The sequence below is a fragment of the Paenibacillus plantarum genome, from assembly GCF_013141695.1.
In the GTDB taxonomy this organism is placed as follows: Bacteria; Bacillota; Bacilli; order Paenibacillales; family NBRC-103111; genus Paenibacillus_E; species Paenibacillus_E plantarum.
In genome coordinates, this window is sequence record NZ_WHNY01000067.1 from 346,030 (window position 1) to 461,372 (window position 115,343).

The 115,343-nt window shown below is 44.9% G+C and carries 114 protein-coding genes, 1 tRNA gene, 2 pseudogenes and 2 riboswitches; of the genes and pseudogenes, 61 read left to right on the forward strand and 56 right to left on the reverse strand.

All coding sequences use genetic code 11. From position 1 onward, the window contains the following. Window positions 1-74 precede the first annotated feature (74 nt). From GC096_RS24505 to GC096_RS24535, 7 genes are all read left to right on the forward strand, one after another. A complete protein-coding gene (locus GC096_RS24505; protein ID WP_171633919.1) occupies window positions 75-1,451 on the forward strand; it encodes an ABC transporter substrate-binding protein in 1,377 nt (458 codons plus the stop codon). Window positions 1,452-1,519: 68 nt separating this feature from the next. Next, a complete protein-coding gene (locus GC096_RS24510) occupies window positions 1,520-2,404 on the forward strand; it encodes a carbohydrate ABC transporter permease (protein WP_171633920.1) in 885 nt (294 codons plus the stop codon). Beyond that, entirely contained in the window at window positions 2,389-3,213 is an 825-nt protein-coding gene (locus GC096_RS24515) for a carbohydrate ABC transporter permease (protein ID WP_171633921.1), read from the forward strand. The genes GC096_RS24510 and GC096_RS24515 overlap by 16 nt, the downstream gene beginning before the upstream one ends. 5 nt (window positions 3,214-3,218) lie before the next feature. After that, window positions 3,219-5,447, forward strand: a complete 2,229-nt coding sequence (locus tag GC096_RS24520; protein WP_171633922.1) for a glycosyl hydrolase family 95 catalytic domain-containing protein — start codon at window positions 3,219-3,221, stop codon at window positions 5,445-5,447. 53 nt (window positions 5,448-5,500) lie between these two features. Continuing rightward, complete coding sequence (locus tag GC096_RS24525) at window positions 5,501-6,508, forward strand: SGNH/GDSL hydrolase family protein (RefSeq protein WP_171633923.1); 1,008 nt, start codon at window positions 5,501-5,503, stop codon at window positions 6,506-6,508. 123 nt (window positions 6,509-6,631) lie between these two features. Continuing rightward, window positions 6,632-8,713 carry a 3-keto-alpha-glucoside-1,2-lyase-like domain-containing protein gene (locus GC096_RS24530; protein WP_171633924.1) on the forward strand — a complete coding sequence of 694 codons (2,082 nt, stop codon included), beginning with the start codon at window positions 6,632-6,634 and terminating at the stop codon, window positions 8,711-8,713. 104 nt (window positions 8,714-8,817) lie between these two features. Beyond that, on the forward strand, window positions 8,818-9,315 hold the full coding sequence (locus GC096_RS24535; RefSeq protein WP_171633925.1) for a metallophosphoesterase family protein: 498 nt from the start codon (window positions 8,818-8,820) through the stop codon (window positions 9,313-9,315). A 391-nt stretch (window positions 9,316-9,706) separates the two neighbouring features. On the opposite strand, the gene GC096_RS24540 is transcribed toward GC096_RS24535, so the two are convergent. Next, the gene (locus GC096_RS24540; RefSeq protein WP_246302928.1) at window positions 9,707-10,579 is read right to left on the reverse strand and encodes an aldo/keto reductase; all 873 of its coding nucleotides are present in this window, start codon (window positions 10,577-10,579) and stop codon (window positions 9,707-9,709) included. Window positions 10,580-10,922: 343 nt separating this feature from the next. On the opposite strand from GC096_RS24540, the gene motA reads away from it, so the two are divergent. After that, entirely contained in the window at window positions 10,923-11,720 is a 798-nt protein-coding gene (gene motA / locus GC096_RS24545; RefSeq protein ID WP_171633927.1) for a flagellar motor stator protein MotA, read from the forward strand. Then, on the forward strand, window positions 11,717-12,523 hold the full coding sequence (gene motB, locus GC096_RS24550; RefSeq protein WP_171633928.1) for a flagellar motor protein MotB: 807 nt from the start codon (window positions 11,717-11,719) through the stop codon (window positions 12,521-12,523). The genes motA and motB overlap by 4 nt, the downstream gene beginning before the upstream one ends. Window positions 12,524-12,590: 67 nt before the next feature. On the opposite strand, the gene GC096_RS24555 is transcribed toward motB, so the two are convergent. After that, window positions 12,591-14,513 carry a methyl-accepting chemotaxis protein gene (locus GC096_RS24555; protein WP_171633929.1) on the reverse strand — a complete coding sequence of 641 codons (1,923 nt, stop codon included), beginning with the start codon at window positions 14,511-14,513 and terminating at the stop codon, window positions 12,591-12,593. Window positions 14,514-14,773: 260 nt separating this feature from the next. On the opposite strand from GC096_RS24555, the gene GC096_RS24560 reads away from it, so the two are divergent. The 5 genes from GC096_RS24560 to phoU all read left to right on the forward strand — a co-directional run bounded on the left by GC096_RS24560 (window position 14,774) and on the right by phoU (window position 19,108). Further along, the gene (locus tag GC096_RS24560; protein ID WP_171633930.1) at window positions 14,774-15,691 is read left to right on the forward strand and encodes a phosphate ABC transporter substrate-binding protein; all 918 of its coding nucleotides are present in this window, start codon (window positions 14,774-14,776) and stop codon (window positions 15,689-15,691) included. A gap of 169 nt (window positions 15,692-15,860) precedes the next feature. Further along, complete coding sequence (gene pstC / locus GC096_RS24565) at window positions 15,861-16,799, forward strand: phosphate ABC transporter permease subunit PstC (protein WP_171633931.1); 939 nt, start codon at window positions 15,861-15,863, stop codon at window positions 16,797-16,799. Then, entirely contained in the window at window positions 16,796-17,653 is an 858-nt protein-coding gene (pstA, locus tag GC096_RS24570; RefSeq protein WP_171633932.1) for a phosphate ABC transporter permease PstA, read from the forward strand. Before pstC ends, pstA begins: the two co-directional genes overlap by 4 nt. A 3-nt stretch (window positions 17,654-17,656) precedes the next feature. Continuing rightward, the gene (gene pstB / locus GC096_RS24575; protein WP_171633933.1) at window positions 17,657-18,424 is read left to right on the forward strand and encodes a phosphate ABC transporter ATP-binding protein PstB; all 768 of its coding nucleotides are present in this window, start codon (window positions 17,657-17,659) and stop codon (window positions 18,422-18,424) included. Window positions 18,425-18,448: 24 nt separating this feature from the next. Then, window positions 18,449-19,108 (forward strand): phosphate signaling complex protein PhoU, encoded by a 660-nt coding sequence (gene phoU / locus GC096_RS24580; RefSeq protein WP_171633934.1) that lies wholly within the window; start codon window positions 18,449-18,451, stop codon window positions 19,106-19,108. A 63-nt stretch (window positions 19,109-19,171) separates the two neighbouring features. Here phoU and GC096_RS24585 read toward each other — a convergent pair whose 3' ends face one another. After that, a complete protein-coding gene (locus GC096_RS24585) occupies window positions 19,172-20,743 on the reverse strand; it encodes a response regulator (RefSeq protein ID WP_171633935.1) in 1,572 nt (523 codons plus the stop codon). Window positions 20,744-20,931: 188 nt separating this feature from the next. Between GC096_RS24585 and GC096_RS24590 the strand changes: the two genes are divergently transcribed. Then, window positions 20,932-22,674: a GGDEF domain-containing protein gene (locus GC096_RS24590; protein WP_171633936.1), complete on the forward strand. Its 1,743-nt coding sequence runs from the start codon at window positions 20,932-20,934 to the stop codon at window positions 22,672-22,674. 18 nt (window positions 22,675-22,692) lie between these two features. Here the strand turns inward: GC096_RS24590 and GC096_RS24595 are convergent, their stop codons facing one another. Next, window positions 22,693-23,442 carry an HAD family hydrolase gene (locus GC096_RS24595; protein ID WP_171633937.1) on the reverse strand — a complete coding sequence of 250 codons (750 nt, stop codon included), beginning with the start codon at window positions 23,440-23,442 and terminating at the stop codon, window positions 22,693-22,695. A 141-nt stretch (window positions 23,443-23,583) separates the two neighbouring features. Between GC096_RS24595 and polA the strand changes: the two genes are divergently transcribed. From polA to GC096_RS24620, 5 genes are all read left to right on the forward strand, one after another. After that, entirely contained in the window at window positions 23,584-26,247 is a 2,664-nt protein-coding gene (polA, locus tag GC096_RS24600) for a DNA polymerase I (protein ID WP_171633938.1), read from the forward strand. A 56-nt stretch (window positions 26,248-26,303) separates the two neighbouring features. Continuing rightward, window positions 26,304-27,164 (forward strand): DNA-formamidopyrimidine glycosylase, encoded by an 861-nt coding sequence (mutM, locus tag GC096_RS24605; protein ID WP_171633939.1) that lies wholly within the window; start codon window positions 26,304-26,306, stop codon window positions 27,162-27,164. Between the two features lie 98 nt (window positions 27,165-27,262). Next, a complete protein-coding gene (locus GC096_RS24610) occupies window positions 27,263-28,003 on the forward strand; it encodes an MntP/YtaF family protein (protein ID WP_171633940.1) in 741 nt (246 codons plus the stop codon). Between the two features lie 35 nt (window positions 28,004-28,038). Next, the gene (gene coaE / locus GC096_RS24615) at window positions 28,039-28,635 is read left to right on the forward strand and encodes a dephospho-CoA kinase (RefSeq protein WP_171633941.1); all 597 of its coding nucleotides are present in this window, start codon (window positions 28,039-28,041) and stop codon (window positions 28,633-28,635) included. Beyond that, window positions 28,632-29,219, forward strand: a complete 588-nt coding sequence (locus GC096_RS24620) for a lytic transglycosylase domain-containing protein (RefSeq protein WP_171633942.1) — start codon at window positions 28,632-28,634, stop codon at window positions 29,217-29,219. The genes coaE and GC096_RS24620 overlap by 4 nt, the downstream gene beginning before the upstream one ends. Window positions 29,220-29,319: 100 nt before the next feature. On the opposite strand, the gene GC096_RS24625 is transcribed toward GC096_RS24620, so the two are convergent. After that, window positions 29,320-29,529, reverse strand: coding sequence for an alpha/beta-type small acid-soluble spore protein (locus tag GC096_RS24625; RefSeq protein WP_056616653.1), 210 nt, complete (start codon window positions 29,527-29,529; stop codon window positions 29,320-29,322). A gap of 111 nt (window positions 29,530-29,640) precedes the next feature. Here GC096_RS24625 and nrdR point away from each other — a divergent pair, with 111 nt between their 5' ends. Next, a complete protein-coding gene (gene nrdR / locus GC096_RS24630; protein WP_056616650.1) occupies window positions 29,641-30,120 on the forward strand; it encodes a transcriptional regulator NrdR in 480 nt (159 codons plus the stop codon). A gap of 84 nt (window positions 30,121-30,204) precedes the next feature. Here the strand turns inward: nrdR and GC096_RS24635 are convergent, their stop codons facing one another. Next, window positions 30,205-30,627, reverse strand: coding sequence for a DUF4183 domain-containing protein (locus tag GC096_RS24635; RefSeq protein WP_171633943.1), 423 nt, complete (start codon window positions 30,625-30,627; stop codon window positions 30,205-30,207). Window positions 30,628-30,909: 282 nt separating this feature from the next. Beyond that, window positions 30,910-31,098, reverse strand: coding sequence for a hypothetical protein (locus GC096_RS24640; RefSeq protein WP_171633944.1), 189 nt, complete (start codon window positions 31,096-31,098; stop codon window positions 30,910-30,912). A 42-nt stretch (window positions 31,099-31,140) separates the two neighbouring features. Beyond that, window positions 31,141-31,239: riboswitch (cyclic di-GMP riboswitch) on the reverse strand. An 84-nt stretch (window positions 31,240-31,323) separates the two neighbouring features. Between GC096_RS24640 and GC096_RS24645 the strand changes: the two genes are divergently transcribed. Beyond that, entirely contained in the window at window positions 31,324-31,497 is a 174-nt protein-coding gene (locus GC096_RS24645; RefSeq protein ID WP_171633945.1) for a hypothetical protein, read from the forward strand. Window positions 31,498-31,550: 53 nt separating this feature from the next. Here GC096_RS24645 and htpG read toward each other — a convergent pair whose 3' ends face one another. The 4 genes from htpG to GC096_RS24665 form a co-directional block, all read right to left on the reverse strand. Next, window positions 31,551-33,431 carry a molecular chaperone HtpG gene (gene htpG / locus GC096_RS24650; protein ID WP_171633946.1) on the reverse strand — a complete coding sequence of 627 codons (1,881 nt, stop codon included), beginning with the start codon at window positions 33,429-33,431 and terminating at the stop codon, window positions 31,551-31,553. A gap of 317 nt (window positions 33,432-33,748) precedes the next feature. Continuing rightward, window positions 33,749-34,417: an NAD-dependent epimerase/dehydratase family protein gene (locus GC096_RS24655; protein ID WP_171633947.1), complete on the reverse strand. Its 669-nt coding sequence runs from the start codon at window positions 34,415-34,417 to the stop codon at window positions 33,749-33,751. Between the two features lie 28 nt (window positions 34,418-34,445). Further along, window positions 34,446-35,198 carry a hypothetical protein gene (locus GC096_RS24660; RefSeq protein ID WP_171633948.1) on the reverse strand — a complete coding sequence of 251 codons (753 nt, stop codon included), beginning with the start codon at window positions 35,196-35,198 and terminating at the stop codon, window positions 34,446-34,448. A gap of 97 nt (window positions 35,199-35,295) precedes the next feature. Next, a complete protein-coding gene (locus GC096_RS24665; protein WP_171633949.1) occupies window positions 35,296-36,126 on the reverse strand; it encodes an AraC family transcriptional regulator in 831 nt (276 codons plus the stop codon). A 194-nt stretch (window positions 36,127-36,320) separates the two neighbouring features. Here GC096_RS24665 and GC096_RS24670 point away from each other — a divergent pair, with 194 nt between their 5' ends. Next, window positions 36,321-38,573 carry an FAD-dependent oxidoreductase gene (locus GC096_RS24670; protein ID WP_171633950.1) on the forward strand — a complete coding sequence of 751 codons (2,253 nt, stop codon included), beginning with the start codon at window positions 36,321-36,323 and terminating at the stop codon, window positions 38,571-38,573. 110 nt (window positions 38,574-38,683) lie between these two features. After that, complete coding sequence (locus GC096_RS24675; protein ID WP_171633951.1) at window positions 38,684-39,874, forward strand: oxalate decarboxylase family bicupin; 1,191 nt, start codon at window positions 38,684-38,686, stop codon at window positions 39,872-39,874. An 89-nt stretch (window positions 39,875-39,963) separates the two neighbouring features. Here the strand turns inward: GC096_RS24675 and GC096_RS24680 are convergent, their stop codons facing one another. The 10 genes from GC096_RS24680 to GC096_RS24725 all read right to left on the reverse strand — a co-directional run bounded on the left by GC096_RS24680 (window position 39,964) and on the right by GC096_RS24725 (window position 50,719). After that, window positions 39,964-40,845: a carbohydrate ABC transporter permease gene (locus tag GC096_RS24680; RefSeq protein ID WP_246302929.1), complete on the reverse strand. Its 882-nt coding sequence runs from the start codon at window positions 40,843-40,845 to the stop codon at window positions 39,964-39,966. 19 nt (window positions 40,846-40,864) lie between these two features. Then, the gene (locus GC096_RS24685) at window positions 40,865-41,770 is read right to left on the reverse strand and encodes a carbohydrate ABC transporter permease (protein ID WP_171633952.1); all 906 of its coding nucleotides are present in this window, start codon (window positions 41,768-41,770) and stop codon (window positions 40,865-40,867) included. Window positions 41,771-41,927: 157 nt separating this feature from the next. Next, on the reverse strand, window positions 41,928-43,304 hold the full coding sequence (locus GC096_RS24690) for an ABC transporter substrate-binding protein (RefSeq protein ID WP_171633953.1): 1,377 nt from the start codon (window positions 43,302-43,304) through the stop codon (window positions 41,928-41,930). 89 nt (window positions 43,305-43,393) lie between these two features. Continuing rightward, window positions 43,394-44,995: a response regulator gene (locus GC096_RS24695; protein WP_171633954.1), complete on the reverse strand. Its 1,602-nt coding sequence runs from the start codon at window positions 44,993-44,995 to the stop codon at window positions 43,394-43,396. Then, a complete protein-coding gene (locus tag GC096_RS24700; RefSeq protein WP_171633955.1) occupies window positions 44,973-46,775 on the reverse strand; it encodes a sensor histidine kinase in 1,803 nt (600 codons plus the stop codon). Before GC096_RS24700 ends, GC096_RS24695 begins: the two co-directional genes overlap by 23 nt. Window positions 46,776-46,991: 216 nt before the next feature. Next, window positions 46,992-47,405, reverse strand: a complete 414-nt coding sequence (locus GC096_RS24705; protein ID WP_171633956.1) for a VOC family protein — start codon at window positions 47,403-47,405, stop codon at window positions 46,992-46,994. Window positions 47,406-47,887: 482 nt separating this feature from the next. After that, window positions 47,888-48,343, reverse strand: a complete 456-nt coding sequence (locus tag GC096_RS24710; RefSeq protein ID WP_171633957.1) for a VOC family protein — start codon at window positions 48,341-48,343, stop codon at window positions 47,888-47,890. A 79-nt stretch (window positions 48,344-48,422) separates the two neighbouring features. Then, complete coding sequence (locus GC096_RS24715) at window positions 48,423-48,872, reverse strand: DoxX family protein (RefSeq protein WP_171633958.1); 450 nt, start codon at window positions 48,870-48,872, stop codon at window positions 48,423-48,425. A 20-nt stretch (window positions 48,873-48,892) separates the two neighbouring features. Then, a complete protein-coding gene (locus GC096_RS24720) occupies window positions 48,893-49,489 on the reverse strand; it encodes a TetR/AcrR family transcriptional regulator (RefSeq protein WP_171633959.1) in 597 nt (198 codons plus the stop codon). A gap of 195 nt (window positions 49,490-49,684) precedes the next feature. Further along, entirely contained in the window at window positions 49,685-50,719 is a 1,035-nt protein-coding gene (locus GC096_RS24725; RefSeq protein WP_246302930.1) for an AraC family transcriptional regulator, read from the reverse strand. A 112-nt stretch (window positions 50,720-50,831) separates the two neighbouring features. On the opposite strand from GC096_RS24725, the gene GC096_RS24730 reads away from it, so the two are divergent. Then, a complete protein-coding gene (locus tag GC096_RS24730; RefSeq protein WP_246302931.1) occupies window positions 50,832-51,413 on the forward strand; it encodes an NAD(P)H-dependent oxidoreductase in 582 nt (193 codons plus the stop codon). A gap of 84 nt (window positions 51,414-51,497) precedes the next feature. Here GC096_RS24730 and GC096_RS24735 read toward each other — a convergent pair whose 3' ends face one another. Both GC096_RS24735 and GC096_RS24740 read right to left on the reverse strand, forming a co-directional pair. After that, entirely contained in the window at window positions 51,498-51,656 is a 159-nt protein-coding gene (locus tag GC096_RS24735) for a hypothetical protein (RefSeq protein WP_056616564.1), read from the reverse strand. An 89-nt stretch (window positions 51,657-51,745) separates the two neighbouring features. Continuing rightward, window positions 51,746-52,285, reverse strand: a complete 540-nt coding sequence (locus GC096_RS24740) for a PadR family transcriptional regulator (RefSeq protein ID WP_171633960.1) — start codon at window positions 52,283-52,285, stop codon at window positions 51,746-51,748. Window positions 52,286-52,407: 122 nt separating this feature from the next. Between GC096_RS24740 and GC096_RS24745 the strand changes: the two genes are divergently transcribed. Together GC096_RS24745 and GC096_RS24750 are read left to right on the forward strand one after the other, a co-directional pair. Further along, a complete protein-coding gene (locus GC096_RS24745; protein ID WP_171633961.1) occupies window positions 52,408-53,532 on the forward strand; it encodes a serine hydrolase domain-containing protein in 1,125 nt (374 codons plus the stop codon). Continuing rightward, window positions 53,523-53,714: a hypothetical protein gene (locus GC096_RS24750; protein WP_171633962.1), complete on the forward strand. Its 192-nt coding sequence runs from the start codon at window positions 53,523-53,525 to the stop codon at window positions 53,712-53,714. The genes GC096_RS24745 and GC096_RS24750 overlap by 10 nt, the downstream gene beginning before the upstream one ends. Before the next feature lie 219 nt (window positions 53,715-53,933). Here GC096_RS24750 and GC096_RS38855 read toward each other — a convergent pair. Next, window positions 53,934-54,038: pseudogene (locus GC096_RS38855) on the reverse strand (TetR family transcriptional regulator); the annotation flags it as partial. Between the two features lie 80 nt (window positions 54,039-54,118). Next, the gene (locus GC096_RS24760; RefSeq protein WP_216626251.1) at window positions 54,119-54,823 is read right to left on the reverse strand and encodes a MerR family DNA-binding transcriptional regulator; all 705 of its coding nucleotides are present in this window, start codon (window positions 54,821-54,823) and stop codon (window positions 54,119-54,121) included. Window positions 54,824-54,987: 164 nt separating this feature from the next. On the opposite strand from GC096_RS24760, the gene GC096_RS24765 reads away from it, so the two are divergent. After that, on the forward strand, window positions 54,988-55,608 hold the full coding sequence (locus tag GC096_RS24765; protein ID WP_171633964.1) for a DUF5701 family protein: 621 nt from the start codon (window positions 54,988-54,990) through the stop codon (window positions 55,606-55,608). Here GC096_RS24765 and GC096_RS24770 read toward each other — a convergent pair. Together GC096_RS24770 and GC096_RS24775 are read right to left on the reverse strand one after the other, a co-directional pair. Further along, window positions 55,605-56,759 (reverse strand): PQQ-dependent sugar dehydrogenase, encoded by a 1,155-nt coding sequence (locus GC096_RS24770; RefSeq protein WP_171633965.1) that lies wholly within the window; start codon window positions 56,757-56,759, stop codon window positions 55,605-55,607. The genes GC096_RS24765 and GC096_RS24770 overlap by 4 nt on opposite strands. Window positions 56,760-57,013: 254 nt before the next feature. Continuing rightward, entirely contained in the window at window positions 57,014-58,030 is a 1,017-nt protein-coding gene (locus GC096_RS24775; protein WP_171633966.1) for a YncE family protein, read from the reverse strand. 192 nt (window positions 58,031-58,222) lie between these two features. Here GC096_RS24775 and GC096_RS24780 point away from each other — a divergent pair, with 192 nt between their 5' ends. Together GC096_RS24780 and GC096_RS24785 are read left to right on the forward strand one after the other, a co-directional pair. After that, a complete protein-coding gene (locus tag GC096_RS24780) occupies window positions 58,223-58,984 on the forward strand; it encodes a metallophosphoesterase (protein WP_171633967.1) in 762 nt (253 codons plus the stop codon). Between the two features lie 161 nt (window positions 58,985-59,145). Continuing rightward, window positions 59,146-60,651, forward strand: a complete 1,506-nt coding sequence (locus tag GC096_RS24785) for a M35 family metalloendopeptidase (RefSeq protein ID WP_171633968.1) — start codon at window positions 59,146-59,148, stop codon at window positions 60,649-60,651. Window positions 60,652-60,788: 137 nt separating this feature from the next. On the opposite strand, the gene GC096_RS24790 is transcribed toward GC096_RS24785, so the two are convergent. Further along, window positions 60,789-61,106, reverse strand: coding sequence for a type II toxin-antitoxin system RelE/ParE family toxin (locus GC096_RS24790; RefSeq protein WP_216626252.1), 318 nt, complete (start codon window positions 61,104-61,106; stop codon window positions 60,789-60,791). Then, entirely contained in the window at window positions 61,103-61,366 is a 264-nt protein-coding gene (locus GC096_RS24795; protein ID WP_171633969.1) for a type II toxin-antitoxin system Phd/YefM family antitoxin, read from the reverse strand. The genes GC096_RS24790 and GC096_RS24795 overlap by 4 nt, the downstream gene beginning before the upstream one ends. A 426-nt stretch (window positions 61,367-61,792) precedes the next feature. Here GC096_RS24795 and GC096_RS24800 point away from each other — a divergent pair. Beyond that, window positions 61,793-62,500, forward strand: a pseudogene (locus GC096_RS24800) (Rpn family recombination-promoting nuclease/putative transposase). Window positions 62,501-62,908: 408 nt separating this feature from the next. Here the strand turns inward: GC096_RS24800 and GC096_RS24805 are convergent. After that, window positions 62,909-62,981, reverse strand: a tRNA-Ala gene (locus tag GC096_RS24805). A 212-nt stretch (window positions 62,982-63,193) separates the two neighbouring features. On the opposite strand from GC096_RS24805, the gene GC096_RS24810 reads away from it, so the two are divergent. From GC096_RS24810 to GC096_RS24820, 3 genes are all read left to right on the forward strand, one after another. Then, window positions 63,194-63,481, forward strand: a complete 288-nt coding sequence (locus tag GC096_RS24810; RefSeq protein ID WP_171633970.1) for a hypothetical protein — start codon at window positions 63,194-63,196, stop codon at window positions 63,479-63,481. A gap of 21 nt (window positions 63,482-63,502) precedes the next feature. Next, complete coding sequence (locus GC096_RS24815) at window positions 63,503-64,021, forward strand: VanZ family protein (protein ID WP_171633971.1); 519 nt, start codon at window positions 63,503-63,505, stop codon at window positions 64,019-64,021. Window positions 64,022-64,263: 242 nt separating this feature from the next. Next, window positions 64,264-66,081, forward strand: coding sequence for an ABC transporter substrate-binding protein (locus GC096_RS24820; protein WP_171633972.1), 1,818 nt, complete (start codon window positions 64,264-64,266; stop codon window positions 66,079-66,081). Between the two features lie 17 nt (window positions 66,082-66,098). On the opposite strand, the gene GC096_RS24825 is transcribed toward GC096_RS24820, so the two are convergent. Next, window positions 66,099-66,362, reverse strand: coding sequence for a hypothetical protein (locus GC096_RS24825; protein WP_171633973.1), 264 nt, complete (start codon window positions 66,360-66,362; stop codon window positions 66,099-66,101). Window positions 66,363-66,519: 157 nt separating this feature from the next. On the opposite strand from GC096_RS24825, the gene GC096_RS24830 reads away from it, so the two are divergent. Then, window positions 66,520-67,185, forward strand: coding sequence for a tetratricopeptide repeat protein (locus GC096_RS24830; RefSeq protein WP_171633974.1), 666 nt, complete (start codon window positions 66,520-66,522; stop codon window positions 67,183-67,185). 11 nt (window positions 67,186-67,196) lie between these two features. Here GC096_RS24830 and GC096_RS24835 read toward each other — a convergent pair whose 3' ends face one another. After that, window positions 67,197-68,261, reverse strand: coding sequence for an acyltransferase (locus GC096_RS24835; protein ID WP_171633975.1), 1,065 nt, complete (start codon window positions 68,259-68,261; stop codon window positions 67,197-67,199). Between the two features lie 266 nt (window positions 68,262-68,527). Here GC096_RS24835 and GC096_RS24840 point away from each other — a divergent pair, with 266 nt between their 5' ends. The 3 genes from GC096_RS24840 (at window position 68,528) to GC096_RS24850 (ending at window position 71,205) form a co-directional block, all read left to right on the forward strand. Then, the gene (locus tag GC096_RS24840) at window positions 68,528-68,959 is read left to right on the forward strand and encodes a DUF86 domain-containing protein (protein ID WP_171633976.1); all 432 of its coding nucleotides are present in this window, start codon (window positions 68,528-68,530) and stop codon (window positions 68,957-68,959) included. A 47-nt stretch (window positions 68,960-69,006) separates the two neighbouring features. Beyond that, entirely contained in the window at window positions 69,007-69,675 is a 669-nt protein-coding gene (locus GC096_RS24845; protein ID WP_171633977.1) for a helix-turn-helix transcriptional regulator, read from the forward strand. Between the two features lie 276 nt (window positions 69,676-69,951). Continuing rightward, complete coding sequence (locus GC096_RS24850; RefSeq protein WP_171633978.1) at window positions 69,952-71,205, forward strand: S1C family serine protease; 1,254 nt, start codon at window positions 69,952-69,954, stop codon at window positions 71,203-71,205. 77 nt (window positions 71,206-71,282) lie between these two features. Here the strand turns inward: GC096_RS24850 and GC096_RS24855 are convergent, their stop codons facing one another. Continuing rightward, a complete protein-coding gene (locus GC096_RS24855) occupies window positions 71,283-72,914 on the reverse strand; it encodes an S-layer homology domain-containing protein (RefSeq protein WP_312886337.1) in 1,632 nt (543 codons plus the stop codon). Between the two features lie 236 nt (window positions 72,915-73,150). Further along, on the reverse strand, window positions 73,151-73,786 hold the full coding sequence (locus GC096_RS24860) for a bifunctional 4-hydroxy-2-oxoglutarate aldolase/2-dehydro-3-deoxy-phosphogluconate aldolase (protein WP_171633980.1): 636 nt from the start codon (window positions 73,784-73,786) through the stop codon (window positions 73,151-73,153). A 180-nt stretch (window positions 73,787-73,966) separates the two neighbouring features. Between GC096_RS24860 and GC096_RS24865 the strand changes: the two genes are divergently transcribed. Both GC096_RS24865 and GC096_RS24870 read left to right on the forward strand, forming a co-directional pair. After that, on the forward strand, window positions 73,967-74,413 hold the full coding sequence (locus tag GC096_RS24865) for a DUF948 domain-containing protein (protein ID WP_171633981.1): 447 nt from the start codon (window positions 73,967-73,969) through the stop codon (window positions 74,411-74,413). 14 nt (window positions 74,414-74,427) lie between these two features. Beyond that, window positions 74,428-74,793, forward strand: coding sequence for a YtxH domain-containing protein (locus GC096_RS24870; RefSeq protein ID WP_171633982.1), 366 nt, complete (start codon window positions 74,428-74,430; stop codon window positions 74,791-74,793). A 54-nt stretch (window positions 74,794-74,847) separates the two neighbouring features. Here GC096_RS24870 and GC096_RS24875 read toward each other — a convergent pair whose 3' ends face one another. Together GC096_RS24875 and GC096_RS24880 are read right to left on the reverse strand one after the other, a co-directional pair. Continuing rightward, entirely contained in the window at window positions 74,848-75,972 is a 1,125-nt protein-coding gene (locus GC096_RS24875) for a phosphodiester glycosidase family protein (protein ID WP_171633983.1), read from the reverse strand. A 118-nt stretch (window positions 75,973-76,090) separates the two neighbouring features. Then, on the reverse strand, window positions 76,091-76,753 hold the full coding sequence (locus GC096_RS24880; RefSeq protein ID WP_171633984.1) for a helix-turn-helix domain-containing protein: 663 nt from the start codon (window positions 76,751-76,753) through the stop codon (window positions 76,091-76,093). Between the two features lie 205 nt (window positions 76,754-76,958). On the opposite strand from GC096_RS24880, the gene GC096_RS24885 reads away from it, so the two are divergent. The 5 genes from GC096_RS24885 (at window position 76,959) to GC096_RS24905 (ending at window position 80,697) form a co-directional block, all read left to right on the forward strand. After that, on the forward strand, window positions 76,959-77,381 hold the full coding sequence (locus GC096_RS24885) for a disulfide oxidoreductase (protein ID WP_376769523.1): 423 nt from the start codon (window positions 76,959-76,961) through the stop codon (window positions 77,379-77,381). 89 nt (window positions 77,382-77,470) lie between these two features. Further along, on the forward strand, window positions 77,471-78,463 hold the full coding sequence (locus GC096_RS24890) for a polysaccharide deacetylase family protein (RefSeq protein WP_171633986.1): 993 nt from the start codon (window positions 77,471-77,473) through the stop codon (window positions 78,461-78,463). 113 nt (window positions 78,464-78,576) lie between these two features. Further along, window positions 78,577-79,386, forward strand: a complete 810-nt coding sequence (racE, locus tag GC096_RS24895; protein ID WP_171633987.1) for a glutamate racemase — start codon at window positions 78,577-78,579, stop codon at window positions 79,384-79,386. A 123-nt stretch (window positions 79,387-79,509) separates the two neighbouring features. Beyond that, window positions 79,510-80,385: a M14 family metallopeptidase gene (locus GC096_RS24900; RefSeq protein WP_171633988.1), complete on the forward strand. Its 876-nt coding sequence runs from the start codon at window positions 79,510-79,512 to the stop codon at window positions 80,383-80,385. Window positions 80,386-80,484: 99 nt separating this feature from the next. Continuing rightward, window positions 80,485-80,697 (forward strand): hypothetical protein, encoded by a 213-nt coding sequence (locus GC096_RS24905; protein ID WP_171633989.1) that lies wholly within the window; start codon window positions 80,485-80,487, stop codon window positions 80,695-80,697. A 903-nt stretch (window positions 80,698-81,600) separates the two neighbouring features. Here the strand turns inward: GC096_RS24905 and GC096_RS24910 are convergent. Continuing rightward, a complete protein-coding gene (locus GC096_RS24910) occupies window positions 81,601-81,768 on the reverse strand; it encodes a hypothetical protein (protein ID WP_162261632.1) in 168 nt (55 codons plus the stop codon). Window positions 81,769-82,029: 261 nt separating this feature from the next. After that, complete coding sequence (locus GC096_RS24915; protein ID WP_171633990.1) at window positions 82,030-84,276, reverse strand: FAD-dependent oxidoreductase; 2,247 nt, start codon at window positions 84,274-84,276, stop codon at window positions 82,030-82,032. A 120-nt stretch (window positions 84,277-84,396) separates the two neighbouring features. Between GC096_RS24915 and GC096_RS24920 the strand changes: the two genes are divergently transcribed. Then, window positions 84,397-85,176, forward strand: coding sequence for an AraC family transcriptional regulator (locus GC096_RS24920; protein WP_171633991.1), 780 nt, complete (start codon window positions 84,397-84,399; stop codon window positions 85,174-85,176). Between the two features lie 58 nt (window positions 85,177-85,234). On the opposite strand, the gene ytvI is transcribed toward GC096_RS24920, so the two are convergent. From ytvI to GC096_RS24935, 3 genes are read right to left on the reverse strand one after another with little or no spacing between them, the layout of a single operon-like run. Further along, window positions 85,235-86,347, reverse strand: a complete 1,113-nt coding sequence (gene ytvI / locus GC096_RS24925) for a sporulation integral membrane protein YtvI (protein WP_171633992.1) — start codon at window positions 86,345-86,347, stop codon at window positions 85,235-85,237. An 18-nt stretch (window positions 86,348-86,365) separates the two neighbouring features. Continuing rightward, window positions 86,366-87,112: a type I methionyl aminopeptidase gene (map, locus tag GC096_RS24930; protein WP_171633993.1), complete on the reverse strand. Its 747-nt coding sequence runs from the start codon at window positions 87,110-87,112 to the stop codon at window positions 86,366-86,368. Between the two features lie 40 nt (window positions 87,113-87,152). Continuing rightward, window positions 87,153-87,512 (reverse strand): winged helix-turn-helix transcriptional regulator, encoded by a 360-nt coding sequence (locus GC096_RS24935; RefSeq protein ID WP_056616422.1) that lies wholly within the window; start codon window positions 87,510-87,512, stop codon window positions 87,153-87,155. 220 nt (window positions 87,513-87,732) lie between these two features. On the opposite strand from GC096_RS24935, the gene GC096_RS24940 reads away from it, so the two are divergent. Both GC096_RS24940 and GC096_RS24945 read left to right on the forward strand, forming a co-directional pair. After that, on the forward strand, window positions 87,733-88,035 hold the full coding sequence (locus GC096_RS24940) for a HesB/IscA family protein (protein WP_056616419.1): 303 nt from the start codon (window positions 87,733-87,735) through the stop codon (window positions 88,033-88,035). Beyond that, on the forward strand, window positions 88,035-88,256 hold the full coding sequence (locus GC096_RS24945) for a YuzB family protein (RefSeq protein WP_171633994.1): 222 nt from the start codon (window positions 88,035-88,037) through the stop codon (window positions 88,254-88,256). Before GC096_RS24940 ends, GC096_RS24945 begins: the two co-directional genes overlap by 1 nt. Before the next feature lie 56 nt (window positions 88,257-88,312). On the opposite strand, the gene GC096_RS24950 is transcribed toward GC096_RS24945, so the two are convergent. Together GC096_RS24950 and GC096_RS24955 are read right to left on the reverse strand one after the other, a co-directional pair. Then, entirely contained in the window at window positions 88,313-88,807 is a 495-nt protein-coding gene (locus GC096_RS24950; RefSeq protein ID WP_171633995.1) for a glutathione peroxidase, read from the reverse strand. Between the two features lie 58 nt (window positions 88,808-88,865). Continuing rightward, complete coding sequence (locus GC096_RS24955; protein WP_171633996.1) at window positions 88,866-89,765, reverse strand: TIGR01777 family oxidoreductase; 900 nt, start codon at window positions 89,763-89,765, stop codon at window positions 88,866-88,868. 189 nt (window positions 89,766-89,954) lie between these two features. Between GC096_RS24955 and GC096_RS24960 the strand changes: the two genes are divergently transcribed. From GC096_RS24960 to GC096_RS24980, 5 genes are all read left to right on the forward strand, one after another. Continuing rightward, a complete protein-coding gene (locus GC096_RS24960) occupies window positions 89,955-91,178 on the forward strand; it encodes an MDR family MFS transporter (RefSeq protein ID WP_171633997.1) in 1,224 nt (407 codons plus the stop codon). Window positions 91,179-91,294: 116 nt separating this feature from the next. Beyond that, window positions 91,295-91,388, forward strand: a riboswitch (cyclic di-GMP riboswitch). Between the two features lie 119 nt (window positions 91,389-91,507). After that, window positions 91,508-91,813, forward strand: coding sequence for a hypothetical protein (locus GC096_RS24965; protein ID WP_171633998.1), 306 nt, complete (start codon window positions 91,508-91,510; stop codon window positions 91,811-91,813). Window positions 91,814-91,926: 113 nt separating this feature from the next. Beyond that, window positions 91,927-92,841 carry an exopolyphosphatase gene (locus GC096_RS24970; RefSeq protein WP_171633999.1) on the forward strand — a complete coding sequence of 305 codons (915 nt, stop codon included), beginning with the start codon at window positions 91,927-91,929 and terminating at the stop codon, window positions 92,839-92,841. 70 nt (window positions 92,842-92,911) lie between these two features. Beyond that, window positions 92,912-93,334 carry an SMU1112c/YaeR family gloxylase I-like metalloprotein gene (gloA2, locus tag GC096_RS24975; protein ID WP_171634000.1) on the forward strand — a complete coding sequence of 141 codons (423 nt, stop codon included), beginning with the start codon at window positions 92,912-92,914 and terminating at the stop codon, window positions 93,332-93,334. A gap of 8 nt (window positions 93,335-93,342) precedes the next feature. Then, window positions 93,343-94,830 carry a copper amine oxidase N-terminal domain-containing protein gene (locus tag GC096_RS24980; RefSeq protein ID WP_171634001.1) on the forward strand — a complete coding sequence of 496 codons (1,488 nt, stop codon included), beginning with the start codon at window positions 93,343-93,345 and terminating at the stop codon, window positions 94,828-94,830. Between the two features lie 338 nt (window positions 94,831-95,168). On the opposite strand, the gene GC096_RS24985 is transcribed toward GC096_RS24980, so the two are convergent. Next, window positions 95,169-96,308, reverse strand: coding sequence for a THUMP domain-containing class I SAM-dependent RNA methyltransferase (locus tag GC096_RS24985; protein ID WP_171634002.1), 1,140 nt, complete (start codon window positions 96,306-96,308; stop codon window positions 95,169-95,171). A 136-nt stretch (window positions 96,309-96,444) separates the two neighbouring features. On the opposite strand from GC096_RS24985, the gene GC096_RS24990 reads away from it, so the two are divergent. Beyond that, complete coding sequence (locus tag GC096_RS24990) at window positions 96,445-97,080, forward strand: O-methyltransferase (RefSeq protein ID WP_171634003.1); 636 nt, start codon at window positions 96,445-96,447, stop codon at window positions 97,078-97,080. Between the two features lie 55 nt (window positions 97,081-97,135). Here GC096_RS24990 and GC096_RS24995 read toward each other — a convergent pair whose 3' ends face one another. Both GC096_RS24995 and GC096_RS25000 read right to left on the reverse strand, forming a co-directional pair. Next, a complete protein-coding gene (locus GC096_RS24995) occupies window positions 97,136-97,357 on the reverse strand; it encodes a hypothetical protein (protein ID WP_171634004.1) in 222 nt (73 codons plus the stop codon). Between the two features lie 346 nt (window positions 97,358-97,703). Continuing rightward, window positions 97,704-98,609: a metallophosphoesterase family protein gene (locus GC096_RS25000; protein WP_171634005.1), complete on the reverse strand. Its 906-nt coding sequence runs from the start codon at window positions 98,607-98,609 to the stop codon at window positions 97,704-97,706. Window positions 98,610-98,842: 233 nt separating this feature from the next. Between GC096_RS25000 and GC096_RS25005 the strand changes: the two genes are divergently transcribed. Together GC096_RS25005 and GC096_RS25010 are read left to right on the forward strand one after the other, a co-directional pair. After that, window positions 98,843-100,120, forward strand: coding sequence for a CapA family protein (locus tag GC096_RS25005; RefSeq protein WP_246302932.1), 1,278 nt, complete (start codon window positions 98,843-98,845; stop codon window positions 100,118-100,120). An 18-nt stretch (window positions 100,121-100,138) separates the two neighbouring features. Next, window positions 100,139-100,765, forward strand: a complete 627-nt coding sequence (locus tag GC096_RS25010; protein ID WP_171634006.1) for a fumarylacetoacetate hydrolase family protein — start codon at window positions 100,139-100,141, stop codon at window positions 100,763-100,765. Between the two features lie 62 nt (window positions 100,766-100,827). Here the strand turns inward: GC096_RS25010 and GC096_RS25015 are convergent, their stop codons facing one another. Next, a complete protein-coding gene (locus GC096_RS25015; protein ID WP_171634007.1) occupies window positions 100,828-102,021 on the reverse strand; it encodes an HD domain-containing phosphohydrolase in 1,194 nt (397 codons plus the stop codon). Between the two features lie 203 nt (window positions 102,022-102,224). On the opposite strand from GC096_RS25015, the gene GC096_RS25020 reads away from it, so the two are divergent. Beyond that, window positions 102,225-103,037 (forward strand): DUF92 domain-containing protein, encoded by an 813-nt coding sequence (locus tag GC096_RS25020; protein ID WP_171634321.1) that lies wholly within the window; start codon window positions 102,225-102,227, stop codon window positions 103,035-103,037. Window positions 103,038-103,063: 26 nt separating this feature from the next. On the opposite strand, the gene GC096_RS25025 is transcribed toward GC096_RS25020, so the two are convergent. The 5 genes from GC096_RS25025 to GC096_RS25045 form a co-directional block, all read right to left on the reverse strand. Next, window positions 103,064-103,369: a LapA family protein gene (locus tag GC096_RS25025; RefSeq protein WP_171634008.1), complete on the reverse strand. Its 306-nt coding sequence runs from the start codon at window positions 103,367-103,369 to the stop codon at window positions 103,064-103,066. Window positions 103,370-103,483: 114 nt separating this feature from the next. After that, complete coding sequence (gene pepF, locus GC096_RS25030; RefSeq protein ID WP_056616376.1) at window positions 103,484-105,274, reverse strand: oligoendopeptidase F; 1,791 nt, start codon at window positions 105,272-105,274, stop codon at window positions 103,484-103,486. Between the two features lie 248 nt (window positions 105,275-105,522). After that, window positions 105,523-105,705, reverse strand: a complete 183-nt coding sequence (locus tag GC096_RS25035; protein WP_171634009.1) for a hypothetical protein — start codon at window positions 105,703-105,705, stop codon at window positions 105,523-105,525. A gap of 82 nt (window positions 105,706-105,787) precedes the next feature. Continuing rightward, a complete protein-coding gene (locus GC096_RS25040; protein ID WP_171634010.1) occupies window positions 105,788-106,624 on the reverse strand; it encodes a YjbE family putative metal transport protein in 837 nt (278 codons plus the stop codon). A 266-nt stretch (window positions 106,625-106,890) separates the two neighbouring features. After that, window positions 106,891-107,136, reverse strand: a complete 246-nt coding sequence (locus GC096_RS25045) for a hypothetical protein (protein WP_056616367.1) — start codon at window positions 107,134-107,136, stop codon at window positions 106,891-106,893. A gap of 189 nt (window positions 107,137-107,325) precedes the next feature. Between GC096_RS25045 and GC096_RS25050 the strand changes: the two genes are divergently transcribed. Both GC096_RS25050 and GC096_RS25055 read left to right on the forward strand, forming a co-directional pair. After that, window positions 107,326-108,030 carry a class I SAM-dependent methyltransferase gene (locus GC096_RS25050; protein WP_171634011.1) on the forward strand — a complete coding sequence of 235 codons (705 nt, stop codon included), beginning with the start codon at window positions 107,326-107,328 and terminating at the stop codon, window positions 108,028-108,030. A 139-nt stretch (window positions 108,031-108,169) separates the two neighbouring features. Continuing rightward, window positions 108,170-108,367: a cold shock domain-containing protein gene (locus tag GC096_RS25055; RefSeq protein WP_028556542.1), complete on the forward strand. Its 198-nt coding sequence runs from the start codon at window positions 108,170-108,172 to the stop codon at window positions 108,365-108,367. Between the two features lie 125 nt (window positions 108,368-108,492). On the opposite strand, the gene GC096_RS25060 is transcribed toward GC096_RS25055, so the two are convergent. Further along, entirely contained in the window at window positions 108,493-109,113 is a 621-nt protein-coding gene (locus GC096_RS25060) for a TetR/AcrR family transcriptional regulator (protein ID WP_171634012.1), read from the reverse strand. A 121-nt stretch (window positions 109,114-109,234) separates the two neighbouring features. Between GC096_RS25060 and GC096_RS25065 the strand changes: the two genes are divergently transcribed. After that, the gene (locus tag GC096_RS25065) at window positions 109,235-111,460 is read left to right on the forward strand and encodes an MMPL family transporter (RefSeq protein ID WP_171634013.1); all 2,226 of its coding nucleotides are present in this window, start codon (window positions 109,235-109,237) and stop codon (window positions 111,458-111,460) included. Window positions 111,461-111,671: 211 nt separating this feature from the next. Further along, the gene (locus GC096_RS25070; RefSeq protein WP_171634014.1) at window positions 111,672-111,872 is read left to right on the forward strand and encodes a hypothetical protein; all 201 of its coding nucleotides are present in this window, start codon (window positions 111,672-111,674) and stop codon (window positions 111,870-111,872) included. Between the two features lie 115 nt (window positions 111,873-111,987). On the opposite strand, the gene GC096_RS25075 is transcribed toward GC096_RS25070, so the two are convergent. The 3 genes from GC096_RS25075 to GC096_RS25085 all read right to left on the reverse strand — a co-directional run bounded on the left by GC096_RS25075 (window position 111,988) and on the right by GC096_RS25085 (window position 115,323). After that, window positions 111,988-112,635 (reverse strand): nitroreductase family protein, encoded by a 648-nt coding sequence (locus GC096_RS25075; RefSeq protein WP_171634322.1) that lies wholly within the window; start codon window positions 112,633-112,635, stop codon window positions 111,988-111,990. A 154-nt stretch (window positions 112,636-112,789) separates the two neighbouring features. After that, window positions 112,790-113,968 carry an MFS transporter gene (locus GC096_RS25080; RefSeq protein WP_246302933.1) on the reverse strand — a complete coding sequence of 393 codons (1,179 nt, stop codon included), beginning with the start codon at window positions 113,966-113,968 and terminating at the stop codon, window positions 112,790-112,792. Window positions 113,969-113,988: 20 nt separating this feature from the next. Continuing rightward, on the reverse strand, window positions 113,989-115,323 hold the full coding sequence (locus GC096_RS25085) for a multi antimicrobial extrusion protein MatE (protein WP_171634015.1): 1,335 nt from the start codon (window positions 115,321-115,323) through the stop codon (window positions 113,989-113,991). Between the last annotated feature and the right edge of the window lie 20 nt (window positions 115,324-115,343).

Genomic DNA, 115,343 nt, shown 5'->3' on the forward strand with positions numbered 1-115,343 from the left:
TATCCGTATTCCCCCTAGAATGAAACTCGTAGCAAGACAAAACATGTGGCATACACAATAATGGAGGCGCTTTTATGCAGGGGTTCAAGAGAAGTTGGGCATTAATAAGTTTGTCGTCGGTCGTCGGGTTAAGCCTTTTGAGCGGATGTGGTAGCGCTACCACTACGAAGAAAGAAACAGGAGCGGTAGCTTCTGCAAGCACGGCACCGAAAAAGGCTGATCCTGTAACATTGTCCATGTTCATTACTTCAGCAGGTCAGAAGGAGTGGGAAGATGGCCAGCCCAACGATAAATTAAGGAAACAATGGGAAGCCAAATCCGGGAATAAGCTGGAGCTTAATATTTTACCAGGAACACTAGACGAGGCAATGAAGAAGATAGACATCGCCATGCTCTCCGGTGATAAGACAGATATCATTAACCTTTCGAATCCCATCGATCAGAACAAGTATGCATCCAGAGACTTCCTGTATCCGATGAAAGATTTAGCGAAACAGGCTAACTATGATATTGATAAAATTTATGGTGACTCACTCACGAAATACAAAGACGAAGTCTATTATATCCCGTACAACTTGTCGATGTGGGCAGTCTTTTATAACAAAAAGCTGTTTGATGAAGCAGGTGTTCCATACCCTACAGGAAACTGGACATGGAGCCAATACATTGAGACGGCCAAAAAATTAACGAAACCGGATAAAGGCATTCAAGGCTCCTACATGCTTACGTTTGATAACTACCTATACATGCAGGCCAGACAGAAAGATGTACCAGGTTATAAAGCAGACGGAACGTCCAATTATGATGATCCGGCATATAAAGATGCGCTTAAATGGTACAACGATTTGAGTGCTGTTCACAAAATTCAACCATCATGGATTGAGTTTAAGACGAAGAAACTGTCCAATCTTGGATTCTTAGAAGGCAAATATGCGATGCAATTCATCGGAACATGGTACTTGGGTTCCTTAAACAATTTCGAGAAATATCCGCGTGACTGGAAATGGGGCGTTGTTCAACCTCCTACACCTGATGATGGCAAAGGCAATAACAACATTGGGGTTACCGCTGCTCTTGGGATTAATAAGAAATCTGTTCATCCTAAGGAAGCGTTTGATTTCCTATCCTACTTTGCAGAGAATAGCTACAAAGAAAGAGGCGAATTCCCTGCTCAGAAAAATTTGAGCAAAGATGACATGAATGCAGTACTGAAAAATATCGCAGATAAATCACAAGGCAGTGTAACAGCAGACGATCTTCGTAAAGCTTTGCTTGATAATGGATTAGGCTTCACGCAAGAGAAATTGCTAGGTAGTGCAATGAGTGAGTATAGCAATATTATTATGCAAGAATCCGAGTTGTACTTTGCCGGTCAGAAAACCGTAGATGAAGCTGTTAAATCAATTAAAACAAGAGAAGACCAAGCGATTCAAGCGGCTAGCAAACAATAAATAAATGAGAAGTGACGGAGGAGGACATCATGGTGGTGTCCTCCTTCCTAAAAAGAGGAGAATGGAGCATGCTGCGGATTACGAACGAAGAAAAGGTTGCTTTCTGGTTTGTCACGCCTTTTGTGGCAGGATTTGCACTTTTTTATTTATTGCCCACCCTTTACGCATTTGTCATCAGCGTACTGGATTACAACAGCTTTAAAAGTTTAACGGACGTGCACTTTGCTGGACTTTCCAACTATATCGCAGTCTTGAAGGATCCTATTGCCTTAAGTTCATTTGGAAGAAGCTTTGTGTTTATGATTTGTTATGTACCAGGCGTTATTATTACAGCATTGCTGCTCTCTATGTTATTTAATGCGACTTTTCATTTGCGAACATTAGCACGGACGTTGATTATGCTGCCGTATGTAACGAACGTAGTGGCGATCGCGATTGTGTTTTCCATTTTGCTTAATCCGTATGATGGCGTTGTGAATAAATTGCTCGTAGCTGTAGGCGTGGAACATCCCCCACTTTGGTTGGGTGGCATTCACACCTCGCTGCCAACGATTGCTGGCGTCGAAGTTTGGCATTCACTGGCTTTCCCGACAATCGTATACTTAGCGGCGTTACAAGGAGTGCCCAAAGATTTGTATGAGTCAGCGGAACTCGATGGGGCAGGACGGTTTAAGAAATTTATGAGCGTTACATTGCCGTTAATTTCTCCGACGACTTTCTTCTTGGTGATTACGAATATTATTGGATCTTTTCAAAACTATGCGATTATCCGTAACTTGACGAATGGTGGTCCAGGTACCTCATCGCGTGTTATTTCATTAAATATTTACGAAGAAGCTTTTGCTTACAACAAATATAGCTTTGCCTCCGCTCAAGCGATTCTGTTGTTTGCCATTATATTAGTTATTACAATCATCCAATGGAGGGGGCAAAAAAAATGGGTACATTATTAAAACCGAAATTGATGATGACCTACGTGATGCTTCTTCTCGGCATTGTGATGATCATTCCGTTTCTTTTCATGATTTCATTTGCGTTGAAAACGCCGTTAGAAATGACCCAGCATCCCGCTTCTCTTCTGATCAGCCATCCATTTATGGGCAATTTTGAAACGATCTTCAAACACAAAACCTATTTCATCTGGTATTTTAACTCCATTAAAGTCGTGTTGGGCGTTCTAGTGTTAAGGGGGCTGCTTGTGACTATGGCGGCTTATGCCTTTGCAAGATTGGAATTTCGATTTAAAAATGTCATTTTCATGATCTTGATTGCCAAGATGATGATTCCATCGGATACGACCATTGTAGCGAGGTTCTTGTTATATAAGTACCTTCATTTAAATAACACGCATTGGGCGATTATTTTACCTGCGGCTTTTGATGTCTTCTTCCTATTCTTGCTCAGACAATTCTTCATCAGTATTCCCAAAGAAATATCTGAAGCGGCCATTGTCGATGGGTGTTCGCATTATAAAGTGTATTATCGGATTATTTTACCGTTGGCCAAACCGGCTCTTGTTACGATGGTATTGTTTACCTTCTTATGGACGTGGAACGATTTCGCTTCACCTTTTGTTTTCATAACGGACATGAAGAAGCAACTGCTAACCGTAGGCTTATCGTATTTCCAAACGGAAGCGGGCGCTGATTATGCGCTGCAAATGGCCGGAGCTGCTGTAGCCGTATTGCCCACGATTGTTCTGTTTATTTTCGCGCAAAAATATTTTGTTCAAGGGGTTACGATGTCTGGGGTTAAGGGTTGATCGATATGGAACAAGTCATTTCAAAAGTAGATTGGGAATCGTTTCTTTCCGCACATGATTTGGTACAGACAGATCTTAGGTTTCATGGAGGTTATTACAAAGGAACGGAAGAGCATAATTGCCATAGTCCACGAAAGGAATGGGGAGAGGGCGCATTCATCGGAAATGGGATGATTGGGGCTATGATTTTGAAGGACTCGCCTCAGGATCTAGCTTGGGAACTAGGAAGGAATGATGTTGTTGCGCATAATCATCTTTCCGGGATCGATTGGTCTGTACCGCGTGTTCCCATCGGTGATATGGTGCTCCGGCCTAGAGGCAGGATAAGGGAAGAAACCATGCGGTTGTCCTTATGGCATGCAGAAGCAACGGGATTGATGACGACGGATCAAGGAACGCTCGAATGGCGGTCTATTGCCCATGCTCAGATGGATTGTCTGATGATTGAATGGAACTCAACCGGAAGCGAAGGAGCGTCAGTGGGATTTCGCCCCCGCCATGGCGTGAGTCCGAGGTTGGAATTCGTTCCACACAATTTGTCTCGAAAGTATCTTCCTCCGCCCCCACTGCAGCTTTATCAACAAGGAACACAGTTAAGCATTCAAACCTTTGTTAAAGAGGAGGAAGACGGCACTGTTATCTCCGAGGGAGCCTGCGTCGTGGCTTGGAAAGAGGTTAACTTCAGCGAGTCCCATGGTGTTGTATACGTAAGTATCGCAAATTCCTATTTTGACGAAAGCGCAATAGATGTGGCCCTTAAGACGATTGACTCCGCATCGAAGCTATCATTGGACACCTTTCTCAAAACGCATAGAGCCAAGTGGCATGACTACTATCCTGCGAGCTTCATCTCTATACCTGATAAGTATTGGGAGGGGATTTATTGGATTCAAATGTACAAGTTGGCAAGTGCCGTCCGTGGGGATTCACCGGTACTGGATAATCAGGGGCCATGGCTTACGCAATCAGCTTGGCCGGGAACCTGGTGGAATTTAAACGTACAGCTGTCCTATTCTTCAGTTTATAAAGCAAATCGGCTGTCAATCGGTGAATCATTAATCGGTAATTTGGAACGCTATCACGAAAGTTTACGCCAAAACGCTATACCCATCGGATTAGATGACGGTGCGTATATCGACAGGCAATCCAGCTTTAATTTAATATCACCATGTCTGAAACCTGATTTTGAATATGGGAACTTACCATGGGCGTTGCATAATGTGTGGAGGCACTACCGTTCCACAATGGATGAAGCGTTCCTTAGGGATCGCCTGTATCCGTTGCTGCGAGCCAGCATGAATGTGTATTTGCACTTAAGCTTTCGGGGGGAGGATGGCCATCTTCATTTGCCCAAAACAGTTTCCCCCGAGTATCCGGGACCGGAAAATAGTACGGCTTATCCAACGGAAGACACCAATTACGATTTAGCTTTGTTCCGTTGGGGCTGTCTGGCATTACTGGAGGCTAATGATCGGTTGCATCTTAGTGATCCACTAGAGGACCGTTGGAGGGAAGTGCTACGGGATCTGATACCATATCCCATTGACCACAATGGCTTCAAGGTAGGGAAGGACGTGCCCTTTGCCGTATCTCATCGGCATTATTCCCATCTGTTGATGTTTTTTCCTCTGCATCTGGTCCATGATGATCAGCCGGAATATTCGGATGTGATCAAGAAATCGATCTCTCACTGGATTGATCTAATGGGAGGATTACAAGGCTATTCCTACACAGGTGCGGCCTGCATGGCAGCTACACGGGGTGATGGTAACCAAACGCTGGCTTACTTAACAGAATTCCGTCGTTTTTTGTATCCGAATACCATGTATGCCGAGTTGTCCCCGGTGATTGAAACTCCGTTGTCCAGCGCAGAGTGCATCCATTACATGGTTATGCAGTGTTGGGGCGATACGATTCGCGTCTTTCCTGCCGTTCCTGATGAATGGAAGGAAATATCCTTTGGGAAGCTCTTGGCGGAAGGAGCTTTTGAAGTGTCCGGTCGATGGAGGAAGGGCAAGACGGAATTTGTTGTTATTAAAAGTCTTGCTGGCGCTCCATTGAAGATCATTCCGAATTTGCTTGGACCGCTGGAAACGAGCGGCGAACGAAATTTCTCGATTAAGGAAATCTCACCGGGAGTGTATGAGATTGATTTGAAGCAGGGGGAATCCATACTTCTTTATACGGGAAGCCTCCCCGAGGAGATCGGCATTGGTCCGGTTTCTTGTCTCTAAGCCTAAGTGACTGGTATGGATAGATAGATAGATAGATAGATAGGAGGACTACGATGTTATATCCCCTTCATGAACCTAAGATCGCGCTACACCATGTAACGGAATGGGTGGAAGACGAAATCAAAGGGCTGCGATTATGCCGGATTCCAGAGAAACTGCGGCTAACGTTGAATGAAATTGCTCAGCGAAACGCCCAGAGTGCTGTGGGCTCCGAAATTCGATTCCGCATGATCGGTGAAAGGGTAGAGGTTGGGCTATGGTGGGAGCCGCATCTTGAAACCCCAATTACGACAATGGCAGCACTTGTCATCGGTAGTTTGCAGGCTGAGATTTTTTATTTGCATACAGGATATAACAAGATTGTCATCAAGAAATATGAACTGCGACCAGAGATCGAGAGGATCCATCCGCAAAAATCCTATGATAGGGAACTGTATCGCCTCGTGCTTCCCTATCAAGGGAAGGTGTTTCTCTCTTCTGTCGAAGGTGAAGTAGAGCCGCCTTACGGCTTGGCAGTCCCTGGTAAAGGCTATCTAGCCTACGGCTCTTCAATTACTCACGGAGCTTCAGCCTGGGCGCCTACAGGAACGTATGCCTTCCGACTGGCGCAACTGCTTGGATCAGAGTTACGTAATTTTGGTCTTGCAGGTGGAGCTAAGCTTGAGCCGCAATTGGCTGATTATATGATGGAACTGGAAGGTTGGGAGATCGCCACGATAGAGCTCGGGATTAATGTGGTGTACGACTGGACGGCTGAAGCGTTTCGTGAAGCTGTCGACATCTTTCTGGGCAGATGTGCTGCTGGGCTTGGCGAGCGTAAGCTGTTTGTCACGGATATGTTCTGGTTTGCCATGGATGCTGCAGGGGATCCCAAGTCGGATCTGTTTCGTGACATTGTTCAACAGGAGGTCCTGAAGAGTAATCATCCAGGGATTATTGGTATTCCTGGCAGGGATCTGTTGGATCCGGTGAACCAAACACTCGATTTGGTGCATCCCTCTCAGGCCGGTATGGAGCAAATTGCTCAGCGACTATTCTCGGCGATCTCTGTCCATTTGTAAAAAATCTGAATTGAAGGGAGGTGAGGGAGCAGCATTCGTGTAAAAAAGTGAACCTGCCTGATGATAGACATAAGTGAAAGCGTCAACAAAATGTAAGATCAACCACGTAAAGGGGAATGATTCATGTATTCTGCCAAAAAAATATTTGCCATCTTCGCTGCCATACTTATGTTGCTTTCCTTCCTAGGAACCTTGCCTAAAGCTGCTCTGGCTGCGGGCACCATTTATTATGTAGATTCTTCGAGACCTGATGACAGCGGAGATGGGAAAAGCACGGCAACTGCTTGGAAAAGCTTGACCAAGGTTAATGCGACAACGTTCGTGGCTGGCGATCAGATCTTATTTAAATCAGGAGGTACTTGGACCGGGCAGCTTTATCCGAAGGGTTCTGGCGTGTCTGGCAGCCCTATTACCCTCTCAAGCTACGGCAGCGGAAGTAAACCGCTCATTAACGGTAATGGGCTTACGATGAATGCGGATGGCAGCGGTGGATCGGCCGTCTATTTGTACAATCAAGAGTACTGGGAAATTAAGAACCTTGAAGTGACGAACAAGGGGGCAACCGCTGCCAAACGTTTAGGCGTCAACGTGGTAGCATCGGATTATGGAACAGCCAACTACATCCATATTTCTAATCTCACCGTTCACGATGTAAACGGAATTAATACCGATAAGAAAAACGGCGGCATCGCTGTACAGGCATTAGGAACTTCCGTATCTACCAAATGGAACGATGTTAAAATCGAAGGAAATACCGTGTACACGGTGGATTCAACGGGTATTCAGACGCATTCCCGCTGGATGAATCGGGGCGGCATGGTCGATTCTGGGCCGTGGTCGGGTTTCACCAACGTGCTTATTCAGTATAATACGGTGTACGATATTGGGCGTGATGGCATTCTGGTTCGGGTAAGCGCGGCTCCTGTCATTCAATATAATGTCGTTCATCATGCCAATATGCGTTCCGGCGCTGAGGGAGTTGCCATCTGGCCGTTCAATACGGACGATGCGCTCGTACAATACAACGAAGCGTATAGCACGCATGGAAGCTTGGACGGTCAAGGATTTGACTCGGACTATGTCTCTAATCGAACGATTATTCAGTATAACTATAGCCATGACAATGAAGGCGGCTTCGTGCTCATTTGTAATAACGGTACAAGTAATTTCAATAATGGCACCATTGTCCGTTATAACATCAGTCAGAACGATGGCACACGTATTTTTCAATTGGCTGGTCCAGTTACGAATACGAGCATCTATAACAATACGATCTATGTTGGCGCGGGAGTGGGCACTAATATTTTATTAATCAACGATTGGGGAGGGTACGCGAGTAATACGTCTTTTAAAAATAATATCATCTATAACCTAGGCAGCGGCGGATATTCTTATGGCAGTGGTACGAATACTGTGTTTGATTATAACGTTTTCTACGGCAATCATCCCGGTTCGGAGCCAAGTGATGCACACAAGCTTACGTCCAACCCTCTACTAGTTAGCCCTGGAACAGGCACGGGTTTAACAGGAGTGAATGGTTACAAACTGCAGACTGGTTCACCAGCCATTGACAGCGGTGTTGCGATAACGGGTAGCGGCGGTATAGATTATTGGGGCAGTGCAGTTCCAGCTAACAGTGTGACAGACCGTGGTGCCTACGAAGGCGTGGGTATTCCTTCTACACCAGTGGTTACGGTGTTTAGTGACAATTTTGAAAGCGGATCTAGTAGTAGTTGGACGACTAGCGGAGGTACGTGGAGCGTAATCACAGATGGTAGCAAAGTGTTTAATCAATCTTTGATAACTGGTGAGGCTCTTGCCTTTGCGGGGAGTGCTTGGACGAATTATACGTATTCCTCGAAAGTGAAGCTAAATAATGCTTATGCCAACGCAGGACTGCTTTTCCGTGTCACAGATGCTAACAATTACTATATGCTGCGAATCAACAACAGTACGAATTCTCTTGATTTGTATAAAAAAGTAAGCGGAACTATGACCTTGCTTACAAGCGCTTCCTTTAGTTCAAGTATCAACACATGGTACGACCTCAAAGTGAAGGTAACGGGCAATACGATTGTTGGATCGGTCAATAATACGCAGCTGATTACTTGGACGAATGGCACAACGGAGCTGAGTACAGGCAAAATCGGTTACCGCATGGCTTCCTCGACGGCAAGCTTTGATGATGCTGTGGTTACACAGTAAATTTGCTGGTTAGAGTCTCGCGATTAAACACTTATTTGCATTCCTACTTTTTCCTGACTAGTATATTCTTAACGACTAGTTGATATTGGAAGGAGTGAAAGGTGATGCGAATAGGCGTTATAGCAGATACGCATTTATCCTACCGTGCCACGAAGCTGCCTGATGCGCTTATAGCAGGCTTACAAGGTGTCGATCTGATTATTCATGCAGGTGATTGGGTGAGTGAGCATGTCATTGAGCTTGTCGAGCAGATTGCACCTTGTGAGTCCGTAGCTGGCAATAATGACGGTGATGACATTGTGGAGAGGTTTGGGAAAAAGAAACTATTAACCTTCGGTAATTTTCGAATAGGTCTTATCCATGGGGATGGTTTCCGGAAAACGACCGAAGAAAGAGCACGTGAAGCGTTCGAGGCTGAGCGGCCTGAGATGGTGATCTTTGGACATTCACACATCCCGTTTCTCCAAAATGTTCAAGGGACGATCATGTTCAATCCAGGTTCACCTACGGATAAAAGAAGACAGCCTCGGTACTCGTATGGCATTCTCCAATTAGGGGAGCAATGGAAGGCGGAGCATTTCTTCTACGATTCTAAAGAGTAGTGTACTGTGAAGCGATGGTTATCCAAAGTTCGGTGCATTCTGAGCTTGGGCGTAGGATTGAGGTTAGTTTGAGGCTTATGAACGCATGGTGACTGCCAATTCGTGTTTAGATGTATAAACTACAGCTAATTTGATCGAATCTGACGTGTTTTGAGGTTTAGATGGAAAAAGTACATCTAATTTGTATGAAATTTGAAGAAACGAGTAAAACGAAGGGATTTAACTACAGGAAATCCAGTTAATCTTTCAAATTCGAGAATTCCACTTCAAATAGATGGAGAAAATCCAGTTATATGAGGGAAGCAGGATTAGTACTCATCGGTCATTAACGAATAAAGAGGCTATTTCAAAAAGTCGAAACTGACTTTTGAGACAGCCTCTTTCGTTGTTTCTACCGCTCATACCACTCGCCGGACACCCAGTCCGTCGATTTCCACTTCAGCACATCCGGATTCGCCAGATGCATAATTTCCTTCAAGAAATCAAGTTGCTCGAGATCGGTCATCGGCTTGAAGTTTTTCGCTATCGCAAGATTCTGCTCCAGCTGTTCCATAGACTCCATGCCAACGATAGCCGTAGAAATCGGCAACGACAATGTGTAACGCAAAGCTTTCTCATACCACGGCGCCAATTTGCCCAACGCCATGACTTTCATGCCGATGACCGCGATGCCCTTTTCATTGGCTTTGGGCAGGAACTCATGGGCGAAGCTATAAACAAGGTGATCAGCAGCGGAGAGCGCGACAAGTGCGCTATCGAACGGATAGCGGTCAATCGCTTCGAGCTGCACTTGAGGATTCGTATGACCACTGATCGAGATATGCTTGATCATGCCTTGTTCTTTCGCTTCAATTAAAGCTTCCAGTGCGCCCCCTTTGGCTAAACACTGATCGAGCTCTTCCATTTTCATAATATTATGTAGACGCCACTCTTCGACGTGATCCGTCTGAAGACGCTTCAAGCTGTCTTCGAGAAGTCGGAAGGAACCGTCGCGCGTACGGTCATTGGTCTTGGTTGCAATCCATACCTCGTCCCTGCGATTATGAAGAGCTAGTGCTTTACCTAACCGTTCTTCCGATTGCCCTTTAGAATAGCTAGGCGCTGTGTCGAAGTAAGTAATTCCCTCATCGAGGGCACGATTCACAATCTGAATCGCCTGTTCCTCCGTGCAGTTATGTTCATCTACAATACGTTGGGCGCCAAAACTTAATAGTGGGAAATGTGCCCCTGTCTGTCCAAAAGGTCTTTTCTCCAATCCAATCATTCCTCCTACAATGGCAAGCTGAAGTTATTATGTCCTATCGTTCCCACAATGGATACCAAGACATACCAATTTTACCACAAGGGTTGAATTTTGAAAGAGAGCGAAATAAGAAGGAATCCAATTGAACCTCATATAATTTAAATGGTAGAGGTTTTCGTCAGGATTCGACCGAATTGGTTCGAAATGATGAACGAATGGGTCTTTTGGCCTAATATTTTTATGGAAAAGGATTGTAGTAATTCGAAATTAAACTTATTATGAATATAGAACTCAGTTAATGTCGAAAGCTTGGTCGAACAAGCTTGAAATACATAAATCGATTACTTGAAGAGGTGCATGAAGCATGGAGAAATCATCAATTATTGGTATTGTGCTGGCTGCAGTATCCATTGGCTTTGGTATGGTACTAAAGGGAGCAAGTCTAGCGGCCTTATTAAATCCTGCGGCTGCATTAATCATTTTCGGTGGAACAGCTTCAGCGCTGCTCATAGCCTTCTCGCTAGAAGAAATCAAGAAAATTCCGGTCTTATTAAAAATTATTTTTACGGAACAGAAACTAATGCCCAAAAAAGAATTGATCGAAACATTCATTAACTGGGTGAGCATTACGCGTCGTGAGGGGTTGCTTTCTTTGGAGAAGCAAGCTGAGGAACTTTCGGATCCTTTTATGAAAAGCGGTATGCGACTGATTATCGATGGGAATGACCCTGACTTTGTGCGGGATGTTCTACTTGAAGATATTGCTGAGATGGAAACGAGACATAAGAAATTTGCAAGTATTTTTACACAAGCAGGTACGTATGCGCCTACATTAGGGGTACTTGGAGCCGTTGTAGGGCTTATCGCAGCACTTGGTAATTTGAGTGAAGTTGAGAAGTTGGGTCACTTGATTTCAGCAGCTTTCGTTGCTACCATGTTCGGTATTTTCTTGGGCTATGTTATCTTTCACCCTTTTGCAAATAAACTTAAGCAGAAGTCCAAGAAAGAGGTTGAAATCAAGTTGATGGTCGTAGAGGGTCTACTTTCCATCCAATCTGGTGTGTCTGCCAATTCCGTGAAGCAGAAGATGATGATTTTTGTTGCTAACAAGGATCGTGCGTCCTATGAACAAAGCATGGAGGGGGGGGCATCCGGACAGTGAGTAAGAAAAAGAAGCACGAGGATCATGAAGAACATGTCGATGAAACCTGGTTGATTCCCTATGCGGATTTATTGACTTTACTCCTTGCCCTCTTTATCATTTTGTTCGCATCTAGTCAGTTAGACTCTAAGAAATATGATTCCATTATGCGATCGTTAAATAATGCATTCACAGGTGGCGAAGCGCCATTCGCCATGTCAAATTTAATTCCAATTGATGATGCAGCGAATTCGACGAAAAATAATTTTAAGAACCAGAATCCTCCTTCCAAAGAAGAGAATAAAATCGAGAGCCAGCTAGCTGCTAAGCTTCAGAAGGAAGAAAAGGATCTGGAAGAACTAAAGAAAAGTATGGATGCGTTTATTAAAGAAAATAACATGAGTGAACAGTTGACAACCAAGTTGGATAATGAAAAGTTGACGATTACCATAAGCGATCGAGCACTGTTCGATTCTGGATCTGCGACAATTAAGCAGGAATCCCAAAACCTAGCCACATCGATGTCGAATTTATTGGGGCAATATCCTGGCTATCAGGTCGAGGTAGCTGGACATACCGATAATATACCGATTCATCGGGCGGATTTTGAGACGAATTGGGATTTAAGTGCCAAGCGCGCGGTGAACTTCATGAAATTACTGCTCGTTAACACCAAGATTCAGCCAGCATCTTATTCCTCCGTTGGCTATGGCGAGTATCGTCCTATTGCGGAGAATGCGACAACCGATGGGCGGGCCAAGAATCGCCGAGTCGAAGTGAGCATCCTCCGTAACATCAAAGCATCGGATGAGATTGCGAAATAAGATCAAAAGAGCTAAGCGGCTTAAAAAGCGCTTAGCTCTTTTTGATTTTGTGCAATTCGTATAGATGTCACTTGACCCCGACCAATTCTTTCTTTTCTTGTCGTAACTCCTCGTCCTTGTGTACCTTCTGTTGCTGGATGTCACGATGTTGTTCAAATACGGGCTCTACGTTCAATTCCTGTTCAATCACTGCGATTTGTTCCAAAATTTGTTCCACGATGAGTTCTCCATCATCATGGGCTTCTATTGGCTCGTCCACACTAAGAACCTCCGCAATTTGAAACTTGCTAATTTCTGCAAAAAGCTGCTCAGCCAGCTCAAGAATATCATCTGACTCTTCGGCAATACGGCGGATCGATGCGTCCTGTTGAATACTGGTCGAGTTCACCTCTTCAACACCTGCAGCTGTTTCTTGCGCAATAGCGGCAACGAATTGGACGGAATCGACAAGGTGATCGTTTTTCGATTGGGCTTGTTCGATTTTATGGTGAATCTGCACAATCTGCTCACGGATGACTAACGTAGATTGCTCAATTCTATTGAAGGAGCCGAAGGTTTCCTCCACATGGTTACTTTGCGTTAGCGCAGATTCACGCGCATCACCCAGTGAAAGCTGCAGCTCCTGAATCTGCCCTTGCAGCGTCCCGATGATACCGCTGATCGTCTTCGACGATCCGTTCGTTTGCAGGGACAGCTCGCGCACTTCGTCCGCGATCACCGAGAAGCCGCGGCCGTGCGCACCGGCTCTTGCCGCTTCGATTGCGGCATTCAACGCTAGGACATTCGTCTGCGTTGAAATTTCCATGATCGAGCGCACGATGGCGCCGATCTGCTTCGAGCTGGCGCTGAGCGTCTGCATCGCCGCATCTACTTTTTGCAGCAGGAGCTGCGACTGCGCAGTCGATGCTTTGAGTGCTTGCACGTACGCGGTACCTTGCTGCGTATTGGCAGCAGCCTCGTCGCTGCTGCGTTTCATTTCATTAGTATACGCGCTGATACCGCGGATCTCATCCTCTAGCTCAGCAATAAGCAGCGAGCTGCTCTCTGTTTTCATCGCTTGTTCATCTGCACCTGTTGATATCTCGTGGATCGCTTTGAGGATATCCGAGTTAGCCGAAGCTGTTAGCTGTGAGAAGCGATGGAATTCATGTGAATGGGCAGATAAGGAAGATGCGATGCCCTTGGTTGCGCCAAGCATGAGCCTAACCTGCTTGATCATTTGATCGAAGTTATTACTTAATTGCCCAAGCTCGTCTTTGGCAGAGGAATTAATGGTGTGGGTTAAATCTCCGGAAGCAATGCGAGCGACGGCTTTTTGCAGAACAGAAATCGGACGTGTGAATGATGTAATAATGAGAAAAGCGATGACCAAGGTTAAGAAAAAGACGAAAGCAGAAGCAACGATCATGATCGTGCGGCTGTCATTAAGTGCTTTGGAGGAGTCTGCAATTGCAGATGCAGCGCCATCCGCGTACGTTACATAAAACTTATCCACCAATCCAAAGATGTTATCCTTCAACTCTTGCGATTCACTATATAAGTACAACAGATTAATCTGAAGATCATTTGGCTTGATGCTGGTGTCCTGTACCATTTTAGCTGCTGTATCGAAATTATTTATGTAATCAACCGAGGCTTGGATTAACTGGCTTCGCCATTTTTGCTGATCTGGGGTACTGGCGGTATCCCCGATCTTTTGAATGAAATCATTGTAAGGCTTTCGTTTACTGTTGTATTTCTCGATAAATTCGGGTTTCTTGGAGATTTCAAGTCCAGAAGCAATGATGTTCATCTCTTGAACCAAATTTTTAAGCTCCAAGGCCATAACTTTGAGATCTACTTTATCATTCTGATCGGTCATATGCTGTTTAATTTGTGTCACCTGATTCAGATTGAACAGGGCCACGGCCAAGAAAATGAGCAATACGCCGCTGAAGCTTGCGATTAATTTTGCACGCATAGAAAAGTTGGACAATGACAAAATACGCATATGTATACCTCCTATAAATAGACAAACTTAGACATTTTTCCGCCTAACTACTTATTAATATAGGGGGCTTCTATTAACTAGAGCGTCGAACTATGTAAATGATTTGTAAATTAAAAGTTTTACATTACGTTTACGTTTCGTGGGTTTGTATTTAACATTCGCTTGTTACCATATGGAAGTAAGGTCGTTCGACACACAAGCAGATGGGGATCGAACATAACCAAATCCAGCACATACATTCAAAGGAGGACATGTTAACTATGTTTAACTTCATGTCGAAAAAAGGAATTACATTTACACTATCCGCGGTATTAATGATGGGGACTTTGGTTGGTTGCGGTGCAAAAACAGAAACTAAAGATGCTGCTTCCGCAACACCTGCTGCAACTGCAGCTGCTTCAGTAAAGCCTAGTGAAACGCCAAAAACAGAATTGAGCGGAACGGTTACAGCTTCCGGGTCCAGCGCACTTCTTCCATTAGTTAAGCAAGCAGCAACAGAATTTATGGAAAAGAACCCGAAGGTAACGATTAACGTAACTGCTGGTGGTTCAGGTACAGGAATTAAGAACGTAGCAGACGGAACATCCGATATCGGTAACTCCGACGTAGAACCTGCTGCTGAATATAAAGACAAAGGTCTTGTTGATCACCAAGTTGCTATCGCACCTTTCGCTTTCATTGTTAACAAAGATGTGAAAGTAGACAACGTAACGAAAGCACAAGCGACTGATATCTACATGGGTAAAATCACGAACTGGAAAGACGTAGGCGGCAATGACGCGAAAATCGTTCTTGTTCACCGTCCGGATAGCTCAGGTTCCCGTACACTAGTTAAACAAATTATTTTGGATGGTAAAGAGTTCACGAAAGACGGAATCACACAAGAAAACAGTGGTGCGATGAAAACTGCAGTTGTAGGTCAATCCGGTTCCATCGGTTACGTAGATACACCGTATATTGATGACACTGTAAAAGCTTTGAAAATTGATGGCGTAGCTTTCTCTGAAGAAAACATTAAGAACGGCACTTATAAATTGTTCGGTGTAGAACACATGTACACTAAAGGTGAAGCGACGGGCGCTGCTAAAGCTTTCATCGACTACATCTCCAGTAAGGATTTCCAAGGTAAACAAGTACGTGAGTTGAAGTTCTTACCAGCTGATTTGTTGAAAAAATAATAATCAAATAGAACATACTTAGAGCGCTCACATACTATGGAGCGCTCTTTTGTTTTGTTCAAAAGAGAAAACTTTTACATTCCCTTAACAATTCATTTACGATCCAATGACATTCATATTCTATGATAATACTAAGTCTTGTGTACTGAATAGAAAGGGGAATCACGCAGTGAATTCCATAGTAGATCAACTAACCAGCGTCAAATCGGACGAGAAGAATCGTCCAGTCATCACCAAATGGACCCAAGGACAGCATAGACAAGATAAAATAATGAGATGGATATTTGTAGGCAGTGCTGCATTAGTTTCTGCCATCATTTTCTCTATCATTGTTTTCGTGGGTATGCAAGGCATCAAGACCTTTCAAGGTGTAAGCCCTCTAGAGTTCTTCTTTTCAACAGATTGGACACCTGGTCAAAATAAATTCGGAGCGTTTCCTTTTCTATACAGCACGCTGCTCATGACACTTGTGGCTGTCGTTATCTCGGTTCCACTAGCCTTATCAGGTGCCTTGTTTATGGCGAAAATTGCACCTAAATGGATGCGTGAGATCATGCGTCCTGCGACAGATTTATTTGTTGGAATTCCTTCTGTTGTATATGGATTGATCGGGATGACGGTCATTGTACCTGCGCTTGGTAAATTTACAGGCGGGGTGGGCTACGGAATTTTACCAGCGGCTATCATCTTAGCGATTATGATCCTTCCTACTATTCTGTCCATTTCCGAAGATGCGATTCGTTCACTTCCTGGTCGATTGGAAGAGGCTTCGCTTGCGTTGGGAGCAACAAGATGGCAGACCATGTGGCGAGTACTCTTGCCAGCGGCGAGACCTGGTATTCTGACAGCGATCATCCTTGGGATGGGCCGCGCGATTGGCGAAACGATGGCGGTATTCATGGTTATTGGGAACTCGCCTCAAATGCCGAAATCGCTTCTTGACTCCACCACGGTGTTAACAACAGCGATCGTGAAAGATATGGGGAATACGAATTACGGGTCAACTTGGAACAATGCACTCTATTTGATGGCGCTGCTTCTACTTGTTATCTCCTTATCCCTCATTCTCATCATTCGAATTGTAGCTAAGAGGAGTGAACTCAAATGACAAGTAAAACAACGGATCGCATCGCGACCATATACTTCTGGGCATCAGGTATTATTATTATCGGGATTCTCGCATGGTTTCTCGTTCGCATACTAGGGGATGGCATACCTCACCTATCCTGGCATTTCATCTTCGGTAAGCCGGAAGAAATCAAAGCTGGCGGCGGAGTTGGACCACAGCTTTTCAACTCTTTCTATGTCCTGTTTTTATCTCTCGTGATTTCGATTCCGATCGGTTTATTTTCAGGTATATACCTAGCTATTTATGCACAAAAGAACTGGTTCACTGACCTCGTAAGAATATCGGTTGAGGCACTTTCTTCTGTACCATCTATCGTTTTTGGTCTTTTCGGATTTTTATTGTTCGCTAATTTGCTAGGGCTTAAATTTTCAATCATTGGTGGCGCGGCCACCGTTGCACTCTTGAATCTACCCGTCATGGTGCGGGTTACGGAGGAAGCTATTCGCACTGTGCCTGACTCCTATTGGGAAGCAAGCTTAGCGCTGGGTTCAACGAAATGGCAAGCGATCCGTAAGGTGCTCATTCCTGCCGCTTTACCTAACTTAATCACAGGAATTACCCTAATTGCCGGCCGTGCGCTTGGTGAATCAGCGATTCTCATTTACACAGCTGGGTTGTCTGTTTCACGCTTTTTCCCTGATTTCAATCCGCTCAAAATGGGAGAGACGCTCTCTGTTCATCTATGGTACATCGGTGCAGAATCACTTGTTCCAGATGCGAAAGAAATCGCTAAAGGCAGTGCTGCCCTATTACTCATCGTTGTCTTAATCTTTAATCTGCTAGTTTCGATACCAAGTCGAATCTTACAAAAAAGACTTTCCGGGGGGAAATAACATATGGCAATCGCGACGAAGTATAAAATTAAAGCAGAGAAATTAAATTTATTCTATGGAGATAATCAGGCGCTTCACGACGTAGATTTAAGTATTGAAACAGGAACCATTGCCGCGTTGATCGGACCATCAGGTTGTGGGAAATCCACGTTCCTTCGTACATTGAATCGAATGAATGATCTCATTGACAATGTGCGGATCACAGGAAATGTAGCCGTGGACGGACACAATATTTATGGTTCGGATTCCGATGTCGTTTCGCTGCGCAAACGTGTGGGTATGGTATTTCAACGTCCAAATCCATTCCCAATGAGTATCTATGATAACATCGCTTATGGACCACGAATTCATGGGATCAAGAAGAAATCTGTATTAGATGTAATAGTAGAACGCAGTCTCAAACAAGCTGCGCTTTGGGACGAAGTCAAGGACCGCTTGAATAAGTCTGCAATGGGGTTGTCTGGTGGACAACAGCAACGTTTATGTATCGCACGACTACTTGCTGTTGAGCCAGATGTATTACTAATGGATGAGCCTACATCGGCGTTGGATCCTATTTCAACATTGAAGGTAGAAGAACTAACACAAACGTTAAAAGAGAAATATACGATCATCATCGTGACCCACAACATGCAGCAGGCAGCGAGAATTTCAGATAAAACCTCTTTCTTCCTGAACGGTTATTTAGTTGAAACCGACCAGACCGATAAGATCTTCACGAATCCGAATGATCAACGTACAGAAGATTACATTACCGGACGTTTCGGTTAAAACACATAAAGGGAGAGATAACACATGGATGCAAGACCTGGGTTTCATCAGTCGTTGGCACTACTGCAGAAGGAATTACAGCAAATGGGAGAAAGTGTCGAGGATTTAATTTACAAGTCCGTAGAGTCGCTTGCCAAGCTTGATGAGAAAGCCGCACAGCAAGTCATCCAGAAGGACGATCTCATTGATGACTATTTAACGACCATTGATGAACTATGTTTACGTTTAATTGCTCTTCAACAACCCATGGCTAGTGATTTGCGAATTATTGGAACGGCGTTGAAGATTGCGACAGACTTGGAACGTATTGCCGATCATGCTGTCGATATCGCGAAGATCACGATTCGATTTGCAGGTGAAGAATTGGTGAAGCCGCTAGAAGTAATTCCGCAAATGGCTGAAATCGCTATCGAAATGTTGCACGAGAGCCTTCTATCCTATACGGAACGCGATGTACATAGAGCGGCATCGCTGGCCGAGAAAGATGATCGTGTAGATAAGCTATACAGTACGGTGATGCAGGAACTGATGGGGATGATGGGAACCGATTATCACCGGAACCGTCAATTGACCCATCTGTTGTTTGTTGCTCACTTCTTGGAGCGTGTGGCAGACCATACCACGAATATCGGTGAAGGTGTCATCTACATGGTTACGGGGAAACGGAAAGATCTGAACGTATAAACGATATAGAGAAGGGCCATCTCCAAAAGTAGATCAAATCTACTTCTGGAGATGGCCCTTTTCTCATTTGGAATGAAGCGGAAAGCGGATTATGAAGGTTGTCCCATTCGAACTGGAACTCACTTCAATCGTAGCGTGATGCCTTGCAGCAATACTGTAGCAAATGGCTAAACCGAGTCCAGTGCCTTCATCCTTCGTCGTGAAGAAAGGGCGGCCTAACTTCTCAAGATGCTCGGCTTTAATTCCACTGCCCTGGTCAGCAATTAGGAGGACAACGTGTTCAGGCTCCTGGTAGGTTTCGATCGATAGCGTTCCACCTATGCTCATAGCTTCAAGACCATTCATACACATGTTCAGAATCAGCTGTCGCATTTCTTTGTCGTCAAGTTGTATTTCTGGACAATAACCGAATTGACCATTAACATGCTTGCCTGACAGGACGGCTTCTGCTTGGATCAGAGGCAGCAAGCTTTCAATGATCCGATTAATACTCTCAGGACGTTGATAGGATTGCTTATTTTTGGCGAGAGAAAGATACTCCGTAATAATATCGTTGGCTCTATCCAACTCTTCCAACATGATGGGGATATATTCTTTTTGCATATGGCGATCATTTTCTTGAAATAGTTGAAGGAAGCCACGGATCGTCGTCATCGGATTCCGAATCTCATGCGCGATGCCTGCGGCCATTTCGCCGACTAGGTTTAATTGAGCAAGTCGTGCCATTTCGGTTTCAAATCGAAGACTTTCCGTAATATCAACTGCGACATGCAGCATGCATTTTTCATCCTCGATATCGATAATCTCTGTGGATAAGAGCGCAGTCCGAATGTCCCCAGTTTTGGTCACATAACGAACTTTCTCATTACGGACAATATCGCCATATTTAGCAATATTATTAAGATCATCACGCAATAGATTCAAGGCTGTGCCAATAACCTCGTCTCCATAGCCTGTATGCTGCTTCCAACTTTCATTAACATCCAGATAGGTTAGATCAGGAAGTCGGCGGATGGCCATTAAGGAAGGCGAGAGGATGAACATTTTTTTGAAATGCTCTTGGGAGTTCATTAGCTTCTCATGAGCATCGACCAGCTCAGACGTCCGTTCTTCAACCCAATTCTCGAGAAGTAAGTTTTGCTCTATTAATTTCTCCTCGGCTTCTGCAAGCTTGCGATTCGTTTCTTCTAGATCCAATGTGCGTTTATGTAAAAGCTCACTTTGAGCCTTCAACTTCTGATGGTTCAGATGCATATTAACGAAGCCATCCACCTTCATGCGCAGCATTTTGGGATGTACCGGTTTAAATAAATAATCAATGGAACCCACATGATAGCCTCGTAATACATGCTCAATCGAGGTGCTTAAAGCTGTTAGGAAAATAATCGGGATATCTTGACAGGCTTTCCGTTGCTTTATTAATTCTACGGTTTCAAAACCACTAAGACCTGGCATCTGCACATCCATCAAAATAACTGCAATATGGTCTGCAGGTTCTTTTAATAAATAGCGAAGTGCTTCTTCCCCTGATTGCAATGAAATCACGTCATAGGAAGAAGAGGCCAAAATGCTATTCAGAGCCAGCAAGTTTTCATAGCGATCATCTACCGCCAAGATTTTTACTTGTTGTTCCATCGGTCGGTCCTTTCCGCACAAGATCTGCTATACGCACCTACAATCCATATCACACCTTTTCGCGGAAAAAGTGTAATTCCCTCTTTTTTTCTTAAAGTCTTTACATACATTTTACATATGGTTAATCTTACCTATCATTTGGTTTGATAGACTTGGGATACATGTAGAAATAGATGAGGATGATGCACATGCTTACTCAGTCAGAAGTCGCGATCGAGTTTCATAAGTTAATAGAAGAACAGCGTATTTCTTCCGTCTATCAACCCATAGTATCCTTGCAAGATGGACAAGTGATGGGATATGAAGCTTTAACTCGCGGCCCGGTGGATGGCCCTTTTCATTCACCACTCGCGATGTTTCAGTATGCGGAGCAGCAAGGTGAGCTATATCGTCTAGAGAGGCTAGCACGTGAGAAAGCCATACAAGGCTCCATTTTGGAACACGGACAGCAATTGTTATTTATTAATATCTCGTCACACGTTTTAGAGGACCCTGGCTTTATTCCAGGCAAGACGCTTGAGATTCTGCAGCAGTATGGACTTCGTCCGAGCAATGTCGTGTTCGAAATTACGGAAAGAAGCTCGATTGAGGACTTTACTCTGGCTAAGAAGATTCTAGCCCATTATCGGACACAGGGTTATCGCATTGCGATTGATGACGCGGGGGCAGGGTATTCTTCACTCCAAGCGATTGCCGAGCTTCAGCCTGATTTTATCAAAATCGATCGTTCACTGATAGAAAATATTCATTTGAATAAAGTGAAAGCCTACATTCTCGAAACCTTCGTTACCTTTGCTCAGAAAATGAACATTTCGTTGATCGCTGAGGGCATTGAACAAGTAGAGGAGCTAGCCAAATTAACTCAAATGGGTGTGCATTATGCGCAAGGTTTTTTACTCGGGAGACCTTCTACATCTGTTGCGACTGTTCAAGACACACATAAAATGACCATTTGGCAGCATCGCAACGTCCAAGGAGGCACTATGACTTGGCATATTGGCGAGCTGAAAACACCTGTTGGTGTGTTCCAAACGAAAGCGCAAATTTCTGAAATCGCGGAGTTTTTCAAAAAGAATCAAGAGGCTGTCGGGGTTGTTATTGTTCATGATGATGAGCCGCGCGGACTTATGATGCGAGATCGCTTATTCCAACATTTGGCTGGCCAATATGCCTACTCACTGTACTGGAATCGCACGATTGATAGCGTGATGGATGCTTCACCTTTGATCGTAGACGAGTTAACGCCTGTGGAGCAAGTGTCCCAGTTGGCAACTTCACGGGCGATTCATCATTTATACGATCTTGTCATCATTACAAGCCAAGGGAAAATGGCGGGATCAGCGTCGATACGAACCATTTTAGAGAGTATTACGAATGTGAAAATGGAATCAGCACGCGTTGCGAATCCACTAACAGGTCTTCCGGGGAATTTGCAAATTAATCGAGAATTAAACAAACGAATTACGGCGAGAGTGCCTTTTCACGTGATCTATGCTGATTTGGATTATTTTAAATGGTACAATGATCGTTTTGGTTTTCAAAAAGGGGATCAATTAATTCAATATATGGCGGACTTAATGCAGCAAGCTATCGCTTTCTATGGAACACCAAGCGATTTTGTCGGTCATGTCGGCGGTGATGATTTTATTGCAATTTCCAGCTCACTATCACCGAAACTCTTGTGTCAGGAAATCATCAATCGATTCGAAACCGGTGTCCGGATGTTCTACGAAGGTGAAGATTGGGAGTATGTGGTGGATCGGGGGGGCCATCAAGTGAAAAGCGAAGGGGTCACGGTGTCCTTATCCTTAGTCATCTGCAGCTGTGAATCCCCTATTTCACTAGACTATATTTCTCAAACAGCGGCTCAGCTCAAAAAGAAAGCGAAGGCGCATCAAGGCAGTATTTATTGTTTTCAAACGATTGGCTAACGAATGCTGGAATGTGTTTCAGAACGTATAGATTAATTGTTTAAATGAACGAACGATGATCACTTTCTGCTTCCCAATCCGCCGCTCAGAGATTTTCTTAATATTGGCTGGGTGAATCCAGACTGCATCCATCCCGGTAGAAGCCGCGCCTACCACATCGTTACGCCACGAATTTCCCACCATTACACTCTGGCCGGAAGCCGTGTTCATCGATTTCAGGGCTTGCTCAAAAATCGCGGGATGTGGCTTTCGTGGTCCATCATTCTCCGTTGTAAATAAACGCTCTTGGTCGAACCAGGAGGTCAGCTTCATTTTCTCCAAATTACGCTGTAGTCGATTTCGATTTCCATTGCTGATAATCGCCAGTTTATATTGACGTGCCAGCACCTCTAGTGTGTCTTCTACCCCTGGGAATAAAGCAACGAAATGGTCTTCTTTCTCTTCGATTTGACTGAAAAAGGATCGCGTAAACGCTGTACTCACTTGCATCGGTAAAGGATGGAGTGCTTTGATTAGACAAATATGTCGCAACTCATCTGGCGAGATAGGGCTTCGGATAGGCGATTTGCGATGTCGGCTCCACTCGGACTTATAGCTAAGCAGTGCCTCTTGCGCGGTCAGTTTCGAATCCTCTGTTTCCCACCGTGCGGTGAAATCCTGCATAACTTCAAGAAAAGCGGAGTCGAAGCATTGCCTGCGATCAAGGATCGTGTTATTCATATCAAAAAATATAACCTTTTTACGTGTGGGTGAGAAAAAAGGACTCATACGGAGAACCTCCTTCTGAAGACCTGACCGTCCTACCTTGTAAAATTTCGGCTCCTTACATGTTTATGTAGGGAACCGTTTTTTTATTTTAATTTCGTATGCTATGATGAAGGAAGTATGTTTAAAATTGGGGTGGAACTTATGGATAAGCTTATAATTATTGATGGGAACTCAATCGCGTTTCGTGCCTTCTATGCGTTACCTTTGCTAAGCAATTCAAGCGGTTTACATACCAATGCGGTTTATGGCTTTACGACCATGCTGCTGAAATTGATTGAAGAAGAAAAGCCAACCCATTTTCTTGTTGCATTTGATGCGGGGAAAATTACGTTCCGACATAAAGAATATACCGAGTATAAAGGTGGTCGTGCGAAAACACCGTCAGAGCTTTCTGAACAATTTCCTTTAATTAAAGAATTGCTGAAGGCTTTCAAAATCCCGCAATTCGAGCTGTCTGGCTATGAAGCAGATGACATTATCGGAACGTTGACGAAAGAGGCGGATGCGAGAGGGGAGAAAGTTCTCCTCGTGTCTGGAGATAAAGATATGCTCCAACTCGCCTCGGAGCAAGTGACGGTTGCGATTACCCGTAAGGGTATCAGCGAGATGGATCGCTTCGATCCTGAAGCTATTAAAGAGAAATATGGGCTAACGCCGAATCAAATCATTGATTTGAAAGGTCTGATGGGCGATACGTCCGATAATATTCCGGGTATCCCCGGCGTAGGTGAGAAGACAGCGCTTAAAATGCTGCATGACTTTGGCACGGTTGAAGAAGTGTTGGCGAACACAGCAAGTCTGAAAGGTAAAATGAAAGAGAAAGTGGAAGAGCATGCCAAGAGTGCACTCATGAGCAAAGAGCTGGCCACTATTTACCGTGAAGTCCCGATGGAAACAGCGTGGGAATCGTTCCGTTATGACGGGTTCGATGGACAAGCGTTATCCAGTATGTTTCGCAAGCTAGAGTTCAAATCATTGCTAGAGAAGCTGGATTTCGGTACGGTCAGCTTGGAGGCCGAAGATCTCGTTGTCGAGAGTCTGGAAGCCGTTGCGGTTACAGAAGCTAATATAGGTGAGCTTGTTGCCAAGTTGGATGACCATGCTGCTATCCATGTGGAAGCTGTTGGTGAGAATCCACATCAAGCTGTGATGGTTGGGGTTGTCTGGTTTATCGATGATGGTGCTGACAACACCTCGTATTATGTGCCGTTTGCCCTGCTGCAAAGCGATGCAGGCAAGCCGCTGCGCGATTGGCTCAGCGACGCTTCCAAGAAGAAGCAACTCTTCGACCTGCACCGCGCACAGCTAGCGCTGGCTTGGCAGGGCATCCACCTGGCAGGGGTGGATTTCGACGTGCTGCTGGCCGCTTACCTCCTCGATCCGACGGAGTCGAATCTCAGCTTGAGCGGCCTGTCTGTGAAGTACGGTCTGCCATCTGTGAAGGCAGACGAGGATGTGTTCGGCAAGGGCGCGAAGTTTCGCCTGCCGGAACTCGCTGCGCTTAGCGACCATGTGGGTCGCAAAGCGATGGCGATGGCGCGCATGGTTCCCGTGCTGCGCGATGAATTAGAGAAGAGTGAGATGCATCAACTCTTCTACGAGCTTGAACTGCCTCTCTCCGGCGTTCTAGCGGAGATGGAGATGCGCGGTATCGCCGTGGATGCCGAGGGGCTCAAAACGCTCGGTGTGGAGCTTGGCAAGCAGTTGGACACGATCATGTCCAGCATCTACAAGCTCGCCGGCGTCGAGTTCAACATCAACTCACCGAAGCAGCTCGGTGAGATTCTGTTCGAGAAGCTGGGGCTGCCAGCTTCGAAGAAGACCAAGACCGGCTACTCGACGGATGCCGAGGTGCTGGAGCGTCTTGCGCCCTACAACGAAGTTGTCGGGCAGATCTTGCACTACCGCTCGCTAGCGAAGCTGCAGTCGACGTACGTCGAAGGGCTGCTCAAAGAGGTGCGGCCTGAGACCGGTAAGGTGCACACCTATTACCGGCAGACGATTGCCGCGACGGGACGTCTCAGCAGCCAGTTCCCGAACCTCCAGAACATTCCGATTCGTCTGGAGGAGGGCCGTAAGATCCGCAAGGTTTTCGTTCCATCCGAGCCAGGATGGTATATTCTTGCTGCGGATTACTCCCAGATCGAGCTGCGCGTGTTAGCGCACATCTCGCAGGATGAGAAGCTGAAGGAAGCGTTCCTTCAGAATATGGACATTCACACGAAGACGGCGATGGACGTCTTCGGCGTGGAAGAAAGCGCCGTCGACAGCAATATGCGCCGTCAAGCGAAAGCCGTTAACTTCGGTATCGTATACGGTATCAGCGACTACGGCCTGTCTCAGAACTTAGATATTACCCGTCGGGAAGCCGCTCAGTTCATTGAACAGTATTTCGCGGTGTTCCAAGGGGTTCGCCGATATATGGATGACATCGTCAAGGATGCTCGTCGTGACGGCTACGTAACTACGTTGCTTCAGCGTCGACGCTTATTGCCTGAAATTACGCATTCGAACTTTAATATACGTTCATTCGCAGAGCGAACGGCTATGAACACGCCGATCCAAGGGACAGCGGCAGACATCATCAAGCTTGCCATGGTTCAAATGGCTGATCGCTTGGTGAAAGAAGGGCTGAAGAGCCGCATGTTGCTTCAAGTACACGATGAACTTGTCTTTGAAGTGCCAGCCGATGAGCTGGAAACGATGAAGGTGCTTGTGCCTGAAGTCATGGCAGCTGCGTTGAAGCTGGACGTTCCTTTGCGTGCAGATGTTGATTTCGGTTTAACTTGGTATGATGCGAAGTAACAAGGGGGCTAGCGGCATGAACTGCCGCTCCCAACACCTAGAAGGAGGTGAACACCTTGCCTGAGTTGCCTGAGGTCGAAACCGTCAAACGAACACTTAATGAGCTAATTACAGGGAAAACGATCGCCCATGTGGAGGTGAGGCTGCCTCGTATTATTCAGAAGCCGGACGATATTCAGCAGTTTGAAACATTGCTGCAAGGTCAAACCGTTGAAACGATTGAACGAAGAGGGAAGTTTCTTCGTTTCGTGCTCACGGATTATGTGATGGTCTCCCATTTGCGTATGGAAGGCCGCTATGGCTTGTACGCAGGCGACGATCCGCTAGAGCCGCATACGCATGTTTTGTTCCGTTTTACAGATGAAAGTGAGCTGCGGTACAAAGATGTGCGGCAATTCGGCACGATGCACCTGTTCACGAAGGGCGATGAGCTAACGCAGCCGCCGCTCATGAAGCTCGGTATGGAGCCGCTTGACGAGGCGTTCACCTTCGAAGCATTTCGAGGGGTGATAGGCCATCGAGCTACGAAGATCAAGCCGTTGCTGCTCAATCAAGCATATATCGTGGGCATCGGGAATATTTATGTAGACGAGTCCCTCTTCTTGGCGGGGATCCATCCCGAACGGGAAGCTTCCTCACTGAGCAAGAAGGAGCTAGTCTTATTGCATGAGGCGATTATTCGTACACTCCAAGATTCCGTTGAGGTAGGCGGATCATCCATTAAGTCCTATGTGAATGGACAAGGCGAAATCGGCCTTTTCCAGCACCAATTGAACATTTATGGCAGACAATCACAGCCATGCAAAACGTGCAGCCAGGAGATTGTGAAAACCGTCGTGGGAGGCAGAGGGACGCACATATGTCTCACTTGTCAGCCATTGAAGCCCAAGCGGTCGCGAAAGAAGTCTGAGAAATAGGCACGAGAAGCGTACCCTCCCCATATGATATGGAGTACTTAGCCTAGGTAACAGCCCATGAGGCCTGTTAGTTGGGTAAAACGCTTAGGAGGGTTTGTATGCTTCCTGTCATATCTCTGCTCATTTTGGCATTTGCAGTTTCTTTGGACGGTTTCGGTGTTGGTGTGATGTATGGGTTACGTAAAATACGAATACCCCTTATCTCAATTGGAATTATATCGCTTTGGTCTGGTATCATTATTTTTACTTCGATGCAGATCGGCGTTTTGATGTCTTCCTTTATGTCCCCTGGCTTTGCCAAGCGAATTGGGGCGCTCATTTTGATCGGTATTGGCGTTTGGGCTCTTATTCAAATGAGACAAGGGCAGAAAAACCAAACGCAACAAGAACAAACAGCTGCTGCGACAGATCAAGCGATGGTTAGCAGCATGCCCTATGAAGAGATTCGCAACTCAGGTTACGTGGAGCCGGTGACCTTCGATACGTTACAGCGGACCAAAGAGATTCTCAGTATTGAGCTGAAACGTTTCGGGCTTGTGATTCAAATTCTACGAACGCCGTCCATAGCAGACGTGGATAAATCAGGCAATATTTCAGCCTCTGAGGCTACTTTGCTCGGCTTAGCGCTCTCCTTGGATGCCTTCGGAGCGGGAATCGGCGCTGCGCTTATTGGCTTCGTGCCGTTATTAACGGCTTCCGTCATTTCGATTTCGAGCGGATCCTTACTTGCCGTCGGCTTGCGGATTGGTTTCAGATATGCAGAAATGAACTGGATGAAGAAACTGTCTATTCTCCCAGGCTGTGTACTTATTGTCATGGGACTTTTGAAAATGCTATAGTTCACTAACAATGAACCTTTAGGAGAGAATCGCTTATGAATATCGGCTTAACTGGAGGTATTGCTTGTGGAAAAAGTACGGTTAGCCGCATGCTCGTTAGCCGTGGCGCCCTTTTAATCGACGCCGATCAAATCGCGCGTGATGTCGTTGAGCCTGGCAGCCCTGTTCTCGAACAGGTTGCTGCGCATTTTGGACAAGCAGTGATTGGATCCGATGGATCCCTGCAACGGAAGAAGCTTGGTGAAATTATCTTTGGATCTCCTGAAGCGCGTAAGCAGCTAGATGGCTTGTTGCATCCGCCTATTCGGGCAAAGATGCGTGAACAAATGACTTTGTATGAACGGGACTACCCCACCAAGCTGGTGGTGGTCGATGTTCCTTTACTTATAGAATCGAATTTGGTCTCGATGTTTGAGGAGATCATGGTTGTTTATATTCCGCGTCACTTGCAATTGGAGCGTCTGATGCAGCGAGATGGCTTGTCAGCCGAGAATGCTCAGCTTCGACTTGATGCACAGATGTCGATTGAGGAGAAACGAAAGCTAGCCGATATCGTGATTGATAATAGCGGAACTTGGGAAGAAACCAACATGAGGGTTGAGCTGTTCTGGGTAGGGAAGGGATTGGCATGACGTTCTTTCGGAAAAAGCGAATGTTTGCTCTTCTGCTTATCGTATTTGTCATGGTTCTCTTTATGAATAGCGCAATTATAGGTAGAAAGCTATATCCCATCTACTTTCAGCAGGAGATTAAGCAAAGCGCGGCGAAACACAATATAGACCCATTTCTAATTGCAGCCATTATTCGCGTCGAAACGAATTATAAATATCATTTAGAATCAAGCAAAGGGGCATTAGGGCTCATGCAGCTTATGCCTGATACCGCTGATTGGATTGTTGAATCCTCGAATCTAGGGCCTCATACACAAGAAGATTTGCTTCGAGTCGATATTAATATTTATTTAGGGTCATGGTATCTAAATTGGTTAATTAAGCATTATAATGGGAATTTAATCTACGCTATTGCAGCGTATAATGCAGGTCAAGGTAATGTGAACAAATGGAAAAACAGTAACGTTTGGGACGGTTCTGAAGACAATATTCGTGATATCCCATTTGGTGAAACCCGTCATTATGTGCAGCGTGTTCTTTATTACTATGAGAAGTATACGAAGTTATACACGGGCACGGAGCAATGGCAGGGTGCAGAAGCTTAGGTTGTCCGCACAAAACAAAGAAGCATTGGACTAGCTCCGAGTGGAGCGCAAAGTCCAATACTTCCTGTTTTGCAGAGTCAAAAGCGTGTGTTATTCAAGATTACTTGAATTGACCTGCTAGAGATTGTTCTGCGATTTGCACCAGGCGACGAGTAATGCTACCACCAATAGATCCAGTTTCACGAGAAGTCATGTTGCCATAGTAGCCATCTTGTGGGATAGCGATACCTAGCTCCTGAGCTACCTCGTACTTCAACTGATCCAAGGCTGCATTAGCTTGTGGAACGACTAAAGTGTTGCTTGAGCTCATGTCTGTTCACCTCCTTGTCGGTTGGTAAATCTATTGTGTGCAGAACTCCAAACTTCAAGACATGTAACATATGGTAATGATATTCCCAAGTGAGAAAGGAGATGAAAGCGAATGAAATGCCCGTTCTGTGACCATTCTGGTACGAAAGTGCTTGATTCCAGGTCTGCCAATGAGAATAAATCCATCCGTCGGCGTCGTGAATGCGAGAAATGCGCGCGAAGATTCACAACTTTCGAAATGGTAGAAGAAACACCTTTAATTGTGATTAAAAAAGATGGAAGTCGGGAAGAATTTAGTCGAGAGAAAATTTTACGGGGCTTAATTCGTGCTTGTGAAAAAAGACCTGTTTCCATGGAGCGACTAGAAATGCTTGTCTCCGAAGTCGAAATGCAGCTTCGTACGACGGCACATGCTGAAGTCGATAGCCTTGGCATTGGTGAAATTGTGATGGAGCAATTGTACCCCGTCGATGAAGTGGCCTACATTCGCTTCGCCTCTGTATATAGGCAGTTCAAAGACATTAACATGTTTTTGAAGGAGTTAACGCAAATATTGGGAAAGCATGATGTCGGGCTGCTCCGAGACAAATAAGCAGCACGTGCATGCTTCTAGGTAAAGCCGCGTCGTCTCATGAATGATTTCATGAGACGACGCGGCTTTATGTTTGCTTTTGAGTTAATTGGTATGAATCGTTGTTGTGACAACCAGATTGTTCGTTGTAGAAGTGGAGGTCGAGGAGGTAGTGAAGGATAATGTTTCTAAATTGACAGTGACGCCAATGGTGAGTCCCGTATTAATGACTAAACTGGCGGTCGTTAAAGTCGTCAAGTAGCCTAATTGAAGGACACCATTTACAAATACGTTGTAATACCCATTGCTGCCAGGAACCGTTAGGCTATTGGCAGGCAGGTTAGTCCCTGTGTCATCTCTAAAGCTGGAGGAAAGAATCGTTGTCACGCCTCCGAGAATGTTCCCTAATACCACATTAGCCGTGAATCGCTTGACAGACGGGGTAAGGGTGGTGGTTGTTGTGGTTGTGATGCTTCCTGTGACCACACTCGTCGCTGTTAGATGGAGGGTAATCAAGTGTTCGCTCATGGTTGTCCTCCTTTCAGGGAGTGATTATATCTTACTCTAGTATTTATTATATGATATGTGAGAAACAGCTTGTTTGATTGGGAAAATCAGAGGGTGACACGAATTGATTCGTTTTTTCCGAAATGTGACAAAAAATAAACAAAAGACAGCGCGAGGTGCGCTGTCTTTTGTTGCTTCATCAGAGAAAAGTCAATAACGACGCGCCCTCATGAGCTTTTGAAAAAAAATTATTCTAATGACATCAACCGACTGTATTTTTGTTAGCGATAAGGCATAATTCGGTTATTGAGTGCGTTTGTCCAATTCACTTCGAAGAAATTGAATAAATCGGATGGCTTCATCAGATGTTAATAGGTTGCCGCTGAATGAAAAGGAGTACATGTCCAAAATATCATCATCGGGGAGATGCAAGTTTTGGATTAAATGCTTTACGTCTATGCTCATGTTGCCGTCAATTACCATTTTATTCATGAAGCTGATTCCTCCTTTGTCGAACTGCCATTATCGGATGGAGGCGGTAGCTGGCTGACATATTGGACACTAGACAGGAAGGCCAATTTAGTCCCTTTAGCTTTGCGTCACCACTTTTCAGCGGTTTTGCCCTTATCATACCGATAACGTCTTCTATGAAAACTATATCACAGGTTAGGTTTACCATGCTATTAATTACATTAATTCGAAGGATGGTTGAAACATATGTCCGTCAATAGCGCAAAATTAAGTAAAATTATTCACGAATTGGATATTGTTAAGGTAGCGGAGGCGCTTGGTCTTGATCAGGCTCGTTTACTCGCTTATGTCTTTAATCGTCCAGAAGCTATTCACGTCTATGTGCTAGATGAGCCAGCATCTCCTTCGGATCCTTCTTAAATGTAAAAAGCACCGCAACATGGAAGTTGCAGTGCCTAATACATCGTATGGGATTATACCATGATTTTACAAATATCGTTCGTGAATTCAACTGGATCCTGCAGCGGCAGACCTTCGATAAGAAGAGCTTGATTGTACAAGAGCGCTGTGTACAGGTTCAATTTCTCTTTATCTTTCTCAAAAGCATCCTTCAAGGAAGCGAACACGTCATGATTGACGTTGATTTCTAATACTTTTTCCGCCTTAACATTCGGGTTGTTCGGCATAGCGTTCAAGATTTTTTCCATTTCGATGGTAACATCACCATCTGTAGATAAGCATACCGGATGCTTTCTCAGGCGCTTGGAAGCTTTAACGCTCGTTACTTTGCCAGCCAATAAGCCATTCATGTAGTCGAATAAATCTTGATTTTCTTTTTTATCTGACTCAGAATCGTTGGCGTTATCCTCTACATCAATACCAAGATCCCCGCTTGACACCGATCTGAATTCCTTCTCTTTGTAGGTCATAATCATTTTGATTGCGAACTCATCAATATCATCTGTGAAGTATAGAATCTCGTAGCCTTTATCGGTTACAAGCTCCGTTTGTGGAAGCTTATCGATTCTTTCCATCGACTCACCGGAAGCATAGTAAATGTACTTCTGATCTTCTGGCATTCTCGCTACATACTCGTCCAACGTGACAAGCTGTTTCTCCTTGGAGGAGGAGAACATCAAAAGATCCTGCAGAAGCTCTTTATGCGTGCCGTAGTCGCTGTAAACACCGAATTTAAGCTGTCTGCCGAAGGACTTGTAGAATTGCTCGTATTTCTCTCTCTCGTCCTTCAGGAGGCTTTGAAGTGAGCCTTTGATTTTGCTGGAAATATTCTTCGCAATTAATTTAAGCTGACGATCGTGCTGCAGCATCTCACGGGAGATGTTCAGTGACAAACTTTCGGAATCGACCATCCCTTTGACGAAGCTGAAATAGTCAGGAAGCAGGTCTGCACATTTATTCATAATGAGAACGCCGTTTGCGTAAAGCTCAAGGCCTTTCTCGTATTCTTTGGAATAGTAGTCATAAGGCATGTTTTCAGGGATAAATAGGATCGCTTGGTAGACTACCGCGCCATCTGCACTCACATGAATATGCTTAAGCGGCTTGTCGAAGCCGTAGTGTTTCTCGTGGTAGAACTTCTCATAATCATCAGGAGTAAGCTCGCTTTTGTTTTTGCGCCAGATCGGCACCATACTATTCACGTGCTGCTCTTCTTGATAGTCCTCGAATTCGCTCTCGCTGCCTTCTTTGAGACGCTTGCCCGTGATGTCCATTTTAATTGGATAGCGGATGAAATCCGAATATTTCTTGATGATCGCTTTCAGGCGATACTCGTCCAAGTATTCGTCGTAGTTATCATCTTCGGTATTCGCTTTAATGGAAAGAACAATCTCCGTACCAATTGAATCTTTCTCAGCTGGTGCAATCGTGTACCCGTCTGCGCCATCGGATTCCCACTTGTAAGCTGTGTCGCTGCCAAGCGCTTTACTTGTTACGGCAATGTGGTCAGCGACCATGAACGCGGAGTAGAAGCCTACCCCGAACTGACCGATGATGTTGTGGCCGTCTTTGGCTTCGTTCTCTTTCTTGAAAGCAAGAGAGCCGCTCTTCGCGATTATCCCCAAGTTGTTCTCAAGATCTTCTTTCGTCATCCCGATACCCGTATCGCGAATCGTTAAGATGCGATTGTCTTTATCGGCTGTAATTTTGATGAAGTAGCTATCTTTGTCAAAAACGAGCGAGTCGTCAGTAAGTGCCTTGTAGTAAATTTTGTCAATCGCATCGCTGGAGTTGGAGATAAGCTCTCTTAGAAAGATTTCACGTTGTGTGTAAATCGAATTGATCATCATTTCCAAAAGACGCTTGGATTCGGCTTGAAACTGTTTCTTTTCCACGGATAGATCTCCTTTCGATATGTAGCAGGGTTTATATAATTAGCACTCGCACGCTGTGAGTGCTATACACTAACTTTATAACATCCCTGAAATTTAATGTCAATTGGCATGGAGAGAAAATATGTGAAGATTGGCCAATAGAGAAGTGGCCGAAATGAAAATAGCCTCCCGAATGGGAAGGCTATTTTGCATGCTAGAATCAACTAGAGCCGTCTCCGACTGCTCGAAACGGCGTTCTTAACCGAATAACCGTAAAACGACAGAAAATCCATCTAATTCAAAAGTCAGTCTATCAAGAGGGCGGTTATGCCTTACCCCTATTTCCCCGACACCTCACGAATATCGGTGCTCTCCAGAATCGCTTTCGGATATCCGTCTCGCACGACGGCGATCATGGCACGGCCAATTTGCTCGGAGTCAATGACGGCATTCGGGAACCATTTCTGTAGCAGAGGGAAAATGGGACGCAAGATGACAATGAAGGTCTGGTACAGCTTGGTTTTGGATTTGACGCCATTCTTCGGCAGAATTGCGCCAGGACGGAACATGAAAGCTGACTTGAAAGGCAGCTTGAGGAGCGCATTTTCCGTTTTACCTTTGACACGTGCCCACATGCTGCTGCCTTGCTCTGTGCTATCGGTGCTGGCACCAGTCACATAGACGAAGGTCATGTTAGGTTGGATTTGGACGAGCGCGTTAGCAATACTCATGGTTAGATCGTAAGTGATTGCATGGTACTTTTCCTCGCTCATACCTACAGATGAAACACCGAGGCAGAAGAAGCAAGCATCAATACTTGAAAGCTCATCCGTTAATGCAGATAAATTAGTAATATCCTTGAGAACATGCTCACGGAATTTCGATTGCTTCTGATGCGTAGCGCTTCGACCGATCGAAACGACTTTGTTAACCTGAGGATCCAGCAAACATTCACGCAATACGCTTTGTCCGACCATCCCCGTTGCTCCAAAAATGAGAACGTTCATAGAAAGAGAGCCACCTTTCGCAAATTAATTAAGAGAGCAGAACAGCTAAGAGACATAGTAAAGTGTTTATCACCATGATGCTGATTTGGATGGGGTGCTTTTTGACAGTGGTAATAAAGTTAAGCAGTGTAGGACTAATAAAATAGGACTCGATATAAGCTTTTCCAGATATTTGAAAAATACCCGCAAACGTCAAAGATGTGGCACGCATGATCAGCCATAACCCTGGGTTCATGGTCAGGCAAACGATCAGCAAAGGGGTAGTCAAAACGGCAATATGATAAAATCCAATCTGTTGTTTAAATTCGTAAATGACGAAATCCCAGTTCCAAAGCGTGTAAGCGAGGGCCCAGAAAATCATGGCTTCATTGACGGTTATGTAATAGCTGCCAAGCCATGTACCCGTGATGACAAATGACGTCGCGATTAGAATAAGCCCCGATATGACATTGTAGTAATTCTTGTTCTTAAAATCGGTCCATGTTGCTTCCAAAATGTTAATCCGCAGCAGCCACACGATAATGGGCACTAGCCATTCACTTGGGAAGTATCCTACGAACGTCAATAAAACGAGTACTCTTCCAATGACTAAGGTTGATAGTTTTAATTTTTCGAAGAAATCCGATCGTAAGGCAAACAAAATGCAAATAGGGATAACAATATTAATCAATCCATTTGCGTAAAGTGGTGAGAAGGCGGTAAGGATGGTACCGAGGGATAAGATGGTCAAAATGATGAGAAATCCGATCCATTTGGGCAATCTCATTAGTCGTTCTGTCATGTAGGTTACATTCCTCATTTTGTATAGATGTAATGCTAGTATCATACTAAACTTGTGCGCTTCACGTATAGTTGAACTTGTTGTCTAAGACCTCCGTTCATAGTCGATGAAGCTTGCGGTAGGAAGAGGGTGTTATATGCATGCGTTTTTTGAATACTCGGCTCAAATAAAATTCGTTCTCAAAGCCGCATTGCCCAGCGATCTGCCCCAAGGTCATATCACTATCCAACAAGAGCTGCTGTACCTTCTGCAAACGTAACGTGGTTAAGTAATCGATCGGCAGCATGCCGGTCGACTTTTTGAATCGGCGGGTAAACTGCACCTGTGTCAATCCAAGTTCCGTGGCGATGTCTTTCATAATGCAGGTGGATGACGCAAGTTCATGTAGTCGTTGAGCAGCCTCATAAATTAGGGTATCCTTATTGTTCGTAATCCCTGCTGACCAAGGAGATAATGCCTCTGGGCTTGCTGAATAAGCCTCTTCCACAACCAGCATCCATAGGTCTGTGAGCACATGTTGGCGCAGGGAGGAGGCAACGTTTTCTTCGTGTTGGAACCATTTCTTCAAGTAGGCATAGTTAGATGACAGTCGATTGAGATCTTGGATGGAAATTTTCCCTGAGGGGATATCTGTTTCCATTGCTAATGGATGACCTAATTTATCGCACCATTGCAGCAGCATTACGTGAAAAGATAAGGGCTGAATCACTTCTCTACGAAAAATAACCCCCGGTGGACATAGCACCAGATCTCCGAATGCAGCAGTCCCCTCGTGCGCATTAATCTGGTAGGAGAAGCTCCCATTTTCTACGGCAAACAGTACCCAGAATTCATTCAAATCCTCCTGAAGCTGAAAGGCAGATTTCTCCCTCCAATACATGTGACTAAGCAACTTTGGTTGTGTCTGATCCGCATCTTGAAGTTGCATCGCGCTTACCTATCCTCTCTCATTCCGAATCATCATGGATATGGAATACCTACTTTCATCATAGTGGATTAGCTTGATAGAAGAAAGTCTTGTTAGTGAAATTTTGTATAAGTTATTGCTAAAAGCGTGCATGGTTTAAAGCGCTGTCAATCCTATAAAATAAAGGTAATCACAGATTTCATGGAGGTTATCCAATGAGAGAAGAATCGGTAAAAAAAGATATTACGGTCATCGGTGGCGGACTTTCAGGCGTGTGTGCAGCCATAGCTGCTGCAAGATTAGGTCAGACGGTGGCACTGATTCAAAATCGACCCATACTCGGGGGGAATTCGTCAAGTGAAGTCCGTGTGTGGGTTTGCGGAGCAACAGCGCATGGCATTAATCGATACGCACGTGAAACGGGCATTATGGGCGAATTGTTTGTAGAGAATCAGTTCCAGAATCCTGACGGGAATCCGTATCTATGGGATCTCATCGTGCTGGAAGCCGTACGCGCTGAAGTGAATATACAGCTTTTTCTTAACACCGATGTACATGAGGTGGAAGCAGATGGGGATGAGAACAATCGAATCATTCGTTCGGTTACAGGCTGGATGATGGGCTCGGAGAGGCGCATACGATTCGAGAGCGACATGTTTCTAGATTGTACAGGGGATGGCCTAATTGGATTCTTGGCGGGGGCCCAATTTCGTATCGGCCGGGAGGCGCGAGAAGAGTATCAGGAGGCGTGGGCGCCTGAGATCGCAGATGACATTACACTCGGGAGTACGATTTTATTTTATACCAAAGACGTGGGGCATCCTGTCAAATACCATCCGCCGAGTTTCGCCAAAGACATCACAATGACCTCGATCCCGATCAAACGTGTCATTCGCAGCGGCGATTCAGGCTGTCATTATTGGTGGATTGAGTGGGGCGGCGAGCTAGATACCGTACATGAGAATGAGCGTATTCGGGACGAATTATGGTCAGTTATTTATGGGATTTGGGATTATATCAAAAATTCAGGTCAATTTGATTCCGCGAATATGACGTTAGAATGGGTAGGGGCTTTACCAGGCAAAAGAGAATATCGTCGTTTCATCGGGGATTACATGCTGAACCAGAATGACATTCTAGCTCAAACGAGGTTTGAGGACACCGTCGCTTTCGGCGGTTGGTCCATTGATCTGCACCCGCCGCAGGGGATGTATTCAACGGAGAGCGGTTCGAAGCATTTGCATGCGGATGGCATCTATCATATTCCGTTTCGCAGCTTATACTCCGTCAATGTATCCAACATGTTGATGGCTGGGCGTAATATTAGCGCATCCCATGTGGCTTTCGGTACGACACGCGTCATGGCGACTTGCGCTGTGATTGGGGAGGCCGCAGGAACGGGGGCGGCGCTATGCGTTCAGAAACAAGTGACACCGCGTGAGTTGTATCAGAAACATCATAAAGAGCTCCAGCAGGTGCTGCTAAAGCAGGATGCCGCGTTGATTGGTATACGCAACGAGGATGAGCAGGATCTTGGGCGGCTGGCCAGGTTGGAGGCTTCCTCTACATTAACACGGCTGTGTGTGTCGCATGCCGTAGAGCCTAGGCGACTGATCGACGATGTGGCGGTGCTATTCCCTGTAGAACCGCAGCTAAATGGCTTTGAGCTGCTGGTGGATGTAAGCGAAGCAACGACGATTCAAGTGGAGCTGTGGGATACAGGGAGAGCGGAGAACTATGTGCCATCGATGATGATCATGCAGGCGGAGACTGCTGCGCAAGCTGGGGAACAGCAGTGGATCAGCTTTCCTCTGAGTTGGCAGCCTGACGAGACGCAGAACGCTTTCGTTATTATCAAAGCGAATGAACACGTCGTGGCCTATCATTCCACTCAACAGCACACCGGAGCGATTGCTTTTGTACGAGGAACGAAGCCGATTGTGGATCCGAAGCTAGAGAATCATCAACCGGATCAGCCGGTTGTTCAATGGAGCATGAAAAATGGCGTGGATCGCAAGCCAATCTGCTTCCGACTCACATCAGAGACGAATGCGTTCTCAGCGGAAAAGGTGACAAATGGCTATTTGCGGCCGTATGGCGCCCCGCATCAATGGATGTCGGAGCAGATGACCCCAGCCAAGGAAGAGTGGCTGGCGTTTCATTGGGACGAAGAACAAATTCTGAGGTATCTACAAGTAACCTTTAATGACAATGTGCACGAGGATTTAATTAATCTTCACGCATTCAGGACGAGTGAGGAAGTTAGAACCGAGTTGGTGAAGGACTACCGTCTAGAAGCATGGGCGGATGGGGAATGGAAAGTCCTGCAACGTGTAACAAACAATCGGAAACGTACAAGAAGGTTACAGTTGGAGGCCGCCATCGCCACGAACCGTTTGCGACTTGTCGTGGAAGCGACGAATGGCTGCCCTTGCGCGGAAGTGGTTGAAGTACGGGTGTATGGGTAGGGAATTAGGTCCTCTGGGGAGTACGATAGTAATGAACATTGAGGCAGTCTCATATATCAATTAGGATGAGATACAACGTATGTTCATCTTAATGGAGAGGAGACGACCAGATGGATACTCCGAATAGGAATCAGCGCATATATGGCAATGTACCTCAGCCGATCCGACCAGACGGAGCTGGCGGGATCGATAGCGGTCCTCGAGATGTTATGAGGGATATGGAAAACCCCAATATGTTAGTTCCGCCAGTAACAGATTCTGGCTTGCTGCCGAATTTGAAGTTTTCATTTTCCGATACGTCGATGAAATTAAATTTTGGGGGCTGGTCACGGGAAGTTACGGTCAGGGAATTGCCCATTGCAACCACGATGGCGGGTGTCAACATGAGTTTGACGCCTGGTGGTGTTCGCGAATTGCATTGGCACCAACAAGCCGAATGGTCCTATATGATTTTAGGATCAGCTCGGATCACGTCGATTGACCAAGAGGGGCGGAATTTTATTGCCGATGTGGGTCCAGGGGATCTTTGGTATTTCCCTCCTGGGCTCCCTCACTCCATTCAGGGACTAGAGCATTGTGAATTCCTCTTGGTATTTGATGATGGTAATTTCTCGGATCTTAACACAATCTCGATCTCCGATTGGTTTTCACGAACGCCGAAAGATGTGCTTTCCGCCAATTTTGGCGTTCCCATGAGTGCTTTTAACAACATTCCCAAAGAGCAAGTCTATATCTATCAAGACAAGGTTCCTGGCCCAATTGAAAGCCAGAAGGTTGAGTCCCCTTATGGGACGATTCCGCTTAGTTTCAAGCATCGACTGCTCGCGCAACCCCCGATTAAAACGCCAGGCGGCAGCGTCAGAATCGTAGATTCTACTAATTTTCCGATATCCAAAAATATTGCAGCGGCGCTTGTTGAGATTGAACCTGGCGGCATGAGAGAGTTGCATTGGCATCCGAATAACGATGAATGGCAGTACTACTTGACTGGACAGGGACGTATGACCGTTTTCGCTGGAGATGGTAACGCTCGTACATTTGATTATCGTGCTGGTGATGTGGGTTATGTGCCATTTGCTTTGGGACATTATATCCAGAATACAGGAACGCAATCCTTATGGTTTTTGGAGATGTTCAAGAGCGATCGATTTGAGGATGTGTCGTTAAATCAATGGATGGCACTTACGCCAAGCGATTTGGTTAGTACGAATTTGAACGTCGGTCCAGAGGTATTGAATGCGCTGCGCAAAGAAAAATGGCCAGTTGTGAAATATCCGGGATTTTCATATTACCCGAAATAAAAATACAAGGCTATTTCAAGTAGAATGTCTACAAGAGATAGCCTTTTCTCATTTTAACGAAAGCTTAATTCATTCCATTTTTGTGAAGGCTAGCCTTTCAAGCCCGAGCTTGCAATTCCCTCTACGAACCATTTTTGACAAACAACCACGACGATGAGCAGAGGAACAAGCCCAGAAACGGAAGCTGCCATGGTGAGCACATAATTCGTACCAAACTCTTCAACATAACTTGTTAAGCCAAGAGGAATCGTGTACAATGCTTTCTCGCGAAGCATAATGAGCGGGGTTTCATATTCGTTCCAATGCCAAGTAAAAGAGAGAATTAAGAGCGTTACGAGTGCAGGTTTGATCAACGGCAAACAAATTTGCCAGAAGGTTCGCCAGTAGCCCGATCCATCAACACGACCTGCTTCCAGCAGTTCGTTCGGAAGGCTGATGAAGAACTGACGCATCAAGAAGGTGCCGAATACGGTAAATAAACCTGGTAAAATTATGGATGCGTGTGTATTGATCAGCTGCAGCTGATCGAACAAGATGAAGCGAGGGACAAGCAACACCTGGCCCGGAATCATCATCGTTGATAAATAAAGCAGAAACAGGAAGTTACGGCCTTTGAAGCGTATTTTGGCAAAAGCGTAGCCAGCCATGGCACTCGTAAGTAGGTTACCAGCAACAGTGATTCCCGTAATTTTGATTGAATTCCAATAGAATAAATAGAAGGGATCTGTGCCGGCCCAGACTTTCTTATAATTCTCAAAATGCCATGTATTCGGAATCCAATCGATCGGATATTTGAATACTTCGCCATTAATTTTGAAAGAGGTAGATATCATCCAGAGAAAAGGCAGAATCATAACGATGGAGATCGCTCCCAAGATGATGGTAAGGAGGATCTTCAACCAGAAGCTGCCCTTTCTGAGAGTGGCCATGGTTGTTTTACGTGTAGTTTCAAGAGGTGCGATTGTTTCCATAGGGTTTGCTCCTTTACAATTAGAAGTGCTGCTGCCAACGTTTCTGGCTCTGCCATTGAATGATCGTGACAACGAAGATGATGGCGAATAGTACCCAAGAGACGGTAGCGGCATAGCCCATTTTGTAGAATCGGAATGCGAGTAAGTAAATGTGATAGGAAAGTACCATCGTCGAATCTATAGGACCACCCTGTGTCATAATGTTGACGGGTCCGAATATCTGGAAGGAGCCGATAATGAGCGTAATGGCAACGAGAAAGGTGGTCGGCGTGAGCATAGGAATGGTAATTTGGAAAAACTGACGAATTTTCGAAGCCCCATCAATATCGGATGCCTCGTACAAATCCTTGGAAATCCCTTGCAATCCGGCCAAGTAAATGACCATCGCGTATCCGATCGTTACCCACACCTGCATAATGATTATCGCGAAAAGAGCAGAATTCGGGCTCGACAACCAACCTGGTGGATGATCAATGCCAACGGACTTGAGCAACTGGTTGATCGGACCATCGGACGCACGGTACATAATGCTCCAAATGACAGATACAGCGACGAGCGAGCTGACATAGGGCAGGAAGATCAGTGTTCGCAGTGTCTGCTTGAAAAACACATACTTGTTCAGTACGACAGCAAACAGGAGTCCTATAATGATAGAGCCTGGAACGCTGACTAGTGTAAAGACCATATTATTTTTGAGCGCTTTCAGGAATTTCGGATCACTGCCCAGCGCTTTGAAATTATCTAAGCCCACCCATTCGATCCCCGCAAACCCTTTGAGATATTCCCAATCTACGAATACGAGGTACAAACTGAATAGGATCGGCAGCAATATAAAGATAAGGTACCCTGAGAAGTTGGGCAAAATGAACAGGTAGCCTGCAAGGTTTTCCCTGAATTTGGCGTTCTGCCAGAAATGTCGTTTCATTCGTAAGCCACCCTTTCGAATTCATGTGTTAACGTAACTTTACCAAGCGAATGAGTGAATTCCCATAGCGTGAACGTGATCTTTTCTGTAGTTTCATTGAAAAAACCTCCAGCAAGAATCTGCTAGAGGTTTCCAAATGACTGAGAATGAATTTGCCTTACTTTTTAGCGCCTTTGATCGTCATATCCCCACGCGTTTTCATTGTGTCCAAAGCCTTGTCAAGCGGTTGAGCACCAAGCAGATATTTCTCCATCTCATCTTTAAAGATGGCTCTTAGTTCAGTTGGAACAGGTACGTTGTAGGACGTTGGGAATGTGTAATTGCCAGCTAGCAGTGCTTTCAAGGAAGCCTCATCAATCAGATCCTTCGCATCGCCAATGAGGATTGAAGCGATTTTACCAGCATCTGCTTTTTTATTCGTTGGAATACGGCCGCCTGGAACCATGGCCATGTTGCCTTCTTGTAAGTACCAAGAGATAAATTTAAAGGCCGCATCTTTGTTCTTACTGTTTTTATTAATGGACATATAATCACCCATACCGCCGCCTGGATTAATGTTGCTCCCAGCTGTGAATTGCGGATAAGGAGCGAAAGCGACTTTGAAATCATGTGGGAAGCTCTTAATGTCTTTGATATAGCGGATGATGTAAATTTGGGAAGCCGTCATAGCAGTCTTGCCTGTCAGAAGTTCATTTTGCACAGTAATTTTACCGGCAACAGCTTCGGAATATTTCATCATAACGCCTTTGTCTTCCAAGCTCTTCTGCATTTCCAAGCCTTTCTTCATAGCTGGGTTATTGAAGTTGGATGTGCCATCCGCAGCGATTACCCAGTCTTGAGGTTTGGCTGTTTGTAGAACGGTATCCCCGAACCAACTTAAAGCTGGATCCAGCATGGTACCCTTCATTTCCCCTTTGTTAAGTTTGGTAGCCATTGCACTGAAATCGTCCCATGTCCAGGCGGTTGGGAGTTTCTCGCCGGCTGCATCTAACGCTTTCATATTGAAAAGCACAGCACCCAAATTCTTATTCGCTGGTAAATAATAATATTTACCGTCTGCGAACTTCTTGATATTAGCTGCTCCGATAATACCCTCTACGTCAAAGGATGCTTTGGCGATCAGGTCGTCCAATGGCTCTGCCATGCCAGCAGCTTGGCGTTTGGTCATATAGGCGTCACCGTAGTTCATGTAAATATCAGGTGCATCTGTATTTGAGAGAAGTGCGGTTTCGAGCTTTAGGTTGCCCGGGTCGTCATTGACATAACGTGTATATTCCACTTTAATTGTCGGATTCGCTTTATTCCATGCATCAACGGCGTCTTGTGGTCCGCTTTCTGGCGGAACACCTCCCCAGAATTTAAGGGTAACTGGTTTCTGTGATTCAGGTGTAGGCGCAGCCGTTGCTGCTACTGTTGCAGCAGGTGCGACGGATGCAGCTGCGGAAGGTGAAGCTTCAGGTGTTTTGGAGCAACCGGTTACGAGAACGCTTACAGCAAGAGCGATTGATGCCCCCATGCCAAATACTTTTTTCATTGTTTCATCCCCTTTTCTTTTGGTAGTTAAATCGTAATGCATATTTTCCCAAAAAGACACGGAGTATTCTTTACGAAGTAAGCATTATTCTATGATGTTCGATGACCGAAGACGAGCTTTCGAAATTCGGTCGGATACATACCTTCCATTTGTTTGAAGCTGCGGCTGAAATGATTCGGATCGGCATACCCGATGAGCTCAGAAATTTCGAAAATTTTGTAATCCGGATTCTTGAGCAGCTCGCGGGCATTTTTCATTCGAACATTCGTCATATAATCGGTGATCGTTTTGCCGGTTTCTTTTTTGAACAAAATACTCAAATAATTCTCCGTATAACCTACGGTACTGGCTAAATCAGCTACTTTGAGGGGTAAATTATACTTCTCCATAATTTGACGGATCACCATTTGAATCTCTGGTCGGAGTTTCTCTTTCCCATGCTCACGCTTGTACGCCAGAAAGACGGGCAGCCATCCGATGAACCAGTTGGATATCGCCTGCAAGGTTTCAGCATTGCGAATAACATGGTACGGATACTGCTGCTCATGGAGGGTTACCGAGTAAATATCACCACCTTCGGCCTTCAGGCAGCGTGCGAAAATATGAAGAAGACCAAGCCACTGCTCACGCAATAGGGCAGGAGGAATATTCTTATTGCGGCAAAGCTCCTCTGTCCAGGCGGTAATCTTCTCACGTAAGCCGATTTCGTCACCTTCTTCGATACGTTTCATCCATTCTTCTTCCTGCCATGGCTCAGATAGCGTGGGAGGTGAAACATGTAAATGATCATAGTAAACGATGCATGAGCCCCCGTAGTAGAACCGGTAGCTTAAGGCATGATCTGCTTTTTCATAGGCTTGATGCAGAGCAAATGCATCCTCGTAGGAGGGGGACACACCTATGGCTAGCGATATTTTCAAAAAAACTTGTACAGCATTCTGCATTTCGACCAACATGTTCGCGTTGATTTGACCCGTAAGGACGCAGAACTTTCCAACTGCCATCTCAACGAGTTCGCCATTGCCATACTTCTTAAGAATCTCATTGAGGACATTTTTCACCGTGTATGTCAAAAGTCGATCGCTTTGGAAACGGTTATTTTGCGTTAATTCCTCGTAGGAATCGATCTGGATCACCGCCGCTGCTAAGGGGGAAGTGAATAGCTCCAGTTGGAATTCTCGCCATACTTGTTCGATTTCCCCACGGGAAACATGGCCTTGGAGGAGCTCGCGCAACCGTTTTTCTTTGACCTCGTTGCTATATTGATTCACCTTCTGCTCAAGCTGCGTTCTTGCATGCTGGCCTTGTTTCTCCAGTTGTAATTGATCCTGAATTGCGCGGAGCTTCTCCATTAGCTCGGAGGGATTGATTTCTAATTTCGTGACATATTCGATGGCACCTAGGCGTAATGCCTGTTGTACATAGTTGAAGTCGTTATGATTGGATAAAATGAGACATTTGATCGCCGGCCAGCGTTCACGGATCTGTTTCAATAGTTCAAGCCCATCCATCTCCGGCATCCGAATATCCGTAAGTACGACGTCGCAAGGCTGCGCTTCTAATATTTTCAAAGCTTCCAACCCATTAGCAGCTTCACCTATGACCTGGAACTCTTCGTTATCTCTCGGAATGATCGTCTTTAAGCCAATGCGCACAAGGATTTCATCATCAACGATCAGAATTCTCAGCATCTGTATTCCTCCTTTTCAAAGGCAGTACCAGTAATAGTCGGACGCCTTCGCCTTCCACGCTTGAGATGTGCATGCCGTACTGCATGCCAAAGTGGAGCTTAATTCGTTCATTTACATTGCGTATTCCGATGCCGCTGAACTTTGCGTGTGGCTGATTCAGGGAAGATTCAACTTGCCCAATCATCTCCATACTCATGCCTACGCCGTTATCCTGCATCACAATATGCAGATTCCCATTAACTTCTTCAGCTTGAAGCTCAATCAGAAGCGGGAACCGATTGCCATGAATTATGCTGTTCTCTACAGCAGGCTGCAGCGTGAATTTTAACACTTCGCAGTCAAGCAGCGCTTCCGGAATGTGATAAGTAAATGTGATCTGATCATGATATCGAATTTCCTGGAGAGATAAGTACACTTGTAAATAGTCCAGTTCTTCTTGCAACGTGACGAATTCTTGTTCATTCCGCATGGTGAAATTCAGCAGTTTACCCAGTTTGGTAATCATTTCACTGATATGATCAGCACCAGAAAGCAGTGCCATCCATTTGATTGAATTGAGTGTATTGAGTAGAAAATGCGGATTAATTTGCGCTTGAAGTGCTTGGAACTGTGCTTTCTGCTTGCGCCGCTGCTCATCATATAAATCGGATATGAGAACTTGCAGATGCAGCACCATGCGATTGAAGTTATTGCCAAGCAGGGCAATCTCATCTTCCCCTTTTATCGTAACGAGCGTATTAAATTCCCCTTTACCAACCTTGGTCATGGATTTGGCCAATTGTTTGAAAGGACTCGTTACACGAAGCATGAGTATGATGAAGGCGATGGCAAATAGAAGGAACCAGGCGACAACCCAGGTGATAGATTTGTCTTTTTCCCGACTAAGCTGGGTAGCGAAATCCTTCTGATTCATGAATTGGACTAGCCGCCAACCTAGCTGTGGGACATAAGCGTCATTCATAAAATAGACATGGTCTTTGATTTTCACTTCTTGAATGCCATTTATATTGGTACGAACGTTCTGAAGGGCATGATTCGCCAACAAATCTGCAGCCGCACGGTCACCGATTAAAAGATTCTGGTCTTCATCAACGAGGACAGAGGTTATGCCTGCAGCTTGTTGCTTCTGGATCTCGGCGTTCGGGTAGAAGAAAACTGGGATCGGTACGCTGATAAAAAACACACCATAGTTACTCGTATATTCGCCATTAATTTGTCTCGTCATGACGATCAGATCTTGTTTATTATTGGATGAAGGAAGTGAGTAGGGAACTGTCCAGTAAGGGAAGCCATTGCGCCCCAGCGTTGGTTCATACCAGCTTTCCTTATAGAAAGATTGCACATTCGTTGGTGTGACGGCAGACCATGTGGTATGTGTAAACCCTCTATTGTCGTATATCCCAAGCTGCGTCGTACTGTCGAGAAGGAGATCTTTGACGTTGGACATTTTCTTTTGCAGGCTCGTGAGCTTAATGAAGGAGAGGTAGTTATTGGACCAATCCGCAGGCTCTTTCAGAAATTTCTCCGTCTCTGGATCATTAATAATCAGACTAGACGCGGTGATCATGCGAACGGCCATCTCATTCATGGCTGTGGCTTTTTGGGATACGGATGCTTGATTGGATTGGTTGAGCTGAATTTGTACAATATCTTCAGAAGACTTATAGAATCGGTAGAGAATGATCACAACTGGAAGAATAATCAGGAAAAATAAGGAGATCAGAATTTTGCCACGCAACGTCTTAATTGGACTGCGAAGTTTCATCATGGATGTCACCATTAGCCTCATCTTCTGGGATTAGGATTCTCTTCTATCATACAACGACGACCTTTATCCCGCTAGAGAGAGTAGGAAGAAGCGCAGCATTTCAAAGAATATGCCGTATAAAACAAAGAATATGCATGGTCAATGTTGGGCGAATGGAGGGGGAATAGGTGGATAAGGGAATACGTATAAAAAAAGAGGCGTGAGATTCTCTCACTACCTCTTGTATGCTTATTGATTCACTGCGTTCGGATCCATCCAGAATAATTCCCATTGATGGCCGTCAAGATCTTGGAAAGTGCGCGTGTACATAAAGCCGTGATCCATTGGTTCACTGTACGATGTCCCGCCAGCTGCAAGTGCTTTATCGACAAGTGCATCTACTTCTTCTCGGCTGTTGAAACTTAAACCAACGAGTACTTCCGTCGTTTTAGTTGCATCGGCAATTTCTTTTTTCGTAAAAGTTTGGAAGTACTTCTCGACTAACAGCATGGAATAAATATGTTCGCTGATAATCATGCAGGTTGCATTCTCATCCGTAAATTGAGGATTGAAGGCGAACCCAATAGCAGTGAAGAAAGCGATAGACTTGTCCAAATCTTTGACAGGTAAATTCACGAAAATTTTATCCGATTGAACAGCCACGAAAGGATCACCTCAATAAGTTATTTGTTGTACCCCATTATAATAATGGAACGCTAATTAGCGGTCAAATGTGGCGGAAAACTTATAAGATGGCATGTCTCCATTTCATCTGTTTCGGTGCAAAAGGTTACACACTCTCACGCATGTCGTAGTCGTTTTTGCTGAAAATGCGTGTACTATCGCATCTTTGGGGTAATACGACGGGGTCATGCGCTGATGTAACGATGTTTTTCATCGTTACAGTGAGGAGAGTGAGCGAAACTGGCCCAATTCGCTGATGTAACGATGTTTTTCATCGTTACAGCGAGGAGAGCGAGCGAAATTGGTCCGATTCGCTGCTGTAACGATGTTTTTCATCGTTACAGCGAGGAGAGCGAGCGAAATTGGTCCACTTCGCTGATGTAACGATGTTTTTCATCGTTACAGTGAGGAGAGCGAGCGAAACTGGTCCACTTCGCTCCCGCTGCGACTCCTTTTCGTACCTATCCCTCGTAAGCTTGCTTAAGCGCGGCGATATCCATCTTTTGCATGCCGAGCATCGCGTTCATCACACGAGCGGCTTTCACGCGATCTTCGGCATTGAGTAGTTCCCCTAGTGTGCTTGGGATGATCTGCCAGGACAGGCCGAATTTATCCTGTACCCAACCGCAACGTTGAGGCTGGCCGCCTTCAGAAAGTTTCTCCCACAAGGTGTCGATCTCATCCTGTGACTCGCAGTTGACATATAGCGAAAAGGCAGGCGTTAATTTATAATGAGGCCCGCCATTTAAAGCCATATACCGCACTCCACCTAACAAAAATGTTCCTGATACAACTCTTCCCTCAGGACCAGAGCGATTGATACTTTCAATTTTGGAATCGCTGAAAATGGACGTGTAGAAATTCATTGCCTCTTCGGCATTGCCGTCGAACCATAAGAATGGAGAGATTTTTTGCATGTCAGCAGCTCCTTTTATTAGATATTGTATCACAAATATTGATCATTTCATGCGCATCGTAACTGATATCTCATCCCAGCTAATTCCCAAACCAAGGTGATGCCAACACGATAGCCGCGATAAAAACGAGTTGCAGAACGATCCGAACTGCCAATCGAGGCACTGGCTTGCCGCCAATGGTCAACTTCTTGCGAGCAGCGAGTACATTTGCGGGAAACATAGCGAGCAGCAGAAGCAATAGACCGATCGAGGCAGCCAGTGACACTACGGGAATCAGTATCCCGATGGCACCCGCGATTTCTAAATAGCCCGTAATGGTTACGATCGAGGCGGGTCTTGGGAAAGCAGGAGGGACCATCCGAATTAAATCGGGACGTCTTTTACCCCAATGTGCGGAGGCTGTAAGCAGAAACATGACAGCGACTGCGCCTTGCAGCGCGGTGTGCCAATCATCGAAATAAGACCATCCGAGAGAACCTATTCCCAAAAAAATTAGAAACGATGACATCAAGGCAATGAAAGGTGCCATGCGAATACCTCCTAGAGAACTTATTTGGATTGGTTTTTCAAAATGGTGGACATGAATGTAGACACCTCAGTGGAGACCTGCGTGGTTGTCGAGGCAAAAGATGAACGGACACGTAATCCGAGGGAGAGCAGGACGAACATTTCAGCTGTTTGGTCCGGGTTAACGTGATCCATAATGACACCGTGGAGTTGACCAATTGTGATCCAATTCTTAGCAAATGAAACGGATCGCTCATAAAAATGCTGCAGCACTTCCGCAACGGTAGGATCATCTTCCTTGCCAAGTAAGTATTTGAGTATTTTATTCGTGATATCATGAGAATCTTCTAGCGCGATGAGATTATGAGCGATGCTTTGCATGGGTCCCTCAAAGGATTTGACAGCGTGTTCCGTCTCCTGCATGAATTTCGTATTCGTTTCTTCAAGTCGCTCGTGCAGCACCATCGCATAAATTTCGTCCTTACTCTTCACATAATGGAAGATTGCTCCTTTGGAAAGCGATGATTGTTCCATGATGTCTTTCATCGTGATAGCGTGGCAGCCTTTTTCCTTCAACAGCGCTTTGGTCGCTTCGAGGAGCTTTCGTGTGGTGATTTCTCTACGTTCCTCATTCTTCATAGGCACAATCCTCCGTCTTTTGGAAATTAATCACTAATTTCATTATAAAAACAGACCATCGGTTTGTAAATAGGTAAATCGAAAGACGCCACAAGGACCAGAACCCCAGCAGCGTCGTTCTCCACCATTTTGTTTGAAAATTACGATTGTATGAACATCATGCGTCGCTTCCAACATTTGACTGAGCAACATCACTCAGCCATTCACGCGCATTTGTCCACTTTGGATCGTAGCTCGATACTGTCCAGGTGTTAAGCCAGTCCATTTTTTAAAGGCATTTTGAAAGGCGCTAGGTTCGGAAAAATGGAGCACATAAGCGATGTCCCCAACGGAAAACTCCCATTTGCGAAGGTAGCCCATGGCTAATTCTTTACGTACTTGAATGGAGAGATCGTTATATGTCGTATTCTCTTCTTTCAATTTATGTTGAAGTGTACGTGAGCTCATTTGGAGGAAATCTGCCGTTTGCTGCAAGGATGGGAAGTAGGACGGCATGCATGAGCGTATCCACTGGATAACTTGCTCAGTGAATCGACTAGCTTGCGTCAGCTCCTGTCTAGTTTCTTGTGCGATATTCTCAAATATGCTCAGTAACTTAGCGTCGGAATAGAGGACAGGGTATTGCAATACATCCTTGCTGAAACGCAAGTAATTGCTATTCGCAGCGAAGCGGGGGATTCGTCCAAATACGGGTTGATAAGGAGTTACATCTACCGTTGCTTCGTGCCGAAACGCGACCTCCAGAAGTGGGATTACACGGTTACTGAGTCTCCCGATCAGTCGGAATAAGGAGCTGGCCATATCTTCTATACAATGACGGGACATCTGCCCCTGTCCGGGATGCTGTAGAAACATGGATATCCTCACATCTTCGCCATCCACGTCCCAATCAAGATTGAATCCGCTGCATAGCAGCACATTATATCGTTGGTAAGCTGCTAACGCATCGACAACGGTTTGGGAATGCATCATGACATAACCAAGGATGCCCATATCGGCGAATTCCATGATCTGTCCTTGATGTAAGCCGAAATGCGTATCCTTCGTAAAATGGGCCGCGGCTATCGTTAATCGCTCCAATTCCTCCCCTGAGATGCGTGCCTCAACATCCTGGAGTAGACTGCCGTCAAAGGAAGCATAGTTACAAAATTGCTCCGAATCAAAGCCTTTTTGTACCACCGTTTTCAAAATGGGGTACACCATAGAAATGGCAACACCTTGGCTTTTCAAGTTGAAAATCCCTCCTTTGCGTGAATCAGCAATTGGTTTGCGTGTTTCATCATTCCAATCGAATCGCATTCATTCTATGCTGATTATAGTCGCAAATAAGGAGGAAATCATCTTGAAATCGAATATTCTTGTCATTAATGGACATCCGGATCCGCAAAGCTATTGTGCAGCGCTAACGAATGCATATATCGAAGGGGTCTCACACAATAAGGTTGACATTCAGAGGATTGATCTTCATTCCTTAACGTTTGATCCGAATCTGCAGTTTGGCTATCGGAAGCGTACAGAGCTCGAAGAGGATTTACTGCAAGCGCAGGATCTCATCCGCTGGGCTGATCATCTAGTCTTCGTTTATCCAACCTGGTGGGGGGCGATGCCAGCGTTGCTGAAAGGATTTGTTGATCGTATTTTCTTATCTGGCTTCGCTTTCAAATATCGGGAGAAGTCTGTACTCTGGGATAAGCTGCTCGTAGGTAAATCAGCGCATCTCATTGTGACAACGGATACCCCAGCTTGGTACAGTCGATGGATCTATAAGCATGCGGGTTATCGAATTATGAAAAATAATATATTACAATTCTGCGGGATTACGCCTGTACGTCTTACCGAGATAGGACCAGTTAAGTCATCTTCTCTAGAGAAACGAGTCCAGTGGTTGGAGAAAGTAAAGCAGCTTGGAACGAAGTTAGCCTAGGTAAACGGCCGTATACAATCGAGGTCTTAAGCGGAGCATGCAAAGAGGGAGGTCCCTAAGGACCTCCCTCTTGATCTTACCAACCTAACGATGTTCCACCAAATCAATTGCTCCTAGAATTACATGAGCAACGCCGAAGCCAAGCACACCAACACCAAGAAGCTTATACTTGCTTTTTAGCATAGTAGCACCAGATGCAGAAACGACAGTTCCAAGAACAGCAGGAATCAATCCCTCGCGCATGAACATCACTCCTCCAAGTTTGTTTGGGTTAAGCAAGACATCTTAGTTTGCATCAAAGTCACTAATATATGCAGGTTATTCCATAACCGCTACGACGTTGAGGGTAACTCGGCAAGCAAGGCTTCGAACCATTCCTTGGCAAAAGTATGAGAACGAATGCCATAATCAAGGGTTTTGATTTGATAAGCGAGAATTTCTGCATAGGGGGCCGGAACTTGAACGTTCTGGAGCCCTTTGTCCATTTGCTGGAGATCAAGTTCAGCCTTTTCAATCTGAGAGATAATTTGCTGTAAGATGGCACGTTTATCTTGGGTGGAATCGATTAATCCCAGAAAAAATACTTTAGCGAGTGCTGTAGATTCTAATCTGCTAGTTGGTATCTCAGAGCTCATCCACGTATAGAAAGCTCCTCGGCCTTTCTCTGAGATGACGTAAACTTTCTTGTTCCGCCCGCGATCTACCTGCTCCTCATAACCAATATCACCTTGTTGAAGTAATTTCTTTAAAGCCGTCTGCAAGCTGCCATAACTGGCACTATAGAACAAGGCAATGCCTTGTTGGAATGCTTTGTTGAGGTCATACACCGTCTGATTCTTCAAAATCAATAAACCGAGAATGACGAATTCCATATCGGGAGTCTCCTTATTCGTGTTGACATGTGACTTGTCCTTACACTACGATTAGTTATATTACTAATAGTAACATTAGTCGTTGGCAAATACAATTCGTACTGGGGAGGTTCCATATCACGATGTTTGTTCGAAAATCATGGAGCAATGTAGAAGCCTCAAAGCATCTCGATTCGTACTTCACGAAATTACGCAAGAGCAGCCGCCATCAGACAGGCGTACAAGTATGGATTGACAGCAGAGAATTTACGTATCGCTATGCCGCAGGGGGAATAACAGCCCATAAGGATATTTCGGTCTCACTAAATCAGCCCTTTCATACGGCAAGTATTGGGAAAGTTTTTACAGCTGTATTAATTATGAAATTGGCAGAAAGGGGGAAACTCTCGTTAGATTCGCCAGTTGTGACTTTTTTACCACCGTCTGAGTTGGAAAATCTCTTCGTGTATCGTAATGTAGACTACGTTAATCAAGTAACGATCAAGCAGCTGCTAGGGCATACTTCGGGGGTAGCAGACTATTTCGATGACCCAGTCATCCACAAGCCAACGTTTATGCAACGAATTGTTGCTAATCCTCAGGAAATGTGGACACCAGAAACTTTGATCGATTTTACGAGGAGAAATCAACGGAGCCATGGAGCTCCAGCGTCGCGCTTTCATTACTCGGACACCGGTTACATCTTGTTGGGTAGGATAATTGAGCAGATCACGGGAAAATCCTTCAGCGACAATCTGCACCTTGAGATATTCAATCCCCTACAAATGAACGATTCGTACTTGATGTTCTATTCGCAGCCGAAACATACGTCAGCTGAACCTATACAGGATATTTGGTTGAACAAGGTTGAAATCAGTCGTTTGCCATGCTTAAGCTGCGATTGGGCAGGTGGAGGCATCGTGACAACTCCCCAGGATCTCCTGCTTTTTCAGAAAGCACTCCCTAGTGGATCATGCATCAATGAAGCATCGTTACAAGCGATGAAGACCTTCCCTAACAAATTTCGAAATGGTATACATTATGGATTAGGGATGATGGAGCTTCATTTCGAGGGGTTTTTCTTTTTGCTCAGAGGACTACCGAGGCTCCAAGGACACAGCGGTATTCTAGGAACGCATATGTTCAGCCATCCTGAATCCGACACACATATCGTCATGAATTTCGGTTCAAGTACGTCAATTGTACGAAGCTATAGAGCATTAATTGAAGTGGTGACGACGTTGAAAAGGATGCGAGTATGGGGATAGAGATTTTCCAGAGCAATCCGGGACTAATCCGGAGCTATTTTAGAGCTATTCCAGTGCGCCTAATCGCTAACGGACAAGGGAGACTGTATTTGCCTGAAATCAGGCATTCCAGTGGGCTAACGGACACAGCAAGCGCTATTGAACGGATTTCATTCATTTATCAGCTAATCAAGGTCGTTTAACGTCTCTTGTGTCCGTTAGCCACTGCACAGTGACGTAAATGAAGAAATAACGCTACTGGTGTCCGTTAACACAATTGGAAATGTAGAAAATAAGCGAATCATTCGTAGTTCGAGCAAAGTAAGAATCTCAGTTACCACACTATCGACGTAAGAGCGTTCTGGTTGTGATTTCATCGATACAGAAAGTCCAATAGCTGAAATCGTCAGTACGCGCGATAGAGCCGATAGATCACTCATTGAAGTCGCTTCATAACCTTTTTCCCAGAAAACTTGCATAGCTGCAGCTAATGCATGTTGTTCATCAAACTCCCGCGGTCGAATCATCGTCGTGATCACTCTTTCTGTACTCATCGGCACAAAATAGACTTATAACAAAATGTTACCAAGAGTCAACGCTGTTTATTTTAATCCATTAGATTCAAAAGGCGGCATAATTTGTACAAATTATGCACGCCGCGAAGCTGTTCCTGTTTGACTTTGTATAGGAATTTTAGAGATTGATGCGCGATTCTCTTGGCGTGTTCAACATCGTAAGGGTCCATTTCTGCAATTGCTTGTTTCAGGCCAATAAGATCGAGCGAGTAGACGGCTGGTCGCAAGGTGCGGAGCAGCATAATTTTGTGTAATTGCGATCGATTATATCTACGATAGTCATTCTGGGGATCGCGCGAGGAGAGAATGAGGCCGACTTTTTCCCAGTGCCGAATGGTAGAGCGCGGGAGGGAGGTTTCCTCGGCAACCTCACCAATAGTCATCCAGATCATTTCATGGGAATCGAGTATGTTTAGGTGCTCGGTTTCAAAAATTTGAATATTTGACTCAGCTAGTAAAGTATCACGATGCAAGTTAGCTTGCACTTCATTTACGATTCGGAGTGCGGAATCCATCTCTTTGCATTGAATGTTACGTAGAATTTCGGAGGTCGCATCCATCCCAAACCCGGGTTCCATGGCCTGAATGCAAGTAAAGTAAGTAACATGTTCTTCTGTGTATAACCGATAGCCATTGGATGATCGCGCTGGAATAGGGACAAGCCCTTTCGTCTCATAATTTCTTAAAGTGCTCGTGCTTATGTTAAGTTGATTTGCAATATCGATGGGTCTAATCATCAAGGTTCACCTCATCTTAGCATTCTTCTAAGATTAAAGCAGAAGTATAAGGTTATTTCAACAATTGCTTATTAAAACAAGGTATTTTATTTCAAACCTTTGAATTAGCTTTAATGTTATAAAATGACTATATAGCATATCATTGAGGAGGGACGCACGAACTTATGTTGAATGAGGAGTTTGAACGACAAGTCAGGAATCTAATTGATAAAGGATATCCACAATTAGTTGGATTAAGCGCGGCTGCATTTTCGCAGGAATTAGAACCGCTAAAGCATCAAATCTCTGAAATAAATCTAAACCAAATAGAAGCACAAGCATGGAGAATTCCTTTTGTCATTGTGATTAAGGGTGACTGGTTACATGCTGAGCATGCGATGCGACTGGTGGAACGAGAAGGGAAGAACGGTTTTAGTAGCATAGATATCGAGGAAATCAATCGCTTTCAACCTATTGAGGGCATGGAGCTCCCTGAGGGGAGGGCTTATCTGTTGTTGGATATCGATACGGGCACAGGAACATTAAACGTGACACCAACCGCAGCATTGGCCTCCATAACGCAAGAAAATCGTTCTCCGCTTACCTTGGAAGAAGGGATTAGTGTAATTACCCATTTTCCTGAAGTGCTGCGTAAAAATAATGGCTTCTCTCTGCTCGGTTCTCGCTGTGGTGACCGAAGAGTCACTGCGTTATGGATTAGTGACAAAAAGCCAAAGCTCGGCTGGTGCTGGGCGGGGAACCCACATACGTGGCTAGGATCCGCCTCTTGCCAGGCTAGATGCTAAACGATTTTCATGATCTTTCCATCTTGTGTGGACAGGTAAAGCTCGCCTGCCGCGTCCGTACCGAAGGAAGCAATATTCAAACCGGATGCTAATAAAGTTCGGTTCTTGATCGTCCCGTCACTTTGTTGCGATAATGCCCAAATGTTCCCCGTCCCATAATCTGCGTACACGTACCAGCCGATAAGTTCAGGGAGCTTTGTACCCCTATACACATAGCCTCCGGTAATGGATACGCCTTGATCACGACCATAGGTAAACAGCGGTTGCTCTAAGCCAGCCTTATTGCAGCCTTCCTTTGGTTCGTAGCATGCAAATCCTTCTTGAATACGCCACCCATAGTTTTTACCTTTTTCTATGAGATTAATTTCTTCGAATCGATTCTGGCCAACATCGGCTGCCCAAAGTTTCCCTGTAACGGTATCGAAACTGAATCGCCATGGATTCCGCAGTCCGTAGGCATAGATTTCCTTAGCCCCTTTGCCAATAAAAGGATTGTCAGCTGGAATTGCATAAAGAAGCCCATTGGCTGGCTTGTCGACGTCGATACGTAGTATTTTGCCTAGCAGGGACTGAAGGTTCTGGCTATTGTTCTGAGGATCTCCGCTGCTGCCGCCGTCTCCCGTTGCTATGTACAAGTAACCATCTGGACCGAAAGCGAGTTGCCCGCCATTATGATTCGAATAGGGCTGCTTAAAAGTTAGCAACACTTTCTCACTAGTTGGATCCAGAAGAGCGGGATTGTTAGGAAGCGTGTTGTAGCGAGCGATGACGGTATGGGTCTCCGTCGTGTAGTTCACATAGGCCAACGTTGGATCCTTCGGATGGAAGGCTAGTCCTAGCAACCCTTGTTCGTTTCCACTATCATTGACCCGATCCGTAATATCAAGCATAAGAGCGGGCTTTTCCTTCGGCTTATCCATGTTCACGCTGATGATTCTACCAGGCTGTTCTACGATATACAGGAGTTGCGGTGAGTTAACACGATGCTCAAGTCCAACGGGATGATCGAAGTTGTTTGGCTCGAAAATAGGAGTCAGTGAAATGCTGTTTGATAGCGTGGAGGAAGGTTCGGAATCTTTGGACCAAAAGCATGCAGGTAGTACAAGTAGTAGGATTAAGCTCATAAATGCAAGGTAATAACGCTTATTCATAATCGACCTCCTTCAAGAAGATGCTAATGATTTAGAGATAATTTGACATGTAAGATGCTGCTTTCTCGATCCCTTTTCTCTAGAACCATCTATAATAAGTATGCGATATAACAAATGTAGCGAAAAGGGTGATTAAAGTCCAGTACCAAGCCCAAATGCAGGGTATTAGGTGGTGCGGGGTCATAAACGACATAAAAAAGCCCTCCGATCGGAGGGCTCACCAAGAAAGCATAGTAAGGTATGAAGCTATCAAGCTATCCAGAAAGAACGGTTATTGTATTGTCAGATCCATTGGCAAAGTAGACCCGATTGTTTTTCTCATTAGCAACGCCTGCAGATGCCCCAAGTCCAAGAGGCAGGTTCGCTTTCATGATTTTGTTATTCACGCCATTAATGACACTGGCTCGGCTAGGGGGCATTTCTTCTCCAGCGGTGGAGACGTAGATTCTGTTCAGCTTACTGTTAACAACGGGGATACGTGGAGATTCACCGTCTTGAATTGTAGCGATGATTTTATTGGACTTTCCTGATATGACGCTGATCTTAAAGCTCTGAGTGGTATCGTCTGGCGCATAGATGCGGTTCGTTTTAGAATTGATCGCGAATGTATCGATATCACCGACATTTGGAATGGTTTTGATCAATTTGTTCGTGTGGCCATTAACAATGGAGACACTGCTATTCTCAGCGATCGCGATGTAAAGGCGATTCGTGCGCAAATTCAAAGCGAGAGAAGAGGGGCCTTGGCCCACTTCGATCGTGGTCATTACGCGATCTGTGCGGCCGTTGATGACAGTAGCGGAATTGTCCCCCGGATTAAGTATAAAAATACGGTTAGTGAATGGATTGATGCCAACCGTATGAGGAGCAGCAAAGTTCGGATTCTGTTGCCCAACCGCTATCGTAGCAACAATTTTCTTCTTATTTCCGTTAATCACCGTGACCGAATTTCTATCAAGATTAGCCGCGTACGCCTTATTCGTCTTCACATTTACCTCGATCGAAGCATAGCCGCCGCCTACGTCGAAAGTATGTGTCAGTTTATTCTTTTTACCGTCGATGATGAAAAGCTTGCCTGACAAGCCCGCAACATAAATCTGATTCGTTCGCGGATTGACAGCTACGGAGGCGGCCCCAGTGAGCCCCTCGATTGTCTTGATTACTCGATTGGATCGGCTGCTGATGACAGATAAACTGCTCGTTCCATTATTCGGCACATACAACAAATTCGTCCGTTTGTTTAATGCGATATCCGATGGTTTGCTGCCCACTTGGATGGTAGCTATAACTTTGATTTCGCTAATCGCAAACGCCTCCTTTACTTGTTTTCTATTAGAATATGAAAATCTAAGCTTTGGAGTTTGTACGATTTTGCACATAAAAAAATAAAAGGGATATTCCAGATTATCTTGAATACATATTACTTCATCAAAATGAATCTTGTATGTGAGGAGAATGATGAAATGATCTTTGTATACATAGTGATTCTAATCCTATTGGTTTATATTCTTTTCATCTTACCTACACAATGGCTAAAAATTGAACGGATCACGTATCCTCTGGATTTAAATTTAAAAATCCTGCAGATTAGTGACTTGCATGTAGAACGATTAAGAATAAGTCCTACAAAACTAACTACGATTATCAATAATGAAAAACCAAACCTTATTTGTATTACAGGTGATTTTACCAAACATCGTGAAAGTCTTAGCAAACTAGAAAAGTACCTAAGGGCTATGACAATTGGGCATGTCCCCATCTATTGTGTACTTGGCAACCATGATTATCAGCAAAAAAATGTCATGGATATAATCAAACGATTAAGGAAATACGGCTTACATGTATTAAGGAATGAATCGGTGCATCTAGATCAAATTGAACTAATAGGCATTGATGATTTTGATTCAGGCAAGAGCAACATAGAAAAATCATTTCAAAAAGTTAATCAAACTAAAACGAAAGTCATTATTACGCACGATCCGAATATCGTTCTAGATTTAAATAAGACTTACGACTATTTAATGGCTGGACATCTGCATGGCAAACAATTTAATCTGCCATTTTTATTTAGAATAAAAGACGCGGGTAAATTGCCTCGCATGGGGATATATAAGGGTCTACATAAGAATCAATATGGGGCTTACTACATTTCTAAGGGAATTGGGCAGACGGGTATTAATGCAAGATTTTTAGTTAGAAGTGAGGTAACGATGCATTATTTATAGGTTGGAAAAATAAAAAGACAAATCAACCAGAGTTATGGCTGATTTGTCTTTTTTTATATTATGGAGCCTAGTGGAAAATAAAGGTAATATTTGGAATATATCGAATATCTTATAAAGTTATAGATGAACAATACCTTTTTAGCACTAGGAGGGTTAAGTATATGGAACATACCAAGGGGCAAAGATCAAATAATACTCAAGTGCAAAGTTCTATACCTACGAAAAGCAGCGAAGAGAAAAACACGAGTGTGGAGCCATCTTCAACTTTAAAATATAAGGACATTCAATATTTGCAAAGAACGATCGGCAATCGTGCGGTCGCATCTTTTTTCAATACCCCTAAAAGAAACATGGGCGAGACCATTCAAAGGAAAATCCAATACACCGACAAAGAAGGGAAAAGTGAAACGAGCTCACAAGAAAGTGCCTGGTGTAATGCGTATGAACTGAAAATGGGGAAAAAGTTCACTACCTCACCGTTTTACTTCCAATTTTACAAATCCGATAACTTTACCATTAACGTAAATACAAGGAATCGTGAAGTAGATTATTTTAAAGAGCTGGAGGCTCTTTTAGGAACCGATCCGTCTACGCTCCAAAGCGCAAAGGACTGCAATACGATTGCCCCCAATGTGCTTATCACCTATACAGAAACTACTATAGATTCTACGATTAGTACCGATGAACGGGAAAATCAAACAATTATCTTCAATGATAAAGATATTACGCCTAGAGAGTCTGCAATAACCGGCGACAAAGCAAAGACAGTCAATAAACTAGTGTCAGATTCAAAAAAACAAATCGGGTCGGTCCTGAATATCCTCGATCAACTTTGCCAAACTGTGGACGATACCACAGAGACCAGTAAATTCAAAGATACGTTGACCTCATTACTATCTATCCAAGATAAGGATAGGAGTCTACCTGCAGCTTTAGAACAATTACGTATTATATTTCAAATCATGCAAAAGCGATTGTCAGCAGCAGTTCTTGAGGTATCTACCATGAGCCTAAACGATAGGCTTAGTAGACCAAATGCGGCGGGGTTATCTAGCCCTAAGCGAGGTGGTGATTGGATATTAAAGAACGAGAAGCACGACGCTACTCACAAAACTTGGGAAGAGTGGCTAAGAAAGAAACAGGACTTTGAAGGTGATATTCAATTGCGTATCGGCGCAGATCAGATACTATACAAGGAATCGTACAACAAACTTCTTACGGCATTTATACATGAGCTTAGTCATGCATCTGCTTCTACTCAGGACTATGCATACGTACATGAAATTGAGAAATATAAAAGTCTAGATTATATCAAACGGCTTGGTAATGCAGATACGATTGCTTTAATAGTCGAGGAGCTCATCAGGGAAAAGGAAAAGCAAGAAAAGGAAGCCCAACCGGTAGAGACTAATGGGAAGGAAGATAACAAAAAGGAAGATAATCACAAGGAAGAGCAGGCTAAAAGTACCCAAGAGGATATCCCTACAAAGGCACAAATGAAGGAATGGATAGTCGAATTAGCAGAGAATGATGGAGTCGATGACGTTTTCAAAGTAAAAGTGAGCGACTATTTAGCTCAATACGGTAAAGAAATTGCCTATATTGAAGATGAATTTGAGGAATGGGAAACCGATTTAGTGAAAGAGATTGCTTGGAAATTAATGTAGAGGAACTACGACAGCGACAGTTTAGGACTGAAATAGTACACGTGCAGAACAACACAAATTTCAAGAGGCGCGAACCCCTGATCACATCGCTGCTAGCGATGCAGTCTCCCGAGTGAGGAGGTTACATTACCAATAGTTTAGATCAAGCTGCTCCAGTGCCTTTTCCCGTAAAGAATCCGAATAATTGTAACAGTTTCTTCTTTCTCCGAGATGACATAGAACACGATGTATGAGTCCACAAGTAAATGTCGAATGCCGCTCGCTGCCAATCTCTCATCGTGGACTAATCCGTATCTGAAAGGCATTTGCTCCAATTGAGAAGCGGCTTCAGCGATTCTGCCAATGATTTTTCTCGCAGTCGTCGGGTCCATTAATTCGTTGGCAATATTATCAGCGATGTCTCGTAGATCTGCTTCTGCCAGCTCAGTGATTTCTAAACGATAGTTTGGAATCACTCCGAAATTTCCTTCTGAATGTCTGCTATTGCCTCATGAAAAGGACGTACTTTCTGCTTTTTCATTGCATCCATACCTTCATCCAGAAGCCTATTCAGTTCGAATTTTCCAACCAACTTTTCGTAGGTTTCAATACTCATTACAGCAAGGTCACCGTGGCCATTCTTCGTAATATAGACAGGTTCATCATATTTATGGCATAACTCAGATATCTCGTTGTAATGATTTCTTAAGTCCGAGCTTGGTCGAATCGTGGGCATATTCATTCTCCTTCCGTGTATGTATCGTTATTTTATCAAAATAACGATACATACTCAAGAGTAATAAACTAAATGGTATGAACGGGATGTCCGAATCCTGATTTAAATGGCTGACGAAGCGAACTCGACGAGGACTTTTAGCGGTGGATTCAGACGCCGTGCTCCTCCGCTACGCTCCATCCTCGCGGGCGGACCCCTGACCGTATCGCTGGCAGTGATGCGCTCTGCCGCGTGAGGCAGTTTCACTACCAAATGCTATGTTAAAGCGGCTCCAGTGCTTCTCTTCATAAAAAAACTATTAATTGTAGCTGTTTTAAATAAGTTTTAAAAGTTTAAAATTCAGAAGTAACTATCAAGTTTACATTCATACAATCATCTGAAAATTTCATGATATAATTAAGAAATAAGAGTGGGGGGGGGATTTTCATGAGAGATTTACTTGACCCGAAGAACGATTTTGTCTTTAAACGAATTTTCGGGAGCGAAGAAAATAAAGATGTGCTGTTGGCTTTCCTAAATCGTACTTTTCAAGAAGCCGGCGAACCACCACTATCCGAAATTATCCTCATGAACCCTTACACCGATAAAGATTCTCCTCAAGATAAGCAGTCCATATTTGACATCCAAGCTAAGACTACGGAAGGTAAATTAATTAATATTCTAAATTTTTCCATTCTTCCGAATTAACGGTATCATAATGTGTTTCATTTACGGGAGGATAACACTGGTATTTCATTGACGGACGATATGGAAATTCACTTTCTTGAACTCTCAAAGCTGAATTATCAAGAAACAACTACTTCGGGCGGATTATTGAATTGGTTGCTTTTTCTCAAAAGCGACAATACAGAAAATTGGGAGGTGCTCAAAATGCAGGAACCTGAACTCGGGAAAGCTATGTCTGTTCTGGAATTTCTTAGTCAAGATGCGGAATCTCGTCGACTTTACGAAATGAGACAAAAAGTATTACATGACGAGGCTTCGTCTATGGAAGGTGCGAAAGAAGAAGGCGTAAGGAAAGGCAAACTTGAAGTAGCAGCCAAGATGCTTGCCAAAGGAATGGATTTAGAGACAGTTTCTGAGCTTACCGGTATTTCAATCGAGGAGTTAAAAAAGTTAACCCAAGCCCACTAATATACAGCTGTCAGGGATATTTCCTTGGCAGTTTTTTCTTTTGTAGGGGGATGCCACTTGCATGGCAACCCTATCAAAAGAGTCCCAATCCTGATTTAACTGGCTGACGAAGCGAATTCGACGAGGACTTTTAGCGGTGGATTCAGACGCCGTACTCCTCCGCTACGCTCCGTCCGTGCGGGCGGACCCTGAGGGGTTCTCACCCCCAACCAAGGGATGTCCCAATCCTGATTTAACTGGCTGACGAAGCGAACGCGACGAGGACTTTTAGCGGTGGATTCAGACGCCGTGCTCCTCCGCTACGCTCCGTCCGCGCGGGCGAACCCCTCAGGGGTTCTCACCCCCATTTGGCTCCAAGAACGAAAAAAGAACATGTCTAATGACATGTTCTTTTTATTTCGTTCGGTATGGAGCCTAGGGGGATCGAACCCCTGACCTCATCGCTGCCAGCGATGCGCTCTCCCAGCTGAGCTAAGGCCCCGTGTGATGTCGCTTACAAACGTCGACTTTTTGTATTATACATGAATATACCGCGGCAGGCAATACCTGTCATTCAGGATTTTTCTAGCGAATGTGTATCTCAGATGCCGTATGTCGATTCTGTTGCAAACGGGGGGCGAACGTTGTTTTCGTCCGTATTTTCATGCTAACCTAGTAATATAAACTAGTTGAACGTTTGGGAGTGACGTAGAAGTGTCAAACGCAGTATTATATTGGATTTACTTGGGTATCGCTTTCGTAGTGCCGTTTGTGATTGGTGTTCTTTTGATGCGAAAAACGAACCGTTTAGGATTCTCCTTTTGGATCACGACGGCGTTAAATATTGTTCTGACGGGTCTTGCAGCTTTGTGGTGGAAGTCTGTCACGACAGATCAGTTTCAGATGATGTTTGGGATGGCGTTTTATGGGGTATCCGCTGTGAATTTAATGGTTATTGAATTTTTTGCCCTATTCAGTATTCGCAAAAAAATGAATCCTTAAGAGAGAGAGAAAGGAGCCGTTATGCCGAAGTTAACACGATCGAAGACGGTATTCTACGTGTTCCTAGTGGCAGCCATTCTATGGATGGCTATCATTTATATGAAATCTGCCGAGCCATACCAGCAGCAGAGCTTGAAGCCCTACTTGGAATCGAAATTTTCCACTGAAAAGTTGAAAGAACATATCCCAAAAGTGAAGTTTACCTATGATTCTCAAGTGATTTCGTGGCAAGATCCCATTAATTTGATTGAATTCTTCATAAGAAAAGCAGGGCACGTTAGCGAATACGCTGTGCTTGCCCTGCTTTGGTCAATAGCTTTACTTGCAAAACCTGTCAGAATGAACATAGCTTTGATCAGCTCCTTCCTAATCTCATTGCTTTACGCAATGACGGATGAATGGCATCAATCGTTCGTGAAGGACCGAACGGGGCACGGTATCGATGTAGTCGTCGACGGAGTTGGTATTCTGTGTGCACTCATTCTGATTGCAGTGGTGGTTTCGATACGTAATCGAATTAAATCCAGAAGAATAAGCTAGTTAGAAGTACATAGACTTTTCTTTTTCTAACGGATTGCCATTTCCAATGCTCGCGGGACTGGCTTTCCAAATCGTGCTGTTGCCACTCCATTAATTTCTCTGAAACATAGAGGTCTGTTGGTTGCATATGAGGGTCACTTTCCTTTCTTTTCCTGATACGTTTAGTTTACGCTAGAATAAGGGGAACAAAAAGAGTATAATTCACTTCAATGATTTCCCCTTTTACAGAAAGGACGTTGAAGATGCAGCTACTTACTCATTTTCTGGAGCTACGCGCGGGTTTTGAGCATGGTGTTGAACATAAACCGCAGCCCATTACATTAGAAGAATTAGCGGAAAGATTATATTGCTCGACACGGAATGTAAAGATTTTATTGAAAAAGATGAGTGATCAGAATTGGATTTCCTGGAAACCCGGTCGGGGTAGAGGAAACATCTCAGAGCTTACTTTTTTGGTCTCATCGGAAGACATGATCTCGAATCAAGCGATGGCGCTTGCCAATCGAGGCGATTATTTAGGCACGATTGAGCTGATTCATCAACTAGGCAAGGGAGAAGCACTTCAGGACTCCTTTATCGAGTGGTTGTTCAGCTTTTTTGGCTATCGTACGGTTGAGCATGAGGAGCGGTTTAAGGATACTTTACGCGTGCCTGTTTACAAATGGTTAGTGACGCTGGATCCTGCTCACACCTTTTTTGCGTTTGATTTTCATCTAGTGAGTCAAATTTTCGATACCCTCATACGTTATAATCCACAGACAAGGGTGATCGAGCCGCACTTGGCTCATTACTGGGAAATCAGCGAGGATGGCTTGTATTATACGTTTTATTTGCGAAAAGGCGTGCTGTTCCATCATGGCAGAGAGATGACAGCGTATGATGTAAGTTACTCTTTGGAGCGATTAAAGAAGCTGGGTCAGGCTGCCACGCAAGGTTGGATGACCGAAAGCATTGAGACGATTACAGTACTGAATCGAAGTTCGATTGCTATTGAATTAAGCCAGCCGAATGTGCTGTTTCTTCAACAATTGGCTCATACCTCGATGGCGATTGTTCCCGAGGAAATATGCCGGGATAATGAATCGATTTTTGGGCGAATGCCCATTGGGACGGGGCCGTTCAGGCTGGAGAGAAACGATGATTACATTTGCAAGCTGCGAGCGTTTGATAGTTATTTCGGCGTGAGGCCGCATATGGATCTCATCGAATTTTGGCTGCTGCCTTCGGATCTGCAAGAATCAACACCAAGCTACGATAAGATCCAAGTGTATCGTGGCCAATCGAATTCGAGTAAGCCGGTAGGCGCGATTGATAAAGATTCAGAATGGCATCAAATTGAACAAACCATTATGGGATGCAGTTTATTAACGTTTAATCGCAATAAAAGAGGGCCGCAGTACCATCCTAATTTTCGAAAAGCGGTTGATTTGGTTATAGACCGTGAGCGTATGATTGGCGAGCTCGGTGGTTTTCGAGAAGCGCCCGCAAGCAGTTTTATTCCGACAATGGAGCCGCTAGTGAAGTCTAGGACGGATTTTGAAGAAGCCAAGCGTTTGCTAAATGAAATGGGCTACAACGGCGAGACGTTACATATGTATGTCTATCGGAATAACAATGAGGATGCCATGTGGATTTGCCGGCAGTGTGCGCAGATTGGGATTCCCATCGAGATCACGATTCGGAGTGAGTCCGACATGACGCAGATGGACACCATTGACGAAGCCGATCTTATTTTTTATCACATTTGCATGGAAAGCAATTATGACCTTCATATCATCCAAACATTGAAACAAAGCAATAGCTATGTGCGCGCACATTTGAATGAAGAACGGCTGGCGTGGGTGGATTCGAATATGGAGGGGATTCTGAGTAATCCGAGCCTAGATGAGCGTATTTGTGGCTTACATCAATTGATTGCCGAGCTTCAGGAGGAGAAATCGTTTCTATTCGTCCTTCATCGCTCCCAACAAACGACGTATCATGATTCGATTAAAGGGGTAACGATCAACGATTTAGGCTGGATTGATTTTCGTGAAATTTGGTTTACACCAAGTGTTTGATAAACAAAAAAACGACCTTACGGTCGTCTAGGAGCAGGTGGCTCAAAGCGGTGTTCCATCGCAACCCAGCGTCCATTTGCAACGAAAAAGCCGATGAATGCGAAAACGATTAGTCGAGTAGGAATCCAAGCGGAATTAATGGATTGAAAGCTAATATATTCAAGTAAGGTCGTGAGGATCGCAGCGCCGATTCCCCAAGGTACAATCCCGAACATAATTAAATATTTAGAGCGGCCTAATTTCTTTCTCTTCAGCCATATAGCCTTATGCGAATCTTTCATGTCAAAGCTCCCTTTTTTCTTTCTAGTATAGCACTGCTGGCGAAAAATCTCGAATGGTAGAAACTCATAGCCTTAATAACCTTTTTTTCTTAGGAGAGGGGTAAACATAATCAGCATAATATGGTAGTATAAGGAAGTTGAAAAAGGGGGGCACACCATGCTTATCAAAATACTATTATTTGGTTTACTCTGGCGGATCGTTGGTAATCCGTTTCTAGCGTTACTCATTTTACTTGTCATTCTGTATGTGTTGGATAGAAGATACGTTGGTATCCTGCCGAATATTTGGAGACCTTTTCAGTTAAGACGTAGAGCATCACGTCTGCGAATTGACCTCCATGCGAACCCGCACAATACGTCAGCGAAGCTGGACTTGGCACGCATTCTGATTGAACGCAAAAAATATCAAGAAGCGCTGCCTTACTTGGAACAAACACTACCGATTATGCAGGAATCTGCCGATGTTCATTATGAAATTGGACTGTGTCAACTGAAACTAGGCCGAATAGCCGAGGGTGAAACCTTTATGCTGAAAGCGATCGAACTCAATCCTCGTGTCAAATATGGCGAAGCCAACCTGCGCCTCGGCGAGGCTTTGGCTCCCCATGCTCCGGAGCGTGCGGCGCAGTTTATTGAACAATTCCGCGACCTGCACTCTTCCTCGGTCGAGGCTTATTACCGACTCGGTCAGCTGTACCAGCAGCTCGGCCGCCAGGAAGACGCCAAGCGCGCGTATCGCGAGGCGCTTGACATTTACCGCGGCTTGCCTCGCTACAGCCGCAGACAGCAGCGGCGCTGGGCCTGGCTAGCGCGCATGAAATAGAAAGGTTCCGCTCATCTGCGAGCGGAACCTTTTTGTACTGCGCGAGCGTAGCCGCGCGTGAGCAGTAAAGCGCCCAGCAGCCCGATAAGGACGGCTGCTGCGGTGTGCACATCATAGAGCCAAATGCGTCCAGGCGCTGGCTCTGGCGTAACGCGATCCCACAGGGTGAGAATCGCGGGATGCACGAGATAGATGCCGAAGGAGGCTGCGCCTAAGGCAGATAAGAAGGCGCTGAAGCGTGAGCCGCGCCCGATCTGGTTGCGCGCCCACGGCACACAGACGAGTGGGATGGTCAGGCAATAAGCGAGCAGAGCTAGCTCGAACCACGTATTTTCGATCATAGCGAGACCATATTGCTGAAGCAGGAGCATACCGACATAAGCGCCACCAGCCACATAGACGGCGATCCCTATCCACCTTTTGTAACGAATCGCCCAAGTCACTAGCGTTGGATAATAGATGCCCATGAAGGCACCGAAGCAGAAAGTAGCCGTATAGCTTAAGCATAACGTCGCATACTCAGGCAGCGGAATTACCCAATGATGCAAGGTATAGGATGCCGCTTGAATGCCGATACCTAGAGGAATCAGGCCACGACGCAGCCACTTGTAACGTTTGATCGCAGCAATCATCAAGGGGAACAGCGCATAGAACTGAACGATAATGACGATATAATAAAGATGATAGCTTGCATTGCCCGAAAGGAGCAATTTAAATAGATGAAACGCATCGACATCTATCGTGCCATGAAACATGAATTGATTATACAAATAATAGAATATGGACCAAATGACATAGGGAATTAATATCTTTTGCAGTCTTTTTGTCCAGAATACACGTGACATCTTGGGCTCCCAACGGTCATAATACGAATAAAACAAAACGAGACCGCTAATCCAGATAAACAAAGGAACCGTAAACAAACTAGCTTTGTTCAGGATGAAAAAGAAAGCCTGGGAGCCTGTCCCAACAGGAAGTTGAGTGGCGCTAGAGGTACCATGAATAAGTACAACGGCAAAGATGGCAAGTGCGCGTACGATGTCGATTTCTGACAGCTTGGGCTTAGATAACTTCATGCAAATTCTCCTTTTTTCTCTCGTTTCACTGTAACATGATCCCCAAAGGAGGACAATGGTTAGTGGAATGAAAGCCCGCGTAGCTTGACGCTCTCACCTACCCGAGATAAACTGTTGATAGCATGTAAAGAGATCAATCAAGAGGGTGAATGAACGTGAGTTATGAATATTTGATGCAGGCGGTTTTGCTCATATTTTTGGTTATTATCACTTTTTTTGCGATGTTGGTATGGACGAAATGGCGAAAAAGAGGACGGAGATAGACCATGTATTTTATTAATCATGAACAAATTGATGGGCGCATTCAATTTCTGTCGGTACTCGCTGAGGCTAGTCAGCAATTAGAGGCGCAATGGACACAAGGTAAGCAGGATCTGACTTGGCAGCTTTCGCAAGAACGAGTACTTCATTTGGCGATCGAAACCGTGACGGATATTGGGAGCTTGCTCATTGATGCTTTTATATTAAGAGATGCAAGCAGCTATGAAGACATTGTTGAAATCGTACATGGAGAAGGGGCTTATTCAGAGTCTTTAACGGAGACGTTGCTGCAGTTAGTGAAGCTTCGGAAACCACTTGTACAGGATTATGTAGATTGGCCGCGACAAGACTTGCATCCATTAATATCGAAACTCCCAGCGGCTTTTGAGGAATTCGCGGCATCCGTTCGCGCATTTATCAAAAGTGAATTGGCATAACATACATAAGTGTTTCATAATTTACTTATTGCCTGTGATGCTGTAAAATGAGACCTAAACGAGTTCCGAGGGCAGGTGAGAGCGTGAATCAAATACTAGAAACATCGACGCGTAAAGTGATTCTTTCTATGCTCAAAACGCAGGGACCGTTAAGTGTACAAGATATGGCTAAACAACTTGGGATCACAGAGATGGCCGTTAGACGACATATTCATTCAATGGAGAAGGATGATTTGCTCGAGGCTAAGCTCGTAAGGCAAGCTATGGGACGTCCTACAAATGTGTATACCTTAGCTCCTCAGGCTGACGAATTATTTCCCAAGAAATATTCGCAGTTAACTTTGGATTTATTAGACGAGTTATTAGAAGACGAAGGTCAAGATAAAATCGAACGACTCTTTGAAGGCAGACAGGGGAAGCTCGAAGCACGCTATCAGTCAAGGATGCAAGCCAAAAGCTTAGAAGATCGCGTGGCTGAATTAGCGCACATTCAGAATGAGAATGGCTACATGGTTGACTGGTCCCCGCAAGGTGATGATGCTTATATCTTTAACGAGCATAACTGCCCCATTGCGAAGGTGGCCAACACCTTTCAGCAGGCATGCCAGTGTGAGTTAGCGCTGTTCCGTAATTTGCTCGATGCCCAAGTAGAACGTACAGAGTGTCTCGCCAAAGGTGCTAATAAATGTGTGTATATCATACGTCAAAATAAATAGCTTCGAAAAAGAAGTTAAGCAGACAGGTCTGCTTAACTTCTTTTTTTGTTCGCGCTGGGCGCTAACGCCACCTCCACAGCTCCATTTCCAGTAACGTCAGAACTCGACATACAGCCCTCGCCATAGTCACTGTGAGCTGTGCAACACTCTTCAGCATACTTTCAGCTAACTTTCATACAGCTATCAGCCCAGTTTAAGTCTCACTTCAGGTTAGCGTTCTATACTTGATCTATCAGCAAGACAACAAAATGATAGTAATCGAGAGGTGGTAATCGTATGAATGAAGATATGAACAATAACGTGAATTTGAATGATATAAAAGTGGAGCGCAAACCAAGCAACTCGAGAGTTAAGCCAATCTTTGCAGCTTTTATGGCGGGTGCGGTTGTCGTCGGTGGATTGATGTTTACTTCGGACAAATTGAATCTTTTTGGCTATGATACGCAAACGGTGCAGTCCAGCGCCACCGCGGCTTCAGCGGCGAACTCGGCTGCAGCTGGTGTCCAAACGGCATCGTTGAACAATTTGGGAACTAATAGTATTTCGCAAATTACGAAAGCGTCGAGTCCAGCCATTGTCAAAATTGAAACGAAAGTCAAGCAAACAAGCACATCAGGCTCGCGAAGAAATTCGCAGCAGCAAGGAACGCAAAGTGGAGATACGATCGAGAATGGGATCGGTTCTGGCTTCATTTTTGAAGATAGCGGCTATATCTTAACGAATGAGCATGTCATTGACGGAGCAGACGAAATCGATGTTTACGTACAAGGTTATGATACCCCATTTAAGGCAACGCTACTTGGCAGCAGCTATGATTTAGATTTGGCAGTACTCAAAATTCAAGGAGACAAAACTTTTCCAGCATTGAAAATCGGGGATTCAAATGCAGCTGAAGTAGGAGAGTGGGTTGTTGCGATTGGGAATCCATATGACTTCGATTATTCCGTTACAACAGGCGTATTAAGCGCTAAAGAACGTGAAATCAGCATTGATGATGAGCAGGGGACACGTAATTACAAGCATTTGTTACAAACGGATACGGCCATTAACCCTGGGAACTCGGGTGGTCCGTTGTTGAATTTGAATGGTGAAGTCATTGGGATTAATACAGCTGTCAATGCCGAAGCGCAGGGTATGGGCTTTGCGATCCCGGCAAGCACCATCAGCTCAGTCGTAGATAAATTGAAAAACAATGAAACTATTCCGAAAGATCCAGCACCCTACATTGGCGTAGCGTTGCAAAATATTACGGATGACATGCTGCAGGATTTGCAAATTAATAGCACTAATGGAGTTGTCGTTGCTGAAGTACAGCAAGGTTCGCCAGCTTTCAAAGCAGGAATTCGCCAGTTTGATGTCATTACGGAAGTGAACGGAAAAGGAATTGCGAATACGGAGGAACTAACGAAAGCGGTCCAGGCCGCTGCAGTTGGGGATGCGTTGAAGGTGAAAATTTCGCGTGATGGTCAAACGAAGGACGTTTCTGTAGAAGTTGGAGATAAGAACGCAGTTACCGCCTATCAAAGTTAAACAGCTACGAAAAAGCAAAAAACGGAGCCGCGATCATTTGCGAGCTCCGTTTTCTCTTACTTGGGCGTACGTAAAGATTAATTAATGAAACCAGCTTTACTTAGGAAACGTTTCAGCATAGCAGCAGCCTCTGCGCGAGTTGCTTGGTTGCTAGGGACGATGGTTGTCTCCGTCAAGCCATTGATAATCCCAGCATCGATAGCGGTAGCCATTTCTTTCTGTGCCCAAATGATTTGGTCAGAATCGCTGAAGTTGTTTAATAACGCGAGTTGCTGCGATTCAGAAATCGTTGATTTCAGTCCTGCATAGTTCATTGTGCGTACAATCATAGCAGTAAGCTCTTCACGAGTGATCTGAGCATTTGGTTTAAAAAAGCCGTCTTCATATCCATCGATAATGCCTGCTTTAGCAGCAGTTGCAACTGTCGTAGCGTACCAATCGGAAGCTTGGACATCGCTGAATGTCGATGTTGTAGTTTCCAGGTTTAAACCTAAGGAACGAACAGCCAGAGCAGCAAATTCAGCACGTGTAATATTTAGGTCAGGAGCGAATGTTGTATCTGTCATCCCATCAATTACGAGTTTATTGGTAAGGAGACTTACATCATTCTTAGACCAGTGGGATTCAATATCTGTAAAATTCTTGTTCATTTCGACTACCGTGTAGATGCTATTGTCGTTACGCTTTAGTGTGGCAACTGTTTTGCCATCTTTAACTTCGAAGATCGCAGGAACAAAGCTTAGTTTCTTCGTTGTCTCGTTGTAGAGAACGCCAGTAACCATCTTGGAATCTACAGCATTTGAAATGTTTAGGGAGCGAGAGACATACGTTTTGCCAAAATCAATAGACGTTGTTTTGCCATCTGGACCTACAGCAATGACATTAAAATCTACGGCATCAGTGATAGTTTTACCACCGATTGCTTTGGCAGCAGTACTTACCGCAGTAGCGGAATCACCGATAAGCTTTGTAATACCTACTTTGATCTTCAAATCCTTCATAGCAATACCAAGCGATTTGGCTAGCGCATTCAAATCTAGGATAGAAAGAGGAAGCATATAAGTTCCGTTATCTGAAATTACAGTAATCATAGAGCCCGATTTGCTAATAGAATCAACTAAAGCAGCTGCTGGAATAAGGGCGATGTCTCCGAATAGTTTGAGTTCTACGTTCGCACTTGAAGCTAGTGCATTCTTCAGGCTATCCTCGTTAACTTCACCGTTACTAGGAACACTAATGCTAGTCCCAGTTACTGGTGGTATCCAACCTCCACCCCCGCCATATCCTCCGCCACAGTTAATCACGCATCCCGGTACATCAGGATTGGCATCAGTCGCATATACACGGCTAGAAACCGTAGAATTATATTCACCTTCTAAATAAACGGCATCATATACGTTTGCTGTTATACCTGTATTAAACGTGAAATTGTAGTAGGTAACGCCATTTACAGTCGTCGTATTGGTGTAATCAGACATATAGGTCTTCTTTAACAGACTACTATTAGGAGCATACATATTTAGATAGACAGCTCCAGATACATTGTCATAAACGTCACTATAAACGGTTGCTGTAACACTCCCGGTTGTTTTGTCGTATGTGTACGACTTAATGCCTAGCGTTGCACCATACGCAATCACAGGTACTAGAATAGAAACGAACATGAATAGAGCCAAAACTCGAGAAACTTTTCCAGTTATTGATTTCACACGGAATGCACTCCTTTTTCTCTCTATTTGATTTTCACCGAACTGATCGTCTCTCATAAACGATGGATTCACCTCCTATGTTGATAGACTTCGAGAGTTCAAGTTCTATTTGAGTCCGTCCATTGGAAATTTGTTCCAAAATTGATTCTACCTTGGTGGCCTATCAGAGCTAATTAGTCAACGCAGCTGCAAAAAAAACGGAGCCGCGATCACTCGCGAACTCCGTTTTCTCATTCTTATGCACGTGACGCCGCGAGCAATTGAGCCGCCTTATTCGTGATCCAACCGAAATTGCCGGCTTCAATTTCCTTCAGGTTGATCAGCGAGCCGCCAATGCCTAGTCCATAGCAGCCAATGCTCAAAAATTGCTTGATATTGCCTTCGGTTACGCCACCGACAGCCATCATTGGGATGTGATCCAATGGTCCCATCAATTCCTTAATGTAGGGTAAGCCTAAGCTTGCACTTGGGAATATTTTAACGGCGGTAGCACCGGCTTTCCATGCTTTCACAACTTCGGTCGGCGTCATCGCACCAGGGAAGATCGGAATGCCCTCTTGCTTCGACCAGCGGATGACCTCCTCATCCAAATTCGGAGTGACCAGGAAAGCAGCCCCGGCAGCAACAGCTTGTTTGGCGTCCTCTAGATCCAACACAGTGCCTGCTCCAATGAACATGCGATCTCCCCATTGCTTTTGAAGGTTAGAGATCATAGTGAGCGCACCAGGTGTGTTTAGCGTTACTTCCATAACGGTGACCCCACCTTGATGAAGTGCTTCAGCAACAGATAGTATGTGTGCCTCCTGAACGCCCCGGACGATTGCCACGATACGTGTGCGTTCAATTTCTTGTAAGCCTTGTTCTCGGTTCATTTGTCGATTCTCCCAACTCAAATACCACGTTTTTGTTATTCATTATGACAGGTTCCAGAAATTTTTCCAATCCGTTTGTGTCAATACAAGCCCTACCTACCTATACTGTAGTAATTCATAGGCATTCGTCTAGAAGCCTCATCAGCCCTCACAGCTTTCAGCTCATAGGAGGTGACCTACATGACATGGAGTGAGATCAGTATCGTCAGCTTGGCAGTTGCTTGTTTAGTGCTCATTGTCTTTACCGTTCGCATGATCATTACGGCTACGCGAACGCTTCGCTTGTTAGGGGACACGGTTATTGAAGTTAAGCAGCAAATTGTCCATACGACAGAGCATGCGGAGAATCTAATGAAGCAATTAGGGCAGCTTACGGAAGAGGTACATTTGCAAGTCCTTGCTTTAGAGCCAAGTATTCAATCGGTTGAAAAGGCAGGGAAGGCTGTCGGTGAAGTTGCTTCGACGCTGCGCAAAGCCTCACGCATGATGAATGATTCCTTACTAGGTGCAGAAAAGGTCGTACATACGCACCAGAAGCGTATACACGACATCATGGAATGGGCAACCACAGGGTATGAGCTATGGCAGAGATGGCAGGCGCAGCGGAGTGCGAAATCAGATCATTAAGGAGTGGATATCACATGTCCAATGGAAAAAAAGGTAAAGATCTTCTCATCGGTGCAGTCGTAGGCGGTTTAGTTGGGGCTGCAGCAGCGCTGCTGTTCGCACCGAAATCAGGTCGTGAGCTACGAAGTGATATTGCAGAAGGAGCTACTGTGGTTAGCGACAAAACCGTGCAACTGGCCACTACAGTTAGTCAAAAAACGCAAGCAGCTGCCAAAACAGTGAGTACGACAACTACGGACCTCGTAGGTAAAGCTAAGGACACAGCAGCAAGTGTAGTCGAGACAGTTCGCTCTTGGAAAGAATCGCAATCTGAGGATGATATTCAAGACGAGATCGCAGCATCGGAAGCCGCAGAAGATTTGGTCATCGTAGGCCGATAGAAGTTATAATGAAAAAAGCAGAGCGCTCCTTCGAGGAGTACTCTGCTTCTTTGTTTACCATTTGGAAGGATCAATTTTACTAATATCCAACCCTTCCCAAACATTCTTAATATCAGCGGTCTCTGGATGATCGAAAAGCAACCATGCGGTAGGGAGATAACGTTCTCCGTATTCACTTGAAGGTTTATTAATAATAGCATTATTGTGAACCAGCACGGTTGATGCGCCACCATCCAGGTTCGCCGCGGTAATCGCGCCATGTGCTAAGAAAATTTCCTGCACATCATAGAGCGTTGCGCCTATACTGTGCGTTTGTCTGCCATCAATGATGGCGAATAGAATTGCGCCGTCCTTCGTTTGAGCCATGCACGTTCGCGGTGCGATCCCCCAGCCATCGGCTTGACTTTTGACTTGGCCAACACCATTCACGATGAAACGAGGGCTGAAGGAGACGGCTTCTTGAACACCCATTTCGAGCAGCTCGGATACTTTGTATTTTCCTGAAATCATTCGGCCTTGCTTATCAATCCCAACGATCTGTACGGTACCGTTCATACCTTTGTCATTGTAGAAGATTTTGCCTCCGGAGATGACAACGCCTTCGGGTTGAAAGCCATTGCCTTCCCAGTTCGGGTCAATGAATCCACCGCCATTCACACCGAGGATTGCCCCGGTACGTTTGACCATGGAAGACACTTTCTCCCCTTTACCTGCTTTCTCTGGCACTGCTATGCGAAGCTTGGTAGGGTCTGAAATGGTTACAAGCTTACCTTTGAAATTGGGACCCGATATGTTCTCGATTGTTACTAAATCTTTCTTGACTGGGGCTACCACTTCTGTGGGCGTATGGGACGCAAGAGGACCAACATCTACAAGTCCTAGATCCTTCTCGGTACCCATTTCGTCAAAACTTTTCGTATACGCGGCTACACGTTTCTGCAACTCGGATGTACCAATTAAATATTTGGCCCAATCCCGATGCTGCGTGGTGATGATCGTATCTGCCATCATGAAACGCAGGCTCGACCCCGAAGCAGTCAGGAAAAACCAACTTAAACCTAAGATTGCTAGAATGGTAATCGTAAGGACTGTATACGACAAAAAGCGTATTCCTGTAGAACGTTTGCGCTTTACGCGGGCTTGCAAGGTAGTCTGGGCGGTTGTTTGTTGAACAGCCATGCTTAGGCATCTATCCTCTCTAACGCTAATCAAGTCCACACTGTCAACTAATAAGACGAAAAGAAAGGAGAATAAGTTTCAGATTTCCCTGAAATGTTCTCCTTTTTTTGTAAAATGCTTAATTTTGTCGTTGAAGTGAGGCGAGTAGAGAGTCTTTCATCGTACTTTTATCAAATTGATATTCAAGATCGTTCCCAGCATGATAGGCGACACTGCGTAGAATAAGATCATGGTATTTCTTCTGACGCAGGGCAGCAATCGTTACGCTCAGGCTCACACCTAATGGATCGAAATAAAGTTTACCTGCTTGTGCATCATATTTCTTAACGTGAGACAAATTGACGAATAGATCCGTATCCATTTTCTTAAACCCTTGATCTTCTAGTTGGTCTAAGAAAAGGCTGAAATCTAAGAGTGATTGCATGGGTATCGTACGATTACCGATCCGAGTATGATACGTCATTTCGGTAGATCCAATTTCTATAAAAAGGATGTCTTCTAGGGGCAGAGTTAACGGTGTCGATTGACTATCTTGGTTAAATTTTTCGAGATATCCAGCTTTTTCCATGAGATCTGTATACGAAAACTTATAGGCATCCGACAGTTTTTTTAACGTGACAGGGGATGGTTTAATCTTTTCATTCGTCGAACGGTTACGCTCTAATTCTAAATCTCGAATATAGGCATGGGACAGGCCACTCTTGTTGGCAGCTTCACGTAAGGACATCTTTCCACGTAAGCTCTCCAAAAATTTACCGAATCCTTCAAATTGCTTCATCATAGGAATCCCTCCATATGTTAATTGTAATTGAATTGGCTCAAAATAGAAACGTTTATAGCACTTATTGGTACTAATTACCTGAGTAGAATGTGAACATCTTATATGATTCGTAAGTAAATTGCGAATTTGGTAGGTCGCGAGAATCAATCCCGTGACTTCTTACTTCTATTTTTTTATAATAGGGGAGTAGAAAGGGGACGATTTCATCATGTTAAAAAAATGGCTGAGAGACAACGGCATGCATATCTCATGGCTAGTTGCCTTAATTGCGACGCTAGGAAGCTTATATTTTTCGGAAATTTTGCATTTTGCACCTTGTAAACTTTGCTGGTATCAGCGAATTCTTATGTATCCATTGGTCGTCATTCTAGGCATTGCAGCCGTTCGTAGAGATTACAAAATAACCATCTACGTGTTGCCGTTAACGATTTGGGGAGCATGCATCTCCATCTATCATGTTTTATTACAAATGGGTGTTTTCAAAGAAACGGGTACAGGTTGCGGCCCCATTGCTTGTGATACCGATTATTTAAACTGGCTTGGATTTATTACGATTCCGATGCTGGCAGGAACAGCGTTTATCCTACTTACTGTTCTACAATACTTGACTTATCGCGCTACAAAATAACTCCTGAAATCAATCGTTAGGCAGGTAATTTGTCATTCACTGTCGAATAGCATGGAAGAAGAATCCATTCCTATCTCGAGGTGTATCTCATGATTAAACATACCCATAAAGCTGCACTGCTGATCATACTAAGCGTTTCGTTGGTCGGTTGTGCAGACATAAGCCTAACAGCCCCTGTCGGCACGGAAGCGGCTGCCAAAGCCAGTCCAGTTATTTCCCCTAGATTTTCGCCAACACCATCTCCTACGCAAACGGTTAAACCATCGCCTACAACGGCACCAACACCAACTCCACAGCCAACGACTGTGCCGAGTGCCACACCAGCTACACCGACACCGAGTGCAACGCCTAAAGCCACAGCTGAACCTGTTAAAGCGAAACCTCTACCAGCAGATCGTACACCGTATTCTTGGTACTATATGAAGAAAAAAACAGGGCAAGTTCCTGATTTTCCGCATGAAACCAAATCCTTTACTAATGACCAGAAAGCAGTCTGGGTTGGTACGGGGAAAAAGGTTTATTTAACGATTGATGCAGGAGGACCGCTCATTGAGGTTGATCTCATGCTGAAATCACTCAAAGAGAACAATGTGAAAGCGAACTTTTTTATTACAGGGAACAACATCAAGAAGAATCCAGATTATCTGAAAAGAATTGTGGCTGACGGTCATTTTGTAGCGAATCACACCATGACGCATACGGATTTTAATGATTTGACGGATGATCAGATCCGCAAGGAAATTAAGGATTTTGAAGTCGTGTATAAGCAAATCACTGGTAAAGAGGTCGGGAACTATTTCCGTTTCCCTTACGGGCACTATAATGCTCATAATTTAAGTCTTGTTTCTGAAATGGGCTATACGTCTGTGTTCTGGTCTACAGCTATGCGTGATTGGGAGCCTAGAGCGAATGGCGCTGAGGATCCGTACAACGATATTATGAATAATTTGCATGACGGCAATGTGATTCTGATGCATCAAGGGTCCGTTGAGAACATGCAGGCGCTGGATCGTATTTGTAAAGAAATCAAAAAGAGAGGGTATGAATTCGGGCTTGTAACCGAGCTTCAGCCGAAAAAGTAAAGAAGATTAGGTCGAAATCTGTGTAGTACTCTTGGTACCTTTAAGCTTGGCCGCACATATCCTAACCATGTGGTTTATATCAATTCATCAACCGGCAAAGGAAGCGGATATGTGTGCAGCAAGCGATAGCCGTACTGGACTCCGGAGTCGGAGGGTTAACTGTTGTAAAAGAAGTCATGAAACAGCTGCCGCATGAAAAAGTCATTTATTTTGGAGATACAGCGAGGAGCCCCTACGGCCCCCGACCTGCTAGTGAAGTTCGTCACTTTACTCGTCAAATTGTAGACTACTTACTTCAGTTTAATCCCAAAATGATTGTGATTGCCTGTAATACGGCGACTGCTGTCGCGATTGAAGACATACGCGCGCGTGTCTCGATTCCTGTCGTAGGCGTGATTTCACCAGGAGCGAGAGCAGCAATCAAAATGACTCGTAGCGGTAGGATCGGTGTCATTGGCACGGATGGAACGATTCGCAGCCAAGCGTATGAAACCGCGCTGAGGCAGATTTCGCCAGATATTCATGTATATAGTGAGGCATGTCCGTTACTAGCTCCATTTGTTGAGAGAGGACTTTTTAGTAGTGATCGTGCGCATTCCATCGTGGAGCAATCCCTGAGTCCCTTGAAAGATAAGCCGATTGATTGCTTAATTCTGGGATGTACCCATTACCCATTTCTGATGGAATCCATTTCACAAGTTATGGGGCCTGAAGTGACATTAATTTCTTCGGCCGAAGAGACAGCCAGAGATATAAGTACAATCCTTTCTCAGAGAAACATGCAAACGAAATCCAATGAAATACCGATTCATCAGTTTTTCTGCAGTGGTACGCCAATTGTTTTCCGGCAGATTGCGGAGAATTGGCTCAAGGAATATATTTCTTTTATACCTGTCGTGTGGCAGGTGCCGACTATTATTTAAGAGATGCAAATAGACCCTGAGGGGTCTATTTTTATTTCATCTCGCGCAGCTGAGATACCGCATGATTCCTGTGATCAAGGCATAAGCATAGCCATACGAAAGAAGTAAAAGGCAGGTGGTTGTGTGTTAGGATATGGCTATCAGACATTGGCACAGGAGCTGAATCGTTTAGGCAAAATATATCCATTTTTGCAAACGGCGTGTATTGGCCAAAGTGCGATGGGGAGGGACATTCATGCGCTGCGTATCGGGCATGGTACGAAGGAAATCCATTTCAATGCAGCTATGCATGCGAATGAATGGATAACAGCCCCCTTGCTGATGCAATTTGTTGAAGACCTGGCATGTGCGTATGCAAGAGGAACGGCATGGCAGGGGCGTAATGTGAGACGTATTTTGTCAGAGTATGCCTTGTGGGTCGTGCCTATGGTCAATCCAGACGGGGTTGAGCTTGTTTTACATGGACTGCCCGAGGACCATCCGCATCGTGAAGCATTGTTGGCATGGAATAAAGGCTCCTTATCGTTTATAAATTGGAAGGCGAATATCCGCGGCGTAGACCTCAATGATCAATTCCCTGCCCATTGGGATGAAGAGAAGCTGCGAAGAGAACACGATGGACCAGGCGAGCGTGATTATGGCGGTGAAGCTCCGCTATCAGAACCGGAAGCCGCGGCATTAGCTCATTTCACCGAGTGTCATGACTTCGAGCTTGTCGTTGCCTTACATACACAGGGGAGAGAAATTTATTGGAACTACCGTGATTATGAACCAGCTGAAGCTGAAGCACTTGCAGAGAGGTTGGCCTTAGCCAGTAATTACGAGGCTGTGAAGCTTACAGGCAGCGATGCGGGGTATAAAGATTGGTTCATTCAACAGTTTCGGCGACCAGGCTTTACAGTGGAGGTGGGTTTCGGCGTCAATCCTCTGCCAGTTGAAACGTTTGCTTTACTTTATGAGGAAGTCGTTCCTATCTTATTGACGGCCTTGGAATTATAATCTTAAGACAAGTTTCTTCAACTTGCTTGCCTTCGCCACGAACCGACTTTGCCCAGACTTCATATACTGAGGAAAGGAAGCTGTTGGGGAGGCGTGAACATGGCACCACCTAAAGGTAAAGGCAAAGTTGTTAAGAAGAAAAAGGAACTTTCATCTCGTGCTCAATACACGATGAGGATGGTTGAATCTGCTACTTGTTCGGTGTGCAAAACACCTTGTGCAAGGGGCATGCGCTATCTGGATATGATGTCACAGCCTGGAGCTGTCGGCAGAGGAGTTCCGTGTATTTTGACACGTAGAAAAATCAACTAACCAGAATCCGCCCCTTGAAGGGGTGGATTTTTTGTCTTTTAACTACTCACAACAAGCTGAACAAGCCAAATTCCAATAGCTCCAGCAACACCAGTAATACCAGTAACACCCACAACTGTCACACTTCCCGCAACTCCTCAACTCCCGCAACTTCCACAACCCCACAACTCCTACAACTCCTACAACTCCTACAACTTCCACAACTTCCACAACTTCCGCACCTCCCGCAACTCAGCAACAGCCGCAACTCCTACAACTCTTCAACTCCAATCCCCCCACAACACCCACAACACCGGCAACTCCTGCAACTCCTGCAACTCCTGCAACACCCGCAACACCCGCAACACCCGCAACTCCTACAACTCCTACAACTCCTACAACCCCACAACTCCTAGCTCCTACAGCTCTTCAACTCCCACAACACCGGCAACTCCTACAACTCCTACAACTCCTACAACTCCTACAACTCTTCAACTTCCAGAACTTCGGCAACTCCAATCCCCCCACAACACTCACACCTCCGGCACCTCAGGGACCTCCCGCAACCTACCTCAACCCCTCGAACTCCAAGCAGCCCGCCGATTGTCACGAATAGATGGATTTTAAGTAGCTAAATCTTTAGAATTTCGGCTGAAATCACGTTTAGATGGATTATATACAGTTAATAACCTGCTTTTTTGCAGATAGGGTCGAATGAGGCCAAATTAACTACCTATTTTCCATCTAAATTGAATTTTCTGGCGAAATTCCAAATAATAGCTGTACAATTTCCAGTTAATTCATTTGTGACGACCAGCGCCGACTTAGGAATCGGAAGTTTGCACTGTAGATCCCCATGATCCCCGTAGAACATCAATAAAAAGCCCCACGAGATAATCTCGCGGGGCTCCATATGTGTATGAATTAATGGTTTGGTGTGAGTAATTTATCTGCTAAAGATTGTTTGAGCTTCTTCATTGCGTCTGTCTCAAGTTTGTTACTTTGGGCGAATTTGGTTCCAGTTAGTGCAAGCGCTTCCTTGACTGTCATTTCGACACGAATAATTTCTTCGCCATGCGGAATTTGTAACATTTTTCATCACTCCTATGTCAGCTTTTAAAAGCGAAAACCTTGATTCTACGCACTTTTAATATAACACATCATGTAAGGTTAAACAAGGGCAAAGCGAACCTATTTTTCAAATAATTAAGGGGGCTTGTCCGAGTGTATTAATACTGATACGAGCAATCAAAGTGGGAAGACCATCGATGTTCTTTCTTCAAGTCAGCGCAAAAAAGAACCGATCTCAACCATGAAGCACATGGCGATATCGGTTCTTTCCAATTCACTATTTTAACGATAACAACGTAATTCCACGATTTCTGTATGCGCTGTGCCATTCGTTGATGCCACAACGACACGCAGACGGTTCGTTGATATCGCGCTGTCTAACACATGAACATGGTGCCGAGTATGATTGTTGGTCGCCTCAACAACTGTGGTCCACGATTCCCCAACCCAAGCTTGCACCGAATAATCTTTAACTAATTCTGGAATAATTTCGAATTCGGTACGATGGTGATGCAAGTTAATAAGATCCTCGTTGACGTCATCGTTGAACGTTATGTGCACGTTCCGAATGCTTTGAGCCTCGGTCCAACTAGCCTCAAGCCATTCCTCGCCACCAGCTCCTCCAGCGGAAGACCACAGATGCGGACTACCGTAAGGCCGTTTGTGTCCGTCAGCAACTTTCTCAGCCGCATAAGCGGATGTAGGCGAAAGAAGTCGGAAACAGAATGGCTTCCGTTTAAAGCTATACGGACTCCAGTCGATCACAGGTTGATTAGGATGCATTTCCCCGAAGTCAGCGGTACTTGTCGTGACCGTATTATTCTTAAAGGACAGTACGCCAGATTGCGGTCGATCGGATAGATGTACAGCTAGAGCAGGGTTGCTCTTGAGCACGATGAACGCGTTCTGAGCGTGTGCTGGCTCCCAATTCAACGCTGCTGTAACCCACTGCTTAGTCCCCTCAGCTACAGGCACGACAACGGTCGCTATGAGCGTATGAGGGACGTAGTTCTGCGGCTTGCCTGTGTCCCACAGTTCGACAGTAAGCTCTGTATCAGCAGTTGAGTCGACTAATAGCTCTATGCCATTAATAAAAGGATCTACGGGCACTAGAAGCGCTGCTGGCGTCTCCAAAGGATAAACACCAGCCGACTGCTCCAAAGCCAGCTCTGTAAGCGTGCTGGAGGCCGTCAGCGTCGCGCTGCGAACAAGATCTCCCTCGTCGTTATTCACCACGCCGAGAATCGACGCATCCTGCCGCAGCAGCGTCTGCTGCAGCTCATTCAAGTGCTCGCTGTGCAGCTCGCGCGGCGAGATCCCTTTGGCTGCGCACAGGGCTGCGCCAGTGCCCGCAGCTTCGCCAATAACCGCACATGTCGCCATGACACGTGTTGTGCCGAAAGCAACGTGGGACGCGCTGATATTGCGCCCAGCCATGAGCATATTCGACACGTTGGCCGAATAGAGGGAACGGAACGGGATATGATAGGAACCATCCATATGCATATGTTTAGAGCCGCTTTCCGTCGAATACATGCCTTGCGGCGGATGCAAATCAATCGACCAGCCGCCGAAGGCAACGCGGTCCTCGAAGAACTCTTGGGCAATCACGTCATTTTGATTCAGGACGTAGTCCCCTACGAAGCGACGATATTCCCGTTTCCCTGGAATTGACCCGATCCATTCCAAAGTTAGATTGTCACTGTCAAATTTTCCAGAGTTTTTGATATAATCCCAAATCCCATAGATAACGGAGGAGAGTTCATCTCGAATTCGCTCATTATCATGGACAGTGTCATGCTCGCCACCCCATTCAATCCACCAGTAAGCGCATCCATTATCGCCACTGCGAATGACACGTTTCATAGGAATTGAAGTTTGTGTGATATCTTTGGCAAAGCTCGGAGCGATATATTTCACGGGACGGCCAGCATCCTTGGTGTAAAAGAGCAGCGTGCTTCCTAATGTGATATCATCCGGCACGAGCGGCGCCCATTCCTCGTTTAATTCATGTTGAGCCTCGCGGCCAATACGGAATTTAGCACCAGCAAGGAAGCCAACTAGACCATCCCCTGTACAATCGAGGAAAACACGACTTACGAAACGGATTCTTCGCTCCGAGCCCATCATCCAACCAGTGACGGCTTGAATGGTGCGATGATCTTCATCACCTGACGCATCGACCTCGTGCACATCAGTGTTGAGGAACAATGTAATATTAGGCTCAGCTTTCACTTTCTCAAGCACAATCAAATCCCAGATATAAGGGTTACCATCGATATTACGATATTGATTCTCTACGAAAAGTTCGCCCATAATGCCGGTTTCTCGGGCGTTACGATGGACACCATGGGAGGTGGCACCACATACCCACACACGTACTTCACTGCTTGCATTTCCGCCAAGAACAGGCCGATTTTGAACTAAAGAAACAGTTTGACCTAATCGTGCTGCCGCAACTGCTGCACAAACGCCAGCCAAGCCTCCGCCAACGACTGTGATATCAGATGTAACGATTTCATGCTTCATTATGAGCACCTCACTAGTATTAGAATATCCATGCTTTCATTTTAAAATAGGTGATATCCTTTTAACATACAGTGAGTTACAATTAGCATATACTTTATTTCATTGAATGGAGAGTGTGATATGGCCTATCGCGATCCAGCCTTGAAACTCTTATCTCATGTGTATTGGCATCAGAAAAAAGAGTTTATGTTTGAGCGTGATGACTATCCATGCTGGACGTTGTTTGCGGTGGAGGAGGGGAGCTTCTTCTACGAAATCCGAACGGAGCAAGGTGAGGCTAGATTCGGAGACCTGGTGCTGTGCCCCCCTCGAACCGTGTTTCGTAGAAAAACGATCGAGCCGCTGACGTTTCATTTTATACAGTTTATAGGGGAGTCCCATTTAGAACACGAAGCTGCCTGGAAGGGAAAGCTGTCCGTCCAAGATCTGCCGCGCTTGACGTCCAGTTATCGCTATTTACGATCTATGCAAGGGTGGGATGAAGAGAGTACACAGCATAAGCTGCACCTTGTGAATGATCTCTTCCGAATCGTACAAATGGAGAACCTTATCAAGGAGAGCTCACCTGCAACTATTATAGATGGTGATATGGACCAAGCACGGGGCTTTCTGACTGATCATGCGTTTGGCAATCTATCGATGCTGGAATTAGCCACTTCATTGGGACTGACGCCTGTTCAATTTACCCGCAGATTTCGGAAAGCCTTTGCCCAAACACCAACCGAGTTTATTAATGACTTGCGTCTTACGCGTGCGAAACATCTTTTGGAAAATACGACATTCACGCTGGACATGATTGCGGCCCAATGTGGTTATGAGAATGGCTTTTACTTGAGCCGCGTGTTCACGCAAAAAATCGGCAAGGCTCCCTCCTTGTATCGCAGTATGCATCGTGTATAGTACAAAAGCACAACCCCCCAGATCTTCAGTAGAAGACTGGGGGGTTGTATGCTAAAGGCTAATTGCCCGTATACGGCAGTTTTCCTTCGGTATATTCGTTCTCCGGCTTGCGGATCCATCGCTGCAAGTATCCTTGCGTATGTAAAGCTTTGATTAGAATGATCAGTACTGGCGAGAGGATCACCCCAGCTACCCCAAAGAGGGAAAGGGAGATAATCATAAACGCTAAGGTAGTAAATGCCGATACTCCTAAGGATTCACCTGTGATTTTGGGTTCCATTATTTGTCTGACGAGAATCACAACAAGGAGCAGTGAACTTAGCCAGATCGCCAGCGTTGTATTACCAACGATGAACAAGTAAATAATCCACGGGATGAATAAAGTGGAAACACCGAGCAATGGAAGGACATCGAAAATCGCAGACAATAGGGCGATAGAGAATGCATTATTCACATTCAGTACGAGCAAGGCGATAAAAACAACGATGAACGTTAATGTGATGAGCTTGGCTTGTGCTTTTACGTAAGATACGATCCCCTTCACGACATTTTCTTTTAGAAAAAAGAAGGCAGATTTGAATGTGTTTGGTGTTTGCTCACTTGCAATACGTTTCCATGATTCAATTTCGATGCTTAAGAAGTATGCGAGAATGATGCCGACGATGAAATTGAACATGAACGTGGAGAAGGAGGTCAGGGAAGCGACCAATCCTGATAAAAAGGCAACTAGAAACGTAGACGCTTTGCCAGCAAATTGGCCAGCATAATCTTTGGCTTTGCCAGTCACATCGTCGGGCAGGGCTTGGAATCGATCATTTAGCTCAGCAATCCGATGAATGATCTGCTCATTGAAAATCGCTGCGTAGTCATCGATTTTATCCACAAGGCTCATAATCTGACTGGTGAAGATAACGACTGCCCCAGCCAACGCACCTAGGATAATCAGGACGAAAACCAAGGTAGAGATGGCGGAGGCAAGCGATTTACGCATGCCTTTGCGATTCAAGAACCGAGCCAATGGCTCGATCATCATGAAAATAATCAAGGCCAAGAAGATTGGCGTGGCGATGGCATACAAATAACTGAATAACAGCATGAATAAGTAGACGGTTAGTACGATGAGCCCTATGTCAAATACCGTTCGCCAATATTTCTTGTAAAAAGAAAGCATCCCTTTTCCTCCAGATCGTTATTGTTCAGTTAAAATAATCGGTCCGTTACTTGTGATAGCAATCGTATGCTCGTATTGTGCAGAGAGGCTGCCATCGTATGTTCTAGCTGTCCATCCATCTTGGTCAACTTTGGAGTGATATTTACCAACATTCAGCATCGGTTCAATGGTGAAAACCATGCCTTCCTTGATGCGCGGCCCTTTGCCAGCCGGTCCATAATGCGGCACTTGAGGCTCTTCATGCATCTCGGAGCCGATTCCGTGTCCAATGAAGTCTCTAACAACAGAGAAGCCTTGCGATTCCGCGTAGACTTGGATAGCGTTGGCGACATCGCCGATCCGATTGCCGACGACAGCTTTTTCAATACCTTTATATAAGGACTCCTTGGTAACTTTCAGAAGCTTCTCAGCCACAGGCGAAATGTTGCCAACCGCGTATGACCAAGCGGAGTCTGCTAACCACCCATCGATCCGAACGACCATGTCAATCGTAACAATGTCACCATCATTGAGCGGCTCTTTCTTTGGGAAGCCATGACAGATGACATCATTTACTGAAGCACAAGTTGCGTAGGGATAGCCGTGATACCCTTTTTGCTCAGGCGTAGCGCCATGTTTGGCTAGAAAGCCTTCGACAAATTGATCGATTTCCCACGATGTAATGCCCGGGCGGATCATTTTGGCGATTTCCTTATGGCAATCGGCAAGGATTCGGCCTGCTTTCCCCATGGCTTCAATCTGTTCTTTTGTTTTAATAGTAATCATCAAGTTTCTCTCCTCTTCAGCTAGCTTCCCTAATTGTTCATTATGTCCATTTTGCTGACCAAAGCTTCATCTCTCTAATAATTTGATGCAGATCCTGCCCTTTTGGTGTCAAGGTATACTCAACGGTAACAGGAACTGTAGGGAACGCCATGCGTTCGAGAACCCCATGTTCTTCTAGATGGCGCAAAATATCCGTAAGGGATTTGGGACTGATGCCCGTAATTTGGCGCTGCAGCTCTCCGAAACGTTTCGTTCCACAGAATAATTCACGAAGTACAAGAAATGCCCATTTACCTCCAATAACCTCCAAGGTTCGCTCGACGGAACACTCGATTTCTTTGGGGATTTTGGGAACATAGTTGCTAAGTGGAGCGACTTTTTCATTTTCAAGAGTGGACATGAGATCGCTTCCTTTCATCAAAATTGTGTAGGGTACTTACTTTAAGGTTAGTAAGTTAACATTTTGTAATAAGGGATTAATACTCATACTACTATGTATTTTAAAGTTCCTTATGGAATTTGGCAATAGAAGGGCAGAATAGGACAAGGTTGATTTCATGCTCTAGATTCTTTACAATAGAGTTAAAATTAAAATTTATTGTTTCAGGAGATGTGTACATATGAATGTCAAAATTTCTCGTAATGCAGCAAAAGTACTTCAATTGGAGCTTAATAAAGAAGAAAACCAAGGTTTGTTAGTTCGCGTACAAGTGACGCATAAGCATGGTGATCATGCTCACTATGGTTTGGGTCTTGATGATAAAACAGAAAATGATGTTGTAGTAAACACGGACAAAGGAATTGATGTTTTGTTAGATCAATCCGAGCCGCTTCTAGACGGTATCCGTATCGACTACTTCTACACACCAGAGGAAGGCTTCATGATTACTAACCCAAGTAAGGGGAACCACGGAGACCACTAATGCGGAATGATATTCGCATTTGTGATAAATGCAAACACATGAAGGTGAAATCGGCACTTGCCAAAATAAGTGCCATTGCACCGGACACAGAAGTCAAAGTCGCGTGCAAATCGTATTGCGGTCCATGTTCGAGATTCGCATTCATCTTTATTAATGGCCGCTATATCACGGGCGCGACGGAAGACGAAGCCATCGACAAAGCAAAGAAATACGTAAAATAATGAAAAAGCATCCGTCCAATGTGGACAGGATGCTTTTTTGCTTATATAAGCTGGAATCAAGCGTGAACTGCGGATTTCTCAAGCAACTTACGAATTTCATGATCGATCTTATGCGGTTTCGTAGTTGGAGAGAAGCGCTTGATTACATTGCCATTTCCATCGATGAGGAATTTGGTGAAATTCCACTTGATGCCGGATCCGAATAGGCCAGATGCTTTGCTCTTCAAATAACGATATAACGGATGGGCATCAGCGCCATTCACATCGATCTTGGCGAATAGCGGAAAATTAACACCGAAATTAAGTTGGCACGCCTGTTCAACTTGCTTGTTATCGCCAGGCTCCTGATCCCTGAATTGATTGCAGGGAAAACCTAGGACACTAAAGCCTTGATCTTTATAGGTGTCGTGTAACTTCTGAAGTCCTTCGAATTGAGGAGCTAACCCGCATTTGGTTGCTGTATTTACAATGAGTAGGACCTGATTCTTATAATCACTAAGCGATTTGTCCTCACCGCGAATCGTCTTTACTTTAAATTGATGTACACTCATAGTGACACAACCTCCCGTAACTAATATTTCTCACAATTTAATTGTACACAATTTTAATTCAGAAGGAAAGTTTTTTCGCCAAATCTTCTAATGCACCTGCGATCGAAGGAAAGCGCCACTCAAAACCATGCTCTTGAAGTACGCGAGGAATGACCTTCTGACCTTCCAGAAGCAGAACAGAAAGTTCGCCAAAAATTAATTTCATCATAAATGCCGGAACAGGAAAGAGATTGGGTCTTCGCATGGCAGTCGCAATCGCGCGTCCCAATTGCTTATTCGTTACTGGATTTGGAGCCGTTGCGTTAACGGGACCGACAATCGATTCATTTTGAACGCAAAAATCAATCATTCTCACCATATCATCGATGTGAATCCACGAATGCCATTGCCTGCCGCTGCCAACTGTGCCGCCTACTCCAAGCTTATAAGGAAGTGCCATCTTAGGGAACGCACCTTCTTTATTATCCAACACCAGTCCAACCCGCACCTTCACGATACGTGTTCCTTGGATTAAATCCGCCGCAGCTTCCCATTGCTTGACCACACTTGCTAAGAAGTCCGTCTCTCGATAGGGGCTCCTCTCATCAAACGTATCCGTCTCCGAAATACCGTAATATGACATGCCAGAAGCATTCACAACAACCTTTGGCTTAGGGTCCATTATCGCGACAAGCTTGGCTACATGCTCAGCCGCTTGCAATCGGGATTGTACAATTCGCGTCTTAGCCGCTTTCGTCCACCGTTGACTGATGGATTCACCCGCCAAATTGACAATGGCATCGAGACCTGCAAGGAGTTCCATATTTCGTTCCAACTCGCCCCATGTTATCGTTCTAACACCCGGTATCTGCTTCGAAGATGAGCGTGATATATTAATAAGTTCGTGACCTTGTCCCAACCAGTAAGTGATTAATCGTTTTCCAATAAACCCGCTGCCGCCTGTGATCGTTATTTTCATATGCAAGCACCTCCATATCATTATTATAGATACTCCATCCAATAAATACCATCAAGGAGAAAGCGATCGAGAAAGGTAAACTTCCAGTCTTAAAATGACGACACAATTCGCTATTTTCGTGTATAATTGGATTTTGGTTATTAATTAACCATAGGGTAATTCGTGTGTCAGCGAGAGGAGTCATCGTCTATGAATCGTATGCGTCAATTTCTTCATGCCTATCATCCTATCGTACATACGCTTATCTTAGGTACGGTCATGGCCCGGGCTGCTTCTTCCATGAGTTTACCGTTCCTAGCGATCTATTTGGCGAAACACTCCGATATGAGCCCTGGGCTCATTGGTATTGTAATTGGAATGGGGGCATTAGCTGGAACGTTTGGCGGTTTTATCGGTGGTACGTTGTCAGACCGATTTGGACGTCGAGTCATTATGCTCGCGGCACTCTTTGGCTGGGGAGTCGTATTCCTCGGATTCAGTGTTGTAAAATTACCGGTCTTATTTATGCTGCTCAATATGCTCAATGGACTGTGCCGCTCATTCTATGAGCCTGTGTCGCAAGCGCTAATGGCAGATTTAACGGAGCCGTCCAAAAGGATGCAAGTATTTTCACTCCGCTATATGGCGATTAACGTTGGTGTAGCTGTTGGACCTTTGCTGGGAGCTTTCTTTGCAACTATGAACGGAGCCCTGCCATTCCTGCTGACCGGGATTATTTATTTAATCTATGGTGTGACACTTTACGCCCTTCTCATTAAATTCGGGATTAAGAAAATCGAAGGTGAGAAGAAATCCATCGTTACTTTCCGTTCTGCGATAGGTGTTATTCGTAAGGATATGACCTTCCGTTTGTATATAATCGGGGGGATTATCGGAGCTATTGGTTATTCACAGGTGATGGTGACGTTGTCACAGTACTTACAAAGGGATTTTGCTAATGGGGTCAAAATGTTCGCCATTCTCATGAGCGCCAATGCCATTGTCGTTATTGCGATGCAGATCCCGCTGGGGAAATGGGCAGAAAAGTATTCACCACTAACGGCTATTGTTGTTGGCAACTTGATGTTCGCTTTAGGTGATATCGGATTTGCCTTTTCACACACGCTGCCATGGATGATTATTTCGATGGGAATTTTCACTTTTGGTGAAATATTGAACTATCCTGCTGCGAACATGTTGATAGATAAGCTGGCTCCTGAACATATGCGTGGAACCTACTATGGTGCTCAAACATTAACAAACATAGGTCACTTTATCGGGCCGTGGGTTGGCGGCTTTCTATTGGTTTCCTATGGCGGCAGCACGCTCTTTCTCGTAATCGCGATTTTGTCGATGATTGGCTCGATTTTCTATTGGAGAGGCACGAAACGTCGAAATACTGCGAATATAACGTCGAAAATGCAAATATTATGAAGAATTTCGTAAAAATAGTTCCTCGGAACTATTCGATTTCAAATCGTCATCCCTTATCCTTGAGAGTATAGTAAGTATTATTTTGAAGGCATCATCTAAAAAGATTGTGCACGTCATCTCGACAAAGGCAAAGCTGGCGAAAGCCAGTGACGCAAAGCTACAGGGGCCTTACTTCTCCTGCAAAGGACAAGCAGCCAGCCAGCCGCCGAACGATTGGGAATTCACTTCAGAACCCCTCTAGTCGGTTCACTACGGTGGGTTTTTTTTCTCTGTCATAGCGAAACAAATGAATCAAATGGAATGACACGTACAAAGGAGGCCCTAGCGGCATGAAATCGGAAGTTAAATTGCAGGATGAACAGAAAGCAACATCGTTATGCGGTAACCATGTTGCACGTTTGGTGCCATCCACGGATGGACCTAAACTTATGATTAACCGAGAAGAATATGCATTAAACGAAGCGTGTTGGGATGTTGAGATGTTTCACGGGAGAAACAACAGCATTCTGATTTTTTACTGGAAAGGCGAAGTAAAGCTTTCTGTGAAAATGCCTCCGATGGCTCAAATCGAAGGATTTGTCACAAGACTTCTGCAATGTCTGTCATCCAAATTGAGAGTGGTTCAACCTATCTAGGTGAATCGCTCTTTTTTTTGAAATCGCTCATTGTCACCAAACGACACTAGCTGATATAATATGACCATCACATTTCATAGTTCTTAAGAACTACATTAAAGGAGATGCATGGCATGAGATTGATCACACGTTCCGATTTCGATGGTTTAGTATGCGCGGTGCTCTTCAAACAATTAAATATGGTGGACGAAATGAAGTTTGTCCATCCCAAAGATATGCAGGACGGCTTAATTGAGGTTACGGAGAATGATATTTTGGCAAATGTGCCTTATGTTCCGGGCTGTGGTTTATGGTTCGATCACCATTCCAGTGAACTCACACGGATGGGGGAATCCGTAACGTTCAAAGGTGAAACGCGGCTTGCTCCAAGTGCTGCAAGAGTTGTTTATGATTACTATGGTGGGAAAGAAACCTTTGGCGATATCGACGATATTATGCAAGGTGTAGATAAAGCGGACTCCGCGCAATTTAGCAAAGAAGATATTTTGAATCCGAGCGGTTGGGATTTGCTTTCGTTTATCATGGATGCTCGAACGGGGTTAGGTCGCTATCGGGATTATCGCATCAGCAATTATCAGTTGATGGAGGATCTCGTGGAGCACTGTGCTACGAAATCCGTTGGCGAGATTATGGAACTGCCTGATGTGAAAGAGCGTGTAGTTCGTTACTTTGAACTAGATGCGCTTTACCGGGATATGTTGCTAACCTACACACGGGTTGAGGGAAATGTCGTCATTACGGATCTTCGCGACGTGGAGACGATCTATCCAGGGAATCGTTTCATGGTCTACGCCCTCTATCCGGAGCAAAACACCTCGATTTGGATCGTTGATGGCCGGAATAAGCAGAACTGCGTATTCGCTTGCGGGCACAGCATTGTCAATCGCACCGCACAAACAAACATTGGCGATTTAATGCTTCAAAACGGTGGGGGCGGGCATCACGCTGCAGGGACTTGCCAAGTGGAGTATGCGCAAGCCGACGAGGTTCTGAACAAAATCGTTGAAACGATGCAAGCAGCAGGTTAAAATGAGTGGACAAGCCGCAGCGGGGGAGCAGCCCTGCATGCGGTTTTTCTTCGTGAGGAGGTCATATTCAATGGATTTAAAACAGATGCATCACGTTGCAATTATTTGTTCGGATTACGAGCAATCGAAGCATTTCTATGTTGATTTACTCGGACTTACCGTCATTCACGAAACCTATCGCGCTGAAAGAGACTCGTACAAATTGGATTTGCGCATTGGGGATACCGCACAGGAAATTGAATTATTTTCTTTCCCTAATCCACCCCTGCGCGTGAATCAACCTGAAGCGAGGGGGCTACGTCATCTAGCCTTCGTTGTAGCAAATATGGAGCAAAGTGTGCAAGAGTTAGAAAGCAAAGGAATTACGGTTGAACAGGTAAGGGTAGATCCGATTACGGGGAATCTGTACACGTTTTTCGCGGATCCGGATGGATTGCCGTTGGAATTGGTGGAGATTGTTGGACAGGAGAAATCATTTTGTATGAAAGGTTAGGTTTTTTAATGAGAATAAGAAAAGTTTTCCTATCCGTTTGTTGTTTTGTGTTCATGGTCGCTAGTACGCCAACCTATATTCGAGCAGAAACTGGTGGAGAAGCCATCGTGCTGAAGCTTCAGGATGTAAAGGCAATGGTCAAAGGGAACACCTACGAGTTGCAAAGTGCCCCAGTTCTCGTGAATGACATCACGATGGTTCCATTGCGATTCGTTGGGGAGGCGCTGGGCGCAAACATAGGATGGAATGGAGATACAAGAACGGTTACGCTCACGACCTCTACCAGAACGGTTATTCTTAGTATCAATTCAAAGGATGCGGTAGTTGGGGAACAGCCAGTTACAATGGATCAACCTGCCATAATTATGAACGATACGACAATGGTGCCCTTGCGATTCGTTGCTGAGCAACTCGGTCAAACGGTAACGTACAACAACCAACTTCAAACGATTACTTTGACAAATAATTTTGCGAATGTCACTCCAGTTGAACGAACAAGGCTATCTCCACCGACTGTAGACAACCTTGTTCCGGACCCAGATGGAGGTCAAATTGTCGCTAGGGCTACACAGGTTTTAAGCGTGGTTGTGGACAAAAATGGATACATCTATTCGCTTCGTAATTACGCCAACAACGATGGCTATATCGTTAGTAAATACGAACCGGAGGCCAATCGTACGAGTACGATATTTCGGATTGACGCGAAATTAAACTTTGAGTATGAAAAAGTGTCAGCATATAGTTATTTTCCGGCCCCTGTCCCTAGGAAGAACACGTTCATTTATGCGAGCTATCAACCCAACCAACTTTATTACAATCCGTTACTGGATAGCGTGTATGTCCTTGGGCTAGGAGGAGTCGTCTATTCCCTTGAGCCTGAAGTGAAGATGGAAACTCATAACTTTACTTTTCTCAAGCCAGTTCCATGGGATGTAAACAGTGGGCAATCTGGCGCTGGTATAGCGATGTTTGAGACGTTGGATGGAGAGAAGTTTTATTGGGGAAGCGGTCGAGCCATTTATTCCAGTCTAAAGGGCGGAGGTACACAGTTTGAAACGAAAACATATATCGAACCTAATAGTCAACTGGACTCCGTGGTCAAAGATAACACGATATACACATACGACATGAGTACCGGATATATTTCTACGCTTGGGAACGCAGGTCTCCAAATAGCAGATCAAGCGTTTGTTGATGGAGCTGTGAACTGTATTGGAGCCAACGGAAAGTTCATTGTGATGACAGCCGAGCAAATCTATCAAGTGACTGTGGATGGGCAAATCACATTGCTTATTAATCGGAATGAATTGAAGTTCAATAAAGGGCTGTATAATGCCAAAAGTAAGAGTTATGAGCCGATGGTCAATGTATATGACCCTTCAGAACTTAAGTTTAACAAGTTTATTCGCTTTGCGCTGGATCCTGATGAAAATATCATTTTATATGATGAGAATAGTAGAATGGTTCGAAGAATTAATGTTTATGAACAAGAGTAGGTATCGTAAGAAATACTTGATGCTCTCTAATCAAATAGGACTAACGGACACCAGCGCCGTTATTGTCCTGTAATTCGTTACTTTTTGCACCTAACGGACAGGAGAGCTCTTATTTGCTCATTTTGAATCAGGTTTTCATTCTAAAAGGACGAATAACCGCGCTGGTGTCCGTTAAAATTCTGAAACGGTGATGATCCCACGAATAAGGGCTCCAGTGTCCGTTACAATGGAGCGGGAAACGGGAAGGATCTTCTCTCCGTAAGAGTAATCTAAAAACAGCGGCAGCGAAGACGTAAAGTCTCGCTGTCGCTGTTTTAATTATCTGTATGCTACGTGTCTTACCTTCGCGGAGGTAACGGTCCTAAATACTGGAACAAATTACATTCGATCCGTCCGTTAAAAAGCTTACGCTTCTTATCAGCGCGGCGGTTCATATAATGTTCGAGCTGTGTGCTCGGGCTTAGGATGAACAGGCTCCACGACGGCATCGGCCGCGTTAATGCGCCGAGCTCGCGCAGCGCGAGCTCGACATCCGGTGCTTCACCAAGACGCTCGCCGTACGGCGGGTTGGTGATCAAGCAGCCATAGTCGCCGCGCGGGCGCGCTTTGGCGATGGGCTCAACCTTGAGCTGGAACTGCTTCGTCAGTCCAGCTGCCTTGGCGGCTGCCTCTGCCACTTCGATGGCAGCAGGATCAATGTCGCTGCCGACAATGTGCAGCGGCACGTTGTCTTTCACCGCGTCGAACGCTTCGTCGCGGGCTTTGTCCCACAGCTTGCGGGGAATGTTCCCCCAAGCTTCACTAGGGAAGCTGCGCCGCAGGCCTGGCGCGATGTTCCAGCCGATCATCGCTGCTTCGATCGGGATGGTCCCCGACCCGCAGAACGGGTCGTAGAGCGGCCGGTCGACGTTCCAGCGGCTTAGCAGGATCAAAGCTGCCGCCATCGTTTCCTTCAGCGGCGCTTCGGTCACGAGCTTGCGATAGCCGCGCTTATGAAGGCTGGGGCCGGTCGTGTCGATGGTTAGCGTCGCGATATCGTTGAGCAGCGCGACTTCAATCACATAGCGAGCTCCGTTCTCGGGGAACCATTCGGTGCCATAGCGCTGCTTCAGCTTCTCAACGACAGCTTTCTTGGCGATCCCTTGGCAAGCGGGAACGCTGGATAATTGTGACTTATGGGATCGCCCCTCGACAGGGAATTCGGCATCGTTCGGGATCCAGTCTGGCCAAGCGAGAGCTTTGGTGCCTTCGAAAAGTTCATCGAAGGTTGTTGCTTTGAATTGCCCCATTAGTACGAGGACGCGATCAGCTGTTCGCAGCCAAAGATTCGTCCGACAGATGGCCAATTCGTCACCAAAGAAATGGACGCGTCCATTCTCGACGGTCATTTCCTCATAGCCGAGGTCACGGATTTCGCGGGCAACGATAGCCTCAAGTCCCATCGGACAAGTGGCGATTAGTTCAATTTTTTGTGGCATAGGTATAGTCCTTCCATCCGGGTTGTACAACGCTCAGAAAACTCATACAATTAACAAGTATAGGACAAATAGGTTACACTTACAAACGGGTATTGCAAAGTACCTATATACGATGCGAATTTAGGAGGACAAATACATGGAAACGATCACTGCAGAAAGCTATATGGAAGATCTATATGAAGAGGATGCCATACTAACACGGGTGAAAGAAGTCATTGTTGCTCACAACATGCCTGAGATTTCTATCGCTCCAGGATATGGCAGATTGTTAACGATGCTGGTTACGATGATAGGTGCGAAGCGAGTGTTGGAAATTGGAGCGTTAGGCGGGTATAGTGGCATTTGCTTAGCGAGAGGGTTAAAAGAGGGCGGAAAACTCATTTCCTTGGAGCTAAAACAAGATTTCGCGGATGTGGCTAAGCGTAACGTGACCGACGCCGGTCTTGGTGATTTCGTAGAGTATCGGATTGGCGAAGCACTCGATCACTTGAACGAGCTGTTGGAGCGGGGCGAGCGCTTCGATTTCTTCTTTATTGATGCGGATAAAGTAAATTATCCGAACTATTTGGAGCTCGCGATCAAGCTGGCGAATCCTGGCGCAATCATTGCTGGAGATAACACACTGATGCGCGGCAAAGTTGTTGATGAGAAGCAGACGAAGGCTTCCGTTCAAGCGATGCGAACGTTTAATCAGCGGATTGCGACAGATGAGAGGCTGGAAAGTACGATACTACCGGCGTATGATGGTTTGGCTTTAGCTCGTGTGAAATAGAGCAATCGAGACGAAAGAGCGATCAGCTGCTAGCAGCCGATCGCTCTTTCGTGTGTTAGGATGCTTTATCCTTCGTATGTAAATCAGAATTGATCCTTTTCGTATCTTTCATTTGTGGTTGAATTTGTGTTATAGGTACCTGAGGTTGCTTGGCAGGTGCGAGGTGAGTTGTTGTACGTTGCTTCTTGAAGCTCATCGTGCTAAGGCTGTTCCAGTAGATAAACAAACATTCGGCACAAACGATAATCAGTATGATTCTACGCCAATTTAGCTTCATTCAGATAATCCTCACTTTCCATCATGCACCTATATTAGCATATGGTGGAATTAATTTCCAATGGTTTTCATCCAAGGGTAAAATCATTCCCCATTCGCAAGGCTTGTCGAATAAATGGAAAACCTCCATCTAATTTTCGGGATATATGACGAAAGTTTGAATTAAATGGAAAAAGTACATGTAAATTCCCCATTTTCCGATGAAATGAAGGAAAGAGTCAAAATTAGCTACTTAAAATCCAGTTATTTGAGCAAATGTGTGTTTTGAGCTAATAATAACTGGATATTTTCCATTTATCTTGTTGTGTAGCGGGGTGGGAGGTGTATGTGTAGGTGGGAGCACCAACTTAATCACTCAAATGCACCAATCCCGTCGTAATCTCCAACTCGTACCTTCGACTTTCAGGCATCTGAACGTCGTACGCCATCTGGACAGCTCGCTTAATGTCATAGGGCACCCGCACGAATTGCAGTGCAACTCCTGCTGGAACCGCAGGATCCGTTTCTCCCTCGACCACGCAGTAGCATGCCTGAGATATGCCGTCGTAGGGAACGCCCACACTGCCCACATTGAACAGCATCAGCCCGCTGCGCTCCCCAGTTTTGGTACTCTGCTCTGTCGGGCTCGCATTCCGCTCCCCTGCGTTCGCCCGCTGCGTTCCCGGATTAGTACTCTGCTTCCCTAGCTCCGCACTCTGCTCTGTCAGGCTCTCACTCAGCGCCGCAGCACTCGCCCCCCTCTCCGAAGGGTTGCTCAACGTCAACAAATACGGAATATGAATATCCCCGTACCCGACAATATCCGGCTCAGTCCCATCGACAGGGAAGCCGGTCATTTCAGTATTTTCAAACATCGCTAGCCGCTCCTTCTTGGAAGCTTCCCGTTTCAATCGATGAAAGACGCTTTGAGCCGACGCATGAAACAAGCGAATATGTTTCCCACTGAGCATTACGTCGATCGAGAAGGGAAGCTGCTTCAAATAGGCTAGCCGCTCCTCACCAAGCGATTCCTGCTGCCACAAGCCAGCAGGAAGCTCCTGCGGCATTGTAATGCCGAGATCCCAGTTGCCTTGCACAACGGCTTCACAAGTCAATTTAATGAGGTCGACAACCTCTGCCGAGCTTGGCCCCTTGCCAACAAGATCGCCTAGACAGATGATGCGTGTAAGGCCTCTGCGCTCAATATCGTGAAGCACGGCTTCCAAAGCAGGTAGGTTTCCATGAATATCGGAAATAATGGCGATTTTCTCCAAGCGACCCGTGTCCTTTCTAATCCTATGTAATGCTTCTGTTATACCACAAGTTAGACATTACATCGAATATTGAATTCAGCCGGAACTTCCGGTGCTCACGTAGCTTTCCCTACGCTTCGCTCCTCATTTCCTAGCTTCTTTCCATCTTCTCGGTGCTGAAAACTGGACTTTTTGAACACGAACTATTACCCAACGATGTCGACTTCTGTTATAATTTGTAGGGGGAAAGGGGAATGTTTGAATTGGAATCTAGACAAGATCGTCACGGTAAATCGAAAAAAGAATCAAATCCGAGCAAAAAGCCTTCACTTAAAGTTTTAGGTGGCTTCACAGTTGCAGCGATTGCTTGTTTTGCCATTGGAATCGGGGCTTCTTATTTATCCTCCAATTATAATAATGGGGAAGAAGAGGGAGCGGCTTCAACACCAATGGCTGTTATTTCGCCCAAACCGTCAACCTCCACTACGAATGGAAATTCAACAGTGCAGGTAAGTCCCAAAGCTTCTACCGTCGTTACCCCGACACCAACACCATCAGCGAATCCAACAGCGGTAAATCAAGTAGGAACTGGCGCACAAGTGAAGTTAACTTTTGTGGGTGATGTGATTATGGCCTCCAAAGTAGAAGATATCCTTAAGCAAAAAGGCTATGATTACCCGTACACGAATGTCAAAGACTTTTTAACCAAAGCTGATTTTACAATTGCAAATTTGGAATCACCAATAACGACTAGAGGTAGCGTTCAGAGCAAAGAGTACGTGTATCGTTCTGCGCCTGAGGCATTGCCCCCGCTGAAACAAGCAGGTGTTGACATTGTCAACCTTGCCAATAACCACATCATGGATTACGGAACAGAAGGCTTGTTAGATACGATGAAAGCACTGGATCAAGAGGGCATTAAGCGAGTAGGAGCCGGCAAGGATAATTCAGAAGCCTACCAACCAACCATTGTTGAAAAAGATGGCATGAAGATTGCTGTTTTCGGTTTCAGCCGTGTTGTTCCAGAAGCTTCTTGGAAAGCTGCACCAGGTCATCCTGGCGTTGCCGAGACGTATAACTATAAGCCACCTGTCGAAGCCATTGAGAAAGCCAAAGCAACCGCAGATCTCGTTGTCGTTGTGGCTCATTGGGGTGTAGAACGCGATGACAATCCGGATAAATATCAGAAGGAGCTCGCACATCGTTACATTGATGCAGGAGCAGATCTTGTTATTGGCGGACATCCACATGTCCTGCAAGGCTTTGAACAATACAAGGGCAAATGGATTGCCTATAGTTTAGGGAATTTCATTTTTACGACGAATGACACGCCGAAAACTTGGGAAACTGTTATCTTGGAAGCAGCTTGTACGAAGGACAAGTCCTGCAATATCCATCTAGTGCCGATTTTGACGAAATTAGCCCTGCCTACTCCGATGAATGAGGAAGATGGCGCTAAACTATTTCAACGATTAAGCAAAATTTCAATAGGTGCCACGGTGGATGCGCAAGGCAATGTGAATAAGAAATAGAAGAGGTGTTCATCTCACATGACAGCAACGATCCGAAATATATATTGCGTTGGACGGAACTATCGGGCACATGCTGCAGAACTTGGGAACGATGTCCCTGATCAACCGATGATTTTCACAAAGCCTACACATGCATTAGCACAAATGGATGGAGGCACACTGTCTCTCCCAAATGATCAAGGTGAGATTCACTATGAAACGGAACTCGTCTTACATATTTCAAAGCCGTACTCGGAAGGCATAAAAGTCGATGAGATCGTTGATCAATACGCACTTGGGATTGATTTTACACTTCGTGATATACAGAACGTGATTAAGAAAAAGGGACAACCTTGGCTGCCTGCCAAAGGGTTCCTGAAGTCAGCTCCAATCACAACTTTCCGCCCTTTTCCTGGTGAGTCCGAATTGACGAAATCGAACTTCCAGCTTCGCAAGAATGGGCAAGTGGTTCAGGATGGGAACATCTCGCATATGATTTTCGATCTTCAAACCATCATCGATTACATTGCGAAGCATTATGGATTAGGTCCTGGCGACATCATTTTCACAGGGACACCGGAAGGTGTAGGCCCTGTCCAAGACGGCGACCGTTTAGAGTTGTACTGGGGAGAAGAGCAATTCGGAGCTTTTTCCATCAAATTATAGTAGAAAAGGGCAGTCTCCAAGGTCAATTCGACCTCAGAGTACTGCCCTTTTTCATCGGCATGCTATGTATTCGTTTCAATTGGATTGGCTAAGGCTTCATCCGAGTATTGCTCTCTTACACGGAGAATAGCGGGTAATTGTTTAAAGAAGGCATCCACCACATCAGGGTCAAAATGCTCTCCGCGTTCCTCCTGGAACAATTGGAGAATGCGATCGAGCTCCCACGCCTTTTTGTAGACGCGATCACTGCCAAGGGCATCGAAGACATCTGCTATAGCTGTGATGCGACCGTAAATATGGATCTCTTCACCTTTAATACCGCGCGGGTACCCACGCCCATTCCATTTCTCATGATGTTCATAGGCAACAACCGCGGCGGTTTTGAGAATATGACGGGTCGAATTTCGCAGCAGATTATAGCCGATCAACGTATGATTTTGCATGAGTTTGAACTCGTCCTCGGTCAGCTTGCCAGGCTTATTGAGAACCGCATCAGGGATAGCTACCTTGCCGATATCATGCATAGGTGAAGCCATTTTCAACAGTTCAGCCTCATCTGGACTCATTCCCAACTCCAGCGCTAGCAAATAAGAATACTCGGCAACACGTTTGACATGATTACCAGTTTCCTTAGAACGACTTTCACCAATTTCCCCCATTCGGAAAATGATTTCTTTCTGTGTTTCCTCAATTTCCATCGTTAGGAGAGCAGACTCCAATGATTTTCCAGCATAAGAAGAGGCCAAGGTTAAATATTCCATATCCTTGTCGGAGAATTGCTCGCTCGCCGTAAGCTTATTAATCGCTTGATAAGCCCCCATGATCTCACCTTGGCTATTCCGGAAGGGGATGACCATTAAGGCTTTCGTGCGATAACCCGTTTGTTGGTCTGTACGGATGGCGCCATTTTGCAAATAAGTTTTGTATTCCTCATTGGTATAAGCATCATGAATGAAGACAGCTTGATCATTCGTCACTGCATAGCCTACGAGGCCTGCTGTGCTTGGGATCCGTATTTCATCAAGACCATGAGCCACTTTAGACCATAGCTCATTCTTTTGTGTATCGAGCAGCCAGACGGTACAGCGATCGGAGACAATCATCTCACGCCCCATATCCGCCATCAGCATTAGTACGTTATCAAGAAGCCGTTCGTTCGCAATCTTGGAAGCATAGTCGAAAATGACACGCAGCATGTCTTCGGGTTCTAGGTCTCTTTTGAAAGTGGAATTGGTAGTGAAGTGATCTTGCTCCATGTCAGCCTCCTATCGCTTATCACTTTTATAGTATCATAGAATAGGTTATTTATGGTTAACAATTTGCAGAAATGACCGAAAATTGTCGAATTAATTTTACATAACGCAACAAAGAAGAGACTTGGTAGAATATGTTACAATAGACATAATCAAAGTGGGTTCAGAAACTGAAATGAACGGGGAGAATCGTATTTATGCTGTTTATGCCGGTAGTCTATGGATTCATAGGAAGCGTAATAATTGCAGGAGCTGCCTATTGGAAGAAATCCTTATCATTATCTGGGCTAGTGGCAGCGGTGCTGCTAGGAACGACAATGTATGCGTATGGGAGTCTAGCGTGGTTCGGAACACTAATCGCGTTCTTCATCTCTTCTAGCTTGCTATCCAAACTCAAACAACAGCGTAAAGCCGCAGCAGAAAGTGGCTATGCCAAAGGTGGGCGACGAGATGCAGGTCAAGTTGCCGCCAATGGGGGACTTGGTTTGCTGCTTTGTATCGGAAATGCCATCTGGCCAGATCCTGTCTGGTGGTTTATGTATATAGGTGTTATGGCAACGGTGAATGCGGATACTTGGGCAACAGAAATTGGTGGGCTGAGTAAGTCGATCCCTCGCTCTATTGTGAATGGGAAGCGGGTTGCTGCAGGTACTTCAGGAGGAATTACAAGTTTAGGGATCGTTGCTTCCTTGCTTGGCGGGGCTTTTATCGGGCTTGTAGGGGGCATTTTCAACCAACTGGGGGAGACACAGGGGATAAGTACTTCGATCATGTTCTTAGTCGCGGTAGGTGCAATTGCCGGCTTAGGAGGATCTCTCACGGATTCTTGGCTCGGGGCGACGCTGCAGGTGATGTTTCATTGTGAGGTTTGCGGTAAAACAATTGAGAAGCAGGAACATTGTAATCAGAAAGCTAGGCAAATTCGAGGTTTGAGATGGATGAGTAATGATGTGGTAAACGCAACTTCCTCATTGATCGGAGGGGTAATATGCTTCTATCTGAGCACCTTACCTCTCTGATGGTCTTTCAATAGTGCGGAATAAGTCTATACACTTGGCTCGTTCTGTTCTAGGTTGGAAACCGTGGGGGATACGGGTGTCTGATGTTGCGCTTCATGAAGTTGTTTCTCTAGTTGTTTAACTTTACGCTGCAGCTTATATTGACGTACCATGCCGAAGAGACCAACGATTAGACCACCTAATAAAGTTGAGGTTAAAATGACGAGAATCAAAGGGGTAGACGTCGTGACGAACATGAAGTTTACTTGTACCGGATCTACGTTGACAACAGCGAAAACCGCTGTGATTAGAGCAAACACTAAAGCACTGATTAGTATCCATTGCATCTTCATATAGCCATTATCCTCTCCTATTTAAGAAAAAGGTTGAAAGCCGCTGCTTTCAACCTTTTTCGTTTCTTACCGCCCTCATTAGCAAGCAAAGAACGGAGGTTAATGCGGAATCGTTTACTTCGTTAACTCTTCCATTTGGTCCAGCAACGAGCTGAATACGCTCATCGCTTGCTTAATTGGCTCAGGTGTAGACATATCCACGCCAGCCTTCTTAAGAATGTTTAGCGAGTAGTCACTGCCGCCGCTTTTGAGGAAGCCGAGGTAACGGTCAACGGCTGGCTGGCCTTCGTCCAAAATCTGCTTCGCAAATGATGTAGCAGCAGAGAAGCCTGTCGCATATTTATAAACATAGAAACTGTTATAGAAGTGAGGAATACGTGCCCATTCCATTTCGATATCTTGATCTACGACCATGTCATTGCCATGGTACAGCTTATTCAAGCCATAGTAGATTTCGCTGAACTCTTGTGGTGTCAGGGATTCGCCTTCTTCTGCCTTCTCATGCGTGATCATTTCGAACTCAGCAAACATCGTTTGACGGAATACTGTCGTGCGGAACTGATCAGCATAGTACGTGAGCAAGTACATTTTTTCCTTCGGATCCGTTACACGCTTCAACAGGTAATCCATGAGAAGGGCTTCATTGAGTGTTGAAGCAACTTCTGCTAAGAAAATAGTGTATTGCGCATAACGATACTCTTGGTTTTCATCCGACAAATAAGAATGAATCGCGTGACCCATCTCATGCGTCAACGTAAACATGCTGTTCAAATTGTCTTTATGGTTCAACAATACGTACGGATGTGTGCCGTAAGCACCCCAGCTATAAGCACCATTGCGCTTATTTTTGTTCTCGTATACATCGATCCAATGGTTATCGAAGCCGTCTTGAAGAATTTTCAAGTAATTTTCGCCTAGTGGTGCCAAGCTTTTCTTGATTTCTTCCTTGGCTTGCTGATACGTAATATCCATTTTGAATTCTTCAACTAGCGGTGCAAAGAGGTCGTACATATGTAACTCATCGACCTTGAGCAGCTTTTTGCGGAGTTTAAGATACCGTTGCAGCTGCGGCAAGGATTCATGAATAGTGGAAATTAAGTTTGTATACACTTCTTTCTTGATATTGTCACCAAATAGCGTGGATTCAAGAACAGATGGGTAGTGACGCGCTTTGGCGTAGAAAATGTTTTTATTGATATTCGCGCTTAGTGTCGCGCCAATCGTATTGCGATTATTGCGGTACGTTTCATAAACCGCTTTGAATGCATTCTTTCGAACTTCAGGGTCACGGCTTTCAAGGAATTGAATATAGCTGCCGTGGGTAAGCTCAACTTCCTCACCTTTTTCATTTTTTACCTTCGGGAATTTCAAGTCAGCATTGTTCAGCATGCCGAAAATCGTGCTTGGCGCCCCTGCCATCGTGCCTGCTTGGGCAAGAAGTGCTTCTTGTTCTTTCGATAACGTATGTGGCTTCTGACGAATCATTTCTTCAAGCGTATCTTTATAAAAAGATAAGGAAGGATCACTAACAAGCTGCTGAAGCTTTTCGTCCGAAAGGCTTAAAATTTCAGGAGAAATGAAGGAAGCGGCTTCCCCAACTTCAACACTGAGCTTTTTTGCTTTTTCGGATAAGGCCTGATAAACAGGCTCAGCAGTATCTTCATGATGCTTCATGTTTGCGTAAACATATAATCTTTCCATTTTCACAGAAAGCTCATCTTCCAATTGGAAAATTTGCTTCACGGAAGCCGCATCATTAAGTTTTCCTTGGAAGGCACTGACTTTGCTAAGCGAGCTTTTTACCTCTTGAAATTCTTGATCCCAAGCCTTCTGATTAGCAAATAAATCCTCCAATTGCCAACGGTGCTCGGCCGGTACTTGCTTGCGTTCCAATAATTGAGTCATCGGAGCCCTCCTGTCCTTGTTTTGAGATTGGGGTAAGCTGGTATCCTTTGCATGTAAATCAGCTATGGGGATGGAGCTTAGCAGAATGCCCATTACAGCTGTTACATAAAGAAGGCGCATCGCGGTCACGCTCCCGGCATATTCCCATGAGGGATGTTCTAACTGAAATCCCAATCCATGGTTTTCACCTAGTATGACCGATTGCAAGTTTAATTATCATTATATGAAAAAGCTGGATGGAAGTAAATTCAAGTTCCTGCTCGGAAGAAGCTAAGCAAGATCAGAACGAAGGATATGGAAACCATAACAATCGCCAGCAAAGCCAGATAGCGTTTCATTTGAACCGGGAGGCTGTCTTTTTTCATAATCAAAATGATTGCCAGGCAAAAGGATACAATTACAAATGTGAGTATAGATCCAGAATCGGTCATCGAAAATCATCCTTTTTCCTATAGAGTATGATACATGTTCCATATCATACTAATTTTCGCTACGCAGGGTCAAACTCCTTTTTCAACCGGCATGCTGCATGGAATCTTGGTTCGAATCCTCATCTTCCTCTTTCACGAGAATGAACTTGCCGCGAGAATCCATTTTGACCGTGAAACGATCCTCTGGGGAAATTTGTGCCTCTTCACTAAGCTCTTTGGGAAGTGTTAATTGTCCGCTATCCCCGACACTTACTTGATAGCCAATCATTTTCGACCATTTACCAGCACCAAGCACGAGGACGACGAGTAATCCAATGAATAACCACTTGCCTAACGGATTGGATTCGAAGAAGGGGGCAAGGAACTTTTCTCCCGTAATCATCTTTCCAGCGGTAAGCGCAAGTACGCCTGCACCGATATAAATAATCGATGGATACTTCTCAATCCATTTGATGAATAATGTGCTACCCCAGACCACGATAGGAACACTGATCAGTAGTCCAATAATCACAAGCAGGAAATTCCCGTGTGCCGCGCCAGCGACCGCGATGACATTATCTAAGCCCATGACCGCATCCGCGATGATGATGGTCCGAATGGCTGCCCACATACTGTCTTTCACTTGCATCGTTTCATGATTTTTCTTTTCGCTCAGAAGCTTATACGAAATCCATAACAACAAGATGCCGCCGATAAGCAACAGTCCAGGTATTTTGAGCAGCGTTACAACAACAAGTGTTGCGAATGCACGAATCACAATCGCGCCAACCGTGCCCCAGAGAATAACTTTCTTTTGTGTTTCCTTTTTCAAATTACGTGCAGCCATCCCAATTACAATCGCGTTATCACCAGCAAGCACCAGGTCAATCAGAATAATACTGAGCAGAGAGACGAAAAAGCCAGTTGACAACCAATCCATACGCGAACACACTCCTTCAAGGTATTTTTTGATGCAAAAAGAGCCCAGCACCTTTAGTACGGTGAAGGCTCTAATTCATCAAAAAAGACCTTCACCAATGAACATGGCAAAGGTCTTGCTAACAACGTTGTCGTTGCCAATAAAGCCGGGATCTGATGAGAATCCGAATTGACGACTTTACTGTATCAGCTACTCCCCTTTGGAGTGTTACTATGAGATTATACGTTTAATATATGCGGTGCGTTTCAAAATAGTCCTCATTTTTTTTAAACGTTTTTAAAAGCATCCATAATTGCTTGCAATTCTTCTTCTGTACCATCGAAATTTTCTTTTGTAAAGCGCTCGTTAGCCCAGTGAAGCATGGCAGGTCGACCAATAAAAGTATGGCATTCTTCGCCCCATTGATCAGAGATTTCGGTGAGAACGATTTTGGTGCCTTGAACCTCGACATTCAGCATGTTCCATTTATCTTTTTTATAAATCGTATGTCTTTTGAAGGGTTGATGCGACATGGCTTTTTTCCTCGTTTCTGTAATAAGCTTATAGATGTAAACAATCGTATCATAAAATGCCGCCATTTCCAAACAGGGGGATCGATTATTTCGTTATTTTCTTGTTGCGCAGTGGAATCTCTCGTGATAGAATTCTCCTAATCCTTTCCAGAGGGAAGGGGTTATGAGCCGAGTCGAGGAGAGATGAGCATGGAACAGAAGCGTGAATATGAGCAAATTGGGGTCGCAATGACCTCGAGATCGTATGTCGAATACGAGAAAATGTTTATGTTGCAGAGAGCAGATTTGTTTGGAAAACGAGTATTGGACGTCGCAGGTGGCGCATCTTCGTTTACGTCTGAAGCAAGGCAATTTGGGATTTACGCAGAGGCGGTTGATCCGTTATATGCGAAGTCGCCCAGTGCTATTTCAGATCATGGCATGCAAGAGATTGAGCTTGTCGCAGCTAAAATGGCGAAACTAACCGATGTGTATGACTGGACGTTCTACGGTAATGTTGAAAACCATAAGGCAGGACGTATTCAAGCGTTACAACGTTTTATAGAGGACTTTTCAAGCGCGGAAGGATCAATCAGATATCATACGGCTGCTTTACCTTCGTTACCGTTCGAATCGGAGAGCTTTGATCTCGTGATGTGCAGTCATTTTCTTTTTCTGTATGAAGAGCAGTTCGATTATGCGTTTCATGTAGGGGCTGTTCGTGAGTTGCTTCGTGTTTGCAAGCCAGGCGGCGAGGTAAGGATATACCCACTAATGAGTTTCCGCACAGTGGAATATTCGCGTCTCCCTGATCTAATCAACGAGTTCGCGTTGGCTGGATTTACCGTCAAAAAGCGAGAAGCTAGTCTACCTTTTCTACCGAATTCTCATCAATTTTTAAGCATAAAAAAGTAGCCCTCTGCATAGTGGAAAACCTTGGTACATCAACAAATTTCAGCTTATCCACCTCGGAATTTCCGTTGATTTTTCACCACTCAAATGGTATAATTTCCTTATTCGTCATAGATGGCGATATTTTTAGGAGGTTGTTCATTTGAAGGGTACAGTGAAATGGTTTAACGCAGAAAAAGGGTACGGTTTTATTTCTGTTGATGGAGGCGACGATGTATTCGTTCACTTCTCCGCAATTCAGGGCGAAGGATTCAAAACATTAGAAGAAGGCCAATCCGTTGAGTTTGATATTACTCAAGGTAACCGTGGTCCTCAAGCAGCTAACGTCACCAAATTATAAGACTCTGGGATTCCCTACTTATAAATAGTGTCATAGCACAAGCAATAAAGACAGTTCTCGAGTTCGCTCGAGGCTGTCTTTTTTGTTTGCTTGGAGATATATCATGCACATGACTAATCCATTAGTCATTTTGGCGGGTATAAGCCATGCCATAGAATGTCGATAATTTGCGTAGCGGCTTCCCCCTCATGAGGAAACATTTTATTCCCGTCGCCATCCGTCGCATGGCCCATCATGAGAAGTGACGTATAGGCACGGGCTATCACGCGTGGATTGACTGGACCGATTTCTCCGGAGTCAATCGACTTCTGGAATTCGGTTTCGAGCGCATCCAATATGCCTTGTTCGGATTTGCGCATGGCTTTCATTTGCTCCTCGGAAAGTGTGGCCTCCATCTTGCGCATGAACGAATGCAGGTCGAAATCGACCGCTTTCAGATGTCCCACTGTAATGCCGAGAAGCCTTTCGCGAAGCGGAGCAGGTTCGCTTAAACGTTGAATGGTTACACGTCTTACGTTATCCATCAGTTGGATCATGGAGGCTGTAAGCAGGTCGGATTTGGACGGAAAATAGTAATAAACAGATGCTTTCGTTACTTGGCACTCTTTGGCAATATCGTCCATGGAGACGGACTCGAAGCCACGGGACAAGAATAAGGGAATAGCCGTCATTAAAATTTTCTGATTAAGAGGCATGTCTCCCTGGGAGACGCGAGGTCTACCGAGAGCCTTTGATTTTTTTTCCATAATTGTCACTCCTGAGAGGTTATTAAATATAACTTGATTAATTAACTATATAGTATATATAATTAATTCTGTTGCGAGATTAATTATAACACTATTTCATTTTGAGGAGAGAGGCTACATCATGCATGAAAATCCTTTTTTCAGTAAAATAGGCGGTATTGTTGCGGGTCGCCGCAGCAAATGGGTAACATTGGCCGTTTGGATTTTACTTACAGGCATTTTATCTGTCTTTTTACCTAACGTCAATTCACAAGAAAATAATGCTGCTAGGCAATTGCCATCCGATTCCTGGTCACTTGAAGCAGCAGCGTTGATGAAAGAACAATTCCCAAGTAATGAGGGTGTGCCAGCGCTCGTTGTTTGGTATCGTGGATCTGGACTGACAGATCAAGATTTGGCAGCTGTTCAAAAGGTTACAAAACAGCTCACGGATACACCATTAGCTGCTCAGAAGGGATTGCCCCCTTTGCATCAGATGCCTGCTCCTGCGTTAAAAAGCATGGTGTCCAAAGATGGCAAGATACTCGTCTTGCCGATTTCGTTTAACGAAGGGACCGAAACGGAAATCCTCCAGGAAGGTATGAAGAAGCTGGAAGAGATAACCGTAAGTCAATTAGGCAGTGACCCTTTTGAAGCTAAAATAGAGGAAGATGGTTTACATGCGCGAATTACAGGCCCAGTGGGCATTCAGACGGATGCAACAGCGCTATTCAAAGGAGCGGATTTTGCTTTACTCATGGCTACCGTGCTGCTTGTTCTCGTTCTTCTAATCCTGTTATATCGCTCACCGATTCTAGCTATTATTCCCTTAGTAGGTGTAGGGTTTGCGTATGGCATCATTTCACCTATTCTAGGTTACCTCGCAAAGCAGGGATGGATTACCGTTGACGCGCAGTCAATCTCCATTATGACTGTCCTATTGTTTGGAGCAGGAACGGATTATTGCCTCTTCTTCGTGGCTCGCTACCGACAGGCCCTATTGGTTGAGAAAGACAAATATACCGCGCTTCGTGTTTCATTCGGTGGCTCAACAGGTGCGATCGGGATGAGTGGACTCACTGTCATTGTTTCCTTGTTGGGCTTGCTATTTGCTCATTATGGCTCCAATCATCGGTTCGCAATTCCGTTTAGCGTAGCAATCTTTATTATGGCCGTTGCGAGTCTAACACTTGTCCCAGCGCTTCTTGCCATTATTGGACGTGTGTCTTTCTACCCGTTCATCCCGTTGACAGCAGAAATGCGAGCAGAGAAAGAAGCGCGCAAGGGGAAGCGCATTCGCGAGCAAAAGCCTGTTGGTGCTATGAATGCTGCACTAGGGCGAGTGGTAACGGAAAGACCCAAAAGTGTACTCGCAATTTCATTAATCATTCTTATTGCTTTAGCAGCTTTCGCTCCTCAAATTAAGTTTACGTATAATATTTTGGAGTCGTTCCCTTCCACAATGCCGTCACGAGAAGGCTTTAGCTTGTTAGCAGAGCATGTTTCACCGGGATCACTGGCACCAGTCAAAGTGGTCGTTAACACGGAAGGCAAGACGGCAGATGTTCAAGGAGTCCTGTCAAAGTTACCTTATGTTGAATCGGTTAGTAAACCAGAGGATAGCAAGAAAGACGCCAGTTACAAGGCGTATGAGTTGATTTTTAAGCAAGATCCATACGATTTGGATGTAATCAATCGGATTCCTGAGATTCGAAACACCTTGGAACAGAAGCTAGTTGAGGCAGGTATAGCGAATCCGCAGGTTTGGGTAGGAGGAGAGACTGCCACCCAATATGACACCAAGACCGTCGTGGAGCGGGATACGAAAATAGTTATCCCTGTTGTTATCACGGTTATCGCGATTCTGCTACTCGTGTATTTACGGTCCATTGTTGCAACCGTCTATCTGATAGCAACGGTACTGCTTTCCTATTACTCGGCGTTAGGTGCTGGGTGGCTCATCCTGCACTATTTCATGGATACAGCCGCGATCCAAGGATTGATTCCGCTGTATGCATTCGTCTTCCTTGTAGCGTTAGGCGAGGATTATAATATTTTCATGATTTCGAGTATTTGGCAGGAAAGAAATCGCTTGAAACTGAAGGATGCGATACGTTTAGGCGTTAGTTCAACGAGCAGTGTTATCACTTCAGCAGGATTGATTCTAGCTGGTACCTTTGCAGTTCTAGCTTCACTGCCGATTCAAGTGCTTGTGCAGTTTGGTGTCATTTGTGCCATCGGTGTTATCTTAGATACTTTCATCGTAAGGCCGTTCCTAGTCCCTTCCATCACGATGCTGCTTGGTGATGCGGTGTTTTGGCCAAGTAAAGTGAAGCGTGCGCCACTCGCGTCTGGTTCTAAGAATTAAGTATGCAAAAAGGAGCTGTCCGGTTAAATCGCGGACAGCTCCTTTTAAGTGCGTCTAGCATGGGTGTATTCTATAAGTAGAGGCGTAGTGTAGCCAGTTGAGAAGATAGTTTTTCGAATAAATGTAAAAAATACAGTTAGTTTTACCGATTTACCTGAGATTAAATGAATAGATGGATAAAGTACATCTAATATGAGGGAGATTGGAAGTATTGTCGATTTTGGAGAAAATTAACTGCAGAAAATCCATCTATTGCTCCCTAATGAGGAAAATGGGCAATAATAACAACATAAATCCATTTAATTTGTTTGTGGCGGTGGAGAATGGTTTGGCTGGAGAAGTAGCTGGAGAAGTAGCTGGAGAAGTAGCTGGAGAAGTAGCTGGAGAAGTAATAGTTGAGGCAGATTGGTGAGTCGGTCGGATGAAAAAAACCAGATAACATCCGATAAATCGGATGCTATCTGGTTTAGTTAGGTTTACTACGCTGTCACTCATCCTAGAAGGACTCGATAGACATTTTTCTTATTCTAGTCGATGATTTCAAGAATATCGTCAATTTCTTTACGCGCCATTTTACCAGGCTTATCCTTCGGATAGCCAAGGGAAATGACCATGTTAATTTGATACTCTGCTGGAATCTCCAGGTATGCTCGGATTTGATCCTGTGCTAACAGCACAGGGCCTGTCATAGGGCATGTAGCGAGTCCTCTAGCGTGCGCAGCAAGCATCAGGTTCTGCGAAGCTAGGCAAGAGCTCTTGATGCCTTCTTCGGCCCAAACATGATCATCGACCAATTGAATCGGGTCGAAGATGCGATCACGGAATTTGGATTCATAAGGTGTCGCCAAACAAATGATGAGAACAGGCGCGTCGGAGAACGCTGTTGCGTAAGGTCCGAAGGATCTCACCAGCATGCGTGCTTCTCTGGATAGCCCTTTCTCCTCGGCAGCCGCGGCACGTAAATGCAGCTGGTCCCAAGTCAATTGCTCAATATGTTTGATCTTCTCTGTATTTCGAATGGCGATAAATTTCCATGTTTGTGAGTTCGTATCGCTGGGAGCATAACGAGCACAGTCGATAATTTCACGAATATCTTCAACTGCGACGGTTTGCTCGGTAAAGTTGCGGATGCTGCGTCGTTCTAGAACGATGGTTTTGAAATCTTCATACATCATAATAAATGTGTACCTACCTTTGCTGCTCATAATGTTCATCTTGGATTATTACTTGGTACTAAGACTATATCCTTATTATAGGGGAGATCATCAAGGAGTACAACTGCTGTTACTCCCAATATGCTCAAGTACTAAGGAAGTAAGCATTGTCTTATCATCGACTAGGAAGGGCTCCCTCATTCTTTTGAAACAAATACGTGCACAGAAAGCCTATAGCTGACGTTATTGATAAGCATGCTGCAATCATATAAACGGTACTTCCACCAGCTTCGTTATAGATCCAACCGCCTGCCGTGCCGCTTATCAAACCAGCTATACTAGACCAGGCGACAGCGAATATGGCTTGACCTGAAGAGCGGTACTCGTCCGGAATAATTTGACTCAAATATCGATTCGCTGTGAAGAGGAAAACACCGAAAGTTAAGCTATGTAGAAGTTGAATGCCGATAACCCAAACTGGATCCTGAATGAAACTCATCATGACGAAGCGGAAGGCGTAAATCACGCCAGCAAAGGCAAGTAAGGGTAGTTCCTTGAAGCGATGCCCGTGTCTGCTGAGATAGAAAAAGACCGGAATTTCACTGAGTGCGGATGTCATCCACGCATATCCGATGAGTGAATCTGAAGCGCCGAGCTGACGCATATACAGTGCTAAGAAGCCATCATTGAACCGATGTGAAACCGACATGATGATTACCAGTGCAAGGAACCAGATGAATTTCTTGGAACGGATAATATTCACCATGCCGCCAAAGGCCATTTTTTTGCCGCCTTGACGTGTATCTTTCAGCAGAAAAAGAATGATTAATGTACAGCCTATCGTTATAAAAAGCAAGATAGGTGTAAGTCCCGTTCCATAGGCTCGTAGGATTAGGCCGAAGCCGCCAGCTGAAACTGCGAAGCCAATGGAGCCATACACGCGGAAAGAGGCATAGCTTTTCCCACTCGATCGGATATGCAGCATGACTTGACTGTCATTCAAGGAGTTCACGGGCTGTTGGAAGAAGAAAAATGCTGCCAAACAGACATAGAGCAGGGAAAACCAACCTGCGGTAGAAACCAAGATGGCAGTGACGAGCTGGCCGAGGATCAGAATAATCATGATTTTCTTGACGGTTTGAAACCGGTCGCTCAGGAACCCCCACAATAGGTTGGTTGCAATGCCGATCAGTGGTCCGATGGCATAGAGCAAGCCGATTTGGATCTTAGAATATCCTTTATAATCGAAATAAAGCGGGAAAAAAGTCACGACAATCCCCATCGTCATAAAAAATGAAAAAGTAAACATTTTAAGCAATCGATCATTTCTATCAATCGCATTTGAATTTGCCAAGCGTAATCATCACCATTTCGTTACATATTTTCTTGAAGTTGATTAGGTTGTTGCACATCATTAGTTCGTTTGAGCACATAGATGACGACAAGCAGTTCTGCTAACATGCCCACAGATTGGGCAAGAGCGCCGATCATCCCGTTCCAGCTAGGAACCGTTGCAATGGCAACGAATAAAGTGATTACCGTAATAGTAGCATTCGCAGATTGCGAGAAAACCATGATTTTTGTTTGGCCGCGCAGCATAATAATCCCATTCATATAATCAAGCCAAGGGAATACAATCGTCATGATCATGAAAATTCGCATGGCACTTAGGCTTGCTTGCTTCAGCTCTGCGTTTACACCCATGACGTGAGTCATAAACCAAGGGCCGATCGGCGTATAAGCGAGTATGGCAATTAGTGCTCCTGGAATGAAGCTAAGCAAGAGAATGAATTTTTTGACACGCACAGCATCTTTGCGATAGAAATTTAAGACGATTTGATGTATGTAGGAGAAGAAACTCATCACTAACTGTGTTAAGGATCCAGCGATCGCAAAGGATGAGATGGCTAGATGGATATGTGTTGTTTTGCCTAACATTGCATTAATTGATGGTCCAATAATGACTGCGATAACAGATGAATATAAGAGCGGTTTGTAAAAGCTGAAAATTTGCTGCTTCGTCTCAATTGGATGATTGGGTGCTTTCTCCGGAATAACATGCTTGAGTAAGCTTGTCCCCTCCCAAATCGCAACAGCTGCTTCAATGACCATACCAACAAGGAAAATAATGGCGCCAACTTTACCACTGGAGACATTATCCGTCGTGATGAAATATAAAGATAAGAAATACATCGCGATAATCCGTACGCCCATGCCGATAGTGAGCCATTTGGTACGCATATTGAAAATGATAATTCCGTGAAATAAACAACGCAAACCAGAGAAGATGCTTACATACATGAGGATGCGATAAACACTTAATGTAGCAGCTAGCATTTCACGTTCTACGCCGAAAAAATAAAGAAACACCCATTCTCCAACCGGTGTGTAACAGAGTATGAGGCCAAGCAGGATGATACAGGCAAAAACGTATGAGCTGACAACGCCCATGGCACGGAACGAAATCCGGTCCCTGACAAGTGCCGAGCAGGCTTGTCGTAGCAATACAACGGGTCTTTCAGTCAGTCCTAGTAGACTTAGGGGAATGGCATAGCTGGCGATGACGACCTCGGGATTATCAGCCCTAGCCAAGGTGCTGTTAATAATAACATGCGAGAGGGTTACAAGCGTTGCAGAAAGTCCGAGGGGGAGGAAAAAGGAGATGAGCTGTTTCCAAGTGATGGTTTCCTTTACTGTCTTAGCATTCATCCAAATCGCACTCCTTCGCG

Excerpts from the sequence above, each read along its gene's own strand:
- GC096_RS24505 (WP_171633919.1), top strand. The coding sequence starts at position 75 with ATGCAGGGGTTCAAGAGAAGTTGGGCATTAATAAGTTTGTCGTCGGTC.
- GC096_RS24510 (WP_171633920.1), top strand. The coding sequence starts at position 1,520 with ATGCTGCGGATTACGAACGAAGAAAAGGTTGCTTTCTGGTTTGTCACG.
- GC096_RS24515 (WP_171633921.1), top strand. The coding sequence starts at position 2,389 with ATGGGTACATTATTAAAACCGAAATTGATGATGACCTACGTGATGCTT.
- GC096_RS24520 (WP_171633922.1), top strand. The coding sequence starts at position 3,219 with ATGGAACAAGTCATTTCAAAAGTAGATTGGGAATCGTTTCTTTCCGCA.
- GC096_RS24525 (WP_171633923.1), top strand. The coding sequence starts at position 5,501 with ATGTTATATCCCCTTCATGAACCTAAGATCGCGCTACACCATGTAACG.
- GC096_RS24530 (WP_171633924.1), top strand. The coding sequence starts at position 6,632 with ATGTATTCTGCCAAAAAAATATTTGCCATCTTCGCTGCCATACTTATG.
- GC096_RS24535 (WP_171633925.1), top strand. The coding sequence starts at position 8,818 with ATGCGAATAGGCGTTATAGCAGATACGCATTTATCCTACCGTGCCACG.
- GC096_RS24540 (WP_246302928.1), bottom strand. The coding sequence starts at position 10,579 with ATGATTGGATTGGAGAAAAGACCTTTTGGACAGACAGGGGCACATTTC.
- motA (WP_171633927.1), top strand. The coding sequence starts at position 10,923 with ATGGAGAAATCATCAATTATTGGTATTGTGCTGGCTGCAGTATCCATT.
- GC096_RS24555 (WP_171633929.1), bottom strand. The coding sequence starts at position 14,513 with ATGCGTATTTTGTCATTGTCCAACTTTTCTATGCGTGCAAAATTAATC.
- GC096_RS24560 (WP_171633930.1), top strand. The coding sequence starts at position 14,774 with ATGTTTAACTTCATGTCGAAAAAAGGAATTACATTTACACTATCCGCG.
- pstA (WP_171633932.1), top strand. The coding sequence starts at position 16,796 with ATGACAAGTAAAACAACGGATCGCATCGCGACCATATACTTCTGGGCA.
- pstB (WP_171633933.1), top strand. The coding sequence starts at position 17,657 with ATGGCAATCGCGACGAAGTATAAAATTAAAGCAGAGAAATTAAATTTA.
- phoU (WP_171633934.1), top strand. The coding sequence starts at position 18,449 with ATGGATGCAAGACCTGGGTTTCATCAGTCGTTGGCACTACTGCAGAAG.
- GC096_RS24585 (WP_171633935.1), bottom strand. The coding sequence starts at position 20,743 with ATGGAACAACAAGTAAAAATCTTGGCGGTAGATGATCGCTATGAAAAC.
- GC096_RS24590 (WP_171633936.1), top strand. The coding sequence starts at position 20,932 with ATGCTTACTCAGTCAGAAGTCGCGATCGAGTTTCATAAGTTAATAGAA.
- GC096_RS24595 (WP_171633937.1), bottom strand. The coding sequence starts at position 23,442 with ATGAGTCCTTTTTTCTCACCCACACGTAAAAAGGTTATATTTTTTGAT.
- polA (WP_171633938.1), top strand. The coding sequence starts at position 23,584 with ATGGATAAGCTTATAATTATTGATGGGAACTCAATCGCGTTTCGTGCC.
- GC096_RS24610 (WP_171633940.1), top strand. The coding sequence starts at position 27,263 with ATGCTTCCTGTCATATCTCTGCTCATTTTGGCATTTGCAGTTTCTTTG.
- coaE (WP_171633941.1), top strand. The coding sequence starts at position 28,039 with ATGAATATCGGCTTAACTGGAGGTATTGCTTGTGGAAAAAGTACGGTT.
- GC096_RS24620 (WP_171633942.1), top strand. The coding sequence starts at position 28,632 with ATGACGTTCTTTCGGAAAAAGCGAATGTTTGCTCTTCTGCTTATCGTA.
- GC096_RS24625 (WP_056616653.1), bottom strand. The coding sequence starts at position 29,529 with ATGAGCTCAAGCAACACTTTAGTCGTTCCACAAGCTAATGCAGCCTTG.
- nrdR (WP_056616650.1), top strand. The coding sequence starts at position 29,641 with ATGAAATGCCCGTTCTGTGACCATTCTGGTACGAAAGTGCTTGATTCC.
- GC096_RS24635 (WP_171633943.1), bottom strand. The coding sequence starts at position 30,627 with ATGAGCGAACACTTGATTACCCTCCATCTAACAGCGACGAGTGTGGTC.
- GC096_RS24640 (WP_171633944.1), bottom strand. The coding sequence starts at position 31,098 with ATGAATAAAATGGTAATTGACGGCAACATGAGCATAGACGTAAAGCAT.
- GC096_RS24645 (WP_171633945.1), top strand. The coding sequence starts at position 31,324 with ATGTCCGTCAATAGCGCAAAATTAAGTAAAATTATTCACGAATTGGAT.
- GC096_RS24655 (WP_171633947.1), bottom strand. The coding sequence starts at position 34,417 with ATGAACGTTCTCATTTTTGGAGCAACGGGGATGGTCGGACAAAGCGTA.
- GC096_RS24660 (WP_171633948.1), bottom strand. The coding sequence starts at position 35,198 with ATGACAGAACGACTAATGAGATTGCCCAAATGGATCGGATTTCTCATC.
- GC096_RS24665 (WP_171633949.1), bottom strand. The coding sequence starts at position 36,126 with ATGCAACTTCAAGATGCGGATCAGACACAACCAAAGTTGCTTAGTCAC.
- GC096_RS24670 (WP_171633950.1), top strand. The coding sequence starts at position 36,321 with ATGAGAGAAGAATCGGTAAAAAAAGATATTACGGTCATCGGTGGCGGA.
- GC096_RS24675 (WP_171633951.1), top strand. The coding sequence starts at position 38,684 with ATGGATACTCCGAATAGGAATCAGCGCATATATGGCAATGTACCTCAG.
- GC096_RS24680 (WP_246302929.1), bottom strand. The coding sequence starts at position 40,845 with ATGGAAACAATCGCACCTCTTGAAACTACACGTAAAACAACCATGGCC.
- GC096_RS24685 (WP_171633952.1), bottom strand. The coding sequence starts at position 41,770 with ATGAAACGACATTTCTGGCAGAACGCCAAATTCAGGGAAAACCTTGCA.
- GC096_RS24690 (WP_171633953.1), bottom strand. The coding sequence starts at position 43,304 with ATGAAAAAAGTATTTGGCATGGGGGCATCAATCGCTCTTGCTGTAAGC.
- GC096_RS24695 (WP_171633954.1), bottom strand. The coding sequence starts at position 44,995 with ATGCTGAGAATTCTGATCGTTGATGATGAAATCCTTGTGCGCATTGGC.
- GC096_RS24700 (WP_171633955.1), bottom strand. The coding sequence starts at position 46,775 with ATGGTGACATCCATGATGAAACTTCGCAGTCCAATTAAGACGTTGCGT.
- GC096_RS24710 (WP_171633957.1), bottom strand. The coding sequence starts at position 48,343 with ATGCAAAAAATCTCTCCATTCTTATGGTTCGACGGCAATGCCGAAGAG.
- GC096_RS24715 (WP_171633958.1), bottom strand. The coding sequence starts at position 48,872 with ATGGCACCTTTCATTGCCTTGATGTCATCGTTTCTAATTTTTTTGGGA.
- GC096_RS24720 (WP_171633959.1), bottom strand. The coding sequence starts at position 49,489 with ATGAAGAATGAGGAACGTAGAGAAATCACCACACGAAAGCTCCTCGAA.
- GC096_RS24735 (WP_056616564.1), bottom strand. The coding sequence starts at position 51,656 with ATGCGCGAGGGATTGATTCCTGCTGTTCTTGGAACTGTCGTTTCTGCA.
- GC096_RS24740 (WP_171633960.1), bottom strand. The coding sequence starts at position 52,285 with ATGGAATTCGTCATTCTCGGTTTATTGATTTTGAAGAATCAGACGGTG.
- GC096_RS24745 (WP_171633961.1), top strand. The coding sequence starts at position 52,408 with ATGTTTGTTCGAAAATCATGGAGCAATGTAGAAGCCTCAAAGCATCTC.
- GC096_RS24750 (WP_171633962.1), top strand. The coding sequence starts at position 53,523 with ATGGGGATAGAGATTTTCCAGAGCAATCCGGGACTAATCCGGAGCTAT.
- GC096_RS24760 (WP_216626251.1), bottom strand. The coding sequence starts at position 54,823 with ATGATTAGACCCATCGATATTGCAAATCAACTTAACATAAGCACGAGC.
- GC096_RS24765 (WP_171633964.1), top strand. The coding sequence starts at position 54,988 with ATGTTGAATGAGGAGTTTGAACGACAAGTCAGGAATCTAATTGATAAA.
- GC096_RS24770 (WP_171633965.1), bottom strand. The coding sequence starts at position 56,759 with ATGAATAAGCGTTATTACCTTGCATTTATGAGCTTAATCCTACTACTT.
- GC096_RS24780 (WP_171633967.1), top strand. The coding sequence starts at position 58,223 with ATGATCTTTGTATACATAGTGATTCTAATCCTATTGGTTTATATTCTT.
- GC096_RS24785 (WP_171633968.1), top strand. The coding sequence starts at position 59,146 with ATGGAACATACCAAGGGGCAAAGATCAAATAATACTCAAGTGCAAAGT.
- GC096_RS24795 (WP_171633969.1), bottom strand. The coding sequence starts at position 61,366 with ATGCCCACGATTCGACCAAGCTCGGACTTAAGAAATCATTACAACGAG.
- GC096_RS24815 (WP_171633971.1), top strand. The coding sequence starts at position 63,503 with ATGCCGAAGTTAACACGATCGAAGACGGTATTCTACGTGTTCCTAGTG.
- GC096_RS24820 (WP_171633972.1), top strand. The coding sequence starts at position 64,264 with ATGCAGCTACTTACTCATTTTCTGGAGCTACGCGCGGGTTTTGAGCAT.
- GC096_RS24825 (WP_171633973.1), bottom strand. The coding sequence starts at position 66,362 with ATGAAAGATTCGCATAAGGCTATATGGCTGAAGAGAAAGAAATTAGGC.
- GC096_RS24830 (WP_171633974.1), top strand. The coding sequence starts at position 66,520 with ATGCTTATCAAAATACTATTATTTGGTTTACTCTGGCGGATCGTTGGT.
- GC096_RS24835 (WP_171633975.1), bottom strand. The coding sequence starts at position 68,261 with ATGAAGTTATCTAAGCCCAAGCTGTCAGAAATCGACATCGTACGCGCA.
- GC096_RS24840 (WP_171633976.1), top strand. The coding sequence starts at position 68,528 with ATGTATTTTATTAATCATGAACAAATTGATGGGCGCATTCAATTTCTG.
- GC096_RS24845 (WP_171633977.1), top strand. The coding sequence starts at position 69,007 with ATGAGACCTAAACGAGTTCCGAGGGCAGGTGAGAGCGTGAATCAAATA.
- GC096_RS24850 (WP_171633978.1), top strand. The coding sequence starts at position 69,952 with ATGAATGAAGATATGAACAATAACGTGAATTTGAATGATATAAAAGTG.
- GC096_RS24860 (WP_171633980.1), bottom strand. The coding sequence starts at position 73,786 with ATGAACCGAGAACAAGGCTTACAAGAAATTGAACGCACACGTATCGTG.
- GC096_RS24865 (WP_171633981.1), top strand. The coding sequence starts at position 73,967 with ATGACATGGAGTGAGATCAGTATCGTCAGCTTGGCAGTTGCTTGTTTA.
- GC096_RS24870 (WP_171633982.1), top strand. The coding sequence starts at position 74,428 with ATGTCCAATGGAAAAAAAGGTAAAGATCTTCTCATCGGTGCAGTCGTA.
- GC096_RS24875 (WP_171633983.1), bottom strand. The coding sequence starts at position 75,972 with ATGGCTGTTCAACAAACAACCGCCCAGACTACCTTGCAAGCCCGCGTA.
- GC096_RS24880 (WP_171633984.1), bottom strand. The coding sequence starts at position 76,753 with ATGATGAAGCAATTTGAAGGATTCGGTAAATTTTTGGAGAGCTTACGT.
- GC096_RS24890 (WP_171633986.1), top strand. The coding sequence starts at position 77,471 with ATGATTAAACATACCCATAAAGCTGCACTGCTGATCATACTAAGCGTT.
- GC096_RS24905 (WP_171633989.1), top strand. The coding sequence starts at position 80,485 with ATGGCACCACCTAAAGGTAAAGGCAAAGTTGTTAAGAAGAAAAAGGAA.
- GC096_RS24910 (WP_162261632.1), bottom strand. The coding sequence starts at position 81,768 with ATGTTACAAATTCCGCATGGCGAAGAAATTATTCGTGTCGAAATGACA.
- GC096_RS24915 (WP_171633990.1), bottom strand. The coding sequence starts at position 84,276 with ATGAAGCATGAAATCGTTACATCTGATATCACAGTCGTTGGCGGAGGC.
- GC096_RS24920 (WP_171633991.1), top strand. The coding sequence starts at position 84,397 with ATGGCCTATCGCGATCCAGCCTTGAAACTCTTATCTCATGTGTATTGG.
- ytvI (WP_171633992.1), bottom strand. The coding sequence starts at position 86,347 with ATGCTTTCTTTTTACAAGAAATATTGGCGAACGGTATTTGACATAGGG.
- map (WP_171633993.1), bottom strand. The coding sequence starts at position 87,112 with ATGATTACTATTAAAACAAAAGAACAGATTGAAGCCATGGGGAAAGCA.
- GC096_RS24935 (WP_056616422.1), bottom strand. The coding sequence starts at position 87,512 with ATGTCCACTCTTGAAAATGAAAAAGTCGCTCCACTTAGCAACTATGTT.
- GC096_RS24940 (WP_056616419.1), top strand. The coding sequence starts at position 87,733 with ATGAATGTCAAAATTTCTCGTAATGCAGCAAAAGTACTTCAATTGGAG.
- GC096_RS24945 (WP_171633994.1), top strand. The coding sequence starts at position 88,035 with ATGCGGAATGATATTCGCATTTGTGATAAATGCAAACACATGAAGGTG.
- GC096_RS24950 (WP_171633995.1), bottom strand. The coding sequence starts at position 88,807 with ATGAGTGTACATCAATTTAAAGTAAAGACGATTCGCGGTGAGGACAAA.
- GC096_RS24955 (WP_171633996.1), bottom strand. The coding sequence starts at position 89,765 with ATGAAAATAACGATCACAGGCGGCAGCGGGTTTATTGGAAAACGATTA.
- GC096_RS24960 (WP_171633997.1), top strand. The coding sequence starts at position 89,955 with ATGAATCGTATGCGTCAATTTCTTCATGCCTATCATCCTATCGTACAT.
- GC096_RS24965 (WP_171633998.1), top strand. The coding sequence starts at position 91,508 with ATGAAATCGGAAGTTAAATTGCAGGATGAACAGAAAGCAACATCGTTA.
- GC096_RS24970 (WP_171633999.1), top strand. The coding sequence starts at position 91,927 with ATGAGATTGATCACACGTTCCGATTTCGATGGTTTAGTATGCGCGGTG.
- gloA2 (WP_171634000.1), top strand. The coding sequence starts at position 92,912 with ATGGATTTAAAACAGATGCATCACGTTGCAATTATTTGTTCGGATTAC.
- GC096_RS24980 (WP_171634001.1), top strand. The coding sequence starts at position 93,343 with ATGAGAATAAGAAAAGTTTTCCTATCCGTTTGTTGTTTTGTGTTCATG.
- GC096_RS24985 (WP_171634002.1), bottom strand. The coding sequence starts at position 96,308 with ATGCCACAAAAAATTGAACTAATCGCCACTTGTCCGATGGGACTTGAG.
- GC096_RS24990 (WP_171634003.1), top strand. The coding sequence starts at position 96,445 with ATGGAAACGATCACTGCAGAAAGCTATATGGAAGATCTATATGAAGAG.
- GC096_RS24995 (WP_171634004.1), bottom strand. The coding sequence starts at position 97,357 with ATGAAGCTAAATTGGCGTAGAATCATACTGATTATCGTTTGTGCCGAA.
- GC096_RS25005 (WP_246302932.1), top strand. The coding sequence starts at position 98,843 with ATGTTTGAATTGGAATCTAGACAAGATCGTCACGGTAAATCGAAAAAA.
- GC096_RS25010 (WP_171634006.1), top strand. The coding sequence starts at position 100,139 with ATGACAGCAACGATCCGAAATATATATTGCGTTGGACGGAACTATCGG.
- GC096_RS25015 (WP_171634007.1), bottom strand. The coding sequence starts at position 102,021 with ATGGAGCAAGATCACTTCACTACCAATTCCACTTTCAAAAGAGACCTA.
- GC096_RS25020 (WP_171634321.1), top strand. The coding sequence starts at position 102,225 with ATGCCGGTAGTCTATGGATTCATAGGAAGCGTAATAATTGCAGGAGCT.
- GC096_RS25025 (WP_171634008.1), bottom strand. The coding sequence starts at position 103,369 with ATGAAGATGCAATGGATACTAATCAGTGCTTTAGTGTTTGCTCTAATC.
- pepF (WP_056616376.1), bottom strand. The coding sequence starts at position 105,274 with ATGACTCAATTATTGGAACGCAAGCAAGTACCGGCCGAGCACCGTTGG.
- GC096_RS25035 (WP_171634009.1), bottom strand. The coding sequence starts at position 105,705 with ATGACCGATTCTGGATCTATACTCACATTTGTAATTGTATCCTTTTGC.
- GC096_RS25040 (WP_171634010.1), bottom strand. The coding sequence starts at position 106,624 with ATGGATTGGTTGTCAACTGGCTTTTTCGTCTCTCTGCTCAGTATTATT.
- GC096_RS25045 (WP_056616367.1), bottom strand. The coding sequence starts at position 107,136 with ATGTCGCATCAACCCTTCAAAAGACATACGATTTATAAAAAAGATAAA.
- GC096_RS25050 (WP_171634011.1), top strand. The coding sequence starts at position 107,326 with ATGGAACAGAAGCGTGAATATGAGCAAATTGGGGTCGCAATGACCTCG.
- GC096_RS25060 (WP_171634012.1), bottom strand. The coding sequence starts at position 109,113 with ATGGAAAAAAAATCAAAGGCTCTCGGTAGACCTCGCGTCTCCCAGGGA.
- GC096_RS25065 (WP_171634013.1), top strand. The coding sequence starts at position 109,235 with ATGCATGAAAATCCTTTTTTCAGTAAAATAGGCGGTATTGTTGCGGGT.
- GC096_RS25075 (WP_171634322.1), bottom strand. The coding sequence starts at position 112,635 with ATGATGTATGAAGATTTCAAAACCATCGTTCTAGAACGACGCAGCATC.
- GC096_RS25085 (WP_171634015.1), bottom strand. The coding sequence starts at position 115,323 with ATGAATGCTAAGACAGTAAAGGAAACCATCACTTGGAAACAGCTCATC.